Raw genomic sequence first — 115343 nt, forward strand, 5'->3', positions numbered from 1 at the left:
GATGAGATTTCCCATTTCTTCGGAAAGTAAGATCCCTGAAAGATGATCAGGTAGATAGGTTTGGAGTGGAAGTGTAGCGATACATGGAGCGGACAAATACTAATCGATCGAGGACTTAACCAAAAAATGAAACGAAGTTACCTAACTGAACCCTTTCTTCTCTAGTTTTGAGAGAGCAATCTTTCTAATTCTTTATATTGTCTGGTAGTTATGGCGAGAAGGTCACACCCGTTCCCATCCCGAACACGGTAGTTAAGCTTCTCTGCGCCAATGGTAGTTGGGGGCTTCCCCCTGCGAGAGTAGGTCGCTGCCGGGCAATTTGGGAAGTCCTAATTATTTAGGACTTTTTTTGTGTATAAAAAAGATAAATAAATTGCTAATAGGTAGGAAAATCTAGTATAATTAAAGTCAAAAATAGTCAAAGTCAGTGATTTGGAAAATACAGAAAGGAGAACCTTATAATGAAAAATATTTCTGATATTATAGAAGCATATTTAAAACAAGTTTTGGAGTCTAGTGAAGCTGTCGAAATTAAAAGAAGTGAGATAGCTGATAAATTTGAATGTGTTCCATCACAGATTAACTATGTTATCAATACTAGGTTTACAATGGAGCGTGGATATATTGTTGAAAGTAAACGTGGTGGTGGTGGATATATTCGAATTATCAAAGTTAAAATGAATGATAAACTACAATTATTAGAAGCTATTATATCTATGGTTCATGATAAAAAGGTATCTCAATCTTTCTCTGAAGATGTTATTTTAAGATTACTTGAGGAAGATGTTATAACGAAAAAAGAAGCGAGATTGATGGTAGCGGCATTAGATCGTGAAGTTTTAATTTTACCTTTGCCAGATCGAGATGTTTTACGGAGCAGGATACTAGAAGCGATGTTGGTTGCTTTGAAATATGATTAGGGTGTGATAACTTATGATATGTCAAAAATGTGGGGAAAATAAGGCGGTTATTGCACTTCAGCAGTTAAATGATTCTGGAAAAGTAGAATCTTTATATTTGTGTGAGAATTGTGCTGCCGACGAAGCTCTTGCCTCAGAGAAAGACTTGGTTAAGGCGATGGATACGTTTAGTGAAGTTGCTTTGGATTTTTTAGCTCTTTTACAAAAAGAGGAGACGGAGCAGAAAAAAGTAGCTTGTAAAAATTGTAAGTTGACTTTTGAAGAGTTTTTGCAAACTAATCGCGTTGGATGTGAGGAATGTTACGCTGCTTTTCAATCTCAATTGGTGCTGATTATTGGACGCGTGCAAAATGGTTATACAAAGCATATCGGGAAAGTTCCAAAAGAAATTGAGCGAGCAGCAGGTGTGCAAAATGAAATTATACTTCTTCAAGAGAAGTTAAATCAATTGATTAAGAATGAAGAGTTTGAAGATGCCGCAATTGTGCGAGATAAAATTCGAGCTTTGAAGGCTGGAGGTGAGGATAAATGAATGTATTTGAACCTCGGCTTAGTTCTTGGTTAGAAAATGATGGAGATGACGATGATGTAGTGCTTAGTTCACGGATTAGGCTTGCCAGGAATTTGCAAAATGAACAATTTCCAATTTATGAGCAAAAGGAAGAAGTTATTAGTAAGATTGCAACAGTTATTGATGATAATTTCACTTTGTATAAGATGAATGCTATTTCTCAGCTTGAAAAGGCTCTTTTAGTGGAAAAGCATTTAATTAGTCCTTATTTAATGAATAAGAGTCAGCATGGAGCAGTTCTTTTAAATGAAGAAGAGAATGTTAGTATTATGTTAAATGAAGAGGATCACTTGCGAATTCAGTGTATGACTCCTGGACTTAGGTTGTTTGATGCACTAGAGGCGGCGCTGCAAATTGATGAGTATGTGGAAGGGAAACTAACGTATGCTTTTGATAAACAGTTTGGGTATTTGACTAGTTGTGTAACGAATATTGGGACTGGGATGCGAGCTTCAGTCATGGTTCATTTGCCAGGGCTAGTTACGACTAAAAGAATTAAAAATGTGATTGAAGCGATTAGGAGTCTTGGTTTTGTGGTAAGAGGTATATACGGGGAAGGTAGTATGCCCGCGAGTAATATCTTCCAAGTGTCTAATCAAGTGACGCTTGGAAAAACAGAAACGGAAATTGTGGAAGATTTGACTCAAGTAATGGAACAGATTATTATGCAAGAACGCGTGGCGAGAACAACTTTAAAACAAAAGTTTCATATTGCGCTTGAAGACCGAGTTTTTAGGTCATATGGGTTATTGAAAAATTGTCGAATTATATCTATCCAAGAAGCTTCTGATGCTATTTCTGATATTCGGCTAGGGGTGGAATTAGGGTTTTTCGAGCATATTTCTCGCCAAAAAATGAACGAATTGGTACTATTTTCGCAACCAGCATTTTTAAGAAGAGAAGCAGGGCGGAATATGGATGCTTTAGAAGAAAAAGTAATACGAGCCAAAGTGATTCGCGAGATTTTGGGCGATAATTGATTAGGCTGATGATAAGGAGGAAACAACAATGATGTTTGGACGTTTTACGCAGAGAGCTCAGAAAGTACTCGCTTTGTCACAAGAAGAGGCAATGCGTTTAAATCATAGTAATTTAGGTACGGAACATATATTGCTTGGACTTGTAAGAGAAGGCGAAGGGATTGCTGCAAAAGCTCTTTATGAACTTGGGATTAGTTCTGAAAAAGTTCAGCAAGAGGTAGAAGGATTAATCGGACATGGTGATAAGGCAGTGACAACAATTCAATATACTCCTCGCGCTAAAAAGGTGATTGAACTTTCAATGGATGAGGCTCGTAAACTAGGACATACGTATGTAGGAACAGAACATATTCTATTAGGGCTTATTCGGGAAGGTGAAGGAGTTGCGGCTCGGGTATTAAGTAATCTTGGTATAAGTTTGAATAAGGCTAGACAACAAGTACTGCAACTACTTGGTGGTGGTGATGCTACTGGGGCTGGAAGACAAACAAATACGCAAGCAACACCGACATTAGATAGTTTAGCTCGTGATTTGACTGTGATTGCTCGTGAGGATAATTTGGATCCGGTCATTGGCCGCTCTAAAGAAATTCAACGTGTGATTGAAGTGTTAAGTCGTCGAACAAAAAATAATCCAGTTCTTATTGGTGAGCCAGGTGTGGGTAAAACAGCTATTGCAGAAGGTTTGGCGCAGCAAATTGTTCGCAATGAAGTTCCGGAAACGTTACGTGGAAAACGTGTAATGACACTTGATATGGGGACTGTTGTCGCAGGAACTAAATATCGTGGTGAGTTTGAAGATCGATTGAAAAAAGTAATGGATGAAATTCGTCAAGCTGGAAATGTTATTTTATTTATTGATGAGCTTCATACACTAATTGGTGCAGGTGGGGCAGAAGGAGCGATTGATGCTTCTAATATTTTGAAACCACCGCTAGCTCGTGGCGAGTTGCAATGTATTGGTGCAACAACACTGGATGAATACCGGAAATATATCGAAAAAGATGCTGCACTTGAAAGACGTTTCCAACCAATTAAAGTAGATGAACCTACTGTTGAAGAGTCTATTCAAATTCTGCATGGTTTGCGTGATCGTTATGAAGCACATCATCGTGTGGCAATTACAGATGAAGCTCTTGATGCAGCAGTTCGTTTATCGGATCGCTATATTTCTGATCGTTTTTTACCAGATAAAGCGATTGATGTAATTGATGAAGCAGGTTCTAAAGTTCGCTTGAAATCTTTTACAACACCTAAAAATGTGAAAGAAATGGAAGCAAATTTAACCGATTTGAAGAAAGAAAAAGATGCAGCTGTTCAAGGACAAGAGTTTGAAAAAGCAGCAGCATTAAGAGATAAAGAGCATAAACTTAAAAAATCTTTAGAAGAAACGAAAGCTAATTGGCAAGAAAAACAAGGACTTGATCATAGTGAAGTAACAGAGGACATAGTTGCGGAAGTTGTGGCAAGTTGGACAGGAATTCCAGTTGCAAAACTTGCTGAAACGGAGACTAATAAATTACTCCATATGGAAAAACTTTTACATGAGCGGGTAATTGGTCAAGATGCAGCAGTCAAAGCAGTATCACTAGCTGTTCGTCGGGCTCGTGCCGGTCTTAAAGATCCAAAACGTCCAATCGGTTCCTTTATTTTCCTTGGACCAACTGGTGTCGGAAAAACAGAACTTGCTCGTGCGCTTGCAGAGTCTATGTTTGGTGATGAGGACTCTATGATTCGAATTGATATGTCAGAGTATATGGAGAAATTTTCGACTGCTCGTTTAGTTGGAGCTCCTCCTGGTTATGTTGGTTATGAAGAAGGGGGACAATTAACCGAGAAAGTGCGCCAAAAGCCTTATTCTGTAGTGCTTTTAGATGAAATTGAAAAAGCGCATCCCGATGTATTTAATATGTTGCTTCAAGTGCTTGATGATGGACGTTTAACCGATTCTAAAGGCAGAGTGGTTGATTTTAGAAATACTGTAATCATTATGACTTCCAACATTGGTGCGCAAGAAATGAAACAAGATAAATCAATGGGCTTTAATGTAATAGATCCGTTAAAAGACCATAAAGCAATGGAACATCGTGTGTTGCAAGATTTAAAACAAGCTTTCCGTCCAGAATTTATTAACCGTATTGATGAAACTATCGTGTTCCATTCTCTTCAAGAAAAAGAATTGAAACAAATTGTAACGCTTCTTACAGCACAATTAACAAAACGCCTAGCTGAACGTGATATTCATGTGAAGTTAACAGAAGGTGCTAAAGCTAAAATTGCAAAAGATGGTTATGATCCAGAATACGGAGCGCGTCCTTTGAAACGAGCTATTCAAAAAGAAGTGGAAGATATGCTTTCAGAAGAATTGCTTCGTGGTAATATTAAAGTAGGCGATACAATTGAAATTGGGGTAAAAGATGGTAAACTTGAAGTGAGACAAAAAACAGCTCCTAAAAAGAAAACAGCACCAAAAAAAGTTAAAACAAAATAAAATAATAGAACCTTTCCTGAACAATAGGAAAGGTTTTTTATGGATTGAAAATAGCGAATATGCTTCTAAAATACGAATTTGGCTAAAAGGCTTAACGCGAACAGATGATCTGTGGTAAAATGAAGCATATGTATGGAGGGGTGTAGAAATGGCTAAGGCAAAAAGGACGACCAAATTTGTATGTCAGGCATGTGGATATGAATCGCCAAAATGGATGGGGAAATGTCCGAATTGCAATGAGTGGAATCAGATGGTGGAAGCACTCGAACCATCAAAGAAATCACGTTCAGCTTTTAATCATACAGGAGAAGCAGCAAAAGCAACGCCAATTACGCAAATTGCAAGTGAAGAAGAGAAGCGTGTAGAAACTCGTATGCCAGAGTTAAACCGAGTACTTGGTGGTGGGGTTGTTCCTGGTTCAATGGTTCTTGTTGGTGGAGATCCCGGAATAGGTAAATCGACACTCTTGCTTCAAGTATCGGCACAGCTGACACTTACCAATAAAAAAGTGCTATATATTTCTGGAGAAGAATCTATCAAACAAACAAAACTTCGAGCAGAGCGCTTGCAAGTTTCGGGTGATAATTTGTATGTTTATGCTGAAACAAATTTAGAAGCAGTGCAAGAAACAATTGATTTTGTAAAACCAGATTTTGTTGTCATTGACTCTATTCAAACGGTGTATCATCCAGATGTGACTAGTGCAGCGGGTAGCGTATCTCAGGTTCGTGAATGTACAGCGGCTTTAATGAGAATTGCTAAAATGCAAAATATTGCTATTTTTATAGTAGGTCATGTAACCAAAGAAGGTGCTATTGCAGGACCACGTTTACTTGAACACATGGTAGATACAGTGCTTTATTTTGAAGGAGAGCGCCATCATGCTTACCGAATTTTACGCGCTGTGAAGAACCGCTTTGGGTCGACAAATGAAATTGGTATTTTTGAAATGCGTGATGTAGGACTTGTTGAAGTTGCTAACCCATCAGAAGTTTTTCTGGAAGAACGTTTAGAAGGAGCATCAGGATCGACCGTTGTTGCATCTATGGAAGGGACGCGTCCTGTACTTGTCGAAATTCAAGCACTTGTTTCGCCAACGATGTTTGGTAATGCCAAACGAATGGCGACTGGAATTGATTATAATAAAGTATCATTAATTATGGCTGTTTTGGAAAAAAGAGTGGGATTAATGTTGCAAAACCAAGATGCATATTTAAAAGCAGCGGGTGGCGTTAAATTAGATGAACCGGCTGTAGATTTGGCTGTTGCGGTTAGTGTGGCATCAAGTTACCGAGATAAACCAACCAAAAGTACAGATTGCTTTATTGGTGAACTTGGCTTAACAGGAGAAATTCGCCGAGTTGCAAGAATTGAACAGCGAGTACAAGAAGCGGCAAAACTTGGCTTCAAACGTATTTTTATTCCAAAAAATAATGAAGGAGCATGGAAGATTCCAAAAGACGTTCAAGTAGTTGGCGTAGAAACGATTGGAGAAGCTTTAAAGAAGGCTTTACCTGATTGAAATTAAATACTTTGGCGATTCCGTGAGTACTATTTGCGGTATCGTCTTTTAATAGTGTAAAATAGTGCTATATGTATGTTTGTTAATAGCTCAAATATACTTATAAATTTAGAAATGGAAAGGGGGAGACTAAATGCTTACATGGGTAATTCGAGTATGTTTTTTAATTCTTGGCGGGACTACGGGAGTCTTTTCATTGCCAATGCTTTGGATGAAACTAGGAATAGGAAATATTCTGCTAATTAATAATCCTTATACTAATGCTCTGATTGGTGCACTTATATTTTATCTTATTACTTTTTGGGCGGTGAAATATGTAGAAGCCGCACTTAATTGGTTAGAGGAAAAATTAGCTAAAATTGCTATTGCCACACTTGTTTATGGTGGTTTTGGTTTGTTTGTCGGTTTAGTTATTGCTTTTTTCGCAAGCAATGCGCTAAGTCAAACAAATATTCCACTTTTGAATTCAGTAGTACCAGTAATTTTAACATTAGTGCTTGGATATTTAGGATTCCGGATTGGGATAAGTCGTCGTAATGAATTTGGTAATTTTGTTAACAACAGAAACGCGAAGAAGAAGACACCTGAAGAAGAAATTACAGAGGGAAGATCTAAAAAAACTTATAAAATATTGGATACGAGTGTTATTATTGATGGACGTATTGCGGATATTTTAACAACAGGATTTTTAGATGGAACGGTAGTTATTCCACTTTTTGTTTTGGCTGAACTTCAACATATTGCGGATTCTTCAGACACGCTTAAACGTACAAGAGGTCGTCGAGGTTTAGATATTTTAAATCGAATTCAAAAAGACGAGTCTATCCAGGTAGAAATGTACGAAGGTGATTTTGAAGATACGCCTGAAGTAGATAGTAAACTTGTGAAACTTGCCAAAGAAATGGGCGGAATCGTTGTAACTAATGATTATAATTTAAATAAAGTATGTGAATTTCAAAATGTACCAGTTTTAAATATTAATGATTTAGCGAATGCTGTAAAACCTGTTGTGTTACCTGGGGAAAAAATGACGGTTCTTATGGTGAAAGATGGAAAAGAGCATAATCAAGGTGTTGCATATTTAGATGATGGAACAATGATTGTTGTGGAAGACGGTCGTAAATTTATTAATGAAACTATTCAAGTAGAAGTAACTAGTGTGCTTCAAACATCAGCAGGAAGAATGATCTTTGCTAAACCATCCTGATGGGAAGGAGCAAATAGGCATGCACTATGAGCTAGTTTTTTTAGCAGCAGGACAAGGCAAACGTATGAACGCAAAACAAAATAAAATGTGGTTAGATTTAGTGGGTGAGCCAATATTTATTCATGCACTACGCCCTTTTTTAGCAGATAGTCGTTGTTCAAAGGTGATTGTTGTATGCCAAGAAGCAGAAAAAAAGCAGGTGCAAAATTGGATGCAGCAGTTAGGTGTAACGGAAGACTGCATCGAAATTGTAAAAGGTGGAAGTGAACGTCAATATAGTGTGGCAGCAGGACTTGAACATTGTGGAACGGAGAATGTAGTACTCGTACATGATGGAGCGAGACCATTTGTAACGCTGGACATTATTGATCGCTTACTTGAAGGTGTGAAAGTGAATAAAGCTGCTATTTGTGCAGTGAAAGTTAAGGATACGGTGAAACGAGTTACAGCTAATATCGTACAGGAAACCGTCAATCGAGAAAATCTTTGGCAAGTACAAACTCCACAAGCCTTTGAATTATCACTTTTACGGCAAGCACATCAACTAGCTAAGAAAGAAGAATTTCTTGGTACGGATGAGGCGAGCTTGGTTGAACGAATACCTTTTCCGGTTTCAATTGTTCCGGGGAGCTATTATAATATTAAACTAACCACACCAGAAGATATGCCGCTAGCAAAGGCTATCTTAGGAGAACTTACTAAAACGAGGAAAAAATAAATCTATATTTTGAGCATATTTGAAGGAGTGAATAATTGTGAGTGAAACAAAACGTGTGCGTGTACGCTATGCACCAAGTCCAACTGGATTCTTGCATATTGGAAATGCGCGTACAGCCTTATTTAACTATTTATTTGCAAGACATAACGATGGAGACTTTATTATCCGCATTGAAGACACTGATGCTAAACGTAATGTGGCAGATGGGGAAGAAAGCCAAATGAAAAATCTCAAATGGCTTGGTATGGACTGGGATGAAGGCGTTGATGTTCCAGGTAAATATGGACCCTACCGTCAATCGGAACGTCAATCCATTTATGAACCACTTATTCAAAAACTTTTGGATGAAGATTTAGCTTATAAGTGTTATTGTACAGAAGATGAATTAGAAGCTGAGCGTGAGAAGCAGAAAGCGAATGGAGAAATGCCTCGCTATAGTGGTAAATGCCGTCATTTAACAAAAGAACAACAAGCCGGAAAAGAAGCGGAAGGACTTAAACCAAGTATTCGCTTTAAGATACCTGCAAATGAAACAATTACTTTTAACGATATGGTAAAAGATGATGTTTCTTTTGAATCGAATGGTATTGGAGACTTTGTTATTGCGAAAAAAGATGGTATTCCAACATATAATTTTGCAGTAGCCGTAGACGATCATTTAATGGAAATCTCCCATGTGCTCCGTGGTGATGACCATATTTCTAATACGCCAAAACAACTACTTATTTATAATGCTTTTGGTTGGGAGCCGCCAATTTTTGGGCATATGACACTTATTGTGAATGAAAGCAGACGTAAATTGTCTAAACGTGATGGCTCAATTATTCAATTTATTGAACAATATCGTGATCTTGGATATTTACCAGAAGCGTTATTTAATTTTATTGCAATGCTTGGTTGGTCACCAGAAGGCGAGGAAGAAATTTTCTCCAAAGATGAATTCATCAAAATATTTGATCCGAAGCGTCTATCCAAGTCGCCGGCATTATTTGATAAAGTTAAATTAACATGGATGAACAACCAATACGTGAAAAAATTACCGCTTAATGATGTAGTAGAGCTTTCTTTACCGCATTTACAAAAAGCCGGAGTGGTTTCTACGGAGTTAAACCAAGAAGAACTTAATTGGGTGCACAAATTAGTTTCACTTTATCATGAACAAATGAGTTTTGGTGCAGAAATCGTACCACTTTCAGAAATGTTCTTTGCAGATGCAGATTCCATCACTTTTGATGCGGAGGAAAAAGCGGCTCTTGCAGAAGAAACTGTTCCAACGGTTATTTCAGCTTTCAAAAAAGAAATAGAAACACTAGAAGTTTTAGAAGCTGCAGAAGTAAAAGCTGCAATTAAACGTGTTCAAAAAGAAACTGGTGTCAAAGGTAAAGGTTTATTTATGCCAATTCGAATTGTAACAACTGGCGAAATGCATGGCCCTGAATTGCCGCTTGCTATTGAAGTGCTTGGACTTGAAAAAGTAGTTAATCGATTAGACACTTGGTTAAAAAATAATTAAGCTTTTTATAACAGTCCCTCGTAACAAAGATGCTATCTATGTTGCGAGGTTTTTTTATATTTCAAAAATAGTTATTTGCTCAAACTATGACTAATTTTGATATAAAATGACACAAATTCTTGAGTTTATAGGATAGAGAATATATACTAAGGTGAGCGAATGTATCATCTATTCGGTGGAAGGAATTCTTAAATTTACTAGCTAACATTTTTTATGAATTAATTTTAGGTTAGGGGGAGTAAGAGTGCTAGCTAAAGAACGCTTACTATACATACTAAAAAGGCTACATGATCAACCATCTATTTCGGTTACCGATTTGTGTAAAGAGCTTGGAGTGTCAAAGTCTACTATCCAGCGGGATCTTAAAGTGCTTGAACAAGATGGAAAAGTTGACCGAGCAAGAGGTGGAGCCATTCAAAAAAATTTTGATGAAACAATGAGTGACTTTACGGAAGTACCTGTTTTAGATAAATTGGGTGTGAATATTAAAGAAAAGCAAGCTGTTTGTAGGGAAGCTGCTCAAATGATTAATGATGGAGACTTGATTTTTTTAGATTCAGGAACTACTCCCGTTCAACTACTTCCATATTTGCAAAATAAAAGAATTAAAGTGGTGACAAATAGCTTTTTCCTTTTATCGCGCATGTCTATTCCAAATGGGAGTATTTATATGCTTGGTGGAGCGTATAATCCCAAATATGAAACTTGTTACGGGCCAAGCACTATCGAACAGATTAAAGAATTTAGATTTGATAAAGTTTTTATTGGTGCAAATGGTGTTGATTTAGATTTAGGTGAAGTTTATGCTAGTGAATTTGAAGTGGGTGCTTTAAAGAAAGCTGTAATGGAAAGAGGTAAGCACTCGTATTTATTGGTAGATCATTCTAAATTTTCTTTAACGGGAATAAGTACTTTTGGTTATTTAGATCAATTTGAAAAAATATTTGTAGATGAGTTTCCAGCTGATAAGAAGAACCATAAGAATATTGTGATTTCTAAATAAAAAAAGATGGAAAGGCGAATTTAATTCCTTTCCATCTTTTTTTAGGCGATTTTACAATGAATACCATAGGAAGTAAATATCTTTTTATGTGGAAGCAGGTCGTTAGCGCTTAATTGTGGTGTATTCATAAACTCGTATTCTCGGTCTAAAAATCTATACTTACTTTTGCCAAATTGATGGAATGGAAGTAATTCAACTGTTTGAATCCGAAGTGAGCTTAGTAATAGCGCGAATTGTTCTGAATCAGCAAGAGAGTCATTATAGCCAGGAATAATGGGTATTCGTAACAGCATTTCATTGCCAGAAGAGATAGCTAATTTTAGATTCTCAATTATTGGCTCTAGTTTTACGCCTGTTTTTTCTCTATGTTTATCGCTGTTATAATGTTTGATGTCCATAATGAGTAGGTCCACGTTTTCTAATAATAATAAAAATTTCTTTTTGGAGGAATACGCTGAAGTCTCGCAAGCTGTGTGTATTCCTTTTTGTTTGCATTTTTTTAGAAGATTAATAACAAAAGGTAATTGGGCTAAAACCTCGCCACCTGTTACAGTAACCCCACCGCCAGACTCTGTATAATAATCTATATCTTTTTGAACCTCAGCTATTACTTCATCTACTGAAAAATACTCCCCGGTAATTACCTTGCTCTTTTTACTATTATCCCACATCCATTCAGGTAAATGCTTTTGGGATTCAGGGTTAGAACACCATGTACATTGTAGTGGGCAGCCTTTAAAAAAGACAGTTGTTCGAATTCCAGGACCGTCATGGATACTAAATCGTTGAATGTTAAAGATGCATCCTTTAGTATCAACCATTTTAATCACGCCTTTCTGCTATCAATATATAACTTATGCTTAGTATAACTGTAAAACTTAAGAAAATAAAGGTCAAAATGACTTATTTTGAATTAAATTGAGATATTATTTTAGGGTTGAGTTTTCAAAAGGGTGAATCAAGCTGTATAGATGCATATGGATGAGTTGCGACAACGCTTTTTGGCAAGAACTGCACAGGGATTTGACAGCGATGGAAATTAATTTTTGTTAGATAAATAAATGGTTTCGACACTTATTTCGAGTTATTATGATTAAAAATGATTCAAAAAGACTTGAAAAGATTTTTTGAAGGTGATATACTGAACAAAGATTATGAAAGGGCATTCATAGCTGCTGCCATTGACACGAAGAAGCTGTTTTGGATTAGAGGTTTATGATTGTATTTGAATAAGTCTGGTGAAAAATTCATTAAGAAAAATCAACTAAGGAGAGAAGTGCATGAAAACTAGTAATCAAAAAAACAGAGCCTTATTAGAATCATTAAAAGGTGGTTTGGTTGTTTCTTGCCAAACACAAAAGGATGAACCGATTTACACAGATGACATGGTAGTGAAAATGGCTGAGTCAGCAAAATGGGCGGGGGCAGTAGGTATTAGAGCAAATTCGCCTGAACAAATTCGTTTAATTAAAGAAAAAGTTGATTTGCCAATTATTGGACTTTGGAAAATTTGGCATGATGATACGGATGTATTTATTACTCCAACATTACAAGCTTGCAAAGACATTTGGGAAGCTGGTGCAGATATTATTGCTTTGGACTGCACTGGTCAAACAACGCATGAGGGAACGATTGCTTGGGATTTATTACCAATTGTGAAACGAGAAATTCCGGATGCACCTATTTTTGCGGATGTATCAAACTATGAAGAAGCAAGACGAGCGATTGATAATGGTGCGGATATTGTTGCGCCAACTTTGTATGGATACACAGAAGAAACAAAGCATATTGAAGAGCCTGATTTTAGAGAATTTGCCAGAATGTGCCGTGATTTTAAAGACGAAGCATACGTCATGATGGAAGGTCATATCTATACACCGGAAGATGCGATGAAAGTTTTATATCTAGGAGCGCATTCAGTAGTTGTAGGAAGCGCGATTACGAGACCGCATTATATTGCTAAAAGATTTGTTGATTTGTTAGGAGGTTATCAAGACAATTGGCGAGATGCTGAAAGGAGTAAACATTAAAATGAAAAAAAACAATATTGCAGGAGTTCAAAATGTAGAAGTTAGTATCAAATTGCCAAGTGAGAAAACGCTACATGAACAATTGGCGATAATGGAAGAATATACTCGTGTGCATAAGGCGTCAAAAGATTTATCTAAAGAAAAAAGAGAAATCAATTGTCTAAAAGTTATTTATCCAACTTTGTTTAGAAGTGTTGAAGAACAAGATTTGCTAGCGGGGCGTTTGGATTTCTTACCAATTGGTTTTGGTTGTGTTACTTCGCTAGGTGGAGTTGGACATTATTGTGTGTTTGATAAATTACTAAAATTTCGTGAAGAGCTTCCTTCTGCGGAAGATAAGATGCGCGTTGATGAAATGTACGCTTACTGGGAAAAAAATGATGTTAAAGCGCTTTATTGTAAAGATGTGTTGACAGAAGATACGGTAGGGCGATTTATTGATTGCGATTTTCCTTTGATGGCGACTGCTAGACTAAGTGGGATGATGCTTGATTATCCAAAACTTTTAGAAAATGGTATCGAAGGTTTAAAAACGTTAATAAAAGCAAAACAAGTCAAATCTAGTAATAATGAATTTCTTGCTGCAGCTATTGAATCGTTGGAATTATACCAAAGCGTTGTTGACTTTGAGCGGGAATTAGTTCAAAAAGCGATGCATGGAGCGTCTGCTGAGCGACAAAAACAACTTGAGTTAATGGATCGAGATTTAGCAGTTATTCGTAATGAAAAACCTAAAACTTTTCATCAAGCATTACAAATGGTTTGGTTATACGCGTTACTTGCTGGGTGTATAAATTATGGCAGATTAGATGATTATCTTGGCCCATATTTGAAAAATGATTTGGATAAAGGGGTTATAAATGAAGCAGATGCCTTTGATTATCTAAAATCTCTTTGGAATCTAATTGAAAACCGAAGAACTACAGTTAATGGTCGAATTATTGTGGGGGGATACGGTAGGAAGAATCCAGAAGCGGCAGATGTTTTTGCTAAAATTGCAATGAAAGTAACGCAAAAATGTAATTATGTAGAGCCTCAATTCACACTAAGATTTAATAAGGATACGCCAGAAGAAATCATGGATATGGCTTATGATTGCATTGGTACTGGAGCGACCTATCCGACACTTTATAATGATGAAGTCAATGTTCCGGCTGTTATGTATGCAATGCGTGTTGACCGAGAAACGGCAGAACAATATGTCCCGTTTGGATGTGGGGAGTTTGTTATTCAAGGGCAGAGTGTTGGGACTCCGAATACATTACTTAATTTAGTGAAGTTGCTAAATATAACATTGAATAATGGAATAGATCCAATGGATGGAGTAAAAAAAGCCGGTCCCGTTTCTATAAAAGATATAAGTGAGTTTCATACCTTTGATGATTTATATGATAATTATAAAGAATTGTTAGACTACTATTTTGATCTTTCAGTAGATGCGCAATATTATAGCTACGAACTTATGAATCAAGAAGTCTCGTTTTTATTCGCTAGTATCCTAATGGACGATTGTATTAGCAGAGGAAAAGCTATTCTAGACGGAGGTATAAAGTATCTAGGCGGAACAAATGAAACTTATGGAAATATAAATGCAAGTGATGCCCTAAGTGCAATTAAAAGCTTGGTTTATGAGCAAAAAAAATATACCTTAGCTGAATTAAACAACGCGGCCCTTCAAAATTTTGAAGGTTATGAACAAATACGTGAAGATTTATGGAACCAAGGCAAATATGGCAACGATCTTAAAGAAGTAGATGAATTGGCAAATGATTTTTATGAATATGTTGCAAAAGGGATTAGAGATAGAGGGATTGAAAAAGGAATGGATTATTATCTAATTGTTATTAGTAATAATCAAACGAATACAGAATGGGGAAGAAGGACTTCTGCTTCCTTAGATGGTCGTTATTCTGGGAAATTTATGAATCCTGCTAATAATCCTCAAGGTGGGGCGGCTATGAGTGGTCCGACAGCTGTATTAAATTCATTGGCTACCTTTGATGCTAAATATCATGGGGGCGCTGTTCAGAATATTAAGTTTACGCCTAACATGTTTAATAAGAATAGGAAACAGATTAAGCATTTATTTAACACTTACTTTAAAAAAGGCGGTTGTCATTTGATGGTAACGATTGTTGATCATGGAGTTTTAGAGGATGCACAAAAACATCCAGAAAAATATCCTAATTTGATAGTAAGAGTTAGTGGGTTTAGTGCGATATTTGTTAACTTAGATAAAGATGTTCAGGATGAATTGCTTAGTCGAACTTTGTACGATGAATAGAGAGTTACACATAAAATAAAATGACTAAATAGATAAATGAGAGAGCAGTATAATTTTAGCTTTGGGAGGAAAAGAAATGTTTATTAGAGTAGATGACAGACTAGTTCATGGTCAAGTGGTAACGGCGTGGATTAAGCAACTTAATGCGAAAAAAATCTTCGTTGTAGATGATTTAGCCGCTAGTAATCCGATTATTTCAAAGGCATTAATTATGGCAACACCGAAACACGTGGAATTGGTTATTAAAAATGTAGAAGATGCAAAAACGAGTATCGCTGAATTAAATGAAGCGGAGACGATGATAATCACCAAAGCTCCAGTAAATGTGAGTGCTTTAGTCGATGCGAATGAGAAGTTTGATTGGACGATAAATGTTGGGAATATCGGGATGGCGAAAGGGCGCGAAAAATATGCGCAAACAGTACATCTGGATGAAGAAAACCTTGCGGCGATTAATAGCTTAAAAACAAAGAGTAACGTTGAAATATTTATGCAAACTGTACCGGGGCAATCAATAAATAAATTTGACTAAGCATCTAGGAGGAAAAAAATGACATTAATACAAGCAATTTTAATAGCCTTATTTGCATATTTGGGTTGGATTGCCAGTCCTTGGTTAGGTGGGCAAGGTATTTCTTATCATGTGTTTGGGAAGCCGCTTGTTGCAGGTTTGATAGTTGGGATTATAATGGGCGATGTAACTAGTGGTGTAATAATTGGAGCAACTATTAATGCTTTATATGTTGGTGCGGTTACCCCTGGTGGAGCTATGTCGTCGGATATAACTTTTGCGGGTTATGTAGGAACTGCTTTAGCGCTATCCACTGGAGTTACGGCAGAAATGGCGGTATCCATCGCTGTTCCATTAGGTTTGATAGGGACATTTGTTTGGCAATTATTTGCAACTATTAACTCTGTTTTAGTACATAAGACAGATGATTATGCAGCGCAAGGAGATGTGGCAAAACTTACATTTATGACAATTGGCTTGCCTCAAATTATTGCGTTTGTTTTAAGGTTTTTCCCGGCGTTTTTAGTACTTTACTTCGGGGCTTCAGCTGCTTCGGACATTGTTCAATATATTCCAGATTGGTTAACTAATATCATTACGGTTATTGGTGGCATGTTACCTGCTTTAGGTATGGCTGTACTATTGAAAATGTTGCTAACAACTCGATCTTTAATGGGATATTTTATTGTTGGCTTTATAGCGGTAACAGCATTAAAACTTCCTATCTTTACTATCGCAGTTATTGGAACTGCATTAGCAATGATTAGTTTCCTCAATAAACCAAAAGGAGAGTATGCAGATGTCGACTAATTCAAAAACGGATAAAGTGGAAGTTACTAAAAAAGATATTTACAAAGTTGGTCTTCGTTGGTTGATGTCTAACACTTCTGCTTGGAACTGGGAAAGAATGCAAAATGTAGCTTTTGCTTGGAGTATGGTTCCAGTATTGAAAAAAGTAACCAATGGAAGTAAAGAAGAAATGGGTGAAGCTTTAACAAGGCATATGAATTTCTTCAATACAGAACCGACAATTGGAGCGCCTTTAGTAGGGTCTGTTGCTGCGATGGAGGTTTCTAAAGCGAACGGGGAAGATATTCCAGATGATGTCTTTAATGCGATTAAATCTGGGCTAATGGGCCCGATGGCGGCGTTAGGGGATTCTCTATTTGCAAGTACAGGAAATGCATTATTGTTGAGTTTTGGAATGGGGTTAGCTTTAGATGGTAACGTACTAGGGCCGATTATTTTCTTAGTTGGATGGACAGCGATTACACTTGGTTTTTCTATGTGGGGTGTTCAATTTGGCTTCCGTGAAGGAATGAAAATAATGGATTCAGCCATTTTCTCTTCAGCTATGATTCAAAAAGTAACAGCTTTCTTGTCTATTTTGGGTTTAACGGTAGTTGGCGGATTATCAGCCCAATTTGTTTCTTTGTCAACATCTATCACATGGACTAGTGGGGAAAGTACTACAAAGCTGCAAGAAATATTAGATGGCTTGATGCCGGGCTTGCTACCTTTTGTATTGGTCTTGGTTGTTTGGTATTTGCATGATAAGAAACAAGTTTCCGTGATGAAGTTATTAGTGCTGTTAATTGGTGTCGGAACAGTGGGTTCACTTTTACACATATTCTAATTGGAGGTTTTGTATGGAAAACAACATGAGCAACATCATTGTGATGACACATGGTGAATTTGCAGAAGGTATTGTTAAATCGGCAGAAATGATCATCGGACAACAAAAGAATTTAAAATCTGTCACATTTCATCCGGAAATGTGTTTAGATAGTTTGGTTTTAGAGTTTAAATCTAAAATGAAGGAATTTGATAATGATAACCCGTGTTTAATTTTTGTTGATCTTTTTGGGGGATCGCCGTCTAATGCGGTAGCGATACTTCTAGCAGAAAATTACGATATACAAGCAGTTGCGGGAGTTAATTTACCAATGCTTTTAGAAGTCTTAGGAGGAAGGTCCATTTTTCCAATTGATATGTTGGTTAAACAGGCGGAGATGGCTGGAACAGAAGGCGTCGTAAATATTGTTAAACGGTTTTTGGAAGATTAACCACGCTTTTTAGATTATATTTAAAGTAGGAAGGCGCTTCTTTTGTGGGGCGCTTTTTTATTTTAATATATTTCAGTTGCAAGGAATTATTTTGCTGTTATAATAGAACTAAATATATCGAAAAAGTGTTGATGGGAAGAAGTATGGAATTCTAAGCTTGTAGAGAGAGTCGCCGTGGCTGGAAGTGACTTAGCTGAACACTCCTGAAATGCCTCCCTGAATTCTAGTGGGAAGTTTAGTATCACTAGACGAAATGTGGGTCGTTATCCCCGCCCCTAGAGTTGGAGTGTCTGCAAGGAATTTGGCAGAACTCAAGTCAGAGTGGAACCGCGCAAAGCGTCTCTGTATTGGAGGGGCTTTTTTTGTTGGTTTAAGCCCTAATGAAATGTACTAACTTGAATAAGGAGGCAACAAAATGCCAACTCGCTTAAAAGAAGATATTGCAACAATTATAAAAAATGATCCTGCGACAAAAAGCTTTTTGGATGCTTTTTTAACTAATCCAGGTCTGCATGCGCTTTGGTGGCATCGGTCAGCGAACTTTTTTTATCGTCATAACATGGTGTTATTCGCAAAAGTATTATCGCAGGCAGCTCGTTTTTTTACAAATATAGAGATTCACCCAGGAGCAACAATTGGTAAGCGGCTTTTTATTGATCATGGTGCCGGAATTGTTATCGGGGAAACAGCGGAAATTGGTGATGATGTAACGATATTTCACGGGGTTACACTTGGAGGCACTGGAAAAGATTGTGGAAAACGCCATCCGACAGTTGGTGATGGTGCATTAGTTTCAGCGGGTGCTAAAGTGCTTGGTCCAGTAGAAATTGGCGCAGATTCGCGGATTGGCGCAGGGGCAGTTGTTTTAAAAGATGTTCCGCCGGGTGCAACAGTAGTCGGAATTCCGGCTAAAGTAGTTCGGCTTAACGGACGGACAGTTGGACATGCAGTTCCTAAAATCGATGAACTTAACTTGCGAATTAATGAACTCGAAAATATAGTAGAAAAACTTTTGAAAGAAAAGGAGTAGATGGGATTGTCGATACAAATTTTTAATACACTAAAACGAGAGAAAGAGGTCTTTAAACCGCTCAAGGATGGCGAAGTGAAAATGTATGTATGTGGTCCGACTGTATATAATTACATCCATATTGGAAATGCGCGTCCGATTATTGTATTTGACACAGTTCGACGTTATTTTACGTATCGTGGGTATGATGTAAAATTCGTGTCTAATTTTACCGATGTAGATGATAAATTGATTCGTGCGGCAAATGAACTAAAACTAACGGTGCCGGAAGTGGCGGATCGTTTTATTGGTGCTTATTTTGATGATGTTGATCAATTGAATGTTGCTAAAGCTACAGTAAATCCGCGAGTGACAGAAAATATGGATGAAATAATTCAATTAATAAGTACGTTAATTGAAAAAGGCTATGCGTATGAATCAGCTGGAGATGTATATTTCCGTACACAAAAATTTGAGGGTTATGGGAAATTATCTGGGCAAGCATTATCAGAATTACAGCATGGTGCTAGGGTTGAGTATAATGAACGTAAGCAAGATGAACTGGATTTCACTCTTTGGAAAGCGGCGAAACCTGGGGAGATTTTTTGGGAAAGTCCATTTGGTAATGGACGTCCGGGCTGGCATATTGAATGCTCAGCGCTCGCTAAAAAATATTTGGGTGACACAATTGATATTCATGCTGGCGGGCAAGATTTAATATTTCCTCATCATGAAGATGAAATTGCGCAATCAGAGGCGGCGACAGGGAAAACATTTGCCAACTATTGGATGCACAACGCCTTTTTAAATATTGATGGAGAGAAAATGTCCAAATCACTTGGGAATTTTATTACACTTCATGATGTTTTAAAAGATAATGATCCAAATGTCATTCGTTTCTTTATGTTGTCTGTTCATTACCGGAAGCCGATTACATTAAATGACGCGATTTTAGAAGATGCAAAAAATGGCTTAGAACGTTTAATGATTGCTTATCAAAATATTGACCATCGTATCCAAACAGATGATGGGGAATATGTGGAGGAGGCGCAACAGGACGAATGGCTGGAACAATTAATTGAACTTAAACGTGCTTTTGAAGAAGAGATGGATGATGATTTTAATACAGCCAATGCAATTACGACTTTCCATGAACTGGCAAAACGAGCGAATATTTATCTAGCAAAAGATGTTGTTTCAATTGATGTACTGCGAGAATTCCTAAGCATGATGCGCTTATTTGCCGAAGTTTTAGGACTGAAATTAGAATATACACAAACAGAATCACTTAATGATAATGAAATAGAGGCGCTAATTGAAGAACGATTGCAAGCTAGAAATGAACGTAATTTCGCACGAGCTGATGAAATTCGAGATATTCTAAAAGAAAAAAATATTATTTTGGAAGACACTGCGCAAGGTACGCGGTTTAGACGGGGGTAAATATGGCGGAAGTAAAAGAATACAAACAACTTAATGGTCTCGCACTTGCTTATATGGGTGATGCTGTTTATGAAAAATTTATCCGTGAATATTTGCTGGCTGCCGGTAAAACAAAACCTAATCAACTGCACAAAACAGCCACTAAATTTGTATCTGCTAAAGGGCAAGCAGTGGCGCTTAAAAAAATGATGGCGGATGATTTCTTAACAGAAGAGGAGACAGCGATTGCTAAACGGGGAAGAAATGCCAAGTCCTACACTGTTCCAAAAAATACGGATCCAGCAACATACAGCATGTCTACATCATTCGAGGCAGTGCTAGGGTATCTTTATTTAGCGGGAGAACTTGATAGGCTGCAAGAATGGATGGAAAAGGCACTTGAAATAGTAGAAAAAGGAGTGGAAAATAGCTAATGGAACAAGAAAATGAGCAAGAGTGGATTGGTGGTAGAAACCCGGTTCTTGAAGTATTGCGTTCAGATAGAGATATTCATAAAATTTACGTACAAGAAGGCACGCAAAAAGGTGTTTTAAAACAAGTTTTAACCCTAGCAAAAGAGCGTAAAATCCAAGTGCAATTTGTACCAAAACAAAAAATTGAAAAAGTGGTTAGTGGTTCACATCAAGGCGTCGCGGCACAAGTCGCAGCCTATCAATATGCAGAATTAGATGACTTATTTAATGCTGCCGAAGCAAAAGGGGAAATGCCGTTTTTTATTATCCTTGATGAGTTAGAAGACCCGCATAATTTAGGGTCAATCATGCGTACAGCCGATTCTGTTGGAGCACATGGTATCATTATTCCGAAAAGACGCGCGGTTGGATTAACCCAGACAGTGGCAAAAGCAAGTACGGGTGCAATGGAATATGTCCCTGTTGTTCGGGTAACAAATATGGTGCGTACAATGGAAGAATTACAAAAACGAGGCTTATGGATTTTTGGTACAGATGCAAAAGGAAGTAGCGATTATCGGACTATGGATGTGGATATGCCGCTTGCGATTGTTATTGGCAGTGAAGGATTTGGAATGAGTCGTTTAGTTAGAGAAAAATGTGATTTCCTTGTTCATTTACCAATGCGTGGAAAAGTTACATCGTTAAATGCTTCCGTAGCAGCTAGTTTGTTACTTTATGAAGTTTACAGGAAACGTTTCCCTTTGGAGAAATAAAGATGAAACAAATTCTACTTGTTGATGGATATAATGTGATTGGTGCTTGGCCAGAGTTAAGCTACCTAAAAGAACGCGATTTGGAAGCTGCACGAGATAAACTTATCGAGTGGATGGCTGAATATCAAAGCTATACGGGCTATCGAGTCGTTGTTGTTTTTGATGCGCAATTCGTTCGGAAAGTGAAGCGAAAAAGTATTAAACACCAAGTTGAAGTCGTTTTTACACAGGAAGATGAAACAGCAGACGAATTTATTGAACAAAAGGCTATCGAGTGGAAAGATGCTAGAACGCAAATTATAGTAGCTACGTCTGATTATACAGAACAGTGGGCGATTTTTGGTCAAGGAGCACTACGAATTTCTTCCCGAGAATTACTTTTTGAAATTCAAGAAATGAGCAAAAAAATCGGTCAAAAAATTAAACGAATTCAAGAGAAAATGCCAAAGTCAAACCTAGATATAGATTCTGATGTTATTTTGCAACTTGAAAAATGGCGAAGAGGCGAAGAATAAAGGATTGACGGCAAGTTTTTAGCTATGTATAATAAAGCAACCCCAGAAGAAATCCTGTTGAAAAGGAGCCGAGTAGCTTAGTGGATAATTCAGTGAATCAAGAAGAAATGACAGTGCTTGAACAAGCTAGAAGCGGTGATACAGATGCGTTAGAATATTTTTTTAGTAAATATCAATCAGTTATCTACTGGAAATCAACGCAATATTTTTTGCAAGGTGCAGAGCGAGACGACTTAATTCAAGAAGCGATGATTGGGTTATTTAAAGCGATTCGTGATTATGACCAAACCAAAGAAGCCTCTTTTCGTTCTTTTGCGGAAATGTGCATTAATAGGCAGCTTCTTTCAGCAGTAAAGCGAGCATCAAGGCAGAAGAATATTCCACTTAATAATTCTGTTTCGCTTGATACGCCCATGGCTGAAGATGATGTAGATTGGACTTTGCTTGATGTTATTTCCGAAAGAGCAGCCGAGACCCCTGAAGATTTCCTTATCAAAAATGAAGGATTAACCCATGTAGCTCGAAAATTAGAAGAAGTAACAAGTGAATTTGAAAAACAAGTTTTAAAACAATATTTAGAAGGAAAAAGTTATCAAGAAATGGCAATTTTTTTCAATAAAAAAGAAAAAGCGATTGATAATGCTTTACAACGAGTGAAAAAGAAAATGATGAAGCAGTTTGACTAAAAAACAATTGACTAGAAATAAGGCAAGTGTTATATTTATATGGATGAAATGTGCCTATTTTTTGGCATGGCATATTTAATGATTGCGGAGTTGAGATAATTTATGAAGAAGAAAACATCCCTTGCTTGTTCTGAGTGTGGTTCGAGAAACTATACGGTGAATGTTAGCGGGACGCAGAAAGAGACTCGCTTAGAAGTGAAAAAATTCTGTCGACACTGCAATAAACATACATTACATCGAGAAACAAAATAGACGATATGGAGGTTTTGATATGTCTGCAATAGCAAGATTCTTTCGGAACGTTTCATCCGAAATGCATAAGGTTACATGGCCAACAAGAAAAGAACTTTTAACATACACAGTAACAGTGGTTATTACAGTGATTTTATTTGCATTATTCTTTATGTTCATTGACTTTGGGATTGAACAATTAATTAAACTTATAATGTAGTGCTAGAAATTTTATAAAGAAAATGGTATACTATTACTTGAGACAAAACCCGTACATCTTTCGGGTTTTTTATTTTGGATTACACTAAAAGGAGGATGGCGGCAAAATAGGATGCAGCCAAACAAACAATGGAAAAAAATTGGTATGTAGTTCATACTTACTCCGGTTATGAAAATAAAGTTAAAGCAAACTTAGAAAAACGTGTAGAATCAATGGGCATGTCAGATAAAATCTTCCGTGTTATCGTACCTGAAGAAGAAGAAACAGAAGTGAAAAACGGTAAAACCAAAACAATTAAACGCAAAGTCTTTCCTGGGTATGTACTTGTTGAGATTGTGATGACAGATGACTCTTGGTATGTCGTGCGTAATACACCAGGTGTTACTGGGTTTGTTGGTTCATCGGGTTCTGGTTCCAAACCAACACCATTACTTCCAGAAGAAGCGGATCGTATTTTGAAAAGCATGGGCATGGTCGAAAAACGTGCTGAAGCTGACTTTGAAATTGGAGAAACTGTTATGGTCAAAGAAGGACCGTTTGCAGACTTCTCTGGTAAAGTAGACGAAATGGACAACGACAAAGGTAAAGCGAAAGTTATGGTAAACATGTTCGGTCGTGAAACTCCAGTCGAAGTAGATTTCAACCAAATCGAAAAATTATAAGTTTAACAACCTCTACGGGCAATCGTGGGGGTTGTTTTCATAAAAAGGAGGAGTAAAATGACGCATGCAAAAGAAATTTATTTAGAATTGAAAAGAGAAGCGGAATTTTTCAATCTCGATTTTCCGTTATACTTAGGGGATGGCCCAGGTGCCGGGGAACTTTGTATGGACTTTAATGAAGAAGAGGGTTATATGCTCTATGGCTATGAACGAGGAAGTCGCTATAGTGAATTTAAAACAATGGATTTGGCGGAATTTAGATATGAAGTTTTTCTGCACCTTTGCTGGTATATGGGAATGGAATTTGAGTTACGGAACCGAAAAGAAGATATAAAACGTGATGATAATATTCTTGAAACGGACACGCGAAAAGTTGCTTTTGAAAAAACGTTACAATTATTGAACACGGTTAATCCAGCATGGCTAGATAAAGCTTCCGAGGGATATACAGCTTACTTAAATCTTTGGCGAAAAAAGCAAAATGTTTACTTTGATAAAGAAGTAATGGAATTTAAAGTCGGTTTATAAAAAATCTTGCAACTGATTGCTTATAATGGTATCATATATAAGTACGTTTTTGACGTATGTTTTAACGTGGGAGGGGAAATATCAGCCCCATGCAACCACATCACGGACTTAAGGAGGTATGTCTCGTGGCAAAAAAAGTGATTAAAGAAGTTAAGCTTCAAATTCCAGCAGGTAAAGCAAATCCTGCACCACCAGTTGGACCTGCATTGGGTCAAGCTGGCGTAAACATCATGGGATTCTGTAAAGAGTTTAATGCTCGCACAGCCGATCAAGCTGGTCTTATTATTCCTGTTGTGATCACTGTATTTGAAGACCGTTCGTTTACGTTCATCACTAAAACTCCACCAGCAGCTGTATTACTTAAAAAAGCAGCAAAAGTGGAAAAAGGATCCGGTGAACCAAACAAAACAAAAGTTGCATCTGTAACTCGCGCTCAAGTACAGGAAATTGCTGAAACTAAAATGCCAGACCTTAACGCTGCAAATGTTGAATCTGCAATGCTAATGGTTGAAGGTACTGCACGTTCTATGGGTATCACTATCCAAGACTAATCGTGTGTTTCACAATTTGACAATTAAGGAGGAAAAGAAATGGCTAAGAAAGGCAAAAAGTATCAAGATGCTTTAAAACAAATTGATGCAAATAAAGTTTACACTGCAGAAGAAGCAGTAGAACTTGCTAAAAAAATTGACTTCGCTAAATTCGATGCAACTGTTGAAGTAGCATTCCGTCTTGGCGTTGACCCTAAAAAAGCGGACCAACAAATCCGTGGTGCTGTTGTATTACCAAACGGTACTGGTAAAACTCAACGTGTATTAGTATTCGCAAAAGGTGAAAAAGCAAAAGAAGCTGAGGCTGCTGGAGCTGATTACGTTGGTGAATCTGAATTCGTTGAAAAAATCAACCAAGGTTGGTTTGACTTTGACGTTATCGTTGCAACACCTGATATGATGGGTGAAGTTGGTAAATTAGGCCGTGTCCTTGGACCAAAAGGTTTAATGCCAAACCCTAAAACTGGTACTGTAACAATGGACGTAACTAAAGCAGTTAACGAAATTAAAGCTGGTAAAGTAGAATATCGTGTTGATAAAGCTGGTAATGTCCACGCTGCAATCGGTAAAGTATCTTTTGATGCTGCTAAACTAGTAGAAAACTTCCGTACTGTAAATGACGTTCTTCAAAAAGCAAAACCTGCTGCTGCGAAAGGTACTTACGTGAAAAATCTTTCCGTAACAACTACTTTCGGGCCTGGAATCCAAGTTGACCCAGCAAGCTTATAAAATTTAACTTGACCAGCCGCTTGTCATTTGATAAGATAGGCTAGTTGAAACAATCAAATATCCTTACCGTAGACAGTTGGTGCGTGTATCGCTTAAATTTGCCACCCGAGGGATTACTTTTAGAGTGTGCGTCCGCGTGCATTTTATAAAAAACCTCTGGCGTCTACGGTGCTAGAGGTTTTTTGTTGCTGATGAAACGGAACTAGTGTCTGTTTAATTAGATTTAATTGTTGGACGGAGGTGGAAAAATGAGTAAAGTTCTTGAAGCTAAACAAAGTGCAGTAGAAGAAATTAAAACAAAATTATCAGCTAGTGCGTCTACAGTAATTGTTGATTACCGCGGCTTAAACGTTGGCGAAATCACTGACTTACGTAAACAATTGCGTGATGCTGGTATTGAATTTAAAGTCTACAAAAACTCACTAACTCGCCGTGCTGTTGAAGCTAACGGTTACGAAGGTTTAGAAGGAGCTCTAACTGGTCCTAACGCAATCGCATTCAGTAATGAAGACGTAGTTGCGCCTGCGAAAATCCTTAACGATTTCGCTAAAGATCATGAAGCACTAGAAATCAAAGCCGGTGTTATTGAAGGTAAAGTTGCTTCTCTTGAAGAAATTAAAGCACTTGCAACACTTCCATCACGCGAAGGATTGCTATCTATGCTTTGCAACGTACTTCAAGCTCCAGTTCGCGGTCTTGCTATCGCTACTAAAGCTGTTGCTGACCAAAAAGAAGGACAAGAAGCGTAATCTGTTCTACCTAGGGGAAACCCTACAAACAAATCTCGGTTAAATCCGAAAAAATTATATTAATTGGAGGAATTTCAAAATGGCTTTAAACATTGAAGAAATCATTGCTTCCGTAAAAGAAGCATCTGTATTAGAACTAAACGATTTAGTAAAAGCAATCGAAGAAGAATTTGGCGTAACTGCTGCTGCTCCTGTAGCTGTAGCTGCTGCTGGTGGCGCTGCTGCTGAGCAAACTGAATTCACTGTAGAACTAGCTTCTGCTGGCGAATCTAAAATCAAAGTTATCAAAGTGGTACGTGAAATCACTGGTCTTGGCTTAAAAGAAGCTAAAGAATTAGTTGATAACGCTCCTAAAGCTCTTAAAGAAGGCGTAACTAAAGAAGAAGCAGAAGAACTTAAAGCTAAACTTGAAGAAGTTGGCGCTAACGTAGAAGTTAAATAATTTTGGACGGGACCTTAGGATTTCTAAGGTCTCTTTTTTTAATATCACTAAAGGATTGACTTAAAAGGAAACAATGGGTATTTTCCTTCTCAAAAGTCTTTTTTTTATTGTCTTTTAACCAGATTACATGCTAGTATAAAGAAAGGAATAGTTTTCTGGAGGGCTTAAAAATGTCGATTAAATCTATATCGAAATCTGAATTTGAGATTATGAAAGTTATATGGGATTTTGGGAGAGCTGTTCAGTATGCGGATGTAGCTGATAAGTTAACTGAAAAAGATTTCTCTTGGAAGAAAAATACCGTTCTTACTTTTTTGACTAGACTAGTGGAAAAAAAGCTGCTTCGTGTTAAAAAAATTGGTCGTAAAAATGAATATTATGCACTTGTGAGTGAAAGTGAGTATTTAAGCCAACAGACGGAAAACTTTTTAGAGGATATTTATGAAGGCGATGTGAAAGGATTAATTACAAATCTTGTGCAAAAAGATCTAATTACAGCCGATGAAATAGATGACTTACAACAATATTGGAAAAGGATGAAATCAACTGAATGAATGAACTTCTTAAGATTATTTTATCAATGGCGTTGACATCACTAGTATTAATACCGTTTGTTTGGGGATTTAGTAAAATCTTCCATCGGTTTTTAAGTAAACAAAAAATATATTATTTATGGCTCGTTGTCTTTTTCTTTTTGACAGTGCCTTTTTCGCTGTTTTTCCTGAATTCTGATAAAAATAGTGACTTTATGTGGCTAAACAGAACTGGATTTGAAGGGGTAACTTCCATTGTGATGGATGGAAACGGTGTTGTTTTAGAGCGAGATTTCAAAATCACTTTTTGGATGACGATACTAGATTATTTATGGTTAATATGGCTAGTTGTTTTCCTGCTGATTTTTATTTACCGAATTGCTTCTTATCGAAATTTTAAAAAATATGTTTTTTCTGGTGCGCAAAAAGTAGAAGACATCAAGCAATTAGATATGCTAGCTGAAATTTTAGAAAGTCTAAATATAAAAAATCCTGTAGAATTACTGATTAATCCACTTATCTCATCACCTATTTTTTTAGGTTTTAAAAAACAAGTGATTGTTCTACCTGATAAACCTTTTTCCGAAAAAGAATTACAGCATATTTTCAGGCATGAGTTAGTGCATTGTAAACGTAAAGATATGTTTTACGTTTGGCTTGTCCAGTTTTATACATCTGTATATTGGTTTAACCCGTTAATGTATTTGATGAATAAGCGGATTCAAAAAGATCGTGAACTTGCTTGTGATGAAGTGGTTTTAAAGATGGTGCCGGAAAAAGAGTATTTTACTTACGGGGATACGCTGCTTTCTTCGCTTGCTAAATCTGGGAACTATAAAGAACCAGCTGTATCAGTTGCACTTCATGAAAATGCAAAAGCGCTTAAGGAAAGACTTGCGTTTATTGCAAGCTACCAAAAAAATACCAAACCAATTCACTTTATTTTCCTAGCCTTCCTTATAATTGCTTGTAGTATAGGGGTTTTCTTTAGTGCAGTACAAGCAGAAGTCCTTATTAAAGAAAAACAAAAAGGTATCGTAATTGGTAAATAGTAAAAGCTTCTCTCGGTTGTTTGAGAGAAGTTTTTTTATTTAAGGTATTGACACCAAAGACTACACGATGTAGAATTAAAAAGTGTTAAAATTTCATTGAAAAAGGTGGCTTGAATAAATGCTTTGGGGGAATAAAATTGTTACACTAAAAGAGTTCAGTCAATTTAATACATTTTCAGCAGATAGAGAAAAACTTCTTTGTATAGGTGCTGCTACTACAAAGTGTAAATATAAAACCGAACTAAAATTAAGTGGGTCGAATAAAATGCTTAAACTTTATTATCCGCATAATGTTGCTGCAAGAGTGTTAGAATATTGGTTGCCAACGTTTGGTATAAATGATTCTTGTTCTGCGTTTGAGATAATTTCTGAGAGGATTAGATTGAATGACTATTATGGTGTAGTATCCGCTGGAAATGCATCGAGTGTTGTTCGTGAAATTACTAAAACGTGTCATAAAAATACTTATGATGAAGCGAGCCTTTTAGCAACTGCTGAAAAAATTAAAACGTATGGAGCTTTTGATTTGGAAAAGCTAGGCTATTTGATACGTGTTTGTTTTTCGGTGGACTTGCTCAGTGAGAAGCAAACATGGAATTTTTTAGAAGAACTATGGGAAGCAGCGGTTTTACACTTTGACAACTGGGATGATTACATCGTTAGTTTCGTCAATGGGCAAGTAGGTTTAGGAACCATTTGGTATAGCGATACACTTGTTTCTTATGTACAATTAAAAAAAGATCCAGCAAGTTTATTAAATACATACCAACTAAAAAATTGATAAAGGGAGATTGATTATGAAGAAAATTTTAAGTTTAGTGAGCGTTTTATTATTAGCAATTATTGTGACAGCGTGTGGAAAAGATGCGAGTGAAGAAAAAGTTGAAAAAGATACTTATGTAGCTGAAATTCAAGGAGCGCAATTAGAAGCGACATTTTCTCATGTGGGTGATAACTTAAGAAAAGTAGAGCAAAAAATGGTATATCCAATGTCTTATCTTGGTTACGAAGATGGTGAAAAATTGGATGATGCTACAAAAAAACAACTTACAGAACAAGTGGAGTCACAGTATTCAGAGTACAAAGATGGCGAAGGAACATCATTGGAAACAGAGTTCACTGATAATGGGCTTGAAATGACAATGGCTGTTGATTTATACAAAGCTGATAAAACAGCAATTAGCTCACTTATTGGCGGCGGAACAGACGATCCTAAAAATATTAGTTATAAAGATACTATAGCGGATTTTGAATCTCAAGGTTTCAAGAAAAAATAATCCTAAAACACATTAATAACCATTTTCCTTTTAGTGCTATTTTACAATGAATATTTATGCTAAAATAGCTAGAGATATGAAAGGAAGGTGCGGTTAATGGCGAACAATCATTACTACACTAATGACGAAAACTTAAAACATAATCGTAAAACATGGCAAACAATGTTAAGCGGTTTTAAGATGCAATTTACAAGCGATAACGGTGTATTTTCAAAAAATACTATTGATTTTGGCTCGCGAGTACTAATTGAATCTTTTTCATTAGAGGTAACATCTGGGAAAATTTTGGATGTAGGTTGTGGCTACGGGCCAATGGGGCTAACGGTAGCAAAAGCATTTCCAACAAGCCAAGTTGATTTAGTAGATGTGAATTTACGGGCGCTTGAGCTAGCTAAGGAAAATGCAAAATTAAACCAAGTCGCAAATGTCCGTGTATATGAGAGTTCTGTTTATGAAAGTGTAAAAGATGAAGATTATCAAGCAATAATCAGCAATCCACCTATCCGTGCAGGGAAGCAAGTAGTTCACGCGATTTTAGAAGGAGCATATACGCACCTTAAAACGGGCGGAGAACTATGGATTGTTATTCAAAAGAAACAGGGTGGGCCATCTGCAAAAGCTAAAATGGAAACTGTTTTTGGGAATGTAGAGCAAGTTACTAAGGGAAAAGGATATTTTATTTTCAAAAGTATAAAAGAATGAAGTTGTGTAAAGCTTGATAATATGCTAATATAAACACATATTTAACTGAGAAAGGACTGAGGAATATGCTAAGAATGATAAATTTACTAGAAATAAATAACCAATCAAGAATTAAGATAATAGGTAATTTTTTAATGTTCGCGCATGTTAATTCCGCGTCTTTTCAAGGTAATGTTCGTTAAAATTTTCGCCCTTCAATCTTTCTTGGTTGAGGGGCTTTTTTAATACCTAAAAATAAACTTGAAAGAAGTGATTAACATGGTAGGAGAACTCAGGAGTAAAATAATTAGCTAGCAAGAGAAGTGAGCTAAAAGGTTTCATTTCTCTATTAAATAGAAAATGAGGAATAGAAATGCTAACATTAAAAGGGAAATATAACGAGGCAAAAGTTTTTACAGATAATCTAGATGAAAGTACAATTGGGCAAATTATAACAATTTGCAATCAATCATTCGCTAAGGAAAGTAAAATTCGCGTTATGCCAGATACACATCGGGGGCATGGTTGCGTTATTGGGACGACCATGACGATTCAAGATAAGATAGTCCCAAATTTGGTTGGAGTTGACATTGGTTGCGGACTGCATGTGGTGAAAATTAAATCAGGTAAACTAAAAATGAATTTTGAAAAACTGGATAAAACAATCCGTAATCGAATTCCTTCTGGACATAGCACGCATGATAAAGCGATTGCTGCGTTTGATTTAGAAAACGTTATTGCGCCTATTCACCAAGGTTGGGCATCCCGAAGTATCGGTACACTTGGAGGCGGTAATCATTTTATTGAAGTGAACCAAGGGGAAGACGGGATTTACCTTGTGATTCATAGTGGAAGCCGAATCTTAGGAAAAGAGATTGCAGAATATCATCAAGAAATTGCTTATCAAAAATTAAGCGAGTTACGTAAAGAATTCAAAATTAGTGCTGCTGATGCAAAAAAACGGGGGTATTTAGAAGAGGCGGCGCGATGGAATGATGAGCGAGAGTTAATCAAATTACCATACGATTTATCTTATGTGACACAATCAGATTTAGATAACTATTTAGCTGATATGGAAATAGCGCAGAGGTTTGCAGCGTACAATCGTTCCGTGATGGCAGAGAGCATTTTGAAAGCAATGAAATGGGATAAAGCGGTAGTTTCATCATTTGACTGTGTGCATAACTACATTGACCTTGAAAATATGATGTTACGTAAAGGGGCGACATCCGCTCAGCTAGGAGAACAAATCATTGTGCCGCTGAACATGCGTGATGGCAGTATCCTAGCTACAGGAAAAGGAAATGCTGATTGGAACAATTCTGCGCCGCATGGAGCAGGACGGATTTTAAGTCGCTCTAAAGCAAAAGCGCAAATCAGTTTGGAAAGCTATCAAGAATCTATGAAAAACGTTTGGACTACATCGGTTTCTAAAAAGACATTGGATGAAGCGCCCAAAGCCTACAAATCTGCCAAACAGTTACTTGCAGACGTAGAAGATACGATGGAAATTCAAGAAATAATCAAGCCTTTATATAATTTTAAAGGTTAATAAAAAGAAGCGGCAAATATTATACCATGCCGCTTCTTATTTTTCTAGAAAAACATTTGACATAGGTAGAGAAATGTTGTATTATAGTATAATGCCAAAAGAATCTATACCGTTTTTTTGCGTGGATTTTTATTTCAAAATATGACAAAAAATGAAGCGTTTGCGCGGTTTTTGGTGCTATAAATAAACATGAATGTGGTTTTCAGAAATATATAATGAAATCCGCTTTCTTTTTGTCTAAAGCAGCAATTTTTTCTTTTTGAAGTTCCACTTGATTTCGCTTAGGTTTTATCTAATTGCTTTTATGCGAATTAGATGTACACAAGGTAGCAGGAAACTTTTGATGAACGCTGTTTAAGGTTGATGATATGTATGGATATACTTGCGTTAGACCAGTCAAACTTAAACATCGGGTGCGGGGGGTTCCACTGTTTTTGTGCCTAAAAAAGAAATCAGTGTGCTTATAAATTTTTAATTAATTTGAGGGGTGAATAGTTTGTCAGGACATTCAGGACATGATGTAAAATATGGACGGCATCGTACGCGTAGAAGTTTTGCGCGAATCAGTGAAGTACTTGAATTACCAAACTTAATTGAAATTCAAACAGCTTCCTACCAATGGTTCTTAGATGAAGGACTACGTGAGATGTTCCGCGATATTTCGCCAATTGAGGATTTTGCGGGTAATTTATCTTTAGAATTCATTGATTACGATCTTGGAGAGCCGAAATATTCGGTAGAAGAATCTAAGAACCGTGATGCAAACTATGCGGCTCCACTACGCGTGAAGTTGCGCCTAATCAACAAAGAAACCGGCGAAGTTAAAGACCAAGAAGTATTTATGGGAGATTTCCCACTAATGACTGAAATGGGTACGTTCATTATTAATGGGGCAGAACGTGTTATCGTTTCCCAATTAGTTCGTTCTCCAGGTGTATACTTCAATGGAAAACTCGACAAAAATGGTAAAAAAGGCTTTGGTTCTACTGTCATCCCTAACCGTGGGGCTTGGCTTGAGTATGAAACAGATGCTAAAGACGTAGTACATGTTCGTATCGACCGTACACGTAAATTACCAGTAACTGTTTTACTTCGTGCATTAGGCTTTGGTTCCGATCAAGAAATTATTGATTTAATCGGGGACAATGACTATTTACGTAACACACTTGAAAAAGACAATACTGATAACGCTGAAAAAGCACTTCTAGAAATTTACGAAAGATTACGTCCTGGTGAGCCACCAACAGTAGATAACGCTAGAAGCTTACTAGTTTCTCGTTTCTTTGATCCAAAGCGCTATGACCTTGCAAGCGTTGGACGTTATAAAATCAACAAAAAATTACATCTAAAAAACCGTCTATTCAATCAAACATTAGCAGAAACTTTAGTAGACCCAGAAACTGGCGAAATTATTGCTTCTAAAGGTGATATTTTGGATCGTCGTAATTTAGATCAAATTATTCCTAATTTAGAAAACGGTGTAGGTTTCCGCACACTTCGTCCAACAGACGGTGTTATGGAAGATAGCGTACTCGTTCAATCTATTAAAATCTATGCACCAAATGATGAAGAAAAAGAAATCAATATCATTGGGAATGCATATATAGAAGAAAACGTAAAACACATCACGCCTTCTGATATTATTTCATCCATTAGCTACTTCTTTAACTTGCTACATGGTGTTGGCGATACAGATGATATCGATCACTTAGGTAATCGTCGTCTTCGTTCTGTAGGTGAGCTTTTACAAAACCAATTCCGTATCGGTTTATCCCGTATGGAACGTGTGGTTCGTGAACGTATGTCTATTCAAGATATGACAACAATTACACCACAACAATTGATCAACATTCGTCCAGTAGTTGCATCTATTAAAGAATTCTTTGGTAGCTCACAATTATCTCAGTTTATGGATCAAACAAATCCACTTGGCGAACTTACGCATAAACGTCGTCTTTCAGCGCTTGGACCTGGTGGTTTGACGCGTGAACGTGCTGGTTATGAAGTACGTGACGTGCATTATTCTCACTACGGTCGTATGTGTCCGATTGAAACGCCAGAGGGACCAAATATTGGATTGATTAACTCCCTTTCTTCCTTTGCGAAAGTAAATAAATTCGGCTTTATCGAAACTCCTTATCGCCGCGTAGACCCTGAAACAAACCGCGTTACAGATAAAATTGATTATCTTACTGCCGATGAAGAGGATAATTACGTGGTAGCGCAAGCAAACTCGAAATTAGACGAACAAGGTACTTTCACAGAAGAAGAAGTTATGGCTCGTTTCCGTTCAGAAAACTTAGCAGTAGAAAAAGAACGGATTGACTACATGGATGTATCACCTAAACAGGTTGTATCTGTTGCGACAGCATGTATTCCGTTCCTTGAAAATGATGATAGTAACCGTGCGTTAATGGGAGCGAACATGCAACGTCAAGCAGTTCCTCTTATGCACCCTGAAGCTCCATTTGTTGGAACAGGTATGGAACACGTATCTGCAAAAGACTCTGGTGCTGCTGTAACTGCCAAACATGACGGTATTGTAGAACACGTTGAAGCTCGCGAAATCTGGGTTCGTCGTGTATCTCTAGTGGATGGCAAAGAAGTAACTGGCGGGATTGATAAATATACTTTACGTAAATTTGTTCGTTCTAACCAAGGTACTTGTTATAACCAACGTCCAAACGTAGCAGAAGGTGACCGCGTTGTTAAAGGAGAAATCCTTGGTAACGGTCCATCAATGGATTCCGGTGAACTTGCTCTTGGTCGTAACGTACTAGTTGCGTTCATGACTTGGGACGGTTATAACTACGAGGATGCGATCATCATGAGTGAACGTCTTGTAAAAGATGACGTTTATACTTCGATTCATATTGAAGAATTTGAATCAGAAGCTCGTGATACAAAACTCGGACCTGAAGAAATGACTCGTGATATTCCGAATGTTGGGGAAGATGCTTTACGCGACCTTGATGAACGTGGAATTATCCGTGTTGGTGCTGAAGTAAAAGACAACGATCTTCTTGTTGGTAAAGTTACACCAAAAGGAGTGACGGAACTAACTGCAGAAGAACGTTTATTACACGCTATTTTTGGTGAAAAAGCACGTGAAGTTCGTGATACTTCATTACGTGTACCACATGGCGGTGGCGGAATCGTGCTTGACGTGAAAATCTTTACACGTGAAGCTGGAGACGAACTACCACCAGGCGTAAACCAATTAGTACGTGTTTATATTGTACAAAAACGTAAAATCCACGAAGGCGATAAAATGGCTGGACGTCATGGTAATAAAGGGGTTATCTCCCGTATTTTACCAGAAGAAGATATGCCATTTATGCCAGACGGAACACCAGTTGACATCATGCTTAACCCACTAGGTGTACCATCTCGTATGAATATCGGACAAGTTCTTGAATTACACTTAGGTATGGCAGCTCGTGCTTTAGGAATTCACGTTGCAACTCCAGTATTTGATGGAGCGAATGAAGAAGATGTATGGAGCACAGTAGCAGAAGCTGGTATGGCCCGCGATGCGAAAACAGTTCTTTACGACGGTCGTTCTGGAGAAGCATTTGATAACCGTATCTCTGTTGGTGTAATGTATATGATCAAACTTGCCCACATGGTTGATGATAAATTACATGCACGTTCAACAGGACCTTACTCCCTAGTAACACAACAACCGCTTGGAGGTAAAGCGCAATTCGGTGGACAACGTTTTGGTGAAATGGAAGTATGGGCACTAGAAGCTTATGGTGCTGCATATACCCTTCAAGAAATCCTAACGATTAAATCCGATGACGTGGTTGGTCGTGTGAAAACTTACGAAGCGATTGTTAAAGGCGAAAGCGTTCCAGAACCTGGTGTGCCAGAATCCTTCAAAGTACTCATCAAAGAGCTTCAAAGTCTTGGAATGGATGTTAAAATGCTTTCCGCAGATGAAGAAGAAATCGAGATGCGTGACATGGATGATGATGACTTTACTAATCAAAATGATGCCTTCAATATCGTACAACCGGAAAACGCAGCCGCTGAAAAGACTGAGTAATTCGGTTCGATAATTGAGACTCCAAAACAATAAGAAACAATGATTTGTTTTTTGCAAAATATAAAATTAAGCAATCGCTAAGACTTTTCTTAAAAAAGTCGAGGAAGTGAGTAGGATTGCCTACTCACTTCCTAAAAAGCGAATGCTCCAAACTAATTTAGGAGGTTGGGCACTTGTTAGATGTTAATAATTTTGAGTATATGAAAATCGGTCTGGCATCTCCAGATAAAATTCGTTCATGGTCTCATGGTGAAGTAAAAAAACCTGAGACCATCAACTACAGAACGCTTAAACCTGAACGTGACGGCTTATTCTGTGAAAGAATTTTTGGACCAATGAAAGACTGGGAATGTTCTTGTGGTAAATACAAACGTGTTCGCTATAAAGGCGTAGTTTGTGACCGTTGTGGAGTAGAAGTAACGAAATCAAAAGTGCGCCGTGAACGTATGGGCCACATTGAACTCGCAGCTCCTGTATCCCACATTTGGTACTTCAAAGGTATTCCAAGCCGTATGGGTCTTGTTATGGACATGTCTCCACGTGCGTTAGAAGAAGTTATCTACTTTGCATCCTACGTGGTTACAGAACCAGGCGATACCCCACTAGAGAAGAAACAACTTTTATCTGAACGTGAATACCGCGTTTATCGCGAAAAATATGGTAAAGGTTTCTCCGCTGGTATGGGCGCAGAAGCAATCAAAAAAATCTTAGCCGATATCGATTTAGAAAAAGAAACAAATGATTTAAAAGAAGAACTAAAATCTGCACAAGGTCAACGTCGTACTCGTGCAATTCGTCGCTTAGAAGTTATGGAAGCTTTCCGTAATTCCGGCAACAACCCTAGCTGGATGGTACTTGACGTGCTACCAGTTATCCCACCAGAAATTCGTCCAATGGTACAACTTGAAGGTGGCCGTTTTGCAACAAGTGATTTAAATGACTTATATCGTCGAGTAATCAACCGGAACAACCGTTTGAAACGTCTACTTGATTTAGGTGCACCAAACATTATCGTCCAAAATGAAAAACGGATGTTACAAGAAGCTGTTGATGCTCTAATTGACAATGGTCGTCGTGGTCGTCCAGTAACTGGTCCGGGTAATCGTCCGCTTAAATCCCTTTCTCATATGCTTAAAGGGAAGCAAGGTCGTTTCCGCCAAAACTTACTAGGTAAACGTGTTGACTATTCTGGTCGTTCCGTTATCGTTGTTGGACCTAACTTAAAAATGTACCAATGTGGTCTTCCAAAAGAAATGGCGCTTGAATTATTCAAACCATTTGTAATGAAAGAGCTTGTTGGACGCGGTTTAGCACACAACATTAAGAGTGCTAAACGTAAAATTGAACGTATGTCACCAGAAATCTGGGATGTATTAGAAGAAGTTATCCGTGAACATCCGGTACTACTTAACCGGGCGCCTACACTTCACAGACTTGGTATTCAAGCATTTGAACCAACACTAGTGGAAGGTCGCGCAATTCGTCTTCACCCTCTTGTATGTACAGCTTACAACGCTGACTTTGATGGTGACCAAATGGCGGTTCACGTTCCTTTATCCGCAGAAGCACAAGCAGAAGCGCGTATTTTAATGCTTGCCGCTCAAAACATTTTGAACCCTAAAGATGGTAAACCAGTTGTAACTCCTTCCCAAGATATGGTGCTAGGTAACTACTACCTTACTTTAGAACGTGAAAATGCTGTTGGCGAAGGTACTATCTTCAAAGACATCAATGAAGCACAACTTGCATATCAAAACGGTTATGTACACTTACATTCACGTATTGCTGTATTTGCCGGTTCGATTCCAAATGAACGTTTCACTGATGAACAACGTAACCAATTATTAATTACGACAGTTGGTAAATTGATTTTCAATACAATTTTACCGAAATCGTTCCCTTATATTAATGAACCAACGAAATTCAACTTAGAAATCGAAACACCAGCGAAATATTTCGTTGATACAACAACGGATGTTCGTGCTCATATTGCGGCACAAGAACTAATCGATCCATTCAAGAAGAAAATCCTCGGTAACATAATCGCGGAAGTCTTCAAGAAATTCCATATTACCGAAACTTCAAAAATGCTTGACCGTATGAAAGATCTTGGTTTTAAGATCTCAACTAAGGCCGGCATGACAGTAGGTATTGCGGATATCTTAACATTGGAAGAAAAACATGAAATTCTTGAAAAAGCACATGATACAGTTGAAAAAATCACTAAATCATTCCGTCGTGGTTTGATTACAGATGATGAAAGATACGAACGTGTTATTGCTGTATGGAATGCTGCCAAAGACGAAATCCAAGGAAAACTGATTTTGAGTTTGGATCGCTTAAATCCAATCTTCATGATGCAAGATTCCGGAGCTCGTGGTAACATTTCCAACTTTACGCAGCTTGCAGGTATGCGTGGACTGATGGCCGATCCATCCGGACGTATTGTAGAATTACCAATTACATCTAACTTCCGTGAAGGTTTAACGGTCTTAGAGTACTTCATTTCTACCCATGGTGCGCGTAAAGGTCTTACCGATACAGCCCTTAAAACTGCCGATTCTGGTTACCTTACTCGTCGTCTTGTTGACGTGGCTCAAGATGTTATCATTCGTGAAGACGATTGTGGCACTGACCGCGGTCTTACAATTAAGGCTATTCGTGAAGGTACTGAAATCATCGAACCACTGGAAGAACGTCTGGAAGGTCGTTATTCTCGTAAAACAATTCGTCACCCAGAAACAAAAGAAGTTATTGCACGTGAAAACGACTTAATCACGGAAGCAATTGCAACTCAAATCGTTGAGGCTGGAATTGAAGAAGTAACCATTCGTTCGGCATTTACTTGTAATACTAAACACGGTGTATGTAAAAAATGTTATGGTAAAAACTTGGCAACTGGTACAGAAGTCGAAGTTGGGGAAGCAGTTGGTATCATCGCTGCCCAATCTATCGGGGAACCAGGAACTCAGCTTACTATGCGTACTTTCCATACAGGTGGGGTTGCCGGAGATGATATCACGCAAGGTCTTCCACGTATTCAAGAAATCTTTGAAGCACGTAATCCGAAAGGGCAAGCTATCATCACTGAAGTTGGTGGAGAAGTTGTTTCTATCGAAGAAGGTCGTGATCGTCAACAAGAAATCACTATTCAAGGTACAGATGACCGTCGTTCTTACAACATTCCTTATACTGCTCGTTTACGTGTAGAAGAAGGAAGTATTGTTGAACGTGGGGAAGCTCTAACAGAAGGTTCTGTTGATCCTAAAGCCTTGATTCGTGTTCGTGACGTTTTATCCGTTCAAGAATATCTACTTGCAGAAGTACAAAAAGTTTACCGGATGCAAGGGGTAGAAATTGGCGATAAACACGTTGAAGTAATGGTTCGTCAAATGTTACGTAAAATCCGTGTAATGGATACTGGGGATACAAGTATCTTACCAGGTACATTAATGGATATTCATACGTTTACAGAAGCCAACCGCGAAGCTATCTTAAGTGGTAGCCAACCTGCAACAGGTCGTCCAGTTCTTCTAGGGATTACAAAAGCTTCCCTTGAAACGGATTCCTTCTTGTCTGCTGCATCATTCCAAGAAACAACTCGTGTCTTGACAGATGCTGCAATCAAAGGAAAACGTGACGAACTTCTAGGACTTAAAGAAAATGTTATCCTAGGTAAACTTGTTCCAGCTGGTACAGGTATTGGTCGTTACCGCAAACTGAAATCTGAAGTTATTAAAGAAACTGCTGAAGTAACTGACGAAATCACAAATATTTAATTCCAAAAAGCCAAGTGTGCCGTTCGCGCGCACTTGGCTTTTTTTGTTATACTTTAAAAAAGGAGTGAAGTGAAATGATTACACATGTTATTTGGGATATGGGTGAGACACTCAATACCGTACCAAACACAAGGTATGACCACGAGCCTCTTGATACTTACCCAGAAGTTATTTTGCGAAAAGATGCCCATGAAACACTTGAGAAAGTTAAACAATTAGGACTAAAACAAGCTATTTTAAGTAATACGGCAACAAGTGACACCGAAGTTATAAAACGAGTCTTGAAGAATTTTGGTATTTTGGATTTCTTTGATTTTATCTATGCATCCAATTCAGAATTACAACCAGGAAAAATGGAAAAACCAGATAAAACTATTTTTGATTACACATTAAAAAATTTAAATATTGAAGCATCTCAAGCTGTTATGATTGGAAATACCTTTGAAAGTGATATTATTGGAGCAAATCGAGCAGGAATACACGCAATTTGGCTGCAAAACCCAGAAGTTTGTATTCAAGAAGAACGCTTGCCCATTGTAACCCCACCTTTTATTTTGCCAGTTTGGGATTTAAAGGATATACCAGAGGCTCTTCAGCTTATAAAAAAAGTTACCAATCGCTAAAAGTTTTCGCTTGACCTGTAATGCATTACAGAGGTTAAACTAAAAAAGTAGAAGAAATTAGCCGGAAGGGGCGAACAAAATGACTGAAGTGAAAAAACAATTTCCAAATGGATTTTTATGGGGTGGAGCTACTGCTGCAAACCAAGTTGAAGGCGCTTACGATGTTGATGGGAAAGGCCTTTCTACAGCGGATATGGTTAGATTTATTCCCAAAGAAGAACGAACACAAGATCATGCACTAGATGTTTCTAGAGAAGAAATCGAAGCAATTGTTGCTGGTAAATTAGAAGGAAGATTCCCGAAACGTGATGGTGTGGATTTCTATCATCATTATAAAGAAGATATCGCATTATTTGCCGAAATGGGCTTTAAAACTTTCCGCCTATCAATAAACTGGGCTCGTATTTTCCCAAATGGCGATGATAAAGAACCAAATGAAAAAGGTCTTGCTTTTTATGATAGTGTGTTTGATGAATTATTGAAATACAATATCGAACCTTTAGTAACACTTTCTCACTATGAAACACCATTAAATCTAACTTTGAAATATAATGGTTGGGCGGATCGTCGAGTTATTGGCTTTTTCACCAACTATGCGGAAACAGTCTTTAAACGCTATAAAAACAAAGTAAAATATTGGCTTACGTTTAACGAAATTAATGTTATTTCTCTTAGCGCATATACTGGTGGTGGGGTACTTTTAGAGGAAGAAAAAAATCCATTAGAAGTTTCTTATCAAGCGGCGCATCATCAATTTGTGGCGAGCGCACTTGCTACAAAATTAGCACATGAAATTATTCCAGAAGTACAAGTTGGGTGTATGCTTGCTCGTATGGCGACATATCCTGCGACAAATAATCCTGATGATATTTTAAAAGCACAATATGAAAACCAACAAAATCTATTTTTCACAGATGTTCATGCTCGCGGGGAATATCCAAGCTTCATGAATCGCTTCTTCCAAGAAAATGACATCAACATCGTAAAAGAAGTTGGTGACGACGAAATCTTAAAAGCACACACAGTTGATTTCATCTCATTCAGCTATTATATGTCATTGTCTGCAACTGCTAGCCCAGAAGGAGATCGATCTGCTGGAAACTTAATGGGTGGCGTGAAAAACGAATACCTTGAGTCATCCGATTGGGGCTGGCAAATTGACCCTAAAGGATTGCGCTGGACTCTAAATGATCTTTACAGTCGTTATGAATTACCACTTTTCATTGTGGAAAATGGTTTGGGCGCATACGATACTGTGGAAGCGGATGGGAAAGTTCATGATGATTACCGAATTGACTACTTACGCAAGCATATTGAACAAATGAAAGAAGCCATTGCTGACGGCGTAGACTTAATTGGTTACACAAGTTGGGGACCAATCGACTTAGTTAGCGCATCCACCAGCGAAATGTCAAAACGCTACGGCTTCATTTACGTAGACCAAGACGACTGGGGCAAAGGAACACTAGAACGCTCAAGAAAAGACTCTTTCTTCTGGTATAAAAAAGTGATTGAAACCAATGGGGAAGATTTAGATTAATATTAGAAACAGCCTTGATTGATCGAGGCTGTTTTTTTATCGTTTTCAGTGTCAAAAGGTGAAATATTTTAATAAATAACAAAAAAATTAAAAATAATCTGTGAAATCACTGAATTTGTATTGAGTTTCACAATGTTATATGATACAATCCCTTTGATGATTGAAGAGCGAACTAACGGGAGGAAACAACATGAAAAACACACGTGTAGCATGGACAATTATTATTGCAGTAGCAGGCTTAATTATTTCTATAATTAGTCTTTCTGCAACAATGACACAAAATAGATATAATGTTCGAGGAGTAGATGCTAGCTATACTTGGAAAAGTACTTTTCAAAAAAATCAATCAGTTTGTGCAATAGCTACGACGAAACATTGGACAAAAGGTAATGTGAAGTATGGTGTAAATCAAACTTCTGGAACTGCTAAGACAAAATATAGTATCTTTAGCAAAAAAAATAATAATAATTATACTTTGACATATAATAATGGATATACGTCGAAAAATAAAACATACTATGGTCCTTTTAATGCTCATTATGCAAACGGAAAAGACAAGTATGCGTATAAATTGCAGAAGAAAAATAATACTAATGTGAAATCACAACTTTATGTAGATTTATTCGTAATGTAATAACAACTATGCTCTTCATTCATCTAGAAAAGAAAAGGATAAACTAATATGAATATAACTAAAAACGGAATATACATAATCGTTGGTGCAAACGGAGCAGGAAAAACAACATTAGCAAAAAATATACTATCAGCTAACAGAAATATTTGCTGCATGATGAAACAAGATGATAGCCAAATATTAGAGCATGAGCCAGTTTTGACGAATATTACGATGAATGAGATTTCGGAAAAACGGGTTATCGATTTCTTGAAAGAGCATCAGTTAGACTATTTATTAACTAAAAAATCTAAATTTTTAAGTGGCGGTGAAAAAAGATTAGTTAATATTTTGAAAGTAGTTTTATCAAATCAAGAAGTATTGATACTGGACGAGCCATCTAATGATTTAGATATTGATGTGTTTGCAAAAGCAAAAAACATTATCTATCAGGCAGCAAAGTCAAAAATAGTCCTGTTAATCACACACGATGATCGTTTCACAAAATTCGATAAAAAATTAGAAATTACAAAAAATAAAATTTATGATACAACTGAAAAACAATTTGTAGATGAAATTTATTTTAAAAAGGAAAGCCCAAGCGAACGAACCATCAAAATAAAACCTAGAAAAACGTATTTCTTATATATTTTTTATTTATTATGCATGACGATTTTCGCTGTTTTTTTAGTGAACTTATTAGTAGCAAATAACGAAGAGATAAAGCCTACAAGTAAGAAAGGGACATATCAACTCGCAACACTCTACAGCATGGCTGCTTCTTCATACAACAGTACGGAAGCTATTAATACAATGCTTATACAATCCGCGACTAAATGGAATAAAACGGAATATTTTAATGAGGAAACTCGAGTTAATGAGGATGAGTATTATGAAGAAGCGATAGACTTGAAAAAGGATACTTATCAAGAATTAATCTATTTAGAGTTGTATAATCCAGAAACAAGAGAATTTATGATATCAAAGAATTAATGATGGAATATTTACGTAACAATTTAAAACTGAAAGAAGGCGTAGAATTTATTAGTGATGATGAACTCTACTACGAAAATAGTAAGACTCCATCTTTCTATGTACCAAATAATGTAATTTTAACAGAAGAGAAAATGTCCCAAATAAAGGCGTTGGGCTATAAAATTCAACATAGCAAGACTTTGCAACCAAATCAAATAGAAGTAGATTTTAATTCCACCGTATATTCGGAATTTTTGGGAAAAATCAATCAACAGGACACGTTGGTTACAGAAGTTCGTATTAAGCTAAAAGAAAAAGATTCATTTTTTAATTTTTTAGAAGAAAATAAATTATACGCTAAAAAAATGTTTGTTAAAGGCTATGAACCCGAGTTATTAAATGCGGATGTCAATCAGTACAATAATGCAGTCACGTTAATAAAAAAAGTAGTCCTTTTTATTGGCTTACTATTAATATTGCAATTAATTTTACTATTTATGTATGAGGTTAGTTTTAAAAATAGTTATAGTACGTTAGCATATTATGGTTACAATAAAAAAGAGCTACTTCAATTTAGAAAAAAAGTATATCTAACTACAAAATTCAAAGTCTTCTCCATTATTAGTACGTTCCTTTATATTTTAATGATGTGGGTATTTATCCATTCGCTTATTATTATAGTAATTATTGGCGTGACAACTCTATTCTACGTATTTGCGTATATTATCATCCCGTTAACTATTAAATACAACATCAGAAAGGTAATCCTATGACTAAAACAAATAAATTTAGTATTTTTTCTATCAAAAAACCAGGAATATATACCATTACCGGAAGTAACGGAAGTGGAAAAACAACTTTTATTGAAAACGAATTAAAGGGAAATACTGTAAAAGCAAAAAATGTAGCTTATTTTGCGCAAAAAAACTGGAAATATAAAATAACGGTAGAGAAATATTTGCGCTTTCCAGAAATAAATCATGAGTTAGTAAAGAAGTACTGTGAGGCATTGTCTATTGATAGTTATTGCTTAGATAAAGATATTCAATCATTAAGTGGTGGAGAATTTGTTAAAGTAGAGTTAGTTAGAACACTATCTTTAGACACTCCAATACTTGTTTTTGATGAGCCAACTAATAATTTAGACAATGGTTCCACGGAGATACTAGCTAACATCTTAAGCGAATTATCCAAAACGAAAATAATCTACTTAGTGAGCCATGACACACGCCTCGAACACTTATTTGATAAAACGATTCTTATAAATAAATCAGATGTAGAAGTTTCGGCTTTACTTGAATTAGAAAATAGTAGCATACCAATAAAGGAAAAGAATGTAGTAGCAAATGGGAAAATGATTACTTATTTAGTAACATCAAAATTTAATTTCTTGATGCTGGCTTTTATTGTTGTATTAACTATCTTACTAACTAATATTGTCTCCAATATTATTGCGAGCTCGGTTCCGATTGAAGACGATCTGGCAAGTGATTATAATTTCGAATTATTGGATATTGCGGAGAATTATTCCAGATATTTTGCTATTGAAATGACGGATAGTGAATTAGAAAACAAATTCCAAGAACCTAATTCTCTCTCTGCAAATGAGTTAATAGAACTGCAAAATAAAAAATATATGGAGAAAATCTATGTTGTTGATGATAGTTATATAAATGAGCTAGCTTTAGATAAATCTAAGTTCGAAGTTCTTGCGCTTCCGGAAATAATTACTGGTTCTCCTAATTATATAAATGCTTTCCCAGTCACTAAACTGCATCTAGTCAAAGGTCGTTTGCCAAAAGATGATGCTAAAGAAATTGCACTATCTTATGCACAGATTAAAAAATATTTTAATGATAATGTAAGTGAAGAATCGGCAATAGGGGGAAAAGTGGAATTTAAAGACGATTCTTATGAAATTGTTGGTATTGTTAACGCTCCAGTAGCGGCGATTTCTTACTCAAGTCAAATGCAGCAATATGGTGCGGTGGAGGTTACAGATAACTCTTCTGAAACACTAAACAATATTTTGTTACAACTTGAAAAGCAAGATTATGATGATCCTAATTTCTCCATTATTTCCATGAAACTAGCCAGTAAAAACCAACATGAACTATTAGATTATTTAAAAGATCATGGACCAAGCTATCAATATGCATCAAATTATGTAGATAGTGCTTTGCAATTATCCTTCTACAAACAAAACTTAACAAAAATCATCCTTATAACAGTACTTTTCTCTCTCATAGTAGTTGCATTAATGTTCATCTTTGGGAGAAAATCATTTAGTTTAATCAATGGATTTTTGAATGATATGTCCAATTTGAATTTTAGACCTAAAAAGAATAAGCGATTTATTTATTTAATAATGTTTTTAGACTTTTTGGTGTGTATGCCAGCATGTTTAATAACAAGTCGACTTATTATAGAAGACAATATAGGGATGTTAATGATTTTACCAACACTAGTAATTTCATTAATTATTTTCATGCTTACCTTGCTACTAATGAGTTACCAGGATAAAAAGAATGATTTTAGAAATCTATAAAAGTTGGGTTGTTGTGCTCGTATTGCACGAATTAACACATATATTCTTTGTGATTCTTTTCAAAGGAAAATTAGATAAAGTAATTATTGGAAACTTTATTTTCCTTCGTATCAAAAAAGTGGCTATTTCGCCGATTATTATCAATTGTTCGGTGTCATTTGAAGAGGATAAAAATTGGGGTTTGGGAAAACAAGCGTTGATTTTACTAATGCCAGCTGTCGTTAACTTAACAATGGGGATCTTTGTTGGGTACAATTTTATCTTCATAAAAATTTTCAGCTTATTTATTGGTATAAATTCATTGCTACCAATTCCTTACTTACAAACAGACGGTTTTCTCATGTTTGAAGAACTTAAAAAATTTTATAAAAATCGTAAAAAAGGCTAGTGGGAAGTTTGCTAGCCTTTTTTACGATCTTTGCTCTGTTTATTTAAAGAAAAAAAAGGGAAGACTTAGAGTGAATACTAAAGAAGGAAGGCGAAGAAATGGAACGACAACAAAAGCTACAAATTTTAAAAGACATCATCAATATTAACTCAACAAATGGGCATGAAGAGCAGGTAGCAAATTATTTGCAAAAATTGTTAGCGGAGTGCAATATTCAATCTGAGAAAGTTCAATATGACACAGACCGCGCAAGCCTTGTGAGTGAAGTGGGTGCAAGCGGAGGTCGAGTGTTAGCCTTTTCTGGACATATGGATGTTGTTGATGCGGGAGATACTTCTAAATGGACTTTCCCACCTTTTGAAGCAACTGAATCGGAAGGGAAAATCTATGGTCGAGGTTCTACCGATATGAAAGCCGGTCTAGCTGCGATGGTCATTGCAATGATTGAACTTCACGAAGAAAAAACAAAATTAAACGGGAAAATTAAATTATTGGCAACTGTTGGAGAAGAGGTCGGGGAATTAGGCGCAAGACAACTTACACAAGAAGGCTATGCGGATGATTTAGATGGAATGATTATTGGTGAACCAAGTGGACATCAAATTGTCTATGCACACAAAGGTTCCATTAATTATACCGTTAAATCTACCGGTAAAAATGCGCATAGTTCTACACCAGAACTAGGTGTAAATGCGATTGACAACTTATTATTATTTTATAATGAGGTGGAGAAATTTGCGAAATCTGTTGATGTAACAAATGACATTTTAGGTGGTTTCATTCACAATGTTACAGTGATTGATGGCGGAAATCAAGTGAATAGTATCCCAGAAAAAGCTCAGTTACAAGGGAATATTCGTTCCATTCCAGAAATGGATAATGAAACAGTGAAACAAGTACTAGTGAAGATTGTCAATGAGCTAAATAAACAAGAAAATGTGAAACTAGAATTAATTTTCGATTATGATAAACAACCTGTATTTAGCGATAAAAATTCAAGCCTTGTAAATGTTGCTAAAAGTGTAGCGAAAGATATTATTAAAGAAGATATCCCCTTACTCGGTCTTTCGGGAACAACCGATGCAGCAGAATTCACCAAAGCTAAAAAAGCATTCCCAGTGATTATTTTTGGTCCGGGAAACGAAACCCCTCACCAAGTAAATGAAAATGTTTCGATTGACAATTATTTAGAGATGGTAGATGTATACAAACGAATTGCAGTTGAGTTTTTAGGATAACATAGAAAAAACAGTCACTTTTATAAGATGGCTGTTTTTTTGTCATAAAAAATGGCGCATTTCGTAGTTGAAAGTCTGTTTTTAGTACTTGTAAGAGGAAGCTATATGGTATGATGTATTTAATTTATAACAGGAAATGAATAAGGAGCGATAAATTAATGAAATTAAAAATACTGTTAGTTCGTATTGCATTGACTTTAGTAGTGATGATGACGGTCAGCATTTGGATGGGAACCAGTCCAGGAATAGAAGTTCAAGCAGAAAGCATCACACAGCCAACACCAATTAAAGATATATTTCCAGATCCGAATTTTGCTGAGCGAATAAGGGAAGGTTTTGGAAAAGCTAGCGTAGATGATGTTGTCTCACAAACAGAACTTAATCAAATCTATAATTTAGATAGTCCAAGTAGGGATATCCAATCAATTGAAGGAATACAATACTTGAATAATTTAGATAGACTTAATTTAAAGGGAAATAACATAAGCGATATAAGTCAGCTTAGTGGAGTAACAAGTCTAACTCATATAGGGCTTGTTGGAAATAATATAAGCAATCTAAGTCCTCTCGCTAATTTGACTAATTTAGAGTATTTAGGTTTAGATGACAATAATATAAGTGATATAAGTAGCTTGGCTGGTTTATCTAAATTATCCTATCTGTCGCTAAATGATAATAACTTAGACAATTTGAGTGATGTAAGTGGCTTAATTAACTTGAAGGAACTGAGAGCAGGAGGCAATAGTATCAGTGATTTGACCCCTTTATCTAATTTAATCAATATGGTGAGTTTATATTTGGCAGATAATAATATCAGTGATTTAAGTCCGTTAGCAAAATTAACCAAAATAAATTATCTGAATTTATATACTAATAATATCAGCAATATAAGTGTCGTAGCAAACTTTACTAATATATGGGGGCTGTACTTGGGTGATAATAATATAACCGACATAACAGTTTTGACTAATTTAACAGGGTTAGGAGAATTGCATTTGGCAGATAATGATATTGGTGATATAAGTAATCTTGCTAATTTAACTAACCTCACTGAATTACAATTAGATAATACCAATATAAGCGATTTAAATCCGTTATCTAATTTAACCAACCTAGAATACTTGTATTTGGGAAATAACCGAATAAGTGATATTAAAAGTTTGCAACCATTAAGTAATTTATTGTTTTTGGATTTGGATAATAATCAAATAAGCGATATTAGCATTTTGCCAGATTCGCCACCCCACATATGGTATTTTAAGTTGCAAGTGCGGAACCAACAAATAGTTAATAGTCCAATAAATTTTCAAACGGAGCTAGCTATTCCAAATAATGTTTTCGATGATTCGGGGAAGGTAGTGTCCCCAGCGACGATAAGTGATAATGGGAGATATACGAGTCCGGATATTACCTGGAATCTACCTGACTTTAAAAGCGAAGTGAGCTATACATTTAATAAAGAAGGAAATAATATAACTTTCAGTGGAACGGTGAAACAACCTCTTATTGGAGAATACAATGTTATTTTTGATGTAGATGGTGTAGAAAAGCAAGATAAGGCAATCGTTGGTACATTATTAACTGAACCAACACCACCAACGAAACAAGGTTACACATTTACTGGATGGTATGATGCGAAAACGAATGGCAACAAGTGGGATTTTGCTACAGATAAAATGCCGGCAAAAGATATAACTTTATATGCGCAGTTTAGTAAAGAGTCCAGTCCAGATAATGGTGGTGGGGGTTCCACACCGGATACAGATGGAAATATAAATGGAAAGGAAAAAAATCCTACCAACGACAATACGAAAACTATAAAGATTAAAAGTAACAAGAATAGCGAATTGCCAACAACAGGAGATAGTGGCAATAACCAACCTATTTTTATAGGATTTATTCTTTTGGGGCTTGGCGTATTTGGTTTACGGAAAGCACAACTTTAAATTAAGAGTAATCAGCATTTACAGTAAAGTAGATGCTGTTTTTTTATGTGTGATAGAGTATTATTCTTGCAATTTATAAGGTTTAGCACTAAACTGATTGTATCAAGAGGAGGGGATGAGCATGGTTAAAAAAGAAGAACGACTAGGGGTTTTACTTTGGTTTCGATTTAGTCGGTTTTATAATCGAAATATGAAGTTGACCAATCAGAATTTACGGGATGCCGGAATTTCGACAGCACAATTCGACTGTATTGCGCAGATAGGGCTGGACAGTGAGATTACACAACAACAACTAGCAGAAAAATTAGTTGTGACAAAAGGAAATGTAACTCAACTCCTCACAAAATTAGAAGAACTGGACTACATCACACGAACAAAAGCGGGACGAGAAAAGCACATCACTTTGACAGAAAAAGGAAAAAAATGTTACATGGAAAATGTTCCTAAACAAGAAGCTTTTCAGCAATCGCAATTCGATAAGTTATCTAGAAAAGAACAAAAGGTATTACTTCAACTTTTAAAAAAATTAGGAGAGTGATTTTTTATGAAATTAGCAGGAATTCATCACGTGTCTGTTTTCACAGCAAATGCACGCGCAAATTTTGATTTTTATACAAAAATAATGGGGCTACGATTAGTAAAAAAATCTGTTAATCAAGATGATCCATACACTTATCACTTATACTACGGGGATGAAGTTGGTTCAAAAGGGACAGCGCTAACCTTTTTCGAAGTACCAAACATGGCTAAAAATAAGCCATCACGTAATGCTATTTCTGGCCTTAGCCTGCGTGTTCCAAACGATGAAGCGCTTGGATATTGGGATAAACATCTCAATGAACACCAAATTTTTCATAGTAAACCAATGGATCAATTTGGTCGAAAAATTATTCGCTTGAAAGATAGCGATGGCTTACCAATTAATTTGATTTCTGATGAGACGAGTACGCAGCTTACAGAAGTTTCTTATTGGGAAGGTAGCCCTGTTCCAGCTGAATATGCAATTCGCGGTCTGGGGCCAGTTCGCTTCTCTATTTTCAAAAAAGAAAAAACGGATCAACTTTTAACGAAGGTATTAGGCTTTGAACGAGTTGGCGCCTATGAAGATGATGATAAATTAGTCACCGTATTTAAAACTGGTGCTGTGGGGCTTGGCGGGGAAGTGCATGTCGAATCACGCCCAGATTTAGAACAGGGAAATCTTGGTGCTGGCGGGATTCATCATGTAGCATTCCGTGTGCCAACAGATGGCGATTTAATTGGCTGGACAGAAATGATTCAAGACCTTGGTTATAAAAATTCAGGCTACGTGGACCGTTTTTATTTCCACTCGCTTTATTTCCGTGAAAGTAATGGTATTTTAATTGAACTTGCGACAGACGGCCCTGGTTTCCAAACCGATTTCACGAAAGAAAGCGGAACTTATGTTGATTTACCACCGCACTTAGAAAATCGTCGCGCGGATATTTTGACACATTTACAACCATTAGATACGGAAAAATGACAAAGTAAGCCTTGAAAATATACCCATTCATGATACAATTTTAGGAGAATGTATAATTAGGAGGCAGAAATTTGGCAGAAGGTTTACGAACAATTTATTTTGTAAGACATGGCAAAACAGAATGGAATATGACTGGACAAATGCAAGGGTGGGGCGATTCACCGCTTGTTGCTGAAGGAATAGACGGAGCAAAAGCAGTCGGTGAAGTTTTAAAAGATACGCAGCTTGATGCTGTTTATACGAGCACAAGTAAACGTACAAAAGACACTGCCGCTTATATTTTAGCAGACAGAGATATTGAAATACGAGAACTAGAAGAGCTAAAAGAAATGCACTTTGGAACTTGGGAAGGCGTTACTGTGACTGAAATCGACGAAAAATATCCAGAGGAACGTGCCAAAAGCCTTCACAGTCCAGAAACATATAAAGCTGAAGTAAATGGCGGAGAAACATATTATGAACTTGCTGAAAGGTTACAGCAAGGTGTAGAGAAAATCATCGCAGAAACTCCAATTGGCAATATTTTAGTCGTATCTCACGGCATGTCACTTACGTTGCTATTGTATTTGCTACAAGGTGGAACTGTTGAAGACCATCGCAAAGAAGCGCCGCGGATTTTAAACACCAGTATTAGTATTGTAGAGTATGAAAATGGGGAATTTACACTAAAAAAATTAAATGAAATTGATCATTTGAATTTAAAATAAATAGTATCTTGGACATGTCTTAGATGGGGATGTGTCCTTGATTTTTTAAAACATAAGATAACTAAAAAGGGAGAAATAATACATATGAAAAAAGTTGTCAAAATTTTTCTACATTATTTTTTAGGAATTATCGGGATTATTCTAATTAGCTGTGTGCCAGCAATTTTTAGTAAGGTTACATCTTGGTCATCTGGGACCTATCTGGAAGCATTAAAGTCGATTTTCACGACTATAATACATCCAACCACCTGGGAGATAACCTATCAAGGGAGTGCAGAAGTTTTCCATGTCTCATTATATGATTTTATCAGTGGACCCTACGCATACACGATGAAAATTATTATTGCTAGCTTACTGGTTTCTCTAGTGATTGCTTATCTTTTAGTAATATTGACTTTTCGCGGTCCAAAATGGTTACGCCAAGGATTAGCTGGCTTTTCGGCACTTCTTCAAGCATTTCCTGATTTTTCTTTTATTTTTCTTATTCAAATGTTGGTCGTATACATATATCAACAAACTGGGATATTTACATTGAATTTTTATAGCTTAAACGGGGAGCAAATCTATGCAGCGCCGATTGTATGCTTATCGATTATCCCTACCGTACTATTTTACAAAATGATGATGCTATTAATGAAAGATGAGTGGTGTTCTGACTATATCGAATTAGCGCGTGGAAAAGGGTTAACGAATACCACCATTTTACTCCGACATGCAACTCCAAATATGGCACAAAGTCTGTTTTATCAATCCAAAACGATTATTTGGTTTATTTTAAGCGCCTATTTAATTGTTGAATTTTTGTTTGGGATTGAAGGCGTGTTGTACTATCTTTTAGCAGGTTTTAATCCAGTAAATACTTTCTTAATATTAGCCTTAATTTTCACGCCATTTTACTTCTTTTATGCACTAGTTGATCTGTGGGTTAGTCGCGGGACAACACTTGCTGGCGAAACAATCATGCGAATTCCGTTGCACTGGAACAGCTTCCAAAAAACTGCAGGGGAAAAAGTAAACCTTAAAAACAGATGGCGAAAATCAGCCTTAACGATTCAGAAGTGCCTAAAACGGCCATCATTCAGCATTCCGCTGGTCACACTCACCATTATGCTAATGATAAGCCTGATTTATGGTTTGATGGGAGACACAATCCATTCGCTGAAATTCATTAGTGATTCCTCAGGTCGAGTTACTGGAATGGCGCCATTTAAACCTAATTCGGAGGTTTGGTTAGGAACGGATGGTGCAGGGAATTCTATTTTGGATCAATTATTAGTGGGTGTGAAGTATACGCTAATTATTACGGTTCTTATCGCCACATTACGCATCGCTATTGGTTATCTATTAGCAATACCTCTAGCGTTTTTTAGCAAACCAAAAACAAGAAGCTTTGTTCAAAGTGTGGCTGATGGGATGCATTATTTGCCGTTGTCACTCTTGGTGTTTATAGTTATGGTGAATGAGTATATTAGCTTTTCTGGTATGTTTGAAACAAGTTTATTTACAAGAATTGCTTTTCAAGTGTTCATTATGGTTGTCATCGTTCTGCCAATTACGACCAATCGAATTAGTAGTGAAATATCCCAAGTGTTGAAAAAAGAATTTGTTTTAAACTCACTTGTCTTTGGGGGCAATGCTAGATGGATTTTAACAAAACATATTAATCCGCAAATTTGGTCTAAGTTAATTTTGATTTGGTTAGAACAATTGGTTCAAGTGTTGCAAATGTTCGTCCACTTGGCAATTTTTGGGATTTTTATCGGTGGAGCAATTAAAGGAGCAGATGATGGAATACTTAATCCAGTTATTCCAGAACTATCTGGCTTAATCGCAAACGCCAAATTTGTTTTCGCTAACCATCAATTTTGGATTATTTTACCGCCGTTATTATTATTCATGGTACTGATTCTATGCTTCCAAATGATTGCGAGTTCGTTACTTAAAATGGAAGAAGACAATAAACAAGGATATTAAAAAAGGTCAAGTTCCTGCTAAACACAGGAGCTTGACCTTTTCGCTTGCTAGTTTGGTGTGACAGTTTGGTAGACAGTCACTGTTACAGATGGGAATTCTGGATAAACATTATTTAAAAAGTAAGCGGAATTATCCCCCGTATCTTTCCAAGTAAGGATGTCATTTTCGTAGCTGCCGGGTGTGTACCAAACCCAGTCATTTAAGGTAACGCCTTTATTGTCTTTAATCACTATGTCGGTAGACTCACCAAATGTAACTGATGGAAGATAAATATTTTGACCGGTTGCTTCAAAACTCGTTAATAATTGGCCTTCCAGAGAACTAAAATCACTAATTTGATTTTCATCAATATATACCGAACGAAGCGTTGGGATATTGCTAAGTGGAGTAATGTCAGTGATTTGATTGAAATTCGCATCGAAATCTACTAATGTTTTATTATTTCTAAAAGCTTCGATGGATGTGATTTGATTACTTTCACCGTAAAAAAGTTGCAGCTGATTCAAATTTGAAATTACACTAATATCAGCTATGTGATTATTTGAAACGGATAAATTAGTTAGGTATTGCGCATCTTTTAATGCAGATATATCACTGAGCTGATTACTACTAAGATTTAATATTTTTAAGTTCGTTAAATTTTCAAAAGAAGGTAATGAAGTAATTTGGTTAGCGCCTATTTCTAAATTTTTTAACTGTGGAAGATTCATTAAGGGTGTAATATCAGTTATTTTATTCGAGTTAAGTGAAAGAAATTCTAATTGTGTTAAGTTAGCGAGACTATCCAAGGTGCTAATATTATTTTGGCTTAAGTCTAATGTGTTTAAGTTGTGTAAATACTCCATTCCGGTTAGGTCTTCTACCTCAAAAGCAACATAAACCATCGCAGTAATAGTATCTAATTGTTCTTGAGTTACAATCGTGTTTTCTGAAACGCCTAATTTTTGAGCAACTTTAAATGCAAGTGCATCATCTGGAAAAATCTCATCAACCGTTGCTGGGGGGCTTACTTGTAAAGTATTCACTTGAGCGCTTGCGATATTACTTGATGTAGCTGCTTTAACTTCTGTTTGATCTCCTAATGGGCTAAAACTAATTAAAGCAGTACATGCAATTGTTGTTAATACAAACTTCTTCATTTCATCAATCTCCTCTCTGTTTCTTAAAGGAGCATAACATTGAAAAAGCACTAAAAAAGAAAAAATCTCATATATGAACAATAAAATATTATTTAAAAACCCCTATAAAAATGAGTAGTCATTTTTATAGGGGCTTTCATTTATTAATATCTGTATCTAATTCTCATTCATACCAAGTAAGTCTATACGTTCATCGTTGCCAAAATAAACATGGATCTATCATCAACTAAAATTGCTCCATAAGCTGTTCAAAATTCATCTTTACTGAATACAACATTTTTATATTTAGTGCTTTTAATTTTGTTGTTTTGACGAGGATTATTTGGAGTTTTTCTCGGTGCGTAGTCGTACGATTATAACTCTTCCCCGTTTGTTTCGATTACTTTTTTATACCAATAGTAGCTTTTTTTCGGGATACGAGTCATTGGTGCATCGTCTTCCACGTCACGATCAACATAAACAAAACCGTAACGTTTTTGATAGCCGTTTAACCAGCTTAGAAGGTCCGTGAAGCTCCAAGTGCAATATCCTAACATATCAACCCCATCACTGATTGCATCGCGAATAGCGGTAGCATGAGCGCTTAGGTAATCGATACGGTAATCATCGTTTACTTCACCGTCAACTAATTTATCAAATTCACCTAAACCATTTTCAGTGATTAAAATTGGTAGGGCATAGCGGCTGTTAATCCGACGAAGCGCAATTTGTAAGCCTTTCGGATCGATAGTCCAGTCCCAATTAGTCGTTTTTACAAATGGATTGACTACTTTTTTGTAAACACCAGGTACGCCAGTTTCTTTTGTGCTACCTTTTTTACCAGTGAAGTTCATTTCGTTGTTTTGACCAACCCCGTCAAGTGGATTGTAAGCAACTGTTGCGGATTGGTAATAGTTTACTCCCATAAAATCTGGTTTTGCAGATGCAAGTAATTCCATATCGCCAGCTTCAATAACAGGGGCGATATCATTTTCTTCTAAATATTTCCAAACCGCTTTTGGATAGCGACCAAATGCGTACATATCCATCCAGAAGTAGCTATTTAATTCTTCTGCATCATCTGCTGCTTGAACATTTTTAGGGTCAGTATCGATTGGATAATGAGGTGTGTAAGCGAAACTTGGTCCAATTTTTCCATCAGGAACGATTTCATGGAAAGCTTTAATAACACTTGCATTAGCTAAGTTAGCAATATGGTTTACTGCGTACATTCTTTTTGGATCGTTTACTTTTGGTGGATGAAGTGCTTGACCATAACCCATACCAACAAAAATATTTTGTTCATTTAAGGAAATCCAATATTTTACACGATCACCGTAACGTTTGAAAAGTGTTGTTGAATAGTTTGTGAAATCTTCAATAACTTGACGAGATTCCCAACCGCCATATTCATCAAATAGCGCCTGCGGAATATCCCAGTGATAAAGCGTTACAAGTGGTTCAATATCATATTTAAGCAATTCATTAATTAAGTTATCATAGAATTGTAAACCAGCTTCGTTTATTTCTCCTTTACCATTTGGGAAAATACGAGTCCAAGCGATGGAAAAACGGTAAGCTTTTAGTCCAGCTTCCGCCATTAGTTTTACGTCTTCTTTATAACGGTGATAATGATCTACTGCTACATCACCATTGGTACCTTTAAAAGTGGTTCCAGGAATGCGGACATACTCATCCCACACAGATTTACCTTTGCCATCAGCGTCCCAGGCACCTTCAATTTGATAAGCTGCAGATGCAGAACCCCATAAGAAATCTTTCGGGAATGGTGAACGTTTTTGATGTTCCATAAAAAATAACCTCCATTTAAAACGATTTTTAATAAAAAACTCTACTAATATATTTTAAAGTATATTCTTTTAAAAAGATAGTTAAAAAGTGCGGATTTGATAAGGAAAATGTGTTTAGACTCCAGAAAAAGCGAATTTCTAAATGCACTTTTTCTACGGATTCCTACATGTTATAATAATTAGGTAAACAAGTTTATGGTGGTGTGCCAGCCTTCTTCATCAGAAAGTAGGTGGTGCTTATGTTATTTTTTTTTGCGTTGCCTGGAAAGGATAAACGTGTGACTGTTTTCGAGAGTCTTACGCTTATGATTGCTTTTGCAGTCTTAATCGTAACAATCATGAACAGTAAAAATGACAAAAAATAAAATCCACCTATAAGCTTGACGGCTAGGTGGATTTTAAAGAATCTAATAAGGCTGTCACCATCTTAAATGGTGTTTGCACTGTAAGGGAGTCATGTTGACGCATGGCTCTCTTTTCATGTTTTATAATAACATATTTAGGCGCTGTTAACAATAAATCCAATTAAGATAAAGTATTAAATTTATTTATCAAGCACAAATTTTTGGATGGCTTTGGCAACACCACTATCATTGTTAGAGGCAGTTGTATAATCAGCTAATTCCTTAATATGTTCAGGTGCATTGCCCATTGCGATTCCAAGCCCAGCGAATTCAAGCATCGTTACATCATTTTCTTGGTCGCCGATGCAGATAACTTCACTTTGCTTTATACCAAGTTTTTCAGAAAGTTCTCGTACCGCATTCCCTTTACTTGCATCACGATTAAGAATTTCTAAGTAAAACGGTGTGCTCCGTACTAAATGGTATTTTTCTTTAAACGATGCTGGTATTTTCGCGATACCAGCTTCTAAAAGTGGAGCTTCTTCAATAAACATTGCTTTAGACATAATAAAATCATCAGGTACATTTTCGATTTCTTTAAAAATAAGTTGGCTGCCAGTAAGATATGTTTCAACAATCGTATATTTACCAATTTCTCGGTTAGGCGTATAAAGGGCGTTACTATCAAAGAAATGCATGTGTAAGTTACTATCTTGACTCACTTGATAAATTTCTTCTAAGTCTTCTTTGCCAAGGGTTAAGTGAGAAATAACCTCTTTTGTAAAAGTATCTTGAACAAATGCGCCGTTAAAACTAATAACATAGTCGCCTTCTTCACGCAGTTCAAGGTCAGTTAAGTAATTCTCTACGCCAACAAGTGGACGACCTGTACAAAGCACGACTTTTACACCTTTTTGTTTGGCGTGACGAATCGCGTCTTTTACTTCGGTCGTTACCTTATGATCGTCTGTTAGTAATGTTCCATCAATATCAATCGCAATTAATTTATACAATTTCATAGCTCCTTTTCCATTATAAACTCATTCTAGTATAGCATAAATTCAAGTGGATTTCTGGCTATCTATTGAAACAACAAGGAATTTATGGCATGATGGATTTGGAAACTTGATACAGAAAAGAGTGGAATAATGAAACGTAATTATCACGTGAAGTTCTTAACCGAAAAAGATGTTGCCCTTGCAGAAGCTGTTTGTGGTGCCTCGGAAGATTATTATTTAATAGAACAAGATAAACCAGCATCCAAAAGTGATGCACTAAAAATCATTACAGAAATTCCAAAAGGAAAGACACGCTTTGATAAATTTATTCTTGCTGTGTTGGATGAAAATAAACAGCCAATTGGTTTGGTGGATATTGTATCTGATTATCCAAGAAAAGGTCGTTGGTTTGTAGGGTTGCTATTATTAACTCCAGCAGCTCGTGGGAATGGTCTTGGAAAAGTACTTCATCAAACGATAAAAGAATGGGCGAGTGACGGCGGGGCTGATTCGCTTGCGCTAGGAGTTCTTGCTGAAAATAAGCAGGCAAGTGGCTTTTTTGAACATTTAGGCTACACAAAAGAAGAAACAAAAACAGCAACATATGGTGAAAAAGAACATCAAGTGGCTATTTATACATTAGATATTTAGTTAGAAAAGGAGACTGCATTTAGGTAATATTTAATAAGGAAGTAAATATACTTATTGAGAGTGACATCAAATAAATAGGATAATGTATAAAAGCATTAAGTGATGGATTTTTATCCTGAGCTTAATGCTTTTTTTATTATAAATGGGATGTTAGACTCTGATTTTATTCTTGATTGTATTGATAGTCCTTCTAAGCTTGCAATCAAAGTAAGACAATGGAGTTGATAGATGTATACTTAAATTTTAGGGTTGGAGTGATGAGTATGATACGCAAAATTATAATTAACAATTTAGCGACGTACAAAACACCTGTGGAAATTATTCCTAAAAAACTTTATTTTATTTGTGGAAACAATGGTAGTCTTTCCACTGCCATTGCTAACTTTTTAGGAGGATATGTAATTTTAACAGATTCTTCAATAGAAAAATCCGCAAAAAAGACAGAGATTCTATGCTATAAAAAATTTTAGCGATCTTTCTGATGTTCCAGGAGTATTTACATTAGGTGAAGATTTAAAAATAAAACAAGGGGAACTAGCACAAATAATAACTATTATTTAAGTTGATTTTGCAGTATTTATTATAGATATATCGTAATAACAATACATTTGCTTATTAATAAGTAACTCTCATTAAGCGATATTTTACCTTCCTAGAAGATACATTTTTCAGTATTTAAAATCATTAATAATTCCTAAATTATTATCTGATAAAACCTGTAATATAAATGCCTCAAAATCATTAAATATACTTTTTGCATCAATCAATTTTTGATACACAAAAAACGGTATCAGTGGTTGGCTCACTAGTACCGTATCAATAGTCTCCAATTTAGCTGATTGTGTTGTGCTTCAAATTAACATTCGAAAAGACTAGAAAAGTCCTTTGAGTTTTTGCACAATAAATACATCTAGCTTTGGTTAGCTTTTGGCAACTTGATTAGTGAGTTTACGCTTACTAGTCAAGGTTCTATTTTCTCGATGCTAAGTGAGGAAGTAAAGTGTCTTTTTTAATTTATAAAAACTATATTTCCAAACTGCTCTTAACTTGTTTTAATAGTTCTATTAATTCACCTTCTCCTGAATTTTTTTCTATCTCAATTTTTACATTTTCTTCTAAATAGTTAAAAAAAGTTTTAAAATCTAAATACGCTATTTGGTCTATTTCGACAGCTGGAGAGCCTAATTCAACTAAAACATGTTTATCATCTAGCGGTTTAGGTAATTGAGCCATATCGTAGTCGTCTAAGTCATTTTTAAAAGAAACAAAAACTATTTCTTGCCCATATCCTTCTTTATTTGCAAAACATTTTAATGCTATTTTCAAATATTTACCATTAATGAAGTTGAAATAGGTAGATACTATTCTATCAATATCAGTTTTATTGCCAGCAATTTGATAACCTTTACTCATTTGTTTTCCTCCTAAATCATTATAGTTCAATTAATCAAGAATAGGGAAAAAGTTTGTTATTTCACCAGTTTCATTCAAGTACCCTCTGAATTTCAAACCATTCGATGCTGTTCCTTCAACAAGTCTTCCGTTAATTCCCCCATTTTGCATTGCTTCTTGTCCCCACTGATATAGTTTCTCATCACTAATTTTAGCAGGATCATAAATTGTTTTTGGTTCCTTAATATTTTTATACGACACTGGTTCTGCGACCTTGCCCGCCATATCTTTTCTAGGTATTTTATATTCTACTTCATAAATACCATCAATAGTTGGGTGTGGTTTTTTTGAAATAATCAAGTCTTCTGGTTTAAACCCTTGATTCTTCAATGCATTATTGAATTCATCCATATTATGACCACCAATAACACCTTTTTTAGTATTAATCTCCTCTACATTTTTCAAATGATTCCTTGAATTACTTCCAAATTTAAAATTATTAGCTCCACTGGCTTTCTTCGTACTTTTTTCTGCTTCTTTCACCTTGTCTGCTTTTTTATGAATCTTATTTGCGTCTTCTATGCCTTCGTAAACAAATTTAAACCCTTTGGCCCCATATTTTCCTATTTTAATAGGTGGAATGATAAATAACAAGGATAGTCCTCGTTCGCCCCATGATAGCTTGTCTCCGGTTATCGGGTCTTCTCCTGTCACCACTCTAGCACCGTCTCCTATTGGTGTAAAGAGGTCGGCTATTTCTTTTATTGCTTTCACTGGGTCAAAGTCGTTTGCTTCAGCTTTCATTGCTTCTGCTTGGGCTAGCATTTTTCCTAATCCACCATCTTTTCCTGCCCATTTATCATGTTTTACGGTGAATTGAATATCGTCTTGGGTCAGTGTACGGCCATCTTTGGACCACGCCCATATGTATGTTCCCTTTCCTACGTCTATTCGTGTGTAGGTTCGTCCTGTCGTGTCTGGTTCTTCTTGTGCTTCTTTTTTCTGTTGAAAAGCTCGAATGGTATTGGCCCATGCTAGTTTATCCTGGCTCGGCACTACAAAGGTACCCGATGTTGGATTCCATGCGGTCTTTGTTTGGGCTAGCCCTTGATCAATCGCCTGTTTCAAATGAGCGATTTCGGAAAAAATACGGGGCGAACTTGCGTGAAAGGCGATTAATTTTTGAAGTTTTTCTTCTAGTTCTTGTTTGCTTGTTTGATACGCTTCCAATAGGGCATGATTAAGTTGTAGCTGGATTTGCTGATCTGTTTCAGATAATGGGGATTGCCTCACTTGGTTCTCTAGGTCATTCGCTTGGTGGATGAGTTCATTGACTCGGCGTATTTGTTCTTCCAGTTCGGACTGTTTGAGATCTCCACTGTCTACTTCACTTTGGTACCGTTCTGGGAATTTTTTGACGGCTGCTTCGGTCGCTTCTGTTAATAAAATTCCTCCCTGAACTAAGGGGTAAAGCACGGTGCTATAATAAGCTTTGGCCGAGTCGTATGCTTTTCCTTTTAAGAAAGGCTCGAGGGGTGAACTGACTAATCGCTTGTTGGAGTGCTTCATAGCCTTCTAAATGTTGCTGGCAAACTTGGCTTGTACTCGTTGCTTGGGCTTTGGATTTGGATACGTACATATCGATACTCATGGTTTTTCCTCCCGTTCCATGTGTCCGCATCCTCTCTTCTTTTGTTAGGAGTCCATTCTCCTGTTCTTATTATATCATTCATAAATGGGAACACTAGGAAAAACATGGAGCAAGACGCCTAAAAACATTTATGATTGACGTATTTTTTGCATAAAAAAAGACCTAACAGTGACGTTAGGGGCTCAAAGTAAATGAGAAATTGCTACTAATTTAGTGTAAGCTTCCAGGAATCGCCAATTAGGTAATAGAAAATCTCACCAGCACTGTCATTGTAGTCAATTCCCAAACATTTTTCTACAATCTGAGGAGACCGCATTTATAGCAGTCTCCTTTTTTTAACGTGTTCGATCGTTTTTAGCACACAAAGCAATCATATTAATTTGCCATTTTGCGTCTACTTTAGTGATAATACCCAAAGCGTTTAACTCTTTTAATTGTGAATAGAAAAAAGCTTTAGAAAGTGTACAGTAGTTTTTGATAAGAGTAGTTGTAATGGACTTAGGTAAAGTGGCTACTCCGTCGATTATATCTATATTTAATAGGTTAACAATCGTTTCAAATGCAAAGGCAAGCTGATTTTTTTTATTTTGGTATTGTAAAAGTGATTTGTAATACGCATGCATGGCAATTGTTTTCATGATTGTGTACTGAAAGCTAAAATTTTCCGGGAAAAGTGAAAGGGCAAATTCAATATCTTTTTTCTGATAAATTACTATCTCGCATTCAGTTAATGTTTGGCATAATAAAGTAAATGGGCGATTGTCAAAAATAGTATAGTAACCCATAAAAAAATTATCATTAAAAATAGAATAGATTTGATTTTTTTCATAATCAATATATCCTGCTATAATTCCAATTTTAAGCAGGTATAGACAATCTTTATTTTCCAATGCTAAATCATTCAATATGGTATTCGCCGGAACTGTTATTTGAGTGGATTCAAGTTTGTATTGCTCCATCATGTGGATAAATTCCTCATGGTTAAATGGAAAAGTCATTTTTTCCGTCTCCTTTAAAATTAGTAATTAAAATAATAGTATAGCACTGTTTTAATAAATGGAATTACTAAAAATAGACTTTAAAAATGGTAGTATCTTTCCAAAACAGCTTAATTTAAAATTAAAGTGTGACTATTTTCCGACTTTATAAGAGGAGCCATTTCCGGTTACAACAATGGTTTTGTTTTTATTGGTTTGGTAGATTTTCGCCTTTGCCTTTGTTAAGGTTCTAACCGTTTGTGAGTTTGGATGATCATATCCATTTTTTTCAACACTAATGATTGCGTATTTAGGTTTTACAACATTAACAAAAGTAGCGCTAGTGGCGTTTTTGGAGCCTTGTGTACTAACTTTTAATATATCTTCACCATTTGGAGCTTTAATATAAATAGCGTCCCCTTGACCTACATCGATGAAGTGCACTTTAATACTTGGTGCGGCAGCCTCTGCTTGCATGGAGCTAGGAATAGATATTCCAGTCACTAAAGCAAAAACAAGCAAAATGTTAACAATTCCTTTTTTCATCCATCTCTCTCTATTCTTTTAAATAAACTCTTTTAAAAACTTATAAACCCCATCTGCTTCGTTGGTGTCTGTAATGTTGTTTGCTGCGGCTTTAACGTTGTCGCTTGCGTTTTCCATTGCAACTCCGATACCGGCATATTCTAGCATACCGATGTCGTTTTCTCCGTCTCCAAAAGTGATGATTCTTTCACGTGGAATGTTGTAATGTTTTCCGAGTGCTTCAACAGCCGTTTTCTTATCAGAATTAGCAGGTAAGATTTCTAAATTATTATGATGAGAAGAAAGAACGCGAATCCCAGTTGCTCCGTTCAAGGCAGTTCGAACAGCAGTTAAACGAGAGGCATCTTCTTCGGCAACCACAATGGCATTTAAAAAATGATGTAAATGTTCGTCAAAGGCTCCAGAATCATTAATCGAAACTAGTGAAAAGCGATTATGACCAGTATCTAGTCGACTTTTGTCAGCAAGATTTTGGAAAAAAGCAGGTGGCTCCTTTGTATAAAATAATGCATTGGTAGAAAAGAAAAATAATGGCAAATCAAAATCACGCATAATATGATAGGTTTCGCGAATGGCATTTTCTTCTAAAGTTGTTTTAAGAAGTGGTTCATCTTGAATCGCGGCATAGGAACCATTAGAAGCAATAACGTGACCGGAATTGCTCACTTGTAAGCCAACTTCACGTGCGGAACGATACATCCGGCCAGTGGAAATGGAAAAAATATGACCGTCATTTTCTAAAGTTTGAATTAAATCACGTGTTTTTTCTGATACGGTTTGATCCGAGTGCAACAAGGTACCATCAATATCGGAACAAATTAAATATTTTTTAGTCAAATATAATCATCCTTTTTAGTTAATACCATAAGTATACCATGTACGAACGGGAATAGTTATTATGATACAATAGAATTATACATAATTTTTAACATTAAATTTGTTTGAAAATATAAATGTAAGGGGTTTTATAATGAATAAACTTAATTGGGCAATTCTTGGACCGGGTTCGATTGCGCACCAATTTGCCGAGGGAATGAAAGGCTTAGATCGTGAAATTTATGCAGTAGGGGCTAGAAATTTGGAGAAGGGTCAAGCATTTGCCGAACAATATGATATTAAAAATGTATACGATGACTTTGATAAAATGCTTGCTGATCCAGTGGTAGATGTGGTTTATATTGCAACGCCGCACTCCAATCACTATGAATATATTATGAAAAGCTTGCAAAATGGTAAGCATGTGCTAGCAGAAAAAGCAATTACAGTGAGCAGTGCCGAATTGGATGAAATAAGTGCGCTTGCAAAAGAAAAAGGCTTAATTGTCAAAGAAGCGATGACGATTTTCCACATGCCACTTTATAAAAAATTACGAGAAGTGGTTGATTCGGGCGAAATTGGCAAATTAAAACTTATCCAAGTTGCATTCGGAAGCGCAAAAGAAAAAGACGCAAGCAACCGTTTTTACAATATGGATTTAGCGGGTGGAGCGCTGCTTGATATTGGTACATACGCGTTAAGCTTTGCGCGCTATTTCTTAACGGAAGCTCCAAATGAGATATTAACAACGATGAAAAAATTCGAAACGGGTGTGGATGAGCAATCTGGCATTTTGCTTAAGAATAAGGAAGAAGAGCTTGCAGTCGTGTCGCTATCTTTCCGTGCAAAAGTGCCAAAACGTGGAATTGTTGCTTGTGAAGAAGGGTTTATTACTGTCGACGAATACCCGCGTGCAAGCCGAGCAACTGTGACTAACACGACTACAGGAAAAGTAGAAGAAATTGTTGCTGGTGATACGGATAAAGCGTTAGAATACGAAATTACAGCGATGGAAGAAAGCATCTCTACAGGAGAAAATGAAACATCCGAGTTAACGAATGATGTTATCGCGATTATGACGGATGTTAGAACCAAGTGGGGTATTAAGTTTCCATTTGAAAAATAAGAAAAGCCAGCCGTCAAAATTCGGCTGGCTTTTCATAAGTATTTTAGTCTGTTAAATTATCTTCTGTTTCTGGATCAAAGAAGTGAGATTTAGACATTTCAAATGCAAGTGTAAGTACTTCATTTGGTTGGTGTTCAGAGCGAGCATCAACACGAGCAACAAATTCATGTGTACCAACACGGCTATGGAGCATAAATTCAGCACCAGTTAATTCAGCTACAATAGTAGTTGCTTTGAAAGTATAACCTGGGTTTGCTTCAATCACAATTGGTTCATCATGGATGTCTTCAGGACGAATACCGAAAACGATTTCTTTACCGTCGAATCCTCTATCTTTAAGAAGTTTCAATTTACCTTCTGGAACAGCGATTGTGAAATCATCACCGATAAAGTTAGAACCTTCTAAACGACCTTTGAAGAAGTTCATTGCTGGGCTACCAATAAAGCCGGCTACGAACATATTCACTGGATGATCGTAAACTTGTTTTGGTGAACCAACTTGTTGGATAACACCATCTTTCATAATAACGATACGAGTAGCCATTGTCATAGCTTCTGTTTGGTCATGGGTAACGTAAATCATTGTAGTATCTAATTGTTGGTGTAGTTTTGTAATTTCCGCACGCATTTGGACACGTAGTTTTGCATCCAAGTTGGAAAGTGGTTCATCCATTAAGAATACTTTGGCATCACGAACGATTGCACGTCCTAAAGCAACACGTTGACGTTGACCACCGGAAAGTGCGCTTGGTTTACGTTTTAAGTACTCTGTTAGACCAAGAATGTTTGCTGCATGTTCTACACGTTCTTTAATAGCATCTTTTGGCATTTTACGTAATTTTAAGCCGAAAGCCATGTTATCATATACAGTCATATGTGGGTAAAGTGCATAGTTTTGGAATACCATTGCGATGTCGCGGTCTTTTGGTGCAACGTTATTCATTACTTTGCCATCAATGGATAATTCCCCTTTAGAAATTTCTTCTAGTCCAGCAATCATACGTAAAGTAGTAGATTTACCACAACCAGATGGACCAACGAAAACGATAAACTCTTTGTCGTCGATTTCTAAATTAAAATCAGATACAGCTGTTACTTTGTTATCATATATTTTATAAATATGTTCTAGTGATAATTGTGCCAACTAACTTCGCCTCTTTCTATTTTTTAACTTGTGTCTATTGTATATGAAAACGCTTTACAAAAACTATGGCAACCTGCACAAAGAAAATTTTCATCCATTGGGCAACTTGCTTAATTACCAAAAAACGAAAACGATGTAAAGTGACAAAAGACCTTTTATGTGAAGAAAATTTCATGTTATTTAATTCTTTAGTCCCAATTATAAAAAAACCTCAGATATCATTATAAAAAAACTTCATCTTGTGTTATATTATTAAAGCAGGCACAATATATAGTTAGTGAGGGATTATCATGTACGTGGAACAACTTAATGAACAAATGGTAATAAAAAGGGATGGCCGTAAAGCAAGTTTTGACTTAATTAAAATTCGTAATGCGATAGAAGCATCTATGAAGGCAATTAATTTAGAAGATGAAACTTTTTTAGAAGAGGTTTTGCTTGAGGTTGTAAGTGAATTACCTAACAAGGCAGATATGACCATTGATGAAATCCAGAATAGCGTTGAAAATACTTTAATGAAATCAACGTATCCAGATGTTGCGAGGGCTTACATAGAATATCGTCACGACCGCGATCATGAGCGCGAGAACATCACAGACATGCACAAAAGTGTAGAAAAATTACTACAAAAAGACAAAACAGTCGTCAATGAAAATGCCAACAAAGATGCAACTGTATTTAACACCCAGCGAGATTTGACAGCAGGAGCCGTAGCCAAAAGTTATGCATTAAAATATATGCTGCCAAAACATGTATCCAATGCCCATTTAAAGGGAGAAATTCATTTTCATGATTTAGATTATAGTCCATATCATGCAATGACAAATTGTTGCTTAATTGATATTGAAGGTATGCTATCAAAAGGTTTTACAATTGGAAATGCTAATGTAGAAAGTCCGAAATCCATCCAAACAGCGACAGCACAAATTGCACAAATCATTGCAAATGTAGCTAGTTCGCAGTATGGTGGTTGTTCTGTAGATAGAATTGATGAAGTATTATCTGTTTATGCCCGCTTGAATTTTGAAAAGCATAAGAAAGACGCAGTAGAATGGGTAGTTCCGGAAAAACAAAAAGGATATGCAGAAGAAAAAACTCGTAAAGATATTTATGATGCGATGCAAAGTTTGGAATATGAAATTAATACATTATACACAAGTAATGGTCAAACGCCATTTGTGACTTTAGGTTTTGGGCTTGGTAAAGATTGGTTTGCACGAGAAATTCAAAAAGCAATCCTAAAAGTTCGAATTGGTGGTGTTGGGAAAGATAAACATACAGCTATTTTTCCTAAATTAGTATTTTCGATTCGACGTGGTACTAATTTAAATGCTGCTGACCCTAATTATGATATTAAACAATTAGCGCTAGAATGCTCTTCTAAGCGGATGTATCCGGATGTACTTAATTATGATTCGCTCGTTCGTTTAACCGGCGATTTTAAAGTACCAATGGGTTGTCGTTCATTCCTACCTGCGTGGACTAACGAGAACGGGGAACATGTAAATGCTGGTAGAAATAACCTTGGTGTTGTAACGCTAAACATTCCACGTATTGCTATCCAAAGTGGTGGAGATAAAGAGCGTTTCTGGGAAATTTTCCATGAACGGATGAAAACAGTCAAAGATGCACTTCTTTTCCGTTTAAACCGTGTACGTCAAGCTCGTCCAGAAAATGCGCCAATTTTATATAAGTATGGTGCTTTCGGTAAACGACTACAAGATGGGGAAAATGTTGATCAACTTTTCAATAAAGAGCGCTCGACAATTTCCATTGGCTATATCGGATTGTATGAAGCGGCGACTGTGTTTTATGGTGGCGAATGGGAAGGGGATACAGCTGCAAAAGATTTTACACTAGATATTCTTAAAGAGTTAAAAGCTTATGCAGATAACTGGAAAGATGAATATGGCTATTGGTTTAGTGTCTATTCTACCCCGAGTGAAAGTTTAACAGATCGTTTCAATCGCTTAGATAAAGAAAAATACGGCGTAATCAAAGACATCACAGATAAAGACTACTACCAAAATTCATTCCACTATGATGTACGCAAAAAAATTACACCATTTGAAAAAATTGATTTTGAAAAAGACTATCCAGAATATTGCTCAGGCGGATTTATTCATTACTGTGAGTATCCAAAAATGGTTCATAATACGAAAGCACTTGAAGCAGTGTGGGATTATTCTTATGATCGCGTAGCTTACCTTGGTACTAATACGCCAATTGATAAATGCTATGAATGTGACTTTGAAGGAGAATTTGTACCAACTGAAGAAGGTTTTAAATGTCCGAGTTGCGGCAATACGGATCCTGAAAAAGCGGATGTTGTAAAACGCACATGTGGCTATTTAGGCAACCCGATGAAACGCCCAATGGTACATGGACGTCATGTGGAAATTAGTAATCGTGTAAAACATATGGAGAATTTAGGTGAATAATCCAAAACCGTGTGAATGGAAGTCGACTGAATTATCCAGAGGGTATATAGCTGACTATAAAGCATTCAATTTTGTTGATGGGGAGGGCGTACGGTGTAGTTTGTACGTATCCGGATGTCCTTTTCACTGCGAAGGTTGCTACAATAAAGCTGCGCAATCATTTAAGTATGGTAAGCCTTATACAAAAGAATTAGAAGATGTTATTTTAAAAGATATTGGGCATGAGAGTGTTCAAGGATTGACACTTCTTGGTGGGGAACCATTTTTAAATACGGCCACTTGCTTATCTGTTGTGAAGCGAATCCGTGAGACTTATGGCGAAACGAAAGATATCTGGTCATGGACAGGTTATACTTGGGATGAAATGATGCAAGAAACGCCTGATAAACTAGAGTTGCTTTCGTTAATAGATGTGCTTGTCGACGGACGATTCGAACAAAAATTATTCGATCCAAACTTAGCTTTCCGAGGTTCTAGCAATCAACGAATTATTGATGTGCAAAAATCACTTAATCAAAATGAAGTAGTGCTTTATCAGCTATAAAAATAAGCAGAAATCATTGTATACAGTCATTTTAAAATGGTGTATATCTGATTTCTGCTTATTTATCGTTTAATATAACTCAGGGCGTCTGTCTGTGAAAACAGGAATAGTTCCTCTTGTTTCTCCAACTAAACTTAAATCAATTTCGGCATAAATATTACCTTCGTCTTCACCGCCATGCGCAACAATATTTCCAAGAGGGTCAATAACGAGCGAATGACCATTGAAGTGATTGTTAGGATCTTCTCCAACCCGATTTACCGCAACTATAAAGGCTTGATTTTCAATTGCGCGGGCGATTAAAAGCTGTTCCCATTGAGTAATTCGTTCGACAGGCCACTGAGCAGAAATAAATAAAACCTCAGAGCCTTCAGAAGTATGTTTGCGAATCCATTCCGGAAAACGAATATCGTAACATATAAAACCAGCGCAAGATACCCCATTTAATCTAAATAAGTTTGTGTCATTCCCAGCCTCTAAATATAAATGTTCGTTCATAAGTTGAAATAAATGAACTTTCTTATAGGAAGAAAGCAGGTCACCGTATTTATCAAACGCATACATAGTATTGGAAAATTTACTTCCTTCTGAGATGGCAACGGAGCCGCCGATAATGGCGATTTGATGTTTTTCGGATAGATTAGACAAAAATTCTTTCGTACGATCTCCGTTTAAATCAGCAATGCCCCCTAATTCATTTAAAGCATACCCTGTGTTCCACATCTCTGGTAAAACAGCGATATCAGCTCCCTTTTTTGCAGCTTCCACAATCGCTTTTTCTATCCGTGCATAGTTTGCATCTGGATACTTAAACGTTACATCCGTTTGACATAATGCCAACTTCCACATGTTCTTCGCTCCCTTTTTTCCCTTTTCTTTTAAAAATAACATAAGCTTGGTGATTGGTCTATTTTCGACCACCATCACCAAGCTCTAGGTATGGATTTAATCCTTTTTTAAACGTCTAGCTAAGAAATTACCAAACGATTGTAGTGATTGAACCATAATGATTAAAATAATAATCGTTGTGAACATAACAGCAGCTTCATAGCGTTGGAAACCATATTGGTAAGCAATTGTTCCAAGACCACCAGCACCAACAAGTCCTGCCATCGCTGTAGCCCCGATAAGTCCAATTGTAGCGATAGTTAGCCCAAGTACAATACCCGAGCGAGCCTCACGAATAATAACGCTCCAAATGATTTTTGGTGTAGAAATGCCCATTGCTTGATAAGCTTCGATAACCCCTTTATCTACTTCAAGCAGTGCGGACTCCATTAAACGTGCAATATAAGGAGCTGTGAAGACAACAAGTGGCAAAATAACCCCTTGAATACCAATCGTCGTCCCAACAACTGCACGCGTTACGGGAATCATCAAGAATAATAAAATAATAAACGGTAAAGAGCGTAAAATATTAATAATCCAGTTTAAAATACTATAAACAACAAGATTTTCAGTTTGACCGCCTTTACGTGTTAAAATCAAAAATACACCAAGCGGAAGGCCAATAGCTAAGGCAATAACAAGCGTAATGCCTGTCATTATTAACGTTTCTAGAAAACCTTGCCAAAGAATCGGGCCCCATTCTTCAATAAATGAACTCATAGCAACTCGACCTCCTCAACAACAACGCCAGATTCCTTTAAATAAGCAATTGCTTTATTATATTCTATTTCGTCTCCTTTTAAATGAACGAGCAGTTTTCCGAGTGTGCCGTTTTTCAAATGATCAATTCCTCCAGCTAAAATACTAGGAAGAACATCAAATTTACGCGAAACAAGTGCAAGTGCAGGTTCATCCGCTTCAGCCCCAATAAAGTGGAGGGATACAAGTTTTCCGGTAGCAATATATTTTTCTAGTAAATCTTGAGGAATATCAAAACTTGCCTCAGAGCCAACAAAACGTTTGGTTGTTGCATGTTTTGCTTTAGTGAAAATATCTAGGACAGTTCCTTGTTCCACTAAATGACCGTTTTCCATAACAGCAACACGATCACAAATGCGTTGAATGACATCAAGTTCATGAGTAATTAAGAAAATCGTGATGCCTAGTTCAGCGTTAATTTTAAGTAATAGTTGTAAAATTGCTTCGGTTGTTTCTGGATCAAGAGCGCTTGTTGCCTCGTCACTTAGTAAAATTTCTGGCTCATGCGCAAGTGCTCTTGCAATCGCCACACGTTGTTTTTGACCGCCAGAGAGCTGACTTGGAAAATTATTTCGTTTATCTTCTAAGCCAACAATCGATAAATATTTGTCTACACGTGTCTTAATTTCTTCTTTTGGTACTCCTTCAAGTTGGAGTGGTTTCGCAATGTTTTCATAAACGGTGGCAGTCTTAAGTAAGTTATAACCTTGGAAAATCATCCCAATTTTACGACGCGCTATCCGTAAATCTTTACTTGAAAGGGTAGATAAATTCTTACCGTCAATCAAAATTTGTCCTTCATCTGGACGTTCAAGTAAGTTAATACAACGAACGAGCGTACTTTTTCCAGCACCACTATAACCAACAACGCCAAAAATTTCTCCTTTTTCGACTTGAATAGATACATTTTTAACGGCTTTTACTGTTTTCCCATTAACGTTAAATGTTTTTGATACTTGATGTAATTCAATCAAAATAAAACAACTCCCTAAAATGCAGGTACAACAGACCCATTAAATTCTTTTTCAATAAATTCTCTGACATCATCAGAATGGTAATATTTTTCGAGTGTTTTTACTACTTCATCTTCTTTGTTTTCAGTGCGAACAACAAAAACGTTTGGATACGGATTGTTTTCTGTTGGTTCATTGTAAATAGCATCTTCATTAATAGAAAGCCCAGCGCCCATTGCAAAGTTTGTATTAATAGCTGCGGCTGCTACTTCATCTAATTGTGCAGGGATTTGTGAAGCCTCAAGTTCCACGATTTCTAAATCTAATGGATTTTCAGCAACATCTTTTTTCGTTGCTTTTTCTTCCACGCCATCTTTCAATTTAATAATACCTGCATCTTCAAATAATTTTAAACCACGATATTCGTTACTTGGATCATTTGGAACAGCAATTTTGTCCCCTTTTTTCAAATTCTTTAAGTCTTTAATGTCGTTTGAGTAGACGCCCATTGGAAAGGCAACTGTTTTAAAAGCTACGTCTAGTTTGTAACCTTTGTCTTTCTTTTGTTGCTCTAAAAATGGAATGGTTTGATAGTTGTTTGTATCCAAGTCACCATCGTTTAGAGCTGTATTTGGTGTATTATAATCATCAAATGTCTTGATTTTGATTTCAAGACCATCTTTTTTCGCTAATTTTTGAACTTCTTCAGCAATTTGTTGGTGTGGACCAGCTGTTGTACCAATAGTTATTTCTTTCGTGCTTAAAGCTTTATCATCACTACCGCCACCACACGCTGCTAATCCTAAAATAAGGCTTGACGCAAGTAAAATTCCTAACCCTTTTGTTAATTTTTTCATCTTTTTTCCTCCCTAGTATGTTGATTATTTATCCAGATTTATTCATGAAAGCAATAAAAAACTTCTCTATTTAGAATAGAGAAGTGGAAAGTCGAACATATCCAGCTCCTCTTATCTACCAAAATGATATCTACCATTTTGCTGGAATTAGCACCTTCACTTTACGCTTTAATAAAGTTGGGTTGCCGGGCTTCATAGGGCCAGTCCCTCTGCCGCTCTCGATAAGAGAAAATATTTTAGAAAAACCTGTTATTTAAAAATATACGCATTTTCCTTCAATTTGTCAATCGTTTTTTAGGTGTTTAAAAAAACAGACTGGACAAATACCTCAGAAAACTTTACTATTTTAATCAATGAAACTTATAAAGGACGGGTGTAAAATGAAAACTTCCAAACGTTTACAAAATTTACCAGAACAGTTTTTTTCTAGCCTAGTAGAAAAAGTTGGAAAGAAAGTGGCAGCTGGTCATGATGTTATTAACTTAGGCCAAGGTAATCCTGATCAGCCAACACCCGATCATATTGTTGCGGCACTTAAAGATGCTTCTGAAAAGCCTAATAATCATAAGTATTCTTTATTTCGTGGAAAGTTTGAATTAAAAAAAGCGGCCGCAGATTTTTATGCACGCGAATATAATGTAACTATTGATCCGATGACCGAAGTAGCAATTTTATTTGGAACAAAAACAGGATTAGTTGAATTGCCAATGTGTATTATGGATCCGGGTGATGTGATGCTATTACCGGACCCTGGTTATCCCGATTATTTGTCAGGAGTGGTTTTAGGAGAAGTTCAATTTGAAAGGATGCCTTTAATCGCAGAAAATCATTTTCTACCTGATTTCACTAAAATTCCTGCTGAAATTGCGAAAAAAGCGGAATTAATGTACTTAAATTATCCCAATAACCCAACTGGCGCGATTGCTACAACTGATTTTTTTGAGGAAACAGTTGCTTTCGCTAAAGAAAACAATATTACAGTTGCGCATGATTTTGCTTATGGTGCAATTGGCTTTGATGGTCAAAAACCGATTAGTTTCTTGCAAACTCCTGGCGCAAAGGAAGTCGGAATTGAATTATATACACTTTCGAAAACATATAATATGGCAGGCTGGCGAGTTGGTTTTGCGGTAGGAAACAAAGAAGTTATTGAAGCAATTAACCTTATTCAAGATCATATGTATGTAAGTTTATTTCCAGGAATTCAAGATGCGGCTATAGAAGCTTTAACAGGTGATCAATTGTGTGTCCGCGAATTAAATGCACGCTATGAAAAAAGACGCAATGTCTTTATTGCTGCATGCGAAAAAATTGGTTGGAATGCAGTTGCTCCAGCAGGTTCCTTCTTTGCTTGGATGCCAGTTCCCGAAGAGTTCACCAGTAGCCAATTTGCGGACTATTTATTAGAAGAAGCGAATGTTGCTGTAGCGGATGGAAGTGGTTTTGGGGAGTTTGGCGAAGGATATGTTCGTGTTGGACTTTTAATAGAGGAAGCTCGTTTAGAAGAAGCAATCACCCGAATTTCAAAATTACATCTTTTTGACAAAATTCCGCAAAGTTAAAACGCTGTCGTGACTTACTTTAAGATAAAAAAGCCTGTAATAATTCAGATAATTAAAGGTATGTGTTATAATTAGTTAGGTAAGTCTGTTTTTAATGTTACTAGTTTATAAAGATGAACCAAATGGGCTGTATTTAACAACAAAAAAGTATAAAACTAAACTATCTGTCCCGGTATAAACCGGCAAAATCCATGAATGAGAGGACTGTAAACTAATGGCAGAAAAGAAAATTCTTGTAGTAGATGATGAAAAACCGATTGCTGATATAGTTAAATTTAATCTAAATAAAGAAGGATTTGATGTATATTGCGCCTATGATGGCGATGAAGCATTAGAACTAGTTGAGGAAGTTCAACCAGATTTGATTCTACTAGATATTATGCTTCCAGGTCGTGATGGTATTGAGGTATGTCGTGAGGTTCGTAAAAAATATGATATGCCAATTATAATGGTCACAGCAAAAGATTCCGAAATTGATAAAGTTATTGGGCTAGAACTTGGAGCAGACGATTATGTAACCAAACCTTTTAGTAATCGTGAATTAATTGCTCGGGTAAAAGCTAATTTACGCCGTCACAGTCAAGTGAGCTCAAGTTCTGCAGAAGAAGAAGAAAATAGTGAAATAGAAATTGGTTCGTTAATTATTCATCCTGACGCATATGTTGCTTCTAAACGTGGTGAAACAATTGAACTTACGCATCGTGAATTTGAATTGCTTCATTATTTAGCGAAACACATGGGTCAAGTAATGACGCGAGAACATTTACTCCAAACTGTATGGGGTTATGATTATTTTGGTGATGTTCGGACGGTTGATGTTACTGTTCGTCGCTTACGTGAAAAAATCGAGGATAATCCAAGCCATCCAGCATGGTTAGTTACAAGACGTGGTGTGGGCTATTATTTACGGAATCCTGAACAAGAATAGTTAAAGCTTGATAAGCGGTTGCTAGAGTGTAAAAACTTTAGCAACTGCTTTTTTGGGTATATCCGCTTACTTAGTTCTTTTTTTATAAATAAATCGACCCAATTAACATTAAAAATCGTATGTCTCCCCCTGAACATATGGTATACTAATTTAAATATATTACCCCGAATAGGAGTAGAAAGACTTATGCATAAAATGAGATTTTTTCAGTCTGTACAATTTAAGTTAGTTATTATGTATTTGCTACTAATTATTGTTGCAATGCAAGTAATTGGCGCGTATTTTGTTCGTGAGCTGGAAGGACAACTGGAGAAAAATTTTCAAGATTCCATTACAAATAGCATTACTTTACTTGATTATAACGCTCGGGAAGAAATTTTGAAAAATAGCGATAACACTGTAAAATTACAAAATGATATTCGGGAACTATTAGTCGATTATTCGCGAGCAAGTAGTAATATCGTTGAAGTTAGAATAGTAGATAACAAAGGGAAAATTCTTGGTACGTCTAATTTAAATAACCAAGGAATTGTTGGGCAAAAAAGTAATGATCCACTCATTAAGCGAACATTATCGCTTGGAACGGCTTCAGAAGATAAAATCTACAGAGATGAATCTAATAAAAATAATCGCGTTTGGGTAAATGTTTCCTCTATCAAAAACAAAGGTGAAGTGATTGGGGCTATTTATCTTGTCGCGGATATTGAGAGTGTTTACCAACAGGTAGACGATATAACAAATATCTTTATTACTGGGACATTGATAGCGATGATTATCACTGCAATTCTTGGTATTTTACTTTCTAGAACCATCACAAAACCAATCATTGAAATGAAACGACAAGCCTATGCTATGGCACGTGGAAATTATAGCCGTAAAGTAAAAGTGTATGGTGTGGATGAAATCGGCGAGCTGGCAGATTCATTTAACACATTAACAAAACGAGTTCAAGAAGCGCAAGCAATGACGGAAGGGGAACGTCGCAAATTATCCTCGGTACTAGCCTATATGACAGATGGTGTAATTGCAACAGACCGTCGTGGAAAAGTCATCCTCATTAACACACCAGCAGAAAAAATGTTGCGTATCAAACATGAAAGTGCAAATGGCCGCTCAATTATTGATGTTTTGGATATTGGTGATAAGTTCCAATTTGAAGATTTAATGGAGGTAGATGGATCGCTAACAATGGATCGCAGTACCTCTGATAAACCGTATATTCTTCGGGCTAATTTTTCGGTGATTCAACGTGAAACAGGATTTAATAATGGAGTTATAGCTGTATTACACGATATTACTGACCAAGAAAAAGTCGACCAAGAACGTCGTGATTTCGTGTCTAACGTTTCACATGAGCTTAGAACACCGCTAACAAGTATGCACAGCTATTTAGAAGCATTAAGTGATGGAGCATGGGAAGACAAAGAAATTGCACCACGTTTCCTTGAAGTAACTCAAAATGAAACAGAACGAATGATTCGTTTAGTAAATGATTTATTAAAACTTTCTAGAATGGACGGTGGAAGAGAACGATTAGAAAAAAGTTTTGTTAATTTCACCGATTTCTTCAATCATATTATTGATCGTTTTGAAATGATGAAAAAAGAGACCATTATGTTTAAACGTCATATACCAAAAGAACCAGTGATTATTGAAATAGATGAAGATAAAGTAATGCAAGTGTTAGATAATATCATTTCAAACGCTAACAAATATTCACCAGATGGCGGTAGAATTTCTTTTTACTTAAAGAAATATGAAAATGAAATCGAAGTTAGTATTGCTGATGAAGGTCTTGGAGTGCCAGATGAAGACTTGACGACAATATTTGACCGCTTTTTCCGTGTAGATAAAGCTCGCTCGCGGGAAATGGGAGGAACAGGGTTAGGGCTTGCCATTGCTCGAGAAGTTATTGAAGCACATGGAGGCCGAATTTGGGCAGAGCAAAACAAGTCCAAAGGAACCATTATTAAATTTACCCTGCCATACAGTGACTTACCGGAGGATGATTGGGAATGATGAAAAAAACAGGCTTTCGTTCATTTATACTAACCGTTTTAGTCATACTCAGTGTCGTCCTCAGTTACTTAATTTGGAAAGGGCAGCCTGATTATGAAGCAATCAATGTTAAAGAAATCGAAAAAACAACAATTGATAAAACAATGAATACCTCTCAAGTGTTCCGTCCGTATAAACTAGCTGTTAATACAAACGGTAAAAATTACCAAAGTTTAAGCGCGGAGTTATTGAATGAATTGATGACACAAGGCAAAGCATTTAGTTTTTCAGAAGTAGTACTTGCCAATAAAAAAAGTAACGAAGAATATGAAAAGTTAATCCATAAGAGTGGTACTATTGAAATCGTTTATCCAAACAATATTCCCTTCTCTATTTTCGCTCAAATTTTCCAGGTGGAAGGGGATGGTTTAGAATCTGCTTTCTTTAACCGAATTATTTTTGATGTGAATAATACAGACACAGGACTCCACTCTGTTTATTTTGTTAATGATGATCAGGAAAATATTTATCAAAGTTCCTTACAAAATAAAGATATTGATAAAATCGAAAAAATTGTCAAAGCGAATGGAAGTAAATTAACAGAAAATGACAAACTGATTTTAAATAAACGTAATCTTTTCCTTAGTTCAAACGAAATCAAATTAAACCGTAAAAAATACATCATTGATTCACTGGAGATAAATCAGTTTACATCAGCATTATTCCAAGATTATGGAACAGTTAAAAGTGAAGGGAATACCTATACAGATGGATCCAGTGTTATAGAAATGGATCCAGAAAATAAAGTGTTGGAATATGTAAATCCGTCACAAGAAAGAACGAACCCAGAAGATTTAAGCAGTGCAAAACGTGCTGGATTAATTCAAGATAGTTTTAATTTTATTAATGATCACGCTGGATGGACTGGCGATGGCGGGTATTATTTTACTGGGTACACGGGGGAGAGCGCAACAACCAATTTTAGTTTATTTGTGGATAATCTTCAGGTCTATAATGAAAATGGTATGGCAGATATTTCGGTGACAGAAGGAATTGAAGCGGTCTACAAATATATACGTCCATTCTTCCGTCTTGATACAGATGTTCCTGGAGAGAAAAAAGAAGAAACTTTACCATCTTCGTACACGGTTTATGAAGAATTGACAACAAACCCGAATGTGAGAGCGGAGGATATTCAGGATATTGTTCCGGGCTATCATATGACGAGAAGCGAATCTACTGGTATGAACCGAATCGTTACATTAGAACCAACTTGGCTATATAAATATCATAATAAGTGGTTTATCTTCCAGACAGATAAGGAGGGTGAATAATAATGGATTGGCGAAAAACACAATTGATTTTTATTGTTACACTACTTATTTTAAATATATTTTTAGCTGTAATTTTCTTCAATAAACAATTATCGGATGATCCAGATACGCTTGGCAACGAAACGCTAGATGAACGTTTAAAAGCAGATAATATAACCTACCCTAGACTTTCAAGTAAACCAACAAGTGGGACAATTTTCACTACAGAACGAGCAGCATTTACAACAAAAGATGTTAGTGATTTATCAGGTCAAGCAATCACTTTAAAAGATAATAACAAAGAAATTTATTCCATTTTGCAAACACCAGTAAAAGCTGGGAAAAAAGGAAATAACGCTGAATTGAAAAAATTTATGGAGACAGAAATTTATCGAGGCGAATCGTACGAGTTTTGGGACTACAATAAAGAAACAAAAACATTAACTTTTAATCAATTAATCAATAATAATATGGTGCTTTTTGATGAAGCAGGTCAAATTACGTTCTATTTGGATAATAATGATCAAGTAATTTCGTATGAACAAACTTGGATGTCGAAACAAGATGATTTAAAAGATAAGACTAATTTGATGTCAGCAATGGATGCTTTAGAAGCGGTTTATCAACATGGGGAATTAAAACAGGATAGTGATGTAGTTTCAGCGACATTTGGCTATTATACGACTGTTCAACTCCCATCAGGAAATGTCTACTTCCCGGTTTGGTGTTTTGAGGTCAAACATGCAGATACTACTAGCTATATTTTAGTAAATGCAAAAGACGAGCAAGTAATTAACCAATCAGAAAATCAAACTACTATTGAACCAGGAAATGAACTATCCAGTCGTCAAAAAGCAAAATAAAATAGCAGTCAACCTAATTGTAACGATAATTAGGTTGACTTTTTCAAGTGACGGCACATGCAATTTAGCCAATTTAGCGTTACAATGAAAGGTATATAAGCCTTTAGGGGGATTAACTATGTTCGCAAATAAAATTTTAACAGAAAAAGATACGGAACAAATCCGATTTAGTATATTAGCCAGTGGAAGTTCAGGCAATGCAACACTTGTAGAAACAGGTGACCAAAAAATACTTGTAGACTGCGGTTTAAGTGGGAAAAAAATGGAAGGTTTGTTTGCACAAGTCGGTAGAGAAATGAGTGATTTAGATGCCATTTTAATTACACATGAGCATTCTGATCATATTAAGGGGCTTGGTGTACTTGCTCGAAAGTATAAGCTACCAATATATGCCAACGCAAAAACATGGAAAGCGATGGATAATATGATTGGTGAAGTTTCATCTGACCAAAAATTCCAATTTGATATGGAAACAGTGAAATCTTTTGGTAGCATGCAGGTGGAATCCTTTGGTGTATCACATGACGCAATTGAGCCGATGTTTTACATATTTCATAAAGGGAATAAAAAGTTCGTAATGATAACTGACACAGGGTATGTAAGTGATCGTATGAAAGGGCATATTGCAGGAGCGGATGCTTATCTTTTTGAAAGTAATCATGATGTGGAAATGCTTCGAATGGGACGGTATCCTTGGAATGTCAAACGCAGAATTCTTGGTGACGAAGGTCATGTGAGTAATGAGGATGCGGCGATTGCAATGAGTGAAGTCATTACTGATCAAACGAAACGAATATATTTGGGTCACCTTAGTAAAGACAACAACATGAAAGAACTTGCTAGAATGAGCGTAACACAGACACTTATCGCAGAAGGAATTGACGTTGGTGGAAAGCTAGAGATTTTTGATACGGATCCAGAGACTGCAACTTCCATCTTCACTATTTAAGTTTCACCAATTTGTTAAAGCTTTTTCATTGTTTTTTCATATTTGAAGGTTACTATGAAATATATAAATGCGAAATTTGCAGAGAGGAAGGAAGACATGGACGAGAAAAAGAAAGATTTAAATGAAACCCCAGAAAATGAAAACACGCCAAAAAAAGAGACTGAGGATACTTTACATAATTCTGAGAGATCACAACCAGTCCAAGAATCTCCTATTGTAGAAGGCGTAACACCAGAAGGAGAGAAGTTTGCCGGAGCGACAGAAGAGGCAGCAGAAGCAAGTTCTACCAATGCATTTTTTGAAGGAGCTAGTACTGAACCAACCAGACCAGCACCTGGGCCAAGACGTGCAGGGAATGTTGACGGTGGCGGACCTCCTACACGAGGGACATCAGGCGGAAGTGGTGGAGGAAATGGCCAACCACCGAAGAATGGAAAACATTTTGTTGGTTACTTTTTAACTGCGCTCATTGGAGTGATTATTGGGGGTCTAATTATCTTCTTTGTTGCTTGGGACAATGGCGACAATACAGATACAGCGAGCGATACAACTTCCAACAAAACAAGTAAAGTAGAGAAAGTATCAGTGGAGACGACTTCCGATGTAACAAAAGCAGTAGACAAAGTTCAAGATGCAGTGGTGAGTGTATTAAATTACCAATCATCTTCATCACTTGATGGAACAACTACTTCGGAACAAGAAGCTTCATCTGGATCAGGTGTAATTTACAAAAAAGAAAATGGTAAAGCATACATCGTAACTAATAATCACGTTGTTGCTGATGCCAATAAATTAGAAGTAACTTTTGCAAACGGGAAAAAATCAGAAGCAAAATTACTTGGAACAGATGAATGGAATGATTTAGCTGTTCTTGAAATTGATGATAAAAACGTAACAAAAGTTGCTGAATTTGGTGATTCGGATTCATTAACACTTGGCGAACCAGCCATTGCGATTGGTAGTCCGCTTGGCACAGAATTTTCTGGTTCTGTAACACAAGGTATTATTTCTGGCTTAAATCGTGCCGTGCCAGTTGATACAAATGGTGATGGAACAGAAGACTGGGAAGCAGATGTTATCCAAACAGACGCAGCAATCAACCCAGGTAATAGTGGTGGAGCTTTAATTAATATCGAAGGACAAGTTATCGGAATCAACTCCATGAAGATTTCGATGGAAAATGTAGAAGGTATAAGCTTTGCGATACCAAGCAACACCGTGGAACCAATCATCGAACAATTAGAAACAAAAGGTGAAGTAGAACGGCCATCGCTTGGTGTATCATTGCGTGACGTCGATACTATTCCAGAAGCGCAACAAAAAAACATCTTGAAATTACCAGAAGGCGTTGATTACGGCGCAATGGTTCAACAAGTAGTATCAGGTTCCGCAGCAGATAAAGCAGGTCTGAAACAATATGACGTTATCGTGGAACTAAATGGCGAAAAAGTAACTAATTCAATGACATTACGCAAAATTTTATATGGTAATGATGTGAAAATTGGCGATAAAGTCAAAGTAAAATACTACCGTGATGGAAAAGAAAAAACAACAGATATCGAACTAGAAGCAGCTGAAACAAATACATGATGACGCCAAAGAGTATCAAACAAAAGATACTTAAAAATGTGAACAATAAAAGATGTCACATCTGGTAAAATAGAAACGAGAGAAGGGACAACTTTGAAAACGTTATTTATACTTAATTTAACGTACAAAAAGGACCTACAAGAAGTAGAAAACTATTTAGAGGAACATAATCAATATTTAGAAAATTATTATTCAAAAGGAAATTTTATTTGCTCAGGCAGAAAAAATCCTCGGACGGGAGGAATCATAATTTCTTCGTTTCATACGCTAGATGAGGCACAAGAGGCAATTAAAGATGATCCATTCTATAAGCATGAAATTGCCGAATACTCTATCGTTGAATTTTTACCTAGTAAAGTTGATAGCAGTGTGCTTAAATTATAATGAATCCTAAAAATCCGTGTCAGTGTCCAATACTGGCATGGATTTTTTGTTTAAAATTACCAGGATAAAATAGAACGACAGGAACATGAAAAATTAGTGAGGTTCAGCTGCCAGGATTTCTGCTTCCTTATTCTTGAGCGTAAAATTTTCAAAAATAGTTATACGTTTTCTTTTTCAGGTAATACCACAAAAAGTATAAGCACTACCTGTAAACCAGAAGATTGGTCCATCATTATAAACTCAGTCGCAATAATTTACTCGGAGAAGAAAAGATATTCACTTATAAAATAATGATTGCGTTTTCATATTTTGCATGATACAATCGATTTGTAAATATAATAACAGGCATGTGACTGGTAAAGCAGGCAGGACCTAGGTGGATGTATGAAAGCATTTTTTACTTTCATGCTATTCCCCTATGTTCTGCCTTTTTTGATTTTTTTGGCCAATAAATCAAAAAATAAACATAAAGGAGAATTAGATTATGGATTATAAACAGGTAGCATCAAGTGTTCTGGAAAATATTGGCGGAGAAAAAAATATTTTACATATGGAGCACTGTTCCACTAGACTTAGATTTACTTTGAAAAATTATGATCAAGTGAATGTTTCTGAACTGGAGAAGATTGACGGTGTAATTGGTGTGAAACAGAATGTTCAGTGCCAAGTTATTATTGGAAATGAAGTTGTGGAAGTATATGATGAATTAATGAAACTTACCGGTCCTATTGATAACAATACGAAGAGCCCTTCTGAAAAAAGGAAAATTGGAGCAATATTTTTAGATTTTCTAGTTTCTATATTCCAACCACTAGTGCCAGCAATTGCAGGCGGAGGAATATTAAAATCTATTTTGATGTTACTAGCAATCATGGGAGTAATGAATGAACAAAGCCCTACGTACCAAATCCTAAATTTAATTGGCGGAGCACCACTTTATTTTCTACCTATCTTAGTCGCAATGACAACTGCAAATAAATTAAAAGTAAATCCATTAGTTGCAGTGTCAGCAGTAGGCGCTTTATTGCTTCCAGATATGGCTGCCTTGTTGGCAAAAGGGACAACTTTATTCACTTTCCAAATTGAAAATATTTCTTATGCCTTTCAAGTATTTCCAGCAATACTAACTGTTTTACTTTATTCACAGGTAGAAAAGTTTTTTACAAAATATTCATTAAAATCGATTCGGATTTTCTTTGTCCCAATGATGAGTTTGGTAGTCACTGTACCAATTTCTTTATTGATATTAGGACCATTCGGATATTATGTTGGGACCATTTTTTCATCCATTATAGTTAGCTTTTATGAACAATTCGGTTGGGTTGCAACTGGGCTACTTGCAGCAATTTTGCCTTTAATGGTCTTAACTGGAATGCATAAAGCCCTGTTACCTTATGCTATTACCACAATGGGAAATCTAGGCGCGGAGATGCTTTATTTACCTGCATCATTAGCACATAATATTGCAGAATCAGGGGCTTGTTTTGCGGTGGGCATTAAAACGAAGAATAAAGAATTAAGAGCCACCTCTGTCTCGGCTGGAATTTCTGCCTTGTTTGGTATCACTGAGCCAGCCTTATATGGTGTCACTATTTTGCACAAAAAAGTTTTATATAGTGTTATGGCTGCTAGTATGATTGGAGGTGCATTCGCAGGAGCAGTTGCACTCAAAGCGTTTGCACTCGTAGGTCCTGGGCTAGCTAGTATAACTATGTTTGCGGACAAAACAAATCCGATGAATCTGGTTTGGGCGTTTGTAACACTGGGATTATCATTTGTACTAGGTTTCATTTTTGTATTAGTTTTATATAAAGATCCAACTGAAAAAGTAAAAACAGAACGAAGTAACGGAGAGGATTTAGATTCGATATATAGTTTGAAAACTCCTGTTGAGGGTCAAGTTATCCCAATGTCCCAAATAAAGGATGATATTTTCTCGAGTGGCATGATTGGTGATGGCTTAGGTATTATTCCAAGTAGTGGCACATTATTTTCACCATGCAGCGGCGAAATAACCATGGTCTTTGATACGAAGCATGCAATTGGAATGCGATTGGATAACGGGGCGGATTTACTTTTTCATCTTGGGATTGATACAGTAAAAATGGAAGGAAACGGTTTTGATACGTTAGTAAAGGTTGGCGATAGAGTGAAACAAGGTGATCCATTGATTAGGTTTAATTTAACAGAAATTGAACGCTTTGGATTAGACCCTACAGTCATTTTCCTAGTAACAAATCAGACTAATTTTAGCATAGTAAAATTCAAGGAGGGTGAGCTAGCGGGCAAGGACGATATTATTATGGAAATAGAATCAAACTAAAATAAAAGAAAAGAGGATTACAATGACATTATCAAATTTTCCAGATGGTTTTTTATGGGGCGGAGCAGTAGCAGCAAATCAAATTGAAGGAGGGTGGAATATTGGTGGGAAAGGGCTATCTGTAGCAGATATGGCTAGTTATAAGCCTAATCTTGATGTGAAAAATTTCTTAGCACATATGGAAATTAATAGCAAAACTATTAGTGAAGCTATCAACGACAAAACAGACAAATTTTATCCTAAAAGAAGAGGTGTCGATTTTTATCACAGATACAAAGAAGACTTAGCTTTATTTGCTGAAATGGGTTTTAAGACATTAAGGTTATCGATAGCTTGGACTAGGTTATTTCCGACAGGGGAAGAATTAGAGCCAAATGAAAATGGTATAAAATTTTATGAGTCGCTATTTAAAGAAATGGAGCGATTAAATATAAAACCGATTGTTACGTTGTCTCATTATGAAATGCCCGTTTCGTTAAGTCTTAAGTATAATGGGTGGGTTGATAGAAGAGTAATTTCTTGTTTTACAAGATTTTCGGAAGTGTGTTTTGACAGATTTGGTAAATATGTTAAGTATTGGCTAACTTTTAATGAAATTGATAGCATTCATCGCCATCCCTTTACAACAGCAGGAATAATCAAAGATAAATGTGCAGCAGGTGAAGAGGAGCAAAATATTTATCAAGCATTGCATCATCAATTTGTGGCAAGTGCGATAGTAACTAAAATAGCGCATGAAAAAATACCAGATTCACAAATTGGCTGTATGGTTACAAAATTAATGACTTATCCGCTAACTTGTGCCCCATTAGATGTAGAACTTACTTTAAAGAAAAATCTAGAAAACAATTTTTATGCAGATGTTCAAGTCTTTGGCGAGTATCCTAAAATGATATTAACAGACTTGAAGAAAAGGGGCATCGAAATCACATTTGAAAAAGATGATCTAAAAATATTAAAAGAAAATACTGTTGATTTTGTTACCTTTAGTTATTATATGTCAATGGCAGAATCAGCAAATCCAGACGCTGAAAGAACACCAGGTAATACGGTTTTAGGTGTCAAAAATCCTTACCTTACGTCTACTGAATGGGGTTGGCAAATTGATCCAAAAGGGCTGAAAATTTCGCTTGTAGAATTGTATGACAGATATGAATTGCCATTAATGATTGTTGAAAATGGCATGGGAGCCAAAGATGAGTTAGTAGAAAATACGGTTCATGATAGTTACCGGATAAAATATTTTGAAGAACACTTTAAACAAATGAACGAAGCAATAGGAGAAGGGGTGGAACTTATAGGATATACGAGCTGGGGACCGATTGATTTAGTAAGCGCAGGAACATCACAAATGTCAAAACGCTATGGATTTATTTATGTGGATGTAGATGACGAAGGAAATGGCTCATATAATAGGTACAAAAAAGATTCCTTTTATTGGTATAAATCTGTTATCGAAACAAATGGACAGTGTATTTTTAATTGATATTTTAGAACTACAGGAGGGATAACTCTTGCCATCAATAAAAAAAGTATTGAACACAAGTGTCGTGTTAGTTGAAAAAGATGGTGTTGAAATGATTGCGCTTGGTAAAGGGATAGGATTTGGAAAAAAGCATGGAGATGTCATCGATGATAAAAGTGTCGATAAAATATTTCTTGAAAAAAATAGTAAAACAGCACATATTACAGAATTGATTGATGAAATTCCATTTGAATATTTTGAGGTCACCAAAAAAATTGTCATTCAAGCGGAAAAAAGGTTAGAAAAAAAGCTAAATAGTATCCTGTATCTTACTTTAACTGACCATATTCACTTTGCTGTTGAAAGAGTGCATAAGGGACAAATATTATCCAATAAATTATACTGGGAGATAAAAAATTACTATCCTCAAGAATTTAGTATTGGTTTAGAAGCACTTACCATCATAAACAATACATTTTCAGTAAATCTACCAAAAGAGGAAGCTAGCAACATGGCATTTCATTTGATTAATGCCATGTCAGCAGAGGACGATCCTAATGACAGTTTTAAATATGCGAAGATGATTGGCTCTATAGTAACGGTTGTCAAATATTCCCTAAATACAAATATTGATGTGTCTTCCATTCACTACACAAGATTTATTACGCATGTACGTTTTTTTGTAGAACGCTTTTATTCTAAGCAACTTTTACAAGATTGTGATAACGAGTTGTACAATCAAATGGCTATATTGTATCCTTATGCGATGGAAATTGCTGAAAAAGTGAGAGAATATATTAGTAGAATGTATAAATATGATATTCCTCCGGATGAAGTGATTTATTTAAGCATCCACATTAACCGACTTGTAAGATATTCGCAATGACAAACAGAAGCGGATGTTAGTTATCAAAAAATGGATTTGATTCGTCTTAAAGCGGAGGAATCAGATCCATTTTTTTAATACTAGAAAAAGATTATCCTTGATAAAGACATAGAGACTAAACAACTTTAGTGAGCAAGGGAAATTATAAAAGCAAGCCTCTAACACGCAAAAAGCGCACCTAAAAGAATTTTATCAAGATCAACTATTCAAGGTAGATAACGCATTGGATTGTATATTAGTGAGGTTTAAAGAAATGTGTCTTAGTATACGCTTTTTTTAGTTGTGGATAGTGAATTTTTCCATTATAGATATAGTGGGGAACATAAATTCTTCTACTAAATATAGGTGCTTCCTGTGGATATGTGGATAAGGTCTGTGGATAACCTGTGTGTAAGCAGTGAATATCTTGTGGAAAAGAACAATTTTGATAATTTGATTAATAAAAGCAGACTTAATTTTGAATAAAATGCATTTTTTGTGAAAAATTAGGAGCAAAAAAGAAAAATGTGGATAGAAAGCCGTTTATCCACAATCCATCAAATGAGATGTCGGAAATGTGAAAAAAAAAACAATTTTAATAAAAAAAGAATATATGAGAACTACTGTGGGAGAATCGTTTAGCGCGATTTTAGAGAATAATAATGGGCTTAAGTAGCACTAAACTGCACTTGTGGATAACCTGTGGATAGTGGAAATTACTCAGTATATATATTGTATGGAATATATGTTCGGACACAAAATAGAGAGTAATGCTGTGGATATGTGGATAATATTTGTGTATAACTTGTGTATAAGGGGGGGATAACTTGTGGAAAAAGTACTTTGAGTAATTTTTTTGTAACGGTGTATATTATATGAGAAAAGAACTAAAAAGCAGAAATTAGTTTTAGGTAGTGCTTGGGGCATCAATTGTTGTATCATAAGAGTACTAATAATGATAAGAGGAAGGGGAGTGCAAATGAACATTCAAGTTGTAACGGTTGGAAAACTAAAAGAAAAATATTTAGTGCAGGGAATTGCGGAATACTTAAAGCGTCTTAGCGCCTATGCAAAAGTATCTATTGTCGAAGTTGCAGACGAAAAAGCACCAGAAGTATTGAGCGAAGCGGAAATGAAGCAAGTGAAAGATAAGGAAGGTGCGCGGATTTTGGCGAAAATCCCTGAAGATGCTTATGTGATTGCGCTTGTGATAGATGGAAAGATGAAGTCGAGTGAGGAATTTGCGGCAGATTTGGATAAACTGGCGACTTACGGCCGGAGTAAGGTGACATTTGTGATTGGCGGGTCGCTTGGGCTGAGTGACGCGGTTTTGAAGCGGAGTGATGAGCAGATTTCGTTTGGTCGGTTGACGTTACCGCATCAGTTGATGAGACTCGTGTTGGTGGAGCAAATTTACCGGGCGTTTCGGATTGTGCGAGGGGAGCCGTATCATAAGTGAGACGGGATTTTTATATAAAATGTACATACTGTAAGTTACTGCTAAGTTAAAAGCAAACGATTGATTCAGATTCGAATCTTTTATTATGGATTTTTTTCGGCTTTTAGGGTGTTATCCATGGTAATCGAAAAGAGAATACAAATATCCTTCTTTAAAAAACGGTTTTTATTTCTTTCTACTCGGTGTACTAAGCTTATATACTTGGGATTTTTTATCCGGAATTAAGCCAAATGACGATGGTGATGATTGAGTTTGGAGATGCAGCAAGTCTGGTTCGAGGTGCATTTTTGGTTTGGTTTGTGGTTCAGGAAGGCTGTTTGTGCTTGTATTTTTACCAATCTTTTTAGTATTGACACAGAGCGGGCTACTTGGACGTTCTCAACATGCGTGGATAATATTGATTCAGGACAGGGATATATTGTTTTTTTACTTTTTCCGTTGTTTTTGCAGTGGAGCGGATGAGGAGAAAAGACAAATTAGATAATAGCCGCATAACCGTACTAAATTTAAAAGCATTGCAATGAATGAATTTTTCTATTGGTTTCAATAGATTGAGCAAATATCAAAATAGCAAAAACCACATATAATAATGACTTGTTAAACGCTTTGGAATCGCGAGCGTTTTCAACTTGTTGCAGAAATTAAAATACATATTAATAAATATAATTTGTCCTAGCTTTCGATATTCGAAGGCTTTTTTGCTTTCTAATGTTTTTGTGTAAAACGAAAAACTAGTATTAACGATTTATAAAGCATTTTTGTTAGTGAAAAATCTGCATTAACTTAAGTTGCAGAAATTATAATGTTCACAAAAAATATAAAAAAACGTAGAAATAACACATTCATTATAGGTTTAACCTGTTAATATAATAAAGTTACGTGGTATTTATACACAAAATGAGGCAAAAACTCCTACTTTATTTGATTTCATAACAAGGGGAATGGGATTAACCATTACTAGGACGTGATTGTCTAAAATTAGGAGGGATCAATTGGATGTCGTGGAAGAGGAAATGCTTAGGCAATTGAATTTATTCAAACTAAAAAATGGCTGGGTGCAATGCTTGGATGTGAAAAAAGGAAGGAAAATATCAAAAGATTTTTTACAAAAAAACATCGTTATAGTCGAAAAAGGAATTCTTCATTCTGAAGTAAAGATAAATGAAAAGTATCAATTCTTCATAGTAATCCAGTCCGATGACATAATTTATCCACCTGCTATGAAAAGTGAATCAAATAGTTGGCGAGTTGTAGCGGATACATCAGCAAAGGTTATTTTAATCAATAAAGAATACTTTCTTAACTATGCTACAGTAGAACCCAAATATATGGAATGGCTTTTAACTAAAATGAATGAAGTTTTTCATAAAACATCTTTTGAGGTGACTAAGTTTACTCAAGAATGGGGTGTGAAGACAACTATTGAGCATATTTATGAAGTAATGGAAAAAGAAGGAATGGACAAAAATCAGCTATCACGATGTTTTTCCAAACAAAATTTAATTTCGTATGCACAAGTATCCAGATATATATTTGATAATGAATGGGATAAGTTAAGGGAGATAGGTTTTGTATGAAATACTTTTAATTAGGAGTGTGATAATCCATTGTCTAAAAAGAATAGTTTAATAGAAGGATTACAGTTATGTGGAATCGAAAAAAATATAGAAACGTTTCAAGCGGGTACTATTTTTAATCATACGTGTAATCAAATTGTATTGATTATAACAGGTGTTTTACATCTGGAAAATTTAAACAATCAAAAAGTAATTATTACCTACTTAAATGGAGAATACTTGCTAGAGCCTGCTCGCTTTTTGCAAAAGGGGGCACAGAAATATCAGTTAGTTTGTGATACCAATATAGAAATTATTCGAATTACGCAAGAAGAATTTAAAAAATTAGTAAATGAAAAACCTTCTATTTTGGAATGGCTAATTGAAACTATGGCTACATTAACAGAAAAGCTTATAACTGAATTTTCCAAAATACATGAAAAACATTTTTTGAAAATACAGAATAGTGTTTCTAGTCTGTGTAAGGATGGGCTATTAATAAAATCAACCACATATAAGGAATGGTATGAGTTGCCTTCATTTATAACTAGAGAAGATTTTATTTCTTATGTTCATGTTCCTAAAAGAACCTTTCAAGTCAAACTAAAAGAACTGGAAGAAAACCGTCTTTTTCGTGTAGAAAACCGAACTCTTTTTATTCATGGCTGTTTTTTGGCTCTAAAATAGTCGAAGTATTTCCTGCACTCATGAATAATTTAGTGGGATTTTTAGCTCGCCGTAGTACGAGTTTATAAGTATCTCGTAACAAAAACTTAAATTTTTAAGGAAAAGTGGGGTATCAAAGCTTTTTTATAAGTAATTTACGCATGAAATAATTTAACAGAAAAGGAGTGCGAAAAAATGAAAAAAAGTAAAATTGGTGCAATTATACTAGGTACTGCTATTGTTGTTCAAGCGCCTTTCCAGGTTTTTGCCGCTACAACTAATACGGAGAACAAAACAGAAACTACTAAACCAGTAACATATATGAACAACAAACTATTGACGTCTACTAGTGATTTAGATTTAACATTAGGAGAAGCAGCGACTAAGTCAATTCATTTACAAGATAATCCATTAAGTAATAATGAATGGGGAAGTTATATTACTGATGTAAAAGTAGTTTTAACAGGCATGGATGGTATGGATTATCAAGTTATATACGGGCCAAAAAGTGAGGATGGTACACATTATCAGTATGCAGACGTAATAATTTCTGGAACACCAACAAAAGCTGGTAACGGAAGTTTTAGTCTTGAATATTATGATGGTGCAAGTAATGGTGGAGTTTATTCATACACTGTCAACACACAATCAACTATATCAGTAAAATATGTAGATCAAGATGGAAATAAAATTGCTGAGGACACTTCTCAGGCTGGGGACGTAAGCACAGCATATACAACAGAACCAAAAACAATTGATGGCTACACTCTTGATGAAACAAAACTTCCGAGCAATCAAAATGGTCAATTTGGCGAAACTAATCAAACAGTTACTTACACATATACAAAAAATGAAGTAAATAAAGGAACAGTTGGGATTTCATTTGTTTCAGAAGATGGTGAGCGTCAAGAACTTGTATCAGGTTTAGACTTGTCTTATGCCTATCCAGATGGCGTACCATCAGACACAGTTACATTTGGAGACTTAGTAGAAGGAGCAACTTACAATGATTTAAAAGAAGGTACATTAACGACAGATAAATTATGGAGTGATGTACTGAAAAATATGATGGCCTACATGAATGGAACCATTGATGCATCTGGGTTTGAAGCAGCTGTTGGAGCGACACCAGCTAAATTTGATTTAGATTTTATTGCAGAAAACTTTGAAGGCTATGAATTTGATGAAGCAGCATATCAAGCAAACTTAAATAAAATGGTCATTTTTGAAGAAAACGGTGGCAGTGTTAATTTACAAGTACCATTTAAGAAAATAGCAGAAGTGCAAGCAGGAGCCGACGTAACTGTGAAATATGTAGACGCAGATGGCAATGAACTTGCAGCAGTAGAAACTTTAAGTGGAAATGTAGATGAAAACTATACTTCAGAAGCAAAAACAATTGATGGTTGGACACTCAAAGAAACGCCAGCAAATGCATCAGGTACATTTAGCGACCAAGCACAAACAGTCACTTATGTATATGAAAAAAATGCTGATGAAAATGTCACACCAACACCAGTTGATCCAGATGATAACAATACAAGTACCGATAACACTAATAATACAGCAAAAGTGGATAAAGCAAGCATGAAAAACACACAAATAAGCACACCAGATAAAACGATTATCACAGCGAAAAAAGCACTACCAAAAACTGGAGATAATGTATTATCAAGTAGTCTATTAGTTGGATTAGGCGTGCTTATGCTAGGTGGACTATTCATCTTTATGCGTAGAACTAAAACAGTAAAATAAACGTCTCACATAACATTAGAAATTTACTCCAAAATGAAAAATAATAGTTAGCAAAAAACGCCTGTATTCATTCCGCTTTGTACGGATATAATACAGGTGTTTGATTTACATAATTTAAAATTGGTCTTTCCTTTTTTATGCGTAAAATCTATAAGAAATACTAAATGATGGCGAAAAGTACAAGTTTTTATTTAGCCTCTGACATACTGAATTTGAAAATTTCTTTGTTTAAGAAATAAATAATGCCAATAACCATATAGACTCCGCCAAATATCAGAAGAAATGTAAGGCTGCTTAAGCTTTGGCTACCTAAATATCCGAATAACAATGAGCCTATAGGTAGGGTGGCCACGCTTACACTGAAAAGCGCACTAAAAACTTTACCTAAGTGCTTTTTAGGAATTAATACTTGGAAAAAAGGTTTTTGAACAACATGTATTACTCCTAAGAAAGTACTTGCAATTCCCCAAATGAAAATAATAAAAAAAGAATTTACAAAATACGCACTTATTAACATAGTAAGTCCATACAAGACGGTAGCTAAAGTTAATACTTTTCCAATTTTTATAAACTTTAGTAAAAGAGTTGCTAGAAAAGTAGAACCAATTAATGTTCCAATAGCCATAGCGGAAGTTAAAAATCCGAGTATAATAGCACTTCCCTGTTGGTTAGCTATTAATACTTGATACACATTCAGTCCTCCAAACATGAAATTCGCCACACCACCACCAATAGCAATTAATAAAATGGTTTTGTTATGGAGTAGTTCTGTAAAACCTTTAAATACATTTTTTAAAAAAGGTTCAGGTTCGGTAGTATCTTTCTCTACAGGCTCTTTAATTTTAGAAAAGGAGAATATGGCAAATATGAAAGTTATCACATTAGCGATTAGCAGGGTAATTGTTGAAAAAATAGTAATAAGAAACCCTGTTAATGCATTAAATAAATACTCCGTTCCATTATATGCAACAGACATATAAGACTGTGCAGTTGCTAGCTGTTCCTTTTTTACGATATACGGCGTCATTGCATCTTGTATTGTGTATGTATTCATGCTAAATAGAGCGGCTAGAAAAGCTAGAATACATAGTAGTACAGGGTTTTGAAAATCTAATAATAAACTGACAACCATAAGCGAAATAGCGAGTAACTGTCCCAATTCGCATACTATCAGCGATTTTTTCTTTGAATGTGTATCAATCCAATGACCGAATAAAAAAGAAAAAATATTTGGTATAAAAATAGCGAAATTAACGATACCAACCCAGAAGGAATCGTTAGTAATTGTTAAAATATACCAAGAAAGTACAATATAGTAAATGCTATCCCCTGCATTACTAATTAAACGTCCTAACCATAAATATTTGAAATTTTTATTTTTTAACATTGTTCAGTCCTTTCTAAAGAAGTTTGATATAGTCAAATGCTACTTTTGAACATTGCATTTATAATTTAACAAAGATAAAATGATAATTAGTATATATGGTAAGAATATATTAATTAGTTTGAAAAAAGAAAATATATTAATATATTCAATTTTAATATATTGTGTAAATAATCACAATTAATATGAATTTTCTATAAAAATAATTTACAAGATTCGTATATTTTTAAAGAGTTCAAACCCAATGCCATTCAAAAAAAGTATTAATTTATGAGAAATGAGAGGGATATATGGTATGCGTATCAAGTCAAAGAAAAAACAAACGGAAAATCAAATAAAAGCATTTCAAAAAACAAATCACGCAAGGAAGAATTGTAGCTTATATCGGAAATTTTCAGGAAATGAGATCCAAATGGTAATAAATTTTTCTGAGAGTGGCTTGCAATCATGAGAGTCAAAAAATATAAATCGCTCTTATTTTTTCTGTTTATTTTTTATTTTTGTATGGGATTATCCAAATTTGCGCAGGTTCTATGGTTTGAAAAATCAGGGGATCTAGTTAATTACTCATTGTCTTATTCGGCAATGGCGATTGCAGGTGCATGCTCATTTTTATTAAGCAACTGGATAAGCAAGTTAACTTTAAAAACGGCAATGCGGATATTCATCCCTATTTATGTGGTAGGAATGTTACTACGAACTATCACGGGGCCGATTCTTATTCCTATAATATCAGGAGTGATTTCAGGCATAGGTGCAGCGACCGTATTACTCATTGTGAGGACTTGGATTTATAAATTAACGGATGAAGCGGTAGAAGATAAATCATTTATAGTTTCATCGAGATATACCATTATGCAAATCTCGTTAACATTGGCAACATTGTGTGCTGGCCTATTTTTGTCCTTATACAATGATGCGGCAATCGCTTATATCAGCATACTCGTAATTAGCTCTTTATTGCTTTTTATAACACTATTAGTGCGAAATTTTCCTGCCCAAAGAGTCTTTAAAAAGGATAAATTATTTGCGTTGTTTCCGACAGATAAGAAGGTTGCTATTATTTTATATGGTTGCGTGATTTTGTTAGGGGTATCTATTTCGTTAGTTGAACCACTGCTCCCTGTTATAGTCTCTGATCTTGGTTATAGTACGAGTATAACTAGTTTAATCATAAGTGGATATGGACTGATAAAGATAGGCGCTAGTTTTATTTTTCAACATAAACTTTTTTCTGCAAGACCACAAATTACTTTTCTTATTTGTGAATTAATAATAGGTGGTTTATTCATTGCCACAGGTTTAGTCGATGTAAGTTCCATCGTGATTATTAGTATTATCTACTTACTTTCTATAGGAACAGCAGGATTTTTCATATTAAAAGAGATTATGGAATATGAGATGTTACCAAAAAAGGAATTAGCTATTTATTTAGGGCTGCTTCAATCAGCATTTTTGATAGGCGATTCAGTTGGAAGTCCAATAGGTGCGTCGATTTACACCTATTTTGGCTATTCAATGCTATTTATTGTTTTTGGAATAGTAACTAGTTTAGGTGGTATTGTTTATTTCTCTTTATTCTATTGGATGTGGAATGGTTATACTAGAGTGGGCAATAAAAATAAGCGAATTTGAGAAAAGGAGTCCATCATGAAAAGACAGAACTACTCTAAAGAATTTAAATTCCAAGCAGTCAGCCTTATAGTAAAGGAAAAACATCCAGTTCGTTTTGTCTCCAAGTAGTTAGAAGTACATGAAAACATGCTCTATAGATGGGTGTCGGAGTATGGAAAATACGGAAATAGTGCCTTTCCTGGAAATGGAAGTTCTATAAAAGTTCCGAGTTTTTCTGGAGCGAAACCATCACTAGTCTATGCTTGTATTAAAAAGCATTTAAAAGGGAAAGCTTCAATCAAACGACTTTGTTACTACGTAGGTGTTTCATGTTCTGGCTATTATGTCTTTTTAAATCGGAGTCCGTCCAATCTAGAAATAGAAAATGCTGTGTTTAGCGAATACATTCGAAATATTTTCTTTGAACATAAAGGCAGATATGGAGCAAGAAGAATACAAATCACACTAAAAAGAACCTATGATCTTTCTATCAGTCGAAAGTTAATTGATATGTTTCAGCGATTGCCTGAACATAAAGTGAAAACAGTTACTCTGGATAAAGGCAAAGAATTTGCGAAGCACGCCGAAGTTAGCGCTGCGCTTAATGAACTTCCATTCTATTTTGCTGATCCTCATGCCCCTTGGCAACGTGGTACAAATGAAAACACCAATGGTTTATTACGAGAATATTTTCCAAAAAACGAAGATATGACGAAATACTCGCATCAAGAAATTAGTGATTCGATTTATGAATTAAATACAAGACCACGAAAATGCTTGGGTTGGAAAACACCGTATGAAGTTTTCTTTGATACCATGTTGCACTTGACTTGACAATTCAAGGCCAAAAACTTCTCTTTCAAATATAGAAAATGGTAATCGCTTTAAAATTCCTTTAAAGTGTGAGAAGTATTTGTTTTAAGGTGGCGATTAATGACAGAAAGATGGTAAAATATAATTAGGTAGATAAAGAAAATAGATACATATATTCAATTTTAAAGGATAGTGTAAAAAATCATAATAGATAGGGTCTTTCCTATAAAAATAAAGACAACATAAACGTAGCAGGGGGATTATTAATGATTACATCTGAAGAAATTAAGCGTAGACTATGGGACGGAGCGAATGAACTTCGTGGTTCTATGGATGCGAGTCGGTATAAAGATTACATGCTGGGACTGATGTTTTATAAGTTTTTAAGTGATAAGACATTGGAAACATTTAAATCAAATAGTAATTGTGGTCAGTTGTCTGAATCAGAACTAGTGGAAGAATATGCAAAAGCAAGAGCTGATTATGGTGAGAGTTTAGATAAAATGATTCAAGGTGTTTTAGGTTATTTTGTGCTACCGGAATATCTATATCAAACATGGTTGAACGATATTTCGATAGGTGAGTTTGAGGTTCAAAAAGTAATTGATAGTTTAAACAATTTCGAGCGAACAATTGCTGTTTCAGGTGATTCAGATGATTTTCAAGGTTTGTTTTCAAGTTCCACTATTGACTTAACAGATACTGCGTTAGGTAGTAATTTAAATGAACGTAGTAAAAATATAAAAGCGCTAATTGAGTTGTTTCAAGACCTTAACATGGTCGCTTTGCAAAAGGGCGATGTTCTTGGTGACGCGTATGAGTATTTAATTGGTCAATTTGCCATGGAATCCGGAAAAAAAGCCGGGGAATTCTATACACCTAGACAGGTGAGTGAAGTTATGGCACAGATTGCGGCTAAAAATTCTAATATTACTTCTATTTATGATCCGACAGTTGGCTCAGGCTCATTATTACTAACGGTAAAAAAACATTTAAAAGAAGAAGTCCAAAAAGATTTAAACTATTATGGACAAGAAAAAAACACGGCTACATATAACTTAACGCGAATGAATTTATTGCTTCACGGGGTACGGCCTGAGAAAATGAGTGTGAAAAATGGCGACACTTTATCGGAAGACTGGCCAGAAGATCCAAGTCGTCCAGCTGAGGGAGTGTTATTCGATGCAGTTGTGATGAATCCGCCCTATTCACTAGCAAACTGGAATAAATCTAGTTTAAAAGTAAGTGATCCTCGATTTGAAGTAGCAGGTGTACTACCACCAGATTCAAAAGGAGACTTTGCTTTTCTTTTGCATGGGCTCTATCATTTAGGGCAAACTGGAACGATGGCTATTGTATTGCCTCATGGGGTGTTATTCCGCGGAGGAACAGAGGGCGAAATCCGCAAGCGACTACTGAACAAAAATTATATTGATACAATTATTGGACTACCCGGGAATTTATTTACAAATACAGGAATCCCAGTATGTGTTTTAATTTTGAAAAAGAATCGAGCAATTAGTGATCCTGTTCTTGTAATAGATGCTTCGCGAAACTTTATTAAAGTGGGTAAACAAAATGTACTACAAGAAAAAGACATTGCGAGAATTGTGGATACATATGTTGAACGCGCTGAAAAGACTGGATATAGTCATTTAGCTAGTAGAGAAGAAATTATCGAAAATGAGTACAATATGAATATTCCAAGATATGTAGAAGCAATTGATGAAGAAATTCCTCACGATGTGGATGCTCATTTATACGGCGGTATTCCGCAAGCAAACATTGACGAACTAAAAACACTACAGATAACGGTAAAAAATGTGTTGGATAGTTCACTCAAGTCGATTCGTGACGGATATGTTCAATTAGAAAAACCGATGGATGAACTAACGAAAGAAGTACTAACTGATAAAAACATTATCGCTAAATCAGATTTAATACGAGAAAAATCCCAAGTTTTCATTGAGAACTATTGGAAGAAATTACATGAGGTTAATAATATTTTAGATGTCAATCCATTAATGGAGGAAATGTTAGTCGGTATTAAAGAATTACTCTCCTCTTTCGATGGAATAGATGTGTATGATGGATACCAAATTATTGCAGAAGTGTGGAAAAAAGACTTAACACATGATGCTGAGCTTATAGCGGGTGGTGGTTTCTATACAATCGGTCGGACACGTGAAGCTAATATGGTAACTAAAGGCAGCGGAAATAAGAAACGAGAAGAACAGGACGGGTGGATTGGCGCAATTGTACCTAATGAATTAATTGCGAAACACTTATATAGTGAAGAACTCCAAGTCATTGAAGATAAAAAAGCTCGTTTGGCTGCCGTTGAAGCAGAAATTAGTGAGTTGGTAGAAGCAGCTAAAGTGGAAGATAGTGATGAAAATGTCGCCTTATATGAGTCATTAAAGAAAAATACTGAGGGCGAACCACAAGATTCATTTGAAAGCAAAACAGTCAAAGTAGAACTGAAAAAAATAGCGAAAGAAAGCTCTTCTTATGCGTTGTTGAAACAAGTAGATGGGTTAATAGCAGAGAAGTCGGGATTAGGCAAAGAAATCAAAACTAAAGAGAGTGAACTAAAAGAAGCTGTATATGAGCGGATTCTTGTTTTAACCGATGAAGAAATTGATGAATTAGTATTTGAGAAATGGTTTGGCAAAACTGTAAATGATTTAGTGAAGCTAATTGAATTACCGCTTAAAAAGGAATTAAATATTCTAGAACAGCTGCATAAGCGCTATGCAGAAACACTGGATGATCTTGATGAAGAGAGTACAAAATTAGAAGCGGAATTAGAAAAATTGATGAGTGAACTGGTGGTGAGGTAGATGTCGGATAGTAAAAAGAATGCGCCTAAACGAAGGTTTGAGGAATTTAGTAATGCTAATGATTGGGAACAGCGTAAGTTGGGTGATTTAGGTTCTGTTGTTATGAATAGAAGGATTTTCAAAGAGGAAACTGCCGATAAAGGAGATATTCCTTTTTATAAAATAGGTACATTTGGAGGTAAAGCAGATTCTTATATTACTCGGGAAAAATTTGAAGATTATAAATTGAAATATCCCTATCCAGAGACTGGGGATATCTTGATTTCTGCTTCTGGAAGTATTGGGAGGACAGTTGAATATAATGGCGAGGAAGCATATTATCAAGATTCCAATATTGTGTGGTTAAAGCATGATAAACAACTCTATAATTTGTTTTTAAAGCAATTTTACTTCATCGTGAAGTGGAGTGGTGTTGAAGGGACAACAATCAAACGACTATATAATAAAAATATTTTGGAAACTGAAATCAACATTCCAAGTATCAATGAGCAAAAAGAAATAGGCGGTTTTTTCAAACAACTCGACAACACTATCGCTCTTCATCAACGTAAGTTAGAAAAAATAAAAGCATTAAAAACTGCTTATCTGTCAGAAATGTTTCCAGCAGAAGGAGAAAGTAAACCGAAACGCCGATTTGCAGGATTTACTGATGATTGGGAACAGTATAAGTTAGGGGACTTGATAGACAAGCAAATAAAGGGGAAGGCACAATTAGAAAAGTTATCTAAGGGCACTGTGGCATATTTGGATACCTTCACCTTGAATGGAGGTAAAGCATTTTTGACTGATGGTCACGAGGATGTCGTGGAAACTGATATACTAATATTGTGGGATGGTTCAAAAGCAGGAACGGTTTACATCGGATTTAAAGGTGCATTAGGCTCTACACTAAAAGGATATAGAACAAGTATAAATGAACAATTTGTTTATCAATTTTTGAAGTATAACCAAGAAAATATTTATAATAATTATCGTACTCCAAATATACCGCATGTTCAAAAAGATTTTCTAGATGTATTTAAAATAAGTATTCCAAAATCCGTTGAGCAAGCTAAACTTGGATCCTTTTTCAAACAACTAGACAACACTATCACTCTCCACCAACGCAAACTACAAAAATTACAAAACATCAAAAAAGCATACTTAAACGAAATGTTCATTTAGAACGGGGGATGAATCATGGGACACACGATAAAAAAAGCATCCGAAAAAGCTTTTCAAGAGAATTTTGTGAAAGGACTTCAAAATTATAAGTGGGATGCACCAGATTTTTTAGATGGAAATAAACAAAAAGTAACCGTGAATGATTTAATTAATCACTGGCGAGGAGAACTCAACCGGCTTAACGCTGATCAACTAGAAGGAGTTCCTCTGACTGATGGCGAATTTAAACAAGTAATGTCGAAAGTAAACAAAATAAAAAACAGCTATGACGCCGCAAAACTCCTAGCTATTGAAGAAGGCAAAGGGAAGATTGACGGAATTTATCGAGATGATAATCCGAAAGTGACAAGAAAACAAATAACTTTAACTATTTTCAAAAAAGCCGAGGTTCGTGGCGGTGAGTCGAGTTACAAAATAGCGCGTGAAGTTGAGGCGCCAATGACCGATGAAAAAGACAAAACAAATAGATTTGATATTATTTTATTAATTAATGGATTACCTTTAATTAATGTAGAACAAAAACGTGCTAATAAGCCTTTGGATGAAGCGTTTGAACAATTCAAGCGTTATTACCGGAACGGGGAATATACCAATAATTTTATGGCGTTTTCACAGATGATGGTAATGACAACAGAGATAGAAACGCGCTATTTTGCTACTCCGAAATCAATAAAAGATTTTAATCAGAGTTTTGTTTTTCACTGGTCAGACAAAAATAATAAGCCAATGAATAACTGGAAGCAAATCGTTGCCAATTTTCTTATGATTCCTATGGCGCATCAAATGGTTGGGGATTATTTGATTATTGATGAAGCAAAAGAAGAAGAAAATAAACGACATATGCTTATGCGCCCATACCAAGTGTATGCGCTTCAAGCAGTCGAGGGCGCGGCATTTGGCTGGGATCAAGAAGATAAAATCCCACATGGCGGGTTTGTTTGGCATACCACAGGTTCTGGAAAGACTATTACAAGTTTTAAAACAGCCCTTTTTCTGTCAACGCGCGCTAGTTTTAACAAAGTAGTCTTTCTGGTTGATAGACGTGAACTGGATAGTAGAACCACTGCAAATTTTAAATCCTATGCTGCTTTTGAATCTGTTTCAGTAGATGATACAGAGTACACATCTCATTTAAAAAAAGAGCTTAAATCTTCTAAAGCGGGTATTATCGTGACTACTACATTCAAATTGAACAGCTTAGTAGGGCAATTGGAAGAGGCACATGATCACAGTTTAGCAGACAAGAAATTCGTATTTATTATTGATGAAGCCCACCGCACAACCATGGGACAGATGATAGGGACTATCAAAAAATATTTTAAGAAAAATGGCTTATTCTATGGATTTACAGGAACACCGCTTTTTGACGAAAATGAAGTAAAAGGGAAAGTTAATCATAAAAGTGAATTAATTAACACAACGGAAAAATTATTTGGAAAAGAATTACATAAATATACAATTGATGAAGCGATTGCAGATGGGAATGTATTAGGCTTTAATGTGGATTATATTAATACAGGTGAATTTGAAAATTATGATGCATTACGTGATAAACTCATTGAGCGAATGCTATTAGAAAAACCAGATTTAGGCGTCAAAGAAACAAATCGATTAGTGTATCAATATTCAGAGCTAGAAGTAGAAAAAGCAGCAGTTAACAAAGGTCTACTTGCTTATCACGATGATACACATATCCCAAGAGTCGTCGAAGAAATCCTTACTAACTGGGAGACGCAATCACAAGCCCAGACATTTAATGCAATACTCACAGTTGCCTACAAAAAGAGAGTAATTGCCTATTATAATGAATTTAAAAAGCAACAACAATCAAGTGATAAAAAAATAAATATAGCGATGACATTCAGTTTTGGCAGTGAAAATGATCCCGATAATGTAGCTCCAGAAATTATCAAGAAAATGTTCAACGATTATGCAGAATTCACGGGTATCGAGTTTGTAGCAGGTGATAAAAAACATGGAGAGACTGCCTATTTTGAAGATGTCGTAGAAAGGGCAACTCGTGGTGGTAGTGGTCGAAATGAGAAAAATATTGATTTAATCATTGTCGCAGATCAGTTGTTAACAGGCTATGATTCTAAATACCTTAACACCTTGTATGTAGATCGTTATTTAAAACTTCAAGGCTTAATTCAAGCTTATTCACGCACCAATAGAGTACTTGATAAAAGAAAAGAGTTTGGCAGTATCGTAAATTTCCAATATCCAAGAATGACAGAAGAAGATGTAAATAATGCGTTAAAATTATATGGAAGTGGTGGAAAAAGCAGTTTAGCCATCGTGGATTTATATGAAACGGCTGTTGAAAAGTTAAAGATAAAATTGAATGAAATGACCTTAACATTATCCGACCCAACTGCATGGGCCACGCTTGAGAATGACGAAACAGGAAAACAAGCATTTCTAAAAGCGTTTAAAGATGCAGCGATACAGTGGAGAACGGTAGAACAGTACTATGAGTATACATGGAATGAAGCCACTTTTGGCATAGATGAACATACATGGCTACTTTACGTGGGAGCCTACAATAATTTGACGAAAGAAGATCAAACTATATCGGAGGAATCGATTAGTGAGCCACTTCCTGGAAAAACAAAGTTATCCCGTAACCAAAAAATTGATGCAGCACATATTTTAAGCTTAATTGATTCGAAAGTAGATTCAAGTGGTACGACGCAATTTGCAGATAAAGAAACATTACGTCTTATTTATGAAGATATTCAAGAACTTAGTAATAGAGGGGAACACACTCAGGCGATGTTATTAAAAGACTTTGTAGAACAGGAGCTAATCCCAGGGAAAATAACGAGTACTATCACTTTTGATGACGCTTTTGAGGCTTGGAAGAAAGAGCAAGAGCAGGTAGTTATTCAAACCTTTGCCAAAGAATGGGGAATCGTAAATCAAGAAGCGTTACTAGCTAAGTCTGTCATGAGCTATTCTGAAACCCAGCCAGAAATTATCCCTTATTTTGAGGATTTAATTGGTAGTGTAGAATATGAACTGGCAGAAAATAAAGTTGCTGAAAATCAATTAGAACATAACATAAAACTACGAGAAAAAATGCCTGAATGGATTGCGGAGACAAGACAAAAGTATAATTGATTGGAATAAGACCAGAGAAACTAATAATAACAGAGAAAGCGGGTCTTAACATGAATAAAGACTGGACAAAATTAAAGCAGTCAGCAAACGGTCTGCCAACATTTGATTCCATCATTCCATATATTTTAGAAGTGTTAAAAAACGGGGAAGAGGCAACAATTAACACGATTAGAAATAGAGTATATGAGTACTTAAATATCCCAGCGGAAATTAAAATGGTCATCTATCCAGAAACAAATGATTTTATACTTGCTAATCGCTTTAGTTTTGCATTAAGTGAACTTTATAAAGCGGGAGCATTGTGTCGTCCTAAAAGAGGGATTTACCAAATAACAGCGTCGGGTAAATATTTGTTAAAAATGAAAGGTGATAAACTAACTAAAAAAATGTTGGAAGCAGAACCAGATTATATTAATTATATTAAAGAGTTGTCAATTAGAAATGAGCGCAAAGGAATTTCGACAAATGTTAGTGAAGATATTGAAAAAGAAAATCCTAAAAAAGAAGTTGGGAACATTATTGACAATTTGAACAATGAAGTTTCGATTGAGTTGCTAGATAAAATTCGAAATAGTAATCCTTATTTTTTCGAGCAACTTGTTGTTGATTTACTTAGCAGAATGGGATACAGCGGGGAGGGAGGAAGTGCTAAAGTAACTAGTCGATCCAATGATGGTGGGATCGACGGGATTATTAATCAGGATCCACTTGGTACAAGTACAGTATATCTTCAAGCTAAAAGATACAAAGAAGATAATAAAATAAACCGTGCTGACGTACAATCATTTTATGGCGCGTTAGCAAGTGTGAGGGCAGATAGAGGTGTATTTATTACAACATCCAGCTACACAAATGGAGCAAAAGAATTCGCTACAAATCAAGGGATAGTGTTAATCGACGGGATTCAATTAACAGAATTAATGCTTGAATATAAAGTAGGAGTGGAAGCTGAGAATCAGTATACGATATTCCGAATTGATAATGATTATTTTGAGTTGAATAATGTGTAAATAGAGAAAAATAAAGCTTTAACGAGATGAATTCAAACATAAGGTAGGGGACAGACATGAAAAAACTAGAGCTAAAAGCCATGGAGATTATTGAATTTTGGCGATTGATAGAATTTTTGAATCAGAAAGCTTTTCCAGTTCAAAGTAAAGATGAAAGGAAAATCCAAATATCAACGCCAGAAGAAATAAACCAAAACAAGTTGACTGTATTTGAAGAAATTACAAGTCAACAAACTATTAAAGAAAAAATTCAAGCTAATGAAAAGCTAAATGAACAATTACCAATTACTAGTACCAACTTTCATATTTTAGTTGGCCGAATGGAAAGAAAAGTAATTATCGATACACTTTATCAAAAATTTAAGGATAGAGATACAGTTGAAAATAATCCAGAAAAAATTGCTATGTATGCTTTAAAAGTTAATGCGGAAGGAAAATACATCAAAGGTTCACTTCGGTTATCTCCTCTGTTATGGGGAATGACGATTTGTTGTTATTATCCTGATAAACTTAAAACCAAGCTGAAGCTGGAAGAATATTATAAAACAATTGCTATAATTGAAGCAAAATTTTTCTCTGAAGACGAAAATGAAAATGAAATTACCACCGATATATTAGAAGATATATATAATTATATTCTAAAGTGCTTTGTAAACAACTATATACATGCAAATAAAAACAATTATGCAGCATATTGCAATAAGCTGATCTATACATGTTTTAAGAATCAAGAAGAATTTGATAAGTACGATGAAACTTTGGAAGACCACAGTGAACTTATGTTGGGATTTTTTCAAAGTGATTTTGAGATGGTGTTAAATAAATTAAAAATAGAGGGAGGCAATAGTGATTTTATAAATTATGTAACCTCGCTTTACGAAGAAGGAAAACAAAAAAATCTAGAACAAAATCGAAGAAATATCAGGCAAGATGATAACCTTCTATATAGTATTTTAGATCCGTTGAAAAGTCCTAAGGGGAAATGGCCTTCTAAATATTCACCAGTTTTAATGCAACAAGTAGCGATAAATGCTTATCTGCAGAATAAAGAAAAAATATTCTCTGTTAATGGCCCTCCAGGAACTGGTAAAACAACCTTACTTAAAGAATTGATAGCGCACAATGTGGTGGAGAGAGCGGCACTTTTTACTGAGTATAAAAAAGCTGATGATGCCTTTGAAACTTTATCTTTTCGAGATGGAGGGAAAAGATTTAATTCCTATGATAAGTTTTATAGCCGTTATTATGATTTGAAAAATAGTAACATAAATGATTTTAGCATGTTAGTCACTTCATCCAATAATGCAGCTGTTGAAAATATTACTAAAGAATTACCAGATTACAAGGAATTGATGAATGGTATTGAGTCAGAGGAAACTGCTGAAATTAAAAGTTTATTTGACCAACACAAGCAGCAATCTGTACTTTCTTTTAATATAAGTAGGCGGGATAGAGATAATAAAGTTAACCGGGGATTAGTAAAAAGAAAAGACGTTTATTTCACTTTGCTTGCACACCTTTTAAAACACAACAATGATAAACTGGAAGATAAGGAAATTTTAGACGAGTGGGGGATTATTTCAGCACCTCTCGGAAAACGAGCAAACTTAGCAAATTATTATTATCAAGTAATGATGCCAATAATTAGTCATAAAGATGATACAAAGAAACTTCAAAAAGACTTTGAAATTGCTAAGAGAAAATTCAAAAACCAATATCAAAAAGTTCAAGAGTTACAACAAATACTACATGAGAATACAAAAATTAATGAAAATAAAATAATCAAATTGAGAGAGATAGATCATAAAAGTAAACATATCTATGACAAAATTAGTAAGCAGCTTAACAAAATTGAATATTGGAAAAGAGAAGACATAAAATCCAAACAAGAAATAAACCAATTTGCCTCAGAATTAAAGCAAGCTAGTTTTCAATTTGAAAGGGAAAAGAGCAAATTGATTTCCTTAAAGGCAGAAACAAATGTCTTTGAAAGAAGAAAAAGTGAAATTACACATGAAATAATCAAATTAGAGGATAAAAGAAAGCTTAGAGAGATTTTATTGCAAAAATTTGTGAAAAGTCAGCGTTTATTGGAAATAGAGAACTTGAAGGTGGAGCTATTTGCTATAAGCGAAAATGAAAAGCTGGCAATTGTAGCTGAACGGCAGCAAAGTGGAATTATTAGCAATCAAAAAAAGAAGGTAAATGAACTAGAACAACGTAAATCTTTTTTAGAAAATAAATGCATAGATTGTCAACGTGAGATTAACTTGTCTACACACCAAATTCAATGGAACCGAACTGAGCTGATAAAACTTAAGAAGGATGCAGAGATTGTTGAAGTGGAGAGTATGCAAGCTTTGAAAAACTTAGAAAATAATGGAACTGTGTTATTAGATAATGAGTTTTTTAACAAACTTCATGAGCAAAATGTAACAGTTCAGTTAGAGGCACAACTCTCAAATCCATGGACAACAAAGCAATACGATAGAGAAAGAGAGAAACTATTTTATTTAGCATTACAAGTAAATAAACACTTTGTCCTGTCTTCAAAAAATGTGAAAGCAAATCTAGTGAATTTAAGTTATTTATGGGGTTTTAAGAAAAATACTGATGAAGAATTTTGCCATTTTTCTGCTAGAGATAGGAAGTCCTCTTTTAAGGCGCTTTTAAATACCCTCTTTCTTGTAACACCAGTTATATCAACAACGTTTGCTTCAGTAAGCCGCTTTTTAGCTGATATTGATGAACCTGATAGTTTAGGACAATTAATTATAGATGAAGCTGGGCAAGCAACTCCTCAAATGGCAGTCGGTGCACTTTGGAGGTTTAAAAAAGCTATAGTTGTAGGTGATCCTAAACAAGTAGAACCGATTGTGACAGACGATATACGACTTTTAATGGAACTGTTTGCGAGAGAAGAGCTCTCATGGTACAAAGGGAAATTGATTTCAGTACAAAGTTTTGCTGACAGTTTGAATTATATTGGGAGCTATTTATCATCAAATAATCAAAGTGAAAAACAGTGGATTGGCTGTCCGTTAGTCATTCACCGACGTTGCTTAAATCCAATGTTTACTATTTCAAATAAATTATCATATGACAACACAATGCTTTTTCAAACGGCAAAACCTAAAGAAAATATAAAAAGCGGATTGGTTATGTCAAAATCAATGTGGTTTTCTATTACTGGTAGTGAAGTAGGTAACAAAAATCATCATGTGCCAGAACAAGCCAACAAAGCAGTGGAAATTGTCGAAGAAGCCTTTAGAAAACAAAATGGAGAAGCAGATATTTATATTATCTCGCCTTTTACATCAGTAATCAGGGGATTTGTAAGAGAAGCACAAAAATCACCTATTTTAAATAAATACGGTAAGGTGGGATTGGATTCATGGTTAAATAGCCATTGTGGAACTGTGCATAAATTCCAAGGAAAAGAAGCAAAAGAAGTAATATTCTTGCTGGGCTGTGATGGGACAGCTAAAGGAGCGGTTAACTGGGTAAATGAAAATATTGTAAACGTAGCAGTGACAAGGGCTAAATACCGATTATATGTTATTGGGGATGTAGCCATTTGGAAGAAAAATCATTCTATGCTTATTGTTCAAAATGAGTTGGAGATAATGAATCCCCGTGCGTATGAGCCTGCCCCAACTTGATAAAGAAATGGTGAAATCAAAACAAGAGGAGATGAGTGCAAATTTTTGAAGGAACTAGTTTTAGATTCAAATTTACTTACTTTATAACGGCAATGGCACCGGCATATATTTTATTTGGATTGCAAGTACAAATGCAGCAGAAAGCAGGTGATGATGCGACGAGCTACTGGGTTATTGGTACATTCTTATTAATATCAGTATGTATGTTGTTTTGTTTAAAAAAGCTATTGAATAAAAGATATAAGGAGAAGAGTGGACTTAATTTAAAGCTAACGATTAAAAATAAAAGACAAATTGTTAAAAAAAACGGCGATGTCGTTGCATTTTTAATGGGAACTATCTTACCTTCAGTTTTGGTTATTGATGGACATACGAAAGAGACACTGGTTATATTTGTAATTTTGCAAGTCTTAATATTTATTTTAACAACTAGAAGTTCCAATGTATTTCCGAATATAGTATTAATGTTAGCAAAGGTGGATATTTATGAGTTAGATGACGGGAAGTATATTTTAACTTTAAATGAGAGATTAAAAACATCTGAAAGCTCAACGATGATTGTCAGTTTAGGTGATTCTGAATTTTGTAATACATATTTAATTGCTGAGGAGAATAGAAAATGAATTATTTTAATGCATGGATTGGGATGAATAGGAATAGTAGGCTAGATAGATTGCAATTACTGTACATGGGTCAAAAAGATAGAGATAGAATAGTTAATCATTTGGAGAATATTTCTGAACTTTTAAATATAGGAGATTTAAAAAAGTATTCAAGTGAGTCGTTATTGTTTGATGATGGGTATTATATCCGTTTGGATGAAATGGGTGAGAATCATTTTTTGGATGATTTTGCAGATCATATACTAATACCCGATAAGTTAGGTGCATATGGTGATACAATTCCGATTAGTAACAACAAAAAATACAGAAAGAATATAGACTTAGATAAAGATAAATTCAAATTTTTAATTTTAGAGTCAACTAAGGATTTATTGTTTTTACCTATCCAGTCAAGAGGACTTGTTAGGCCAAAAACAATTATGAGAATTCCTACAGGATCAAGTACAGGAAATAAAAGTGTTGTTTATGATATAGGAGCAGGAGTTACTGTCCCTACAACTGTTTGCGCTCAATTTAATAAGGATAAGAATTGTCTTTATGTATTTAATAACATTGATTTTGAGATGATGTTAGGTACTTTTGAACAGAAAAAAACGGTTGCACAAAAGAATCTTTTGAAGTTTAAAGGAAAGGAATTCAAAGTTGGAACAGAAAAATACTCTGTAGAATTTGAGAAATACGAAAATATAGAAAAAGCTATATTAAATAGCAAAAGAACTACGGTAAGGCTCTCTAAATTTGATGAAACTGGTACAGATTTCGATATAAACAAAATCCAGAAAGCTGTAAAAAGGTTGCCTGAAACTAATCAAGTATCTTTTTGTAATGAGCGCAAAGTAATAGAGGTAAATGCGGAAAATTATAAAACATTTATTGGAATTATTCATAACTCTATTGTTGAAAGATTAATTTCTGGTGAGGTTGGAGTAATTTAATTAATTTACTGTTTAGAGGAGATAAATAAATGAAGACTAAAAGAGTGAATGGCTGGGAGATAATATCTAGTTTAGATGTGCGGATTTATGAAGATGAGGCGGGAGTTGCGATTTTGGTCGACCGGGAAGAATTTGGGGATCAAAGCGTGGTTATTTTGGATTTTGATGAGGATAGTGTTGTTGTTAAATCAATTTCACATTTGACGAAAAAGGTTCGGATTTCGCTTGATAGAAAGGTGTTTATTGATTGGCGGGATGAGTATTTTGGGGAAATTGTGCAGAATATGGATATAGTGGAGTTCGAACGGGATTAGCTTGTAAAACATAAAAAAGGAGAGCAACGAGATGAGCAAAAAGGTAGTAAGTATTATTTTATTAGGGATGTTACTTGTGTTAGTAGGTTGTGGTAAAGAGATTATTGATAGTAAATATACGGGACAGTGGAAGTTGGAATCGTCTGGTATCGGTATGAGCGATGGATCAAATTACAAGGAAACAGCTGATTCGGAAAATGTCAGCCTTGATTTGGATATTGATGCGAAAGGGAATGTAAAAGAATTGTATATAGATGATGCAGTCGCTATAACCAATTCTTATAAATTAAAGGAAAAAGGTGACGATGAGTATCAATATGATGGCCCAATAGTTAGTAAAAGAGCCTATAGTTATGAGACGGAAAGTGAAAAAGAGAAAGTGCAGTCTGATTTGGCAGCTCTTAAAGCGAAAGATAATATTAAGATAACAAAAAGTGAACAAAAGGGCGATGAGTATCGTATCGAGCTCAAAGGTGATGAAGATAATTTTGTGCTTTCTTATGAAATTCAAAGTGAAAAATTAATTGTGAAAAAAGTAGATAACAAAGAAAAAATCTTAATAAAGGAAACATATAAGCAAAATTAAACTTTAAAAGTGGAATCGAAAACCCATTATCTTTACTTATTTTTTAAAATTAATAATAAAAACTATTCTTTTGAGATTTTTTCAGAAGGATAGTTTTTTTGCTGGAAGAGCGATTATTATAGTTAAATTTAGAATAAACTTACATTCTTAGGTATAATGTGTAGGAGAAGGAGTGAACCAAAATGACAAACACACTAAAATCTAGCTATCAAAAAACAAAATATAAACTAAGTGGCAACGGTCCACGCAACATCAGCGTTTTAAAAGAAGCTTTTCAAAATGTGGATGAAAATCTAGAAAGTGACATTTATGGAAACGGAGCTATCATTGAAAACTTTCAAACAAAAATGGCAAAAATCCTCGGCAAAGAAGCAGCAGTGTTTTTCCCAAGTGGAACAATGGCGCAACAAATTGCATTGCGGATTTGGGCAGACCGCCAAGAGAATCAGCGTGTGGCCTATCATCCACTATCCCACTTGGAAATTCACGAGCAAGATGGACTAAAAGAATTACAGCAAATTAAGCCAATATTACTTGGTGAGGCAACGAGGCTTTTAACGATAGAAGATATTAAAAAACTGCAAGAGCCAGTCTCAAGCATTTTACTTGAACTGCCTCAACGTGAAATCGGTGGACAGTTACCTTCCTTTGAAGAATTAAAAGAAATCTCGGAATATTGTAAAGCACAAGGAATCGCACTACATCTAGATGGAGCCAGATTATGGGAAGTAACGCCATTTTATCAAAAAACTACAGAAGAAATTTGCGCGCTATTCGATAGTGTGTATGTGTCATTTTATAAAGGAATTGGTGCAATTGCTGGAGCTGTTTTGGCTGGAGATGCTGATTTCGTGCAAGAAGCAAAAATTTGGAAACGTCGATATGGCGGGGATCTGATTAGTTTGTATCCCTATATTTTGTCGGCAGATTATTATTTTGAGCAGCGGATTGGGAAGATGAATAGTTATTATCAGGCGGCGAAAAAATTAGCAGAGCGGTTTAATGCTTGTGCTGGTGTAAAAACAGTTCCGGAAGTGCCGGTTTCGAATATGTTTCATGTACACTTTGAGCAATCTATTAATGAAATAGAACCAAAGCTTGCTGAAATCCAAGACGAAACTGGTGTTGGGATTTCGGGGAATTTGCAGGAGAAACTAGAGAATAAGAGCGGTTTTGAGATTTCTGTTGGAGATTCAGTTGAGGAAATTCCAGAAGATATTTTAGTGAAGCTATTTGAACTCTTAGAGGATAGTTTTAGATAGTTTTTATGGAATCAATACTTTGATTAAGTGTTGATTTTTTTGTAGGTAGAATTTATTTTATCTCAGAAAATAGCATGTGTACTAGTTATCTCATATAAAAGGATAACTAGCCATATTATTCCTCTTTTTAAAAGAAAATGTAACTAAATATTCACAATTAAAGTAGTTATTTTTTATTATAATAGAGATAGGGAAGATAATAGATAAAATAAAAACATAAGGGATGATATGATGAGCATTATTAACAGTAATTTTAGGAGTTTGGGATCATACATAATGGAAAACGTTTACAAAATACCTAATTATCAAAGGGAGTATTCATGGGAAGAAAGTGAACTAGAAGATTTATGGATGGATCTAAATCAAATTATAAACAAAGAAACAGAAAGTCATTTTTTTGGACAAATTGTTATACATGTGGATAAAAAAGAAAATGATAAACTAATAATTGATGGACAACAACGAACTAGCACAGCTGTTATTTTTTTAGCAGCGATGCGAGATTTATTTACGGAAATAAATAATGAGGGCTGGCCTGATGCGAGATTTGATTCTGATGATATTACTACAAAATTTATTGGAAGATATACTCAAAATAGGGACGAAAGGAAGCTATTTCTTGGTGAAAGTGACAAGGAATTTTTTTCGAGCAGAATACAGTCAGTGTCTTCTGAGCCACACGAATTAAAAAACCTGACTAAATCTCAAAAGAGAATAGATTCAGCGTATATTTATTTTTATAATAAATTAGCGGAATCTATCGAATTGACTGAAACTCTTGAAGGTAAATATACTATTTTAAAAAAATATTTTAGTTATTTTACAGAGAAATGTACAGTAATGTTTGTTGAAACAGATGATGTAAATGAAGCATTTATTATATTCGAAACTCTAAATGCTAGGGGAAGAGATTTAGAAACAGCAGATTTATTGAAAAATCATTTATTTAGAGTAGCTAATAAGAAAATTGACATTGTGAAAGAAGATTGGCAACAAATGTTAGATAATTTGGGTAAAATTGACACTACCAAATATATAAGACACTTTTGGAATTCACAAAACTTGTTTATTAGAGAAAAAGACTTGTACAAAGTAATTAGAAAAAAAGTAACAACAACACTTGAAGCAACAAATTTTATGAAAGATCTATTAAGACTATCTGAAGTGTATAGTGGCATGGTGAATCCAACAGAAGATAATTTTTTCGACGCTAATATTCAACAAGTGTTAGAAAATATAAAAATACTAGGTGCTAAATCATTCTACCCCATTATATTAGCTATGGTGAAAAAAAACTTTGATTCAAAGGAAATTTGTGAAGTTCTTACTGGTGTGGAAGTGTTGATAGTTAGGAATTTTGTTGTATCAGGATTGGTAGCTAATAAATATGAAACAGAATTTTCAAAAATAGCATTCAGAATTTATCAAGAAGACATTAGTGAAGTTGAAGAAATTATGAATTTATTAGGTAAGAACACTGTAACAGACAATGATTTTATACATAACTTTTCTAATTTTGAAATAAAAAATAAGCCTAGTATAAGATATATTTTGAAAAAAATTAATGACAGTTATTCTAAGGAAGTAGCTGTCTTAAATGATAATAACAAAATTCATATTGAACATATAATGCCAGTAAAAGCAAATGACTGGGATATTCTTAAAGAAGATCATGGAGAATATTTGTGGAAATTAGGAAATCTTACTTTACTTGGTGGGGAGTATAATAAAAAATCTACCAATAAAGTATTTAATGAGAAAAAAGGAGTCTATGAATTTTCACAAGTTCAGTTGACGAAAGAGTTGTTAGAATATGAAGAATGGACCATAGAGACAATTCAAGAACGGCAAAAAAACTTAGCTGAGGTTGCGGTTAATATTTGGAAGGTGTAATGAGTTTATGTTTAGCTGAATTTTTGAAGGGGGTTAAAACAATTGTTATCTATATAAAATTAATTATAGTATGATTTTATATATTGGTCAAAATTTATTTAGGCTAAATTTAAACTTTTGCAGTTCTTATCTCCAAAATCAGAAAGCCATTTTATTTGAATATTGTTGTAATTTTATATGAAAAATAAATATAGAGCCAAATAGAGTAGTTATCTTTTATTGGCTCTATATTTTATTTCAATCAGTAAATGCTTCAAATAAATATGCAGAAATCTCTTCTTCTAAGTTATTTGGATTTGGAATTAATATTTTCTGGATCTGCAATCTATTTTCTTCAATATAACGAGATAAGTCTGGTTTTTCTGAAAGATTTTCATACTCATTCTCTGTGATAATCAAATTTATTTTAGTAGCATTTTCTGGTATTTTATGCATTTGTAAATATTTTTGAAAAACCACTTCTGGATGTGATAATTCCCACATTCCACGTAATCTTAAATTTGAAATACCAAGTGGATCTACTTTTTTTATTCGACCAAACTCTTTAGTATCAACAAATATAGCATCTGGAAGGTCTACCACGGCTTCTTTAACACTTTCTTTTAAATCTAAATATATTGATTCGCTTGCAATAAAAGTATTTCCATATGCTAGCCATAATCTAAAAAGCTTGTCATCTTTTTTATTCAAATTGCCTATTACATATACAACTTCTTTTTTTTCCCACTGTGATTCTGTAATTAGTTCTTTAATGGGAAGGTTTTGAGTATCAGGATAGATATATGCTTTCGGAAATGAACTATTAAGTGCTAAATTACCAGTACCAACACCATTCATTTTTTTGGGTTCAACTCCCACACCTTCTTTAATAATAAAGTCAGGGAAGTTAGAGCTGTTTCCTTTCCAACTTAAATATTTGTCATAGTATTTTTCTTTATCAACTTCATGTTGATATGCAGATGCTCCGGTACAAAACATATCTTTCACAAAAAATTCTAATGAATCGCCTGCTGCGTTTGCAGTGCCATTACTTCTGAAAATTGGTGTTAACCTACAAGAATTTCTGTCTAATATATTATTTAAAGCAATTAATACATTTGAATATTCGCTCATTTAATATCACCATAGCCTTTTATTTAGTAAATAACTTTCTATATTATCTCATGAAATAATGTACTGGCCAATACAAAAAAAATATGTTATGATTAGATATTATATTTACTAGATAGGAGATTGAAATTTGAAAGATATGATTACTGAATCCAAATTCACTTCATCTTCAACATTATCAACACAAGAAATAAAAAAAGTACTTCTTTCAAAGATTGAAGATGAAAATAAAAAAATAAAAAACCTCTCTGTCCCTGAAATTAATTATTCAGATCTTAATTATGATAATAAAAAAGTTAATGTAGTCAGCCTTTTTTCAGGTGCAGGTGGACTGGACTTGGGACTAGAGCTAGCTGGCGTATATGCAAGAAAAGATAGAAAAGAACAGCCTTTAGAACTTTTGAATAATTATCGCCGATACAAAGAAATTAGAAAAGAAAGTTTGTTTAATATTGTTTATTCAAACGATATGTTTAAAGAAGCTAATGAGACATATTTAGCCAACTTTCAAAGTAATATTTTAAAACAAGAATTAGATATTCGAAAAATACCTAATTTTCCTAAATGTGATTTAATGATTGGTGG

101 protein-coding genes, 2 rRNA genes, 2 pseudogenes, 1 riboswitch and 2 other annotated features (1 of these 108 running past the window's edge) are annotated in these 115343 nt (G+C 35.5%); of the genes and pseudogenes, 88 read left to right on the forward strand and 17 right to left on the reverse strand.

Annotation, left to right across the window (positions count from 1 at the left end; genetic code table 11):
- The 11 genes from HCJ50_RS01305 to HCJ50_RS01355 form a co-directional block, all read left to right on the forward strand.
- Positions 1 to 123: ribosomal RNA gene (locus HCJ50_RS01305) — 23S ribosomal RNA — on the forward strand; the annotation flags it as partial.
- Between the two features lie 77 nt (positions 124 to 200).
- Positions 201 to 316, forward strand: a 5S ribosomal RNA gene (gene rrf / locus HCJ50_RS01310).
- Between the two features lie 145 nt (positions 317 to 461).
- The gene (locus tag HCJ50_RS01315; protein WP_003718316.1) at positions 462 to 920 is read left to right on the forward strand and encodes a CtsR family transcriptional regulator; all 459 of its coding nucleotides are present in this window, start codon (positions 462 to 464) and stop codon (positions 918 to 920) included.
- 13 nt (positions 921 to 933) lie between these two features.
- Entirely contained in the window at positions 934 to 1452 is a 519-nt protein-coding gene (locus HCJ50_RS01320; protein WP_185346938.1) for a UvrB/UvrC motif-containing protein, read from the forward strand.
- On the forward strand, positions 1449 to 2471 hold the full coding sequence (locus HCJ50_RS01325; RefSeq protein ID WP_185346936.1) for a protein arginine kinase: 1023 nt from the start codon (positions 1449 to 1451) through the stop codon (positions 2469 to 2471). Before HCJ50_RS01320 ends, HCJ50_RS01325 begins: the two co-directional genes overlap by 4 nt.
- 28 nt (positions 2472 to 2499) lie before the next feature.
- Positions 2500 to 4962 (forward strand): ATP-dependent Clp protease ATP-binding subunit, encoded by a 2463-nt coding sequence (locus HCJ50_RS01330; protein ID WP_185346934.1) that lies wholly within the window; start codon positions 2500 to 2502, stop codon positions 4960 to 4962.
- A gap of 148 nt (positions 4963 to 5110) precedes the next feature.
- Positions 5111 to 6484, forward strand: coding sequence for a DNA repair protein RadA (gene radA, locus HCJ50_RS01335; protein WP_185346932.1), 1374 nt, complete (start codon positions 5111 to 5113; stop codon positions 6482 to 6484).
- A gap of 133 nt (positions 6485 to 6617) precedes the next feature.
- Positions 6618 to 7691: a PIN/TRAM domain-containing protein gene (locus HCJ50_RS01340; RefSeq protein ID WP_185346930.1), complete on the forward strand. Its 1074-nt coding sequence runs from the start codon at positions 6618 to 6620 to the stop codon at positions 7689 to 7691.
- Positions 7692 to 7710: 19 nt separating this feature from the next.
- Complete coding sequence (ispD, locus tag HCJ50_RS01345) at positions 7711 to 8409, forward strand: 2-C-methyl-D-erythritol 4-phosphate cytidylyltransferase (RefSeq protein WP_185346928.1); 699 nt, start codon at positions 7711 to 7713, stop codon at positions 8407 to 8409.
- A gap of 37 nt (positions 8410 to 8446) precedes the next feature.
- Positions 8447 to 9922 (forward strand): glutamate--tRNA ligase, encoded by a 1476-nt coding sequence (gene gltX, locus HCJ50_RS01350; RefSeq protein WP_185346926.1) that lies wholly within the window; start codon positions 8447 to 8449, stop codon positions 9920 to 9922.
- 244 nt (positions 9923 to 10166) lie between these two features.
- A complete protein-coding gene (locus HCJ50_RS01355; protein WP_185346924.1) occupies positions 10167 to 10925 on the forward strand; it encodes a DeoR/GlpR family DNA-binding transcription regulator in 759 nt (252 codons plus the stop codon).
- 41 nt (positions 10926 to 10966) lie between these two features.
- Here HCJ50_RS01355 and HCJ50_RS01360 read toward each other — a convergent pair whose 3' ends face one another.
- Complete coding sequence (locus HCJ50_RS01360) at positions 10967 to 11746, reverse strand: glycyl-radical enzyme activating protein (protein ID WP_185398137.1); 780 nt, start codon at positions 11744 to 11746, stop codon at positions 10967 to 10969.
- A gap of 459 nt (positions 11747 to 12205) precedes the next feature.
- Between HCJ50_RS01360 and HCJ50_RS01365 the strand changes: the two genes are divergently transcribed.
- From HCJ50_RS01365 to HCJ50_RS01560, 41 genes are all read left to right on the forward strand, one after another.
- Complete coding sequence (locus HCJ50_RS01365) at positions 12206 to 12955, forward strand: N-acetylmannosamine-6-phosphate 2-epimerase (protein ID WP_185395449.1); 750 nt, start codon at positions 12206 to 12208, stop codon at positions 12953 to 12955.
- A gap of 1 nt (position 12956) precedes the next feature.
- The gene (locus HCJ50_RS01370; protein ID WP_185395450.1) at positions 12957 to 15239 is read left to right on the forward strand and encodes a pyruvate formate lyase family protein; all 2283 of its coding nucleotides are present in this window, start codon (positions 12957 to 12959) and stop codon (positions 15237 to 15239) included.
- 76 nt (positions 15240 to 15315) lie between these two features.
- The gene (locus tag HCJ50_RS01375; RefSeq protein WP_185395451.1) at positions 15316 to 15771 is read left to right on the forward strand and encodes a PTS sugar transporter subunit IIB; all 456 of its coding nucleotides are present in this window, start codon (positions 15316 to 15318) and stop codon (positions 15769 to 15771) included.
- An 18-nt stretch (positions 15772 to 15789) separates the two neighbouring features.
- Positions 15790 to 16560 carry a PTS mannose/fructose/sorbose/N-acetylgalactosamine transporter subunit IIC gene (locus HCJ50_RS01380; protein WP_185395452.1) on the forward strand — a complete coding sequence of 257 codons (771 nt, stop codon included), beginning with the start codon at positions 15790 to 15792 and terminating at the stop codon, positions 16558 to 16560.
- Complete coding sequence (locus tag HCJ50_RS01385; protein WP_246456567.1) at positions 16550 to 17386, forward strand: PTS system mannose/fructose/sorbose family transporter subunit IID; 837 nt, start codon at positions 16550 to 16552, stop codon at positions 17384 to 17386. The genes HCJ50_RS01380 and HCJ50_RS01385 overlap by 11 nt, the downstream gene beginning before the upstream one ends.
- A 13-nt stretch (positions 17387 to 17399) precedes the next feature.
- Complete coding sequence (locus HCJ50_RS01390; RefSeq protein WP_185346904.1) at positions 17400 to 17816, forward strand: PTS sugar transporter subunit IIA; 417 nt, start codon at positions 17400 to 17402, stop codon at positions 17814 to 17816.
- A gap of 119 nt (positions 17817 to 17935) precedes the next feature.
- Positions 17936 to 18163, forward strand: a binding site (T-box leader).
- A 68-nt stretch (positions 18164 to 18231) separates the two neighbouring features.
- Positions 18232 to 18846 (forward strand): serine O-acetyltransferase EpsC, encoded by a 615-nt coding sequence (gene epsC / locus HCJ50_RS01395; protein ID WP_185346902.1) that lies wholly within the window; start codon positions 18232 to 18234, stop codon positions 18844 to 18846.
- 6 nt (positions 18847 to 18852) lie between these two features.
- Positions 18853 to 20268, forward strand: coding sequence for a cysteine--tRNA ligase (gene cysS, locus HCJ50_RS01400; RefSeq protein ID WP_185346900.1), 1416 nt, complete (start codon positions 18853 to 18855; stop codon positions 20266 to 20268).
- A 2-nt stretch (positions 20269 to 20270) separates the two neighbouring features.
- Entirely contained in the window at positions 20271 to 20681 is a 411-nt protein-coding gene (locus tag HCJ50_RS01405) for a Mini-ribonuclease 3 (RefSeq protein WP_185395453.1), read from the forward strand.
- Entirely contained in the window at positions 20681 to 21436 is a 756-nt protein-coding gene (gene rlmB / locus HCJ50_RS01410; RefSeq protein ID WP_185346896.1) for a 23S rRNA (guanosine(2251)-2'-O)-methyltransferase RlmB, read from the forward strand. The genes HCJ50_RS01405 and rlmB overlap by 1 nt, the downstream gene beginning before the upstream one ends.
- Before the next feature lie 2 nt (positions 21437 to 21438).
- Complete coding sequence (locus tag HCJ50_RS01415; protein ID WP_185381471.1) at positions 21439 to 21951, forward strand: NYN domain-containing protein; 513 nt, start codon at positions 21439 to 21441, stop codon at positions 21949 to 21951.
- Between the two features lie 80 nt (positions 21952 to 22031).
- Positions 22032 to 22637: an RNA polymerase factor sigma-70 gene (locus tag HCJ50_RS01420; RefSeq protein ID WP_185346892.1), complete on the forward strand. Its 606-nt coding sequence runs from the start codon at positions 22032 to 22034 to the stop codon at positions 22635 to 22637.
- A 102-nt stretch (positions 22638 to 22739) separates the two neighbouring features.
- Positions 22740 to 22889, forward strand: a complete 150-nt coding sequence (rpmG, locus tag HCJ50_RS01425; RefSeq protein WP_003728079.1) for a 50S ribosomal protein L33 — start codon at positions 22740 to 22742, stop codon at positions 22887 to 22889.
- A 19-nt stretch (positions 22890 to 22908) separates the two neighbouring features.
- Positions 22909 to 23088: a preprotein translocase subunit SecE gene (gene secE, locus HCJ50_RS01430; protein ID WP_003718333.1), complete on the forward strand. Its 180-nt coding sequence runs from the start codon at positions 22909 to 22911 to the stop codon at positions 23086 to 23088.
- Positions 23089 to 23216: 128 nt separating this feature from the next.
- Positions 23217 to 23750: a transcription termination/antitermination protein NusG gene (gene nusG, locus HCJ50_RS01435; protein WP_003760101.1), complete on the forward strand. Its 534-nt coding sequence runs from the start codon at positions 23217 to 23219 to the stop codon at positions 23748 to 23750.
- A 57-nt stretch (positions 23751 to 23807) separates the two neighbouring features.
- On the forward strand, positions 23808 to 24278 hold the full coding sequence (locus HCJ50_RS01440; RefSeq protein ID WP_185346890.1) for an Imm63 family immunity protein: 471 nt from the start codon (positions 23808 to 23810) through the stop codon (positions 24276 to 24278).
- Between the two features lie 125 nt (positions 24279 to 24403).
- On the forward strand, positions 24404 to 24829 hold the full coding sequence (rplK, locus tag HCJ50_RS01445; protein WP_003718336.1) for a 50S ribosomal protein L11: 426 nt from the start codon (positions 24404 to 24406) through the stop codon (positions 24827 to 24829).
- A gap of 39 nt (positions 24830 to 24868) precedes the next feature.
- On the forward strand, positions 24869 to 25558 hold the full coding sequence (gene rplA / locus HCJ50_RS01450) for a 50S ribosomal protein L1 (RefSeq protein WP_003718337.1): 690 nt from the start codon (positions 24869 to 24871) through the stop codon (positions 25556 to 25558).
- A gap of 48 nt (positions 25559 to 25606) precedes the next feature.
- Positions 25607 to 25751: a sequence feature (ribosomal protein L10 leader region), on the forward strand.
- A 55-nt stretch (positions 25752 to 25806) separates the two neighbouring features.
- On the forward strand, positions 25807 to 26307 hold the full coding sequence (gene rplJ, locus HCJ50_RS01455; protein WP_003732833.1) for a 50S ribosomal protein L10: 501 nt from the start codon (positions 25807 to 25809) through the stop codon (positions 26305 to 26307).
- A 79-nt stretch (positions 26308 to 26386) separates the two neighbouring features.
- Positions 26387 to 26749: a 50S ribosomal protein L7/L12 gene (gene rplL, locus HCJ50_RS01460; RefSeq protein ID WP_003718339.1), complete on the forward strand. Its 363-nt coding sequence runs from the start codon at positions 26387 to 26389 to the stop codon at positions 26747 to 26749.
- Between the two features lie 170 nt (positions 26750 to 26919).
- Entirely contained in the window at positions 26920 to 27303 is a 384-nt protein-coding gene (locus HCJ50_RS01465) for a BlaI/MecI/CopY family transcriptional regulator (RefSeq protein ID WP_185346888.1), read from the forward strand.
- Positions 27300 to 28334: a M56 family metallopeptidase gene (locus HCJ50_RS01470; protein ID WP_185346886.1), complete on the forward strand. Its 1035-nt coding sequence runs from the start codon at positions 27300 to 27302 to the stop codon at positions 28332 to 28334. The genes HCJ50_RS01465 and HCJ50_RS01470 overlap by 4 nt, the downstream gene beginning before the upstream one ends.
- Before the next feature lie 118 nt (positions 28335 to 28452).
- Positions 28453 to 29115, forward strand: a complete 663-nt coding sequence (locus HCJ50_RS01475) for a DUF1266 domain-containing protein (protein ID WP_185346883.1) — start codon at positions 28453 to 28455, stop codon at positions 29113 to 29115.
- Between the two features lie 16 nt (positions 29116 to 29131).
- On the forward strand, positions 29132 to 29611 hold the full coding sequence (locus HCJ50_RS01480) for a DUF1307 domain-containing protein (protein ID WP_185346881.1): 480 nt from the start codon (positions 29132 to 29134) through the stop codon (positions 29609 to 29611).
- A 96-nt stretch (positions 29612 to 29707) separates the two neighbouring features.
- Positions 29708 to 30313, forward strand: a complete 606-nt coding sequence (locus HCJ50_RS01485) for a class I SAM-dependent methyltransferase (protein WP_185346879.1) — start codon at positions 29708 to 29710, stop codon at positions 30311 to 30313.
- A 352-nt stretch (positions 30314 to 30665) separates the two neighbouring features.
- Positions 30666 to 31844: an RtcB family protein gene (locus HCJ50_RS01490; RefSeq protein ID WP_185346877.1), complete on the forward strand. Its 1179-nt coding sequence runs from the start codon at positions 30666 to 30668 to the stop codon at positions 31842 to 31844.
- 496 nt (positions 31845 to 32340) lie between these two features.
- Positions 32341 to 35895, forward strand: coding sequence for a DNA-directed RNA polymerase subunit beta (rpoB, locus tag HCJ50_RS01495; protein ID WP_185346868.1), 3555 nt, complete (start codon positions 32341 to 32343; stop codon positions 35893 to 35895).
- Between the two features lie 173 nt (positions 35896 to 36068).
- On the forward strand, positions 36069 to 39674 hold the full coding sequence (gene rpoC, locus HCJ50_RS01500) for a DNA-directed RNA polymerase subunit beta' (RefSeq protein ID WP_185346866.1): 3606 nt from the start codon (positions 36069 to 36071) through the stop codon (positions 39672 to 39674).
- Between the two features lie 74 nt (positions 39675 to 39748).
- Complete coding sequence (locus tag HCJ50_RS01505) at positions 39749 to 40297, forward strand: HAD family hydrolase (protein WP_185346864.1); 549 nt, start codon at positions 39749 to 39751, stop codon at positions 40295 to 40297.
- Positions 40298 to 40376: 79 nt separating this feature from the next.
- Complete coding sequence (locus HCJ50_RS01510; protein ID WP_185346862.1) at positions 40377 to 41837, forward strand: glycoside hydrolase family 1 protein; 1461 nt, start codon at positions 40377 to 40379, stop codon at positions 41835 to 41837.
- A gap of 190 nt (positions 41838 to 42027) precedes the next feature.
- Positions 42028 to 42471 (forward strand): hypothetical protein, encoded by a 444-nt coding sequence (locus tag HCJ50_RS01515; protein WP_185346860.1) that lies wholly within the window; start codon positions 42028 to 42030, stop codon positions 42469 to 42471.
- A 48-nt stretch (positions 42472 to 42519) separates the two neighbouring features.
- A complete protein-coding gene (locus HCJ50_RS15690; protein ID WP_260443044.1) occupies positions 42520 to 43443 on the forward strand; it encodes an ATP-binding cassette domain-containing protein in 924 nt (307 codons plus the stop codon).
- A complete protein-coding gene (locus HCJ50_RS15695; protein ID WP_260443043.1) occupies positions 43443 to 44198 on the forward strand; it encodes a hypothetical protein in 756 nt (251 codons plus the stop codon). The genes HCJ50_RS15690 and HCJ50_RS15695 overlap by 1 nt, the downstream gene beginning before the upstream one ends.
- Positions 44195 to 45973: an ATP-binding cassette domain-containing protein gene (locus HCJ50_RS01525; RefSeq protein WP_185346858.1), complete on the forward strand. Its 1779-nt coding sequence runs from the start codon at positions 44195 to 44197 to the stop codon at positions 45971 to 45973. The genes HCJ50_RS15695 and HCJ50_RS01525 overlap by 4 nt, the downstream gene beginning before the upstream one ends.
- Positions 45954 to 46361 (forward strand): hypothetical protein, encoded by a 408-nt coding sequence (locus HCJ50_RS01530; protein ID WP_185346850.1) that lies wholly within the window; start codon positions 45954 to 45956, stop codon positions 46359 to 46361. Before HCJ50_RS01525 ends, HCJ50_RS01530 begins: the two co-directional genes overlap by 20 nt.
- A gap of 98 nt (positions 46362 to 46459) precedes the next feature.
- Positions 46460 to 47599 (forward strand): ArgE/DapE family deacylase, encoded by a 1140-nt coding sequence (locus HCJ50_RS01535; protein WP_185346848.1) that lies wholly within the window; start codon positions 46460 to 46462, stop codon positions 47597 to 47599.
- Between the two features lie 158 nt (positions 47600 to 47757).
- The gene (locus HCJ50_RS01540) at positions 47758 to 49545 is read left to right on the forward strand and encodes a leucine-rich repeat domain-containing protein (RefSeq protein WP_185346846.1); all 1788 of its coding nucleotides are present in this window, start codon (positions 47758 to 47760) and stop codon (positions 49543 to 49545) included.
- A 121-nt stretch (positions 49546 to 49666) separates the two neighbouring features.
- The gene (locus tag HCJ50_RS01545; protein ID WP_003718368.1) at positions 49667 to 50083 is read left to right on the forward strand and encodes a MarR family winged helix-turn-helix transcriptional regulator; all 417 of its coding nucleotides are present in this window, start codon (positions 49667 to 49669) and stop codon (positions 50081 to 50083) included.
- Positions 50084 to 50089: 6 nt separating this feature from the next.
- Entirely contained in the window at positions 50090 to 51049 is a 960-nt protein-coding gene (locus tag HCJ50_RS01550) for a ring-cleaving dioxygenase (RefSeq protein ID WP_185346844.1), read from the forward strand.
- Between the two features lie 71 nt (positions 51050 to 51120).
- Positions 51121 to 51756 carry a histidine phosphatase family protein gene (locus tag HCJ50_RS01555; protein WP_185346842.1) on the forward strand — a complete coding sequence of 212 codons (636 nt, stop codon included), beginning with the start codon at positions 51121 to 51123 and terminating at the stop codon, positions 51754 to 51756.
- 84 nt (positions 51757 to 51840) lie between these two features.
- Positions 51841 to 53730, forward strand: coding sequence for an ABC transporter permease subunit (locus tag HCJ50_RS01560; protein ID WP_185395454.1), 1890 nt, complete (start codon positions 51841 to 51843; stop codon positions 53728 to 53730).
- Positions 53731 to 53777: 47 nt separating this feature from the next.
- Here HCJ50_RS01560 and HCJ50_RS01565 read toward each other — a convergent pair whose 3' ends face one another.
- Both HCJ50_RS01565 and HCJ50_RS01570 read right to left on the reverse strand, forming a co-directional pair.
- Positions 53778 to 54869 (reverse strand): leucine-rich repeat domain-containing protein, encoded by a 1092-nt coding sequence (locus HCJ50_RS01565; protein WP_185346838.1) that lies wholly within the window; start codon positions 54867 to 54869, stop codon positions 53778 to 53780.
- 353 nt (positions 54870 to 55222) lie between these two features.
- The gene (locus tag HCJ50_RS01570; RefSeq protein WP_185346836.1) at positions 55223 to 56659 is read right to left on the reverse strand and encodes a glycoside hydrolase family 1 protein; all 1437 of its coding nucleotides are present in this window, start codon (positions 56657 to 56659) and stop codon (positions 55223 to 55225) included.
- A gap of 305 nt (positions 56660 to 56964) precedes the next feature.
- Between HCJ50_RS01570 and HCJ50_RS16060 the strand changes: the two genes are divergently transcribed.
- Positions 56965 to 57024 (forward strand): hypothetical protein, encoded by a 60-nt coding sequence (locus HCJ50_RS16060; RefSeq protein WP_232048003.1) that lies wholly within the window; start codon positions 56965 to 56967, stop codon positions 57022 to 57024.
- Between the two features lie 179 nt (positions 57025 to 57203).
- On the opposite strand, the gene yidA is transcribed toward HCJ50_RS16060, so the two are convergent.
- Positions 57204 to 58016: a sugar-phosphatase gene (gene yidA / locus HCJ50_RS01575; protein WP_185346835.1), complete on the reverse strand. Its 813-nt coding sequence runs from the start codon at positions 58014 to 58016 to the stop codon at positions 57204 to 57206.
- Positions 58017 to 58151: 135 nt separating this feature from the next.
- Here yidA and HCJ50_RS01580 point away from each other — a divergent pair, with 135 nt between their 5' ends.
- Positions 58152 to 58652 (forward strand): GNAT family N-acetyltransferase, encoded by a 501-nt coding sequence (locus tag HCJ50_RS01580; RefSeq protein WP_185346833.1) that lies wholly within the window; start codon positions 58152 to 58154, stop codon positions 58650 to 58652.
- Between the two features lie 263 nt (positions 58653 to 58915).
- Entirely contained in the window at positions 58916 to 59122 is a 207-nt protein-coding gene (locus tag HCJ50_RS01585; protein WP_185346830.1) for a hypothetical protein, read from the forward strand.
- Positions 59123 to 59675: 553 nt separating this feature from the next.
- On the opposite strand, the gene HCJ50_RS01590 is transcribed toward HCJ50_RS01585, so the two are convergent.
- From HCJ50_RS01590 to HCJ50_RS01615, 6 genes and pseudogenes are all read right to left on the reverse strand, one after another.
- Positions 59676 to 60065, reverse strand: a complete 390-nt coding sequence (locus HCJ50_RS01590) for a hypothetical protein (RefSeq protein WP_185346828.1) — start codon at positions 60063 to 60065, stop codon at positions 59676 to 59678.
- Positions 60066 to 60095: 30 nt separating this feature from the next.
- Entirely contained in the window at positions 60096 to 60608 is a 513-nt protein-coding gene (locus HCJ50_RS15970) for a CdiA family toxin C-terminal domain-containing protein (protein WP_311769587.1), read from the reverse strand.
- Between the two features lie 51 nt (positions 60609 to 60659).
- A pseudogene (locus tag HCJ50_RS15975) lies at positions 60660 to 61613 on the reverse strand (T7SS effector LXG polymorphic toxin); the annotation flags it as partial.
- A gap of 417 nt (positions 61614 to 62030) precedes the next feature.
- A complete protein-coding gene (locus tag HCJ50_RS01605; RefSeq protein WP_185346826.1) occupies positions 62031 to 62693 on the reverse strand; it encodes a cyclic nucleotide-binding domain-containing protein in 663 nt (220 codons plus the stop codon).
- Positions 62694 to 62825: 132 nt separating this feature from the next.
- Positions 62826 to 63218, reverse strand: coding sequence for a ComEC/Rec2 family competence protein (locus HCJ50_RS01610; RefSeq protein ID WP_185346824.1), 393 nt, complete (start codon positions 63216 to 63218; stop codon positions 62826 to 62828).
- Positions 63219 to 63236: 18 nt separating this feature from the next.
- Positions 63237 to 64055 carry an HAD family hydrolase gene (locus tag HCJ50_RS01615; protein WP_185346822.1) on the reverse strand — a complete coding sequence of 273 codons (819 nt, stop codon included), beginning with the start codon at positions 64053 to 64055 and terminating at the stop codon, positions 63237 to 63239.
- A gap of 133 nt (positions 64056 to 64188) precedes the next feature.
- Between HCJ50_RS01615 and HCJ50_RS01620 the strand changes: the two genes are divergently transcribed.
- Entirely contained in the window at positions 64189 to 65160 is a 972-nt protein-coding gene (locus HCJ50_RS01620) for a Gfo/Idh/MocA family protein (RefSeq protein WP_185346820.1), read from the forward strand.
- A gap of 43 nt (positions 65161 to 65203) precedes the next feature.
- On the opposite strand, the gene HCJ50_RS01625 is transcribed toward HCJ50_RS01620, so the two are convergent.
- Positions 65204 to 66304, reverse strand: a complete 1101-nt coding sequence (locus tag HCJ50_RS01625) for an ABC transporter ATP-binding protein (RefSeq protein ID WP_185346818.1) — start codon at positions 66302 to 66304, stop codon at positions 65204 to 65206.
- A 290-nt stretch (positions 66305 to 66594) separates the two neighbouring features.
- Here HCJ50_RS01625 and nrdD point away from each other — a divergent pair, with 290 nt between their 5' ends.
- Positions 66595 to 68745: an anaerobic ribonucleoside-triphosphate reductase gene (gene nrdD / locus HCJ50_RS01630; protein ID WP_185346816.1), complete on the forward strand. Its 2151-nt coding sequence runs from the start codon at positions 66595 to 66597 to the stop codon at positions 68743 to 68745.
- Positions 68738 to 69289, forward strand: coding sequence for an anaerobic ribonucleoside-triphosphate reductase activating protein (nrdG, locus tag HCJ50_RS01635; RefSeq protein WP_185346814.1), 552 nt, complete (start codon positions 68738 to 68740; stop codon positions 69287 to 69289). Before nrdD ends, nrdG begins: the two co-directional genes overlap by 8 nt.
- A 69-nt stretch (positions 69290 to 69358) precedes the next feature.
- On the opposite strand, the gene HCJ50_RS01640 is transcribed toward nrdG, so the two are convergent.
- The 4 genes from HCJ50_RS01640 to HCJ50_RS01655 all read right to left on the reverse strand — a co-directional run bounded on the left by HCJ50_RS01640 (position 69359) and on the right by HCJ50_RS01655 (position 72746).
- Positions 69359 to 70138 carry a carbon-nitrogen family hydrolase gene (locus tag HCJ50_RS01640; protein WP_185346812.1) on the reverse strand — a complete coding sequence of 260 codons (780 nt, stop codon included), beginning with the start codon at positions 70136 to 70138 and terminating at the stop codon, positions 69359 to 69361.
- 96 nt (positions 70139 to 70234) lie between these two features.
- Positions 70235 to 70897 carry a methionine ABC transporter permease gene (locus HCJ50_RS01645; RefSeq protein ID WP_185346810.1) on the reverse strand — a complete coding sequence of 221 codons (663 nt, stop codon included), beginning with the start codon at positions 70895 to 70897 and terminating at the stop codon, positions 70235 to 70237.
- Complete coding sequence (locus HCJ50_RS01650) at positions 70894 to 71910, reverse strand: methionine ABC transporter ATP-binding protein (RefSeq protein WP_185346808.1); 1017 nt, start codon at positions 71908 to 71910, stop codon at positions 70894 to 70896. Before HCJ50_RS01650 ends, HCJ50_RS01645 begins: the two co-directional genes overlap by 4 nt.
- Before the next feature lie 14 nt (positions 71911 to 71924).
- On the reverse strand, positions 71925 to 72746 hold the full coding sequence (locus tag HCJ50_RS01655; protein ID WP_185346806.1) for a MetQ/NlpA family ABC transporter substrate-binding protein: 822 nt from the start codon (positions 72744 to 72746) through the stop codon (positions 71925 to 71927).
- A gap of 108 nt (positions 72747 to 72854) precedes the next feature.
- Positions 72855 to 72974, reverse strand: a riboswitch (SAM riboswitch).
- 152 nt (positions 72975 to 73126) lie between these two features.
- On the opposite strand from HCJ50_RS01655, the gene HCJ50_RS01660 reads away from it, so the two are divergent.
- From HCJ50_RS01660 to HCJ50_RS01730, 16 genes and pseudogenes are all read left to right on the forward strand, one after another.
- Positions 73127 to 74308: a pyridoxal phosphate-dependent aminotransferase gene (locus tag HCJ50_RS01660; RefSeq protein ID WP_185346804.1), complete on the forward strand. Its 1182-nt coding sequence runs from the start codon at positions 73127 to 73129 to the stop codon at positions 74306 to 74308.
- A gap of 214 nt (positions 74309 to 74522) precedes the next feature.
- Positions 74523 to 75236: a response regulator YycF gene (gene yycF, locus HCJ50_RS01665; RefSeq protein ID WP_185346802.1), complete on the forward strand. Its 714-nt coding sequence runs from the start codon at positions 74523 to 74525 to the stop codon at positions 75234 to 75236.
- Between the two features lie 186 nt (positions 75237 to 75422).
- Positions 75423 to 77255, forward strand: coding sequence for a cell wall metabolism sensor histidine kinase WalK (gene walK / locus HCJ50_RS01670; RefSeq protein WP_185346800.1), 1833 nt, complete (start codon positions 75423 to 75425; stop codon positions 77253 to 77255).
- The gene (yycH, locus tag HCJ50_RS01675; RefSeq protein WP_185346799.1) at positions 77252 to 78568 is read left to right on the forward strand and encodes a two-component system activity regulator YycH; all 1317 of its coding nucleotides are present in this window, start codon (positions 77252 to 77254) and stop codon (positions 78566 to 78568) included. The genes walK and yycH overlap by 4 nt, the downstream gene beginning before the upstream one ends.
- Before the next feature lie 2 nt (positions 78569 to 78570).
- Positions 78571 to 79410, forward strand: coding sequence for a two-component system regulatory protein YycI (locus HCJ50_RS01680; protein WP_185346797.1), 840 nt, complete (start codon positions 78571 to 78573; stop codon positions 79408 to 79410).
- A gap of 118 nt (positions 79411 to 79528) precedes the next feature.
- Positions 79529 to 80359, forward strand: coding sequence for an MBL fold metallo-hydrolase (locus tag HCJ50_RS01685; RefSeq protein WP_185346795.1), 831 nt, complete (start codon positions 79529 to 79531; stop codon positions 80357 to 80359).
- A gap of 96 nt (positions 80360 to 80455) precedes the next feature.
- A complete protein-coding gene (locus HCJ50_RS01690) occupies positions 80456 to 81949 on the forward strand; it encodes a S1C family serine protease (protein ID WP_187127463.1) in 1494 nt (497 codons plus the stop codon).
- Positions 81950 to 82042: 93 nt separating this feature from the next.
- Positions 82043 to 82333: a YciI family protein gene (locus HCJ50_RS01695; RefSeq protein ID WP_185346793.1), complete on the forward strand. Its 291-nt coding sequence runs from the start codon at positions 82043 to 82045 to the stop codon at positions 82331 to 82333.
- A gap of 484 nt (positions 82334 to 82817) precedes the next feature.
- Complete coding sequence (locus tag HCJ50_RS01700) at positions 82818 to 84656, forward strand: beta-glucoside-specific PTS transporter subunit IIABC (RefSeq protein WP_185346791.1); 1839 nt, start codon at positions 82818 to 82820, stop codon at positions 84654 to 84656.
- Positions 84657 to 84678: 22 nt separating this feature from the next.
- Positions 84679 to 86142, forward strand: a complete 1464-nt coding sequence (locus tag HCJ50_RS01705) for a glycoside hydrolase family 1 protein (RefSeq protein ID WP_185346789.1) — start codon at positions 84679 to 84681, stop codon at positions 86140 to 86142.
- A gap of 28 nt (positions 86143 to 86170) precedes the next feature.
- Positions 86171 to 87007 carry a PRD domain-containing protein gene (locus HCJ50_RS01710; RefSeq protein WP_185346787.1) on the forward strand — a complete coding sequence of 279 codons (837 nt, stop codon included), beginning with the start codon at positions 86171 to 86173 and terminating at the stop codon, positions 87005 to 87007.
- A gap of 958 nt (positions 87008 to 87965) precedes the next feature.
- Positions 87966 to 88445, forward strand: coding sequence for a 23S rRNA (pseudouridine(1915)-N(3))-methyltransferase RlmH (gene rlmH, locus HCJ50_RS01715; RefSeq protein ID WP_185346780.1), 480 nt, complete (start codon positions 87966 to 87968; stop codon positions 88443 to 88445).
- 154 nt (positions 88446 to 88599) lie between these two features.
- A pseudogene (locus HCJ50_RS15705) lies at positions 88600 to 88892 on the forward strand (DUF998 domain-containing protein); the annotation flags it as partial.
- A gap of 545 nt (positions 88893 to 89437) precedes the next feature.
- The gene (locus HCJ50_RS01720) at positions 89438 to 90022 is read left to right on the forward strand and encodes a hypothetical protein (RefSeq protein ID WP_185346778.1); all 585 of its coding nucleotides are present in this window, start codon (positions 89438 to 89440) and stop codon (positions 90020 to 90022) included.
- A 30-nt stretch (positions 90023 to 90052) separates the two neighbouring features.
- The gene (locus HCJ50_RS01725; protein ID WP_185346777.1) at positions 90053 to 90688 is read left to right on the forward strand and encodes a Crp/Fnr family transcriptional regulator; all 636 of its coding nucleotides are present in this window, start codon (positions 90053 to 90055) and stop codon (positions 90686 to 90688) included.
- A 174-nt stretch (positions 90689 to 90862) separates the two neighbouring features.
- Positions 90863 to 92422, forward strand: a complete 1560-nt coding sequence (locus HCJ50_RS01730; RefSeq protein ID WP_185346775.1) for a MucBP domain-containing protein — start codon at positions 90863 to 90865, stop codon at positions 92420 to 92422.
- Positions 92423 to 92609: 187 nt separating this feature from the next.
- On the opposite strand, the gene HCJ50_RS01735 is transcribed toward HCJ50_RS01730, so the two are convergent.
- Positions 92610 to 93809: an MFS transporter gene (locus HCJ50_RS01735; protein WP_185346773.1), complete on the reverse strand. Its 1200-nt coding sequence runs from the start codon at positions 93807 to 93809 to the stop codon at positions 92610 to 92612.
- Between the two features lie 444 nt (positions 93810 to 94253).
- Between HCJ50_RS01735 and HCJ50_RS01740 the strand changes: the two genes are divergently transcribed.
- The 13 genes from HCJ50_RS01740 to HCJ50_RS01800 all read left to right on the forward strand — a co-directional run bounded on the left by HCJ50_RS01740 (position 94254) and on the right by HCJ50_RS01800 (position 113648).
- On the forward strand, positions 94254 to 95441 hold the full coding sequence (locus HCJ50_RS01740) for an MFS transporter (RefSeq protein WP_185346771.1): 1188 nt from the start codon (positions 94254 to 94256) through the stop codon (positions 95439 to 95441).
- Between the two features lie 126 nt (positions 95442 to 95567).
- Complete coding sequence (locus HCJ50_RS01745; RefSeq protein WP_185346769.1) at positions 95568 to 96254, forward strand: IS30 family transposase; 687 nt, start codon at positions 95568 to 95570, stop codon at positions 96252 to 96254.
- A 245-nt stretch (positions 96255 to 96499) separates the two neighbouring features.
- Positions 96500 to 99076, forward strand: coding sequence for a type I restriction-modification system subunit M (locus HCJ50_RS01750; protein ID WP_185346767.1), 2577 nt, complete (start codon positions 96500 to 96502; stop codon positions 99074 to 99076).
- The gene (locus HCJ50_RS01755) at positions 99077 to 100240 is read left to right on the forward strand and encodes a restriction endonuclease subunit S (protein WP_185346766.1); all 1164 of its coding nucleotides are present in this window, start codon (positions 99077 to 99079) and stop codon (positions 100238 to 100240) included.
- 15 nt (positions 100241 to 100255) lie between these two features.
- Positions 100256 to 103363 carry a type I restriction endonuclease subunit R gene (locus HCJ50_RS01760; RefSeq protein ID WP_185346764.1) on the forward strand — a complete coding sequence of 1036 codons (3108 nt, stop codon included), beginning with the start codon at positions 100256 to 100258 and terminating at the stop codon, positions 103361 to 103363.
- Positions 103364 to 103413: 50 nt separating this feature from the next.
- Positions 103414 to 104373 carry a restriction endonuclease gene (locus HCJ50_RS01765; protein ID WP_185346762.1) on the forward strand — a complete coding sequence of 320 codons (960 nt, stop codon included), beginning with the start codon at positions 103414 to 103416 and terminating at the stop codon, positions 104371 to 104373.
- Between the two features lie 56 nt (positions 104374 to 104429).
- A complete protein-coding gene (locus HCJ50_RS01770) occupies positions 104430 to 108035 on the forward strand; it encodes an AAA domain-containing protein (RefSeq protein ID WP_185346760.1) in 3606 nt (1201 codons plus the stop codon).
- Between the two features lie 35 nt (positions 108036 to 108070).
- Entirely contained in the window at positions 108071 to 108658 is a 588-nt protein-coding gene (locus HCJ50_RS01775) for a hypothetical protein (protein ID WP_185346758.1), read from the forward strand.
- A complete protein-coding gene (locus tag HCJ50_RS01780; protein ID WP_185395457.1) occupies positions 108655 to 109593 on the forward strand; it encodes a hypothetical protein in 939 nt (312 codons plus the stop codon). The genes HCJ50_RS01775 and HCJ50_RS01780 overlap by 4 nt, the downstream gene beginning before the upstream one ends.
- 29 nt (positions 109594 to 109622) lie before the next feature.
- Complete coding sequence (locus HCJ50_RS01785; protein ID WP_185336052.1) at positions 109623 to 109907, forward strand: hypothetical protein; 285 nt, start codon at positions 109623 to 109625, stop codon at positions 109905 to 109907.
- 31 nt (positions 109908 to 109938) lie between these two features.
- A complete protein-coding gene (locus HCJ50_RS01790) occupies positions 109939 to 110493 on the forward strand; it encodes a hypothetical protein (protein WP_185346043.1) in 555 nt (184 codons plus the stop codon).
- A 182-nt stretch (positions 110494 to 110675) separates the two neighbouring features.
- Positions 110676 to 111755 carry a threonine aldolase family protein gene (locus HCJ50_RS01795; protein WP_185346041.1) on the forward strand — a complete coding sequence of 360 codons (1080 nt, stop codon included), beginning with the start codon at positions 110676 to 110678 and terminating at the stop codon, positions 111753 to 111755.
- Between the two features lie 231 nt (positions 111756 to 111986).
- Complete coding sequence (locus HCJ50_RS01800) at positions 111987 to 113648, forward strand: DUF262 domain-containing protein (protein ID WP_185395458.1); 1662 nt, start codon at positions 111987 to 111989, stop codon at positions 113646 to 113648.
- Between the two features lie 237 nt (positions 113649 to 113885).
- Here HCJ50_RS01800 and HCJ50_RS01805 read toward each other — a convergent pair whose 3' ends face one another.
- Positions 113886 to 114761, reverse strand: a complete 876-nt coding sequence (locus HCJ50_RS01805; protein ID WP_185346037.1) for an NgoPII family restriction endonuclease — start codon at positions 114759 to 114761, stop codon at positions 113886 to 113888.
- 127 nt (positions 114762 to 114888) lie between these two features.
- On the opposite strand from HCJ50_RS01805, the gene HCJ50_RS01810 reads away from it, so the two are divergent.
- Positions 114889 to 115343: the start of a DNA cytosine methyltransferase gene (locus tag HCJ50_RS01810; RefSeq protein ID WP_185346035.1), read on the forward strand. Its footprint extends 775 nt past the window's final position; 455 of the gene's 1230 nt are visible here — the first part of the coding sequence; its start codon is at positions 114889 to 114891; its stop codon lies off the right edge, out of view.

Origin of the sequence: Listeria immobilis (assembly GCF_014322765.1) — a bacterium.
GTDB lineage: Bacteria > Bacillota > Bacilli > Lactobacillales > Listeriaceae > Listeria > Listeria immobilis.

Bases quoted from the DNA above. Each gene is read 5' to 3' on its own strand.
- HCJ50_RS01620 (WP_185346820.1), top strand. From the start codon at position 64,189: ATGAATAAACTTAATTGGGCAATTCTTGGACCGGGTTCGATTGCGCAC.
- HCJ50_RS01550 (WP_185346844.1), top strand. From the start codon at position 50,090: ATGAAATTAGCAGGAATTCATCACGTGTCTGTTTTCACAGCAAATGCA.
- HCJ50_RS01735 (WP_185346773.1), bottom strand. From the start codon at position 93,809: ATGTTAAAAAATAAAAATTTCAAATATTTATGGTTAGGACGTTTAATT.
- yycH (WP_185346799.1), top strand. From the start codon at position 77,252: ATGATGAAAAAAACAGGCTTTCGTTCATTTATACTAACCGTTTTAGTC.
- HCJ50_RS15690 (WP_260443044.1), top strand. From the start codon at position 42,520: ATGAATATAACTAAAAACGGAATATACATAATCGTTGGTGCAAACGGA.
- HCJ50_RS01690 (WP_187127463.1), top strand. From the start codon at position 80,456: ATGGACGAGAAAAAGAAAGATTTAAATGAAACCCCAGAAAATGAAAAC.
- HCJ50_RS01470 (WP_185346886.1), top strand. From the start codon at position 27,300: ATGAATGAACTTCTTAAGATTATTTTATCAATGGCGTTGACATCACTA.
- yycF (WP_185346802.1), top strand. From the start codon at position 74,523: ATGGCAGAAAAGAAAATTCTTGTAGTAGATGATGAAAAACCGATTGCT.
- HCJ50_RS01510 (WP_185346862.1), top strand. From the start codon at position 40,377: ATGACTGAAGTGAAAAAACAATTTCCAAATGGATTTTTATGGGGTGGA.
- HCJ50_RS01530 (WP_185346850.1), top strand. From the start codon at position 45,954: ATGATTTTAGAAATCTATAAAAGTTGGGTTGTTGTGCTCGTATTGCAC.
- HCJ50_RS01405 (WP_185395453.1), top strand. From the start codon at position 20,271: ATGGCGGAAGTAAAAGAATACAAACAACTTAATGGTCTCGCACTTGCT.
- HCJ50_RS01790 (WP_185346043.1), top strand. From the start codon at position 109,939: ATGAGCAAAAAGGTAGTAAGTATTATTTTATTAGGGATGTTACTTGTG.
- HCJ50_RS01375 (WP_185395451.1), top strand. From the start codon at position 15,316: ATGTTTATTAGAGTAGATGACAGACTAGTTCATGGTCAAGTGGTAACG.
- radA (WP_185346932.1), top strand. From the start codon at position 5,111: ATGGCTAAGGCAAAAAGGACGACCAAATTTGTATGTCAGGCATGTGGA.
- HCJ50_RS01590 (WP_185346828.1), bottom strand. From the start codon at position 60,065: ATGAGTAAAGGTTATCAAATTGCTGGCAATAAAACTGATATTGATAGA.
- HCJ50_RS01525 (WP_185346858.1), top strand. From the start codon at position 44,195: ATGACTAAAACAAATAAATTTAGTATTTTTTCTATCAAAAAACCAGGA.
- HCJ50_RS01320 (WP_185346938.1), top strand. From the start codon at position 934: ATGATATGTCAAAAATGTGGGGAAAATAAGGCGGTTATTGCACTTCAG.
- HCJ50_RS01645 (WP_185346810.1), bottom strand. From the start codon at position 70,897: ATGAGTTCATTTATTGAAGAATGGGGCCCGATTCTTTGGCAAGGTTTT.
- HCJ50_RS01380 (WP_185395452.1), top strand. From the start codon at position 15,790: ATGACATTAATACAAGCAATTTTAATAGCCTTATTTGCATATTTGGGT.
- HCJ50_RS01465 (WP_185346888.1), top strand. From the start codon at position 26,920: ATGTCGATTAAATCTATATCGAAATCTGAATTTGAGATTATGAAAGTT.
- HCJ50_RS01505 (WP_185346864.1), top strand. From the start codon at position 39,749: ATGATTACACATGTTATTTGGGATATGGGTGAGACACTCAATACCGTA.
- HCJ50_RS01660 (WP_185346804.1), top strand. From the start codon at position 73,127: ATGAAAACTTCCAAACGTTTACAAAATTTACCAGAACAGTTTTTTTCT.
- HCJ50_RS01740 (WP_185346771.1), top strand. From the start codon at position 94,254: ATGAGAGTCAAAAAATATAAATCGCTCTTATTTTTTCTGTTTATTTTT.
- rlmH (WP_185346780.1), top strand. From the start codon at position 87,966: ATGAACATTCAAGTTGTAACGGTTGGAAAACTAAAAGAAAAATATTTA.
- HCJ50_RS01560 (WP_185395454.1), top strand. From the start codon at position 51,841: ATGAAAAAAGTTGTCAAAATTTTTCTACATTATTTTTTAGGAATTATC.
- HCJ50_RS01440 (WP_185346890.1), top strand. From the start codon at position 23,808: ATGACGCATGCAAAAGAAATTTATTTAGAATTGAAAAGAGAAGCGGAA.
- HCJ50_RS01415 (WP_185381471.1), top strand. From the start codon at position 21,439: ATGAAACAAATTCTACTTGTTGATGGATATAATGTGATTGGTGCTTGG.
- HCJ50_RS01655 (WP_185346806.1), bottom strand. From the start codon at position 72,746: ATGAAAAAATTAACAAAAGGGTTAGGAATTTTACTTGCGTCAAGCCTT.
- HCJ50_RS01785 (WP_185336052.1), top strand. From the start codon at position 109,623: ATGAAGACTAAAAGAGTGAATGGCTGGGAGATAATATCTAGTTTAGAT.
- secE (WP_003718333.1), top strand. From the start codon at position 22,909: ATGTCTGCAATAGCAAGATTCTTTCGGAACGTTTCATCCGAAATGCAT.
- HCJ50_RS01780 (WP_185395457.1), top strand. From the start codon at position 108,655: ATGAATTATTTTAATGCATGGATTGGGATGAATAGGAATAGTAGGCTA.
- HCJ50_RS01805 (WP_185346037.1), bottom strand. From the start codon at position 114,761: ATGAGCGAATATTCAAATGTATTAATTGCTTTAAATAATATATTAGAC.
- HCJ50_RS01485 (WP_185346879.1), top strand. From the start codon at position 29,708: ATGGCGAACAATCATTACTACACTAATGACGAAAACTTAAAACATAAT.
- HCJ50_RS01315 (WP_003718316.1), top strand. From the start codon at position 462: ATGAAAAATATTTCTGATATTATAGAAGCATATTTAAAACAAGTTTTG.
- HCJ50_RS01730 (WP_185346775.1), top strand. From the start codon at position 90,863: ATGAAAAAAAGTAAAATTGGTGCAATTATACTAGGTACTGCTATTGTT.
- HCJ50_RS01610 (WP_185346824.1), bottom strand. From the start codon at position 63,218: ATGAAAAAAGGAATTGTTAACATTTTGCTTGTTTTTGCTTTAGTGACT.
- HCJ50_RS01795 (WP_185346041.1), top strand. From the start codon at position 110,676: ATGACAAACACACTAAAATCTAGCTATCAAAAAACAAAATATAAACTA.
- HCJ50_RS01745 (WP_185346769.1), top strand. From the start codon at position 95,568: ATGCTCTATAGATGGGTGTCGGAGTATGGAAAATACGGAAATAGTGCC.
- rplL (WP_003718339.1), top strand. From the start codon at position 26,387: ATGGCTTTAAACATTGAAGAAATCATTGCTTCCGTAAAAGAAGCATCT.
- HCJ50_RS01765 (WP_185346762.1), top strand. From the start codon at position 103,414: ATGAATAAAGACTGGACAAAATTAAAGCAGTCAGCAAACGGTCTGCCA.
- HCJ50_RS01755 (WP_185346766.1), top strand. From the start codon at position 99,077: ATGTCGGATAGTAAAAAGAATGCGCCTAAACGAAGGTTTGAGGAATTT.
- epsC (WP_185346902.1), top strand. From the start codon at position 18,232: ATGCCAACTCGCTTAAAAGAAGATATTGCAACAATTATAAAAAATGAT.
- HCJ50_RS01585 (WP_185346830.1), top strand. From the start codon at position 58,916: ATGATACGCAAAATTATAATTAACAATTTAGCGACGTACAAAACACCT.
- HCJ50_RS01475 (WP_185346883.1), top strand. From the start codon at position 28,453: ATGCTTTGGGGGAATAAAATTGTTACACTAAAAGAGTTCAGTCAATTT.
- HCJ50_RS01330 (WP_185346934.1), top strand. From the start codon at position 2,500: ATGATGTTTGGACGTTTTACGCAGAGAGCTCAGAAAGTACTCGCTTTG.
- HCJ50_RS01640 (WP_185346812.1), bottom strand. From the start codon at position 70,138: ATGTGGAAGTTGGCATTATGTCAAACGGATGTAACGTTTAAGTATCCA.
- HCJ50_RS01365 (WP_185395449.1), top strand. From the start codon at position 12,206: ATGAAAACTAGTAATCAAAAAAACAGAGCCTTATTAGAATCATTAAAA.
- HCJ50_RS01570 (WP_185346836.1), bottom strand. From the start codon at position 56,659: ATGGAACATCAAAAACGTTCACCATTCCCGAAAGATTTCTTATGGGGT.
- HCJ50_RS01605 (WP_185346826.1), bottom strand. From the start codon at position 62,693: ATGACTTTTCCATTTAACCATGAGGAATTTATCCACATGATGGAGCAA.
- nrdD (WP_185346816.1), top strand. From the start codon at position 66,595: ATGTACGTGGAACAACTTAATGAACAAATGGTAATAAAAAGGGATGGC.
- HCJ50_RS01385 (WP_246456567.1), top strand. From the start codon at position 16,550: ATGTCGACTAATTCAAAAACGGATAAAGTGGAAGTTACTAAAAAAGAT.
- ispD (WP_185346928.1), top strand. From the start codon at position 7,711: ATGCACTATGAGCTAGTTTTTTTAGCAGCAGGACAAGGCAAACGTATG.
- HCJ50_RS01480 (WP_185346881.1), top strand. From the start codon at position 29,132: ATGAAGAAAATTTTAAGTTTAGTGAGCGTTTTATTATTAGCAATTATT.
- HCJ50_RS01705 (WP_185346789.1), top strand. From the start codon at position 84,679: ATGACATTATCAAATTTTCCAGATGGTTTTTTATGGGGCGGAGCAGTA.
- HCJ50_RS15695 (WP_260443043.1), top strand. From the start codon at position 43,443: ATGATGGAATATTTACGTAACAATTTAAAACTGAAAGAAGGCGTAGAA.
- HCJ50_RS01580 (WP_185346833.1), top strand. From the start codon at position 58,152: ATGAAACGTAATTATCACGTGAAGTTCTTAACCGAAAAAGATGTTGCC.
- HCJ50_RS01685 (WP_185346795.1), top strand. From the start codon at position 79,529: ATGTTCGCAAATAAAATTTTAACAGAAAAAGATACGGAACAAATCCGA.
- HCJ50_RS01565 (WP_185346838.1), bottom strand. From the start codon at position 54,869: ATGAAGAAGTTTGTATTAACAACAATTGCATGTACTGCTTTAATTAGT.
- HCJ50_RS01490 (WP_185346877.1), top strand. From the start codon at position 30,666: ATGCTAACATTAAAAGGGAAATATAACGAGGCAAAAGTTTTTACAGAT.
- HCJ50_RS01800 (WP_185395458.1), top strand. From the start codon at position 111,987: ATGAGCATTATTAACAGTAATTTTAGGAGTTTGGGATCATACATAATG.
- rlmB (WP_185346896.1), top strand. From the start codon at position 20,681: ATGGAACAAGAAAATGAGCAAGAGTGGATTGGTGGTAGAAACCCGGTT.
- HCJ50_RS01750 (WP_185346767.1), top strand. From the start codon at position 96,500: ATGATTACATCTGAAGAAATTAAGCGTAGACTATGGGACGGAGCGAAT.
- rpmG (WP_003728079.1), top strand. From the start codon at position 22,740: ATGAAGAAGAAAACATCCCTTGCTTGTTCTGAGTGTGGTTCGAGAAAC.
- HCJ50_RS01325 (WP_185346936.1), top strand. From the start codon at position 1,449: ATGAATGTATTTGAACCTCGGCTTAGTTCTTGGTTAGAAAATGATGGA.
- walK (WP_185346800.1), top strand. From the start codon at position 75,423: ATGCATAAAATGAGATTTTTTCAGTCTGTACAATTTAAGTTAGTTATT.
- HCJ50_RS01540 (WP_185346846.1), top strand. From the start codon at position 47,758: ATGAAATTAAAAATACTGTTAGTTCGTATTGCATTGACTTTAGTAGTG.
- rplJ (WP_003732833.1), top strand. From the start codon at position 25,807: ATGAGTAAAGTTCTTGAAGCTAAACAAAGTGCAGTAGAAGAAATTAAA.
- nusG (WP_003760101.1), top strand. From the start codon at position 23,217: ATGGAAAAAAATTGGTATGTAGTTCATACTTACTCCGGTTATGAAAAT.
- HCJ50_RS01760 (WP_185346764.1), top strand. From the start codon at position 100,256: ATGGGACACACGATAAAAAAAGCATCCGAAAAAGCTTTTCAAGAGAAT.
- HCJ50_RS01370 (WP_185395450.1), top strand. From the start codon at position 12,957: ATGAAAAAAAACAATATTGCAGGAGTTCAAAATGTAGAAGTTAGTATC.
- HCJ50_RS01680 (WP_185346797.1), top strand. From the start codon at position 78,571: ATGGATTGGCGAAAAACACAATTGATTTTTATTGTTACACTACTTATT.
- HCJ50_RS01340 (WP_185346930.1), top strand. From the start codon at position 6,618: ATGCTTACATGGGTAATTCGAGTATGTTTTTTAATTCTTGGCGGGACT.
- HCJ50_RS01515 (WP_185346860.1), top strand. From the start codon at position 42,028: ATGAAAAACACACGTGTAGCATGGACAATTATTATTGCAGTAGCAGGC.
- HCJ50_RS01770 (WP_185346760.1), top strand. From the start codon at position 104,430: ATGAAAAAACTAGAGCTAAAAGCCATGGAGATTATTGAATTTTGGCGA.
- HCJ50_RS01535 (WP_185346848.1), top strand. From the start codon at position 46,460: ATGGAACGACAACAAAAGCTACAAATTTTAAAAGACATCATCAATATT.
- HCJ50_RS01700 (WP_185346791.1), top strand. From the start codon at position 82,818: ATGGATTATAAACAGGTAGCATCAAGTGTTCTGGAAAATATTGGCGGA.
- rplA (WP_003718337.1), top strand. From the start codon at position 24,869: ATGGCTAAGAAAGGCAAAAAGTATCAAGATGCTTTAAAACAAATTGAT.
- HCJ50_RS01390 (WP_185346904.1), top strand. From the start codon at position 17,400: ATGGAAAACAACATGAGCAACATCATTGTGATGACACATGGTGAATTT.
- HCJ50_RS01360 (WP_185398137.1), bottom strand. From the start codon at position 11,746: ATGGTTGATACTAAAGGATGCATCTTTAACATTCAACGATTTAGTATC.
- HCJ50_RS01545 (WP_003718368.1), top strand. From the start codon at position 49,667: ATGGTTAAAAAAGAAGAACGACTAGGGGTTTTACTTTGGTTTCGATTT.